General features: G+C 68.1%; 105 protein-coding genes (2 of these 105 only partly in view). 48 read left to right on the forward strand and 57 right to left on the reverse strand.

The features are described from left to right. Positions 1-726, reverse strand: partial view of a dimethylargininase gene (ddaH, locus tag ACWZHB_RS14870; protein ID WP_427908530.1) — the 5' portion only. 180 nt of this gene lie to the left of the window's left edge; the window shows 726 of its 906 coding nt (coding positions 1-726); it begins with the start codon at positions 724-726; the stop codon falls past the left edge of the window. Between the two features lie 95 nt (positions 727-821). Here ddaH and ACWZHB_RS14875 point away from each other — a divergent pair, with 95 nt between their 5' ends. The 5 genes from ACWZHB_RS14875 to ACWZHB_RS14895 all read left to right on the forward strand — a co-directional run bounded on the left by ACWZHB_RS14875 (position 822) and on the right by ACWZHB_RS14895 (position 5,061). After that, a complete protein-coding gene (locus ACWZHB_RS14875) occupies positions 822-1,295 on the forward strand; it encodes an Lrp/AsnC family transcriptional regulator (RefSeq protein ID WP_427908531.1) in 474 nt (157 codons plus the stop codon). 43 nt (positions 1,296-1,338) lie between these two features. Continuing rightward, positions 1,339-1,974 carry a precorrin-8X methylmutase gene (locus tag ACWZHB_RS14880; RefSeq protein WP_427908532.1) on the forward strand — a complete coding sequence of 212 codons (636 nt, stop codon included), beginning with the start codon at positions 1,339-1,341 and terminating at the stop codon, positions 1,972-1,974. Positions 1,975-1,979: 5 nt separating this feature from the next. Continuing rightward, positions 1,980-3,548 carry a precorrin-3B C(17)-methyltransferase gene (gene cobJ, locus ACWZHB_RS14885; protein WP_427909171.1) on the forward strand — a complete coding sequence of 523 codons (1,569 nt, stop codon included), beginning with the start codon at positions 1,980-1,982 and terminating at the stop codon, positions 3,546-3,548. 268 nt (positions 3,549-3,816) lie between these two features. Next, the gene (locus tag ACWZHB_RS14890; protein WP_427908533.1) at positions 3,817-4,332 is read left to right on the forward strand and encodes a ubiquitin-like domain-containing protein; all 516 of its coding nucleotides are present in this window, start codon (positions 3,817-3,819) and stop codon (positions 4,330-4,332) included. A 156-nt stretch (positions 4,333-4,488) separates the two neighbouring features. Next, positions 4,489-5,061 (forward strand): PadR family transcriptional regulator, encoded by a 573-nt coding sequence (locus ACWZHB_RS14895; protein ID WP_427908534.1) that lies wholly within the window; start codon positions 4,489-4,491, stop codon positions 5,059-5,061. Between the two features lie 12 nt (positions 5,062-5,073). Here the strand turns inward: ACWZHB_RS14895 and ACWZHB_RS14900 are convergent, their stop codons facing one another. From ACWZHB_RS14900 to ACWZHB_RS14910, 3 genes are all read right to left on the reverse strand, one after another. Continuing rightward, complete coding sequence (locus tag ACWZHB_RS14900) at positions 5,074-5,826, reverse strand: cobalt-precorrin-6A reductase (RefSeq protein WP_427909172.1); 753 nt, start codon at positions 5,824-5,826, stop codon at positions 5,074-5,076. Positions 5,827-6,040: 214 nt separating this feature from the next. Further along, the gene (gene cbiE / locus ACWZHB_RS14905) at positions 6,041-7,294 is read right to left on the reverse strand and encodes a precorrin-6y C5,15-methyltransferase (decarboxylating) subunit CbiE (protein WP_427909173.1); all 1,254 of its coding nucleotides are present in this window, start codon (positions 7,292-7,294) and stop codon (positions 6,041-6,043) included. A 161-nt stretch (positions 7,295-7,455) separates the two neighbouring features. Continuing rightward, positions 7,456-8,208 carry an SDR family NAD(P)-dependent oxidoreductase gene (locus ACWZHB_RS14910; RefSeq protein WP_427908535.1) on the reverse strand — a complete coding sequence of 251 codons (753 nt, stop codon included), beginning with the start codon at positions 8,206-8,208 and terminating at the stop codon, positions 7,456-7,458. A gap of 135 nt (positions 8,209-8,343) precedes the next feature. Here ACWZHB_RS14910 and ACWZHB_RS14915 point away from each other — a divergent pair, with 135 nt between their 5' ends. Next, positions 8,344-8,742: a PPOX class F420-dependent oxidoreductase gene (locus ACWZHB_RS14915; protein WP_427908536.1), complete on the forward strand. Its 399-nt coding sequence runs from the start codon at positions 8,344-8,346 to the stop codon at positions 8,740-8,742. 79 nt (positions 8,743-8,821) lie between these two features. Here ACWZHB_RS14915 and ACWZHB_RS14920 read toward each other — a convergent pair whose 3' ends face one another. Beyond that, positions 8,822-9,949 carry a M24 family metallopeptidase gene (locus tag ACWZHB_RS14920; RefSeq protein ID WP_427908537.1) on the reverse strand — a complete coding sequence of 376 codons (1,128 nt, stop codon included), beginning with the start codon at positions 9,947-9,949 and terminating at the stop codon, positions 8,822-8,824. Positions 9,950-10,088: 139 nt separating this feature from the next. Between ACWZHB_RS14920 and ACWZHB_RS14925 the strand changes: the two genes are divergently transcribed. After that, on the forward strand, positions 10,089-11,063 hold the full coding sequence (locus tag ACWZHB_RS14925) for a 5'-3' exonuclease (protein ID WP_427908538.1): 975 nt from the start codon (positions 10,089-10,091) through the stop codon (positions 11,061-11,063). Between the two features lie 182 nt (positions 11,064-11,245). Here the strand turns inward: ACWZHB_RS14925 and ACWZHB_RS14930 are convergent, their stop codons facing one another. The 7 genes from ACWZHB_RS14930 to ACWZHB_RS14960 all read right to left on the reverse strand — a co-directional run bounded on the left by ACWZHB_RS14930 (position 11,246) and on the right by ACWZHB_RS14960 (position 19,245). Continuing rightward, a complete protein-coding gene (locus tag ACWZHB_RS14930; protein WP_427908539.1) occupies positions 11,246-11,992 on the reverse strand; it encodes a DUF4333 domain-containing protein in 747 nt (248 codons plus the stop codon). A 120-nt stretch (positions 11,993-12,112) separates the two neighbouring features. Beyond that, positions 12,113-14,812: a DEAD/DEAH box helicase gene (locus tag ACWZHB_RS14935; RefSeq protein WP_427908540.1), complete on the reverse strand. Its 2,700-nt coding sequence runs from the start codon at positions 14,810-14,812 to the stop codon at positions 12,113-12,115. A 3-nt stretch (positions 14,813-14,815) separates the two neighbouring features. Then, a complete protein-coding gene (tatC, locus tag ACWZHB_RS14940) occupies positions 14,816-15,769 on the reverse strand; it encodes a twin-arginine translocase subunit TatC (protein WP_427908541.1) in 954 nt (317 codons plus the stop codon). A 110-nt stretch (positions 15,770-15,879) separates the two neighbouring features. Beyond that, positions 15,880-16,152, reverse strand: a complete 273-nt coding sequence (gene tatA / locus ACWZHB_RS14945; protein WP_427908542.1) for a Sec-independent protein translocase subunit TatA — start codon at positions 16,150-16,152, stop codon at positions 15,880-15,882. A 92-nt stretch (positions 16,153-16,244) separates the two neighbouring features. After that, positions 16,245-17,273: a 2-dehydropantoate 2-reductase gene (locus tag ACWZHB_RS14950; protein WP_427908543.1), complete on the reverse strand. Its 1,029-nt coding sequence runs from the start codon at positions 17,271-17,273 to the stop codon at positions 16,245-16,247. Next, on the reverse strand, positions 17,270-18,253 hold the full coding sequence (locus ACWZHB_RS14955; RefSeq protein ID WP_427908544.1) for a helix-turn-helix transcriptional regulator: 984 nt from the start codon (positions 18,251-18,253) through the stop codon (positions 17,270-17,272). The genes ACWZHB_RS14950 and ACWZHB_RS14955 overlap by 4 nt, the downstream gene beginning before the upstream one ends. Then, positions 18,250-19,245 carry a helix-turn-helix transcriptional regulator gene (locus tag ACWZHB_RS14960; protein WP_427908545.1) on the reverse strand — a complete coding sequence of 332 codons (996 nt, stop codon included), beginning with the start codon at positions 19,243-19,245 and terminating at the stop codon, positions 18,250-18,252. The genes ACWZHB_RS14955 and ACWZHB_RS14960 overlap by 4 nt, the downstream gene beginning before the upstream one ends. 83 nt (positions 19,246-19,328) lie before the next feature. On the opposite strand from ACWZHB_RS14960, the gene ACWZHB_RS14965 reads away from it, so the two are divergent. Further along, positions 19,329-20,111, forward strand: a complete 783-nt coding sequence (locus ACWZHB_RS14965; protein WP_427908546.1) for a helix-turn-helix domain-containing protein — start codon at positions 19,329-19,331, stop codon at positions 20,109-20,111. Positions 20,112-20,139: 28 nt separating this feature from the next. Next, the gene (locus tag ACWZHB_RS14970) at positions 20,140-20,526 is read left to right on the forward strand and encodes a VOC family protein (protein WP_427908547.1); all 387 of its coding nucleotides are present in this window, start codon (positions 20,140-20,142) and stop codon (positions 20,524-20,526) included. 52 nt (positions 20,527-20,578) lie between these two features. Here the strand turns inward: ACWZHB_RS14970 and ACWZHB_RS14975 are convergent, their stop codons facing one another. From ACWZHB_RS14975 to ACWZHB_RS14995, 5 genes are read right to left on the reverse strand one after another with little or no spacing between them, the layout of a single operon-like run. Then, on the reverse strand, positions 20,579-21,034 hold the full coding sequence (locus tag ACWZHB_RS14975) for a MaoC family dehydratase (protein WP_427908548.1): 456 nt from the start codon (positions 21,032-21,034) through the stop codon (positions 20,579-20,581). Further along, positions 21,031-22,524, reverse strand: a complete 1,494-nt coding sequence (locus tag ACWZHB_RS14980; RefSeq protein WP_427908549.1) for a long-chain-fatty-acid--CoA ligase — start codon at positions 22,522-22,524, stop codon at positions 21,031-21,033. The genes ACWZHB_RS14975 and ACWZHB_RS14980 overlap by 4 nt, the downstream gene beginning before the upstream one ends. Beyond that, positions 22,521-23,678 carry an acyl-CoA dehydrogenase family protein gene (locus ACWZHB_RS14985; RefSeq protein ID WP_427908550.1) on the reverse strand — a complete coding sequence of 386 codons (1,158 nt, stop codon included), beginning with the start codon at positions 23,676-23,678 and terminating at the stop codon, positions 22,521-22,523. Before ACWZHB_RS14985 ends, ACWZHB_RS14980 begins: the two co-directional genes overlap by 4 nt. Before the next feature lie 15 nt (positions 23,679-23,693). After that, positions 23,694-24,446 carry a 3-oxoacyl-ACP reductase FabG gene (gene fabG / locus ACWZHB_RS14990; protein ID WP_427908551.1) on the reverse strand — a complete coding sequence of 251 codons (753 nt, stop codon included), beginning with the start codon at positions 24,444-24,446 and terminating at the stop codon, positions 23,694-23,696. Positions 24,447-24,462: 16 nt separating this feature from the next. Next, the gene (locus tag ACWZHB_RS14995; protein WP_427908552.1) at positions 24,463-25,614 is read right to left on the reverse strand and encodes an acyl-CoA dehydrogenase family protein; all 1,152 of its coding nucleotides are present in this window, start codon (positions 25,612-25,614) and stop codon (positions 24,463-24,465) included. A gap of 128 nt (positions 25,615-25,742) precedes the next feature. On the opposite strand from ACWZHB_RS14995, the gene ACWZHB_RS15000 reads away from it, so the two are divergent. Next, on the forward strand, positions 25,743-26,378 hold the full coding sequence (locus ACWZHB_RS15000) for a TetR/AcrR family transcriptional regulator (protein ID WP_427908553.1): 636 nt from the start codon (positions 25,743-25,745) through the stop codon (positions 26,376-26,378). Between the two features lie 93 nt (positions 26,379-26,471). On the opposite strand, the gene pafA is transcribed toward ACWZHB_RS15000, so the two are convergent. The 6 genes from pafA to ACWZHB_RS15030 all read right to left on the reverse strand — a co-directional run bounded on the left by pafA (position 26,472) and on the right by ACWZHB_RS15030 (position 32,073). Next, a complete protein-coding gene (gene pafA / locus ACWZHB_RS15005) occupies positions 26,472-27,830 on the reverse strand; it encodes a Pup--protein ligase (protein ID WP_194824832.1) in 1,359 nt (452 codons plus the stop codon). Positions 27,831-27,995: 165 nt separating this feature from the next. Beyond that, positions 27,996-28,763, reverse strand: a complete 768-nt coding sequence (gene prcA / locus ACWZHB_RS15010) for a proteasome subunit alpha (RefSeq protein WP_427908554.1) — start codon at positions 28,761-28,763, stop codon at positions 27,996-27,998. Beyond that, the gene (gene prcB, locus ACWZHB_RS15015; RefSeq protein ID WP_427908555.1) at positions 28,760-29,605 is read right to left on the reverse strand and encodes a proteasome subunit beta; all 846 of its coding nucleotides are present in this window, start codon (positions 29,603-29,605) and stop codon (positions 28,760-28,762) included. The genes prcA and prcB overlap by 4 nt, the downstream gene beginning before the upstream one ends. Further along, on the reverse strand, positions 29,602-29,796 hold the full coding sequence (locus tag ACWZHB_RS15020) for a ubiquitin-like protein Pup (protein ID WP_427908556.1): 195 nt from the start codon (positions 29,794-29,796) through the stop codon (positions 29,602-29,604). Before ACWZHB_RS15020 ends, prcB begins: the two co-directional genes overlap by 4 nt. Before the next feature lie 120 nt (positions 29,797-29,916). Then, positions 29,917-31,416 (reverse strand): depupylase/deamidase Dop, encoded by a 1,500-nt coding sequence (gene dop / locus ACWZHB_RS15025; protein WP_427908557.1) that lies wholly within the window; start codon positions 31,414-31,416, stop codon positions 29,917-29,919. Positions 31,417-31,476: 60 nt separating this feature from the next. Beyond that, complete coding sequence (locus ACWZHB_RS15030) at positions 31,477-32,073, reverse strand: TetR/AcrR family transcriptional regulator (RefSeq protein WP_427908558.1); 597 nt, start codon at positions 32,071-32,073, stop codon at positions 31,477-31,479. 92 nt (positions 32,074-32,165) lie between these two features. Here ACWZHB_RS15030 and ACWZHB_RS15035 point away from each other — a divergent pair, with 92 nt between their 5' ends. Together ACWZHB_RS15035 and ACWZHB_RS15040 are read left to right on the forward strand one after the other, a co-directional pair. Further along, on the forward strand, positions 32,166-32,504 hold the full coding sequence (locus ACWZHB_RS15035; protein WP_427908559.1) for a hypothetical protein: 339 nt from the start codon (positions 32,166-32,168) through the stop codon (positions 32,502-32,504). A 93-nt stretch (positions 32,505-32,597) separates the two neighbouring features. Further along, the gene (locus ACWZHB_RS15040; protein ID WP_427908560.1) at positions 32,598-33,782 is read left to right on the forward strand and encodes a DUF418 domain-containing protein; all 1,185 of its coding nucleotides are present in this window, start codon (positions 32,598-32,600) and stop codon (positions 33,780-33,782) included. Positions 33,783-33,785: 3 nt separating this feature from the next. On the opposite strand, the gene ACWZHB_RS15045 is transcribed toward ACWZHB_RS15040, so the two are convergent. Next, positions 33,786-34,511: a TetR/AcrR family transcriptional regulator gene (locus tag ACWZHB_RS15045; protein WP_427908561.1), complete on the reverse strand. Its 726-nt coding sequence runs from the start codon at positions 34,509-34,511 to the stop codon at positions 33,786-33,788. Positions 34,512-34,681: 170 nt separating this feature from the next. Between ACWZHB_RS15045 and ACWZHB_RS15050 the strand changes: the two genes are divergently transcribed. From ACWZHB_RS15050 to ACWZHB_RS15060, 3 genes are all read left to right on the forward strand, one after another. Continuing rightward, positions 34,682-34,981, forward strand: a complete 300-nt coding sequence (locus ACWZHB_RS15050; protein WP_427908562.1) for a DUF6412 domain-containing protein — start codon at positions 34,682-34,684, stop codon at positions 34,979-34,981. 94 nt (positions 34,982-35,075) lie between these two features. After that, positions 35,076-35,960, forward strand: a complete 885-nt coding sequence (gene yidC / locus ACWZHB_RS15055) for a membrane protein insertase YidC (protein WP_427908563.1) — start codon at positions 35,076-35,078, stop codon at positions 35,958-35,960. Positions 35,961-36,051: 91 nt separating this feature from the next. Continuing rightward, positions 36,052-36,603 (forward strand): NUDIX hydrolase, encoded by a 552-nt coding sequence (locus tag ACWZHB_RS15060; RefSeq protein ID WP_427908564.1) that lies wholly within the window; start codon positions 36,052-36,054, stop codon positions 36,601-36,603. Between the two features lie 22 nt (positions 36,604-36,625). Here ACWZHB_RS15060 and ACWZHB_RS15065 read toward each other — a convergent pair whose 3' ends face one another. Beyond that, complete coding sequence (locus ACWZHB_RS15065) at positions 36,626-36,994, reverse strand: arsenate reductase family protein (RefSeq protein WP_427908565.1); 369 nt, start codon at positions 36,992-36,994, stop codon at positions 36,626-36,628. 59 nt (positions 36,995-37,053) lie between these two features. On the opposite strand from ACWZHB_RS15065, the gene ACWZHB_RS15070 reads away from it, so the two are divergent. Continuing rightward, a complete protein-coding gene (locus ACWZHB_RS15070; RefSeq protein WP_427908566.1) occupies positions 37,054-37,557 on the forward strand; it encodes a PNPOx family protein in 504 nt (167 codons plus the stop codon). A gap of 55 nt (positions 37,558-37,612) precedes the next feature. On the opposite strand, the gene ACWZHB_RS15075 is transcribed toward ACWZHB_RS15070, so the two are convergent. The 7 genes from ACWZHB_RS15075 to ACWZHB_RS15105 are packed head-to-tail and all read right to left on the reverse strand — an operon-like array spanning position 37,613 to position 44,675. Further along, positions 37,613-38,749 (reverse strand): ABC transporter substrate-binding protein, encoded by a 1,137-nt coding sequence (locus ACWZHB_RS15075; protein ID WP_427908567.1) that lies wholly within the window; start codon positions 38,747-38,749, stop codon positions 37,613-37,615. 13 nt (positions 38,750-38,762) lie between these two features. Then, positions 38,763-39,527 (reverse strand): ABC transporter permease, encoded by a 765-nt coding sequence (locus ACWZHB_RS15080; protein WP_427908568.1) that lies wholly within the window; start codon positions 39,525-39,527, stop codon positions 38,763-38,765. Continuing rightward, positions 39,524-40,357, reverse strand: coding sequence for an ABC transporter ATP-binding protein (locus ACWZHB_RS15085; RefSeq protein WP_427908569.1), 834 nt, complete (start codon positions 40,355-40,357; stop codon positions 39,524-39,526). Before ACWZHB_RS15085 ends, ACWZHB_RS15080 begins: the two co-directional genes overlap by 4 nt. 50 nt (positions 40,358-40,407) lie before the next feature. Next, positions 40,408-41,349 carry an ABC transporter permease gene (locus tag ACWZHB_RS15090; RefSeq protein WP_427908570.1) on the reverse strand — a complete coding sequence of 314 codons (942 nt, stop codon included), beginning with the start codon at positions 41,347-41,349 and terminating at the stop codon, positions 40,408-40,410. Beyond that, positions 41,346-42,389, reverse strand: coding sequence for a TIGR03842 family LLM class F420-dependent oxidoreductase (locus ACWZHB_RS15095; RefSeq protein WP_427908571.1), 1,044 nt, complete (start codon positions 42,387-42,389; stop codon positions 41,346-41,348). Before ACWZHB_RS15095 ends, ACWZHB_RS15090 begins: the two co-directional genes overlap by 4 nt. Positions 42,390-42,417: 28 nt before the next feature. Beyond that, the gene (gene hydA, locus ACWZHB_RS15100) at positions 42,418-43,836 is read right to left on the reverse strand and encodes a dihydropyrimidinase (protein WP_427908572.1); all 1,419 of its coding nucleotides are present in this window, start codon (positions 43,834-43,836) and stop codon (positions 42,418-42,420) included. Beyond that, positions 43,836-44,675 (reverse strand): nitrilase-related carbon-nitrogen hydrolase, encoded by an 840-nt coding sequence (locus ACWZHB_RS15105; RefSeq protein WP_427908573.1) that lies wholly within the window; start codon positions 44,673-44,675, stop codon positions 43,836-43,838. The genes hydA and ACWZHB_RS15105 overlap by 1 nt, the downstream gene beginning before the upstream one ends. Before the next feature lie 123 nt (positions 44,676-44,798). Here ACWZHB_RS15105 and ACWZHB_RS15110 point away from each other — a divergent pair, with 123 nt between their 5' ends. The 3 genes from ACWZHB_RS15110 (at position 44,799) to ACWZHB_RS15120 (ending at position 48,523) form a co-directional block, all read left to right on the forward strand. Further along, complete coding sequence (locus tag ACWZHB_RS15110; protein ID WP_427908574.1) at positions 44,799-46,196, forward strand: aminotransferase class I/II-fold pyridoxal phosphate-dependent enzyme; 1,398 nt, start codon at positions 44,799-44,801, stop codon at positions 46,194-46,196. Positions 46,197-46,538: 342 nt separating this feature from the next. Continuing rightward, a complete protein-coding gene (locus ACWZHB_RS15115) occupies positions 46,539-47,663 on the forward strand; it encodes a methyltransferase (RefSeq protein ID WP_427908575.1) in 1,125 nt (374 codons plus the stop codon). Between the two features lie 179 nt (positions 47,664-47,842). Next, on the forward strand, positions 47,843-48,523 hold the full coding sequence (locus ACWZHB_RS15120; protein ID WP_427908576.1) for a peptidylprolyl isomerase: 681 nt from the start codon (positions 47,843-47,845) through the stop codon (positions 48,521-48,523). 292 nt (positions 48,524-48,815) lie between these two features. On the opposite strand, the gene arc is transcribed toward ACWZHB_RS15120, so the two are convergent. After that, positions 48,816-50,576 (reverse strand): proteasome ATPase, encoded by a 1,761-nt coding sequence (gene arc / locus ACWZHB_RS15125; RefSeq protein WP_427908577.1) that lies wholly within the window; start codon positions 50,574-50,576, stop codon positions 48,816-48,818. Between the two features lie 188 nt (positions 50,577-50,764). Here arc and ACWZHB_RS15130 point away from each other — a divergent pair, with 188 nt between their 5' ends. Together ACWZHB_RS15130 and ACWZHB_RS15135 are read left to right on the forward strand one after the other, a co-directional pair. Next, a complete protein-coding gene (locus tag ACWZHB_RS15130; RefSeq protein WP_427908578.1) occupies positions 50,765-51,292 on the forward strand; it encodes a hypothetical protein in 528 nt (175 codons plus the stop codon). Between the two features lie 228 nt (positions 51,293-51,520). Next, positions 51,521-52,801, forward strand: a complete 1,281-nt coding sequence (locus ACWZHB_RS15135) for an acyltransferase family protein (protein WP_427908579.1) — start codon at positions 51,521-51,523, stop codon at positions 52,799-52,801. Positions 52,802-52,803: 2 nt separating this feature from the next. On the opposite strand, the gene ACWZHB_RS15140 is transcribed toward ACWZHB_RS15135, so the two are convergent. Next, entirely contained in the window at positions 52,804-53,637 is an 834-nt protein-coding gene (locus tag ACWZHB_RS15140) for a tRNA (adenine-N1)-methyltransferase (RefSeq protein ID WP_427908580.1), read from the reverse strand. A gap of 175 nt (positions 53,638-53,812) precedes the next feature. Between ACWZHB_RS15140 and ACWZHB_RS15145 the strand changes: the two genes are divergently transcribed. Both ACWZHB_RS15145 and ACWZHB_RS15150 read left to right on the forward strand, forming a co-directional pair. Then, positions 53,813-54,712, forward strand: coding sequence for a RecB family exonuclease (locus ACWZHB_RS15145; protein WP_427908581.1), 900 nt, complete (start codon positions 53,813-53,815; stop codon positions 54,710-54,712). A gap of 95 nt (positions 54,713-54,807) precedes the next feature. After that, positions 54,808-55,209: a nuclear transport factor 2 family protein gene (locus ACWZHB_RS15150; RefSeq protein ID WP_427908582.1), complete on the forward strand. Its 402-nt coding sequence runs from the start codon at positions 54,808-54,810 to the stop codon at positions 55,207-55,209. 19 nt (positions 55,210-55,228) lie between these two features. On the opposite strand, the gene ACWZHB_RS15155 is transcribed toward ACWZHB_RS15150, so the two are convergent. Together ACWZHB_RS15155 and ACWZHB_RS15160 are read right to left on the reverse strand one after the other, a co-directional pair. Then, a complete protein-coding gene (locus tag ACWZHB_RS15155) occupies positions 55,229-56,356 on the reverse strand; it encodes a YeiH family protein (protein ID WP_427908583.1) in 1,128 nt (375 codons plus the stop codon). After that, positions 56,356-56,490 carry a hypothetical protein gene (locus ACWZHB_RS15160; protein ID WP_427908584.1) on the reverse strand — a complete coding sequence of 45 codons (135 nt, stop codon included), beginning with the start codon at positions 56,488-56,490 and terminating at the stop codon, positions 56,356-56,358. Before ACWZHB_RS15160 ends, ACWZHB_RS15155 begins: the two co-directional genes overlap by 1 nt. Before the next feature lie 417 nt (positions 56,491-56,907). Here ACWZHB_RS15160 and ACWZHB_RS15165 point away from each other — a divergent pair, with 417 nt between their 5' ends. The 5 genes from ACWZHB_RS15165 to ACWZHB_RS15185 all read left to right on the forward strand — a co-directional run bounded on the left by ACWZHB_RS15165 (position 56,908) and on the right by ACWZHB_RS15185 (position 65,327). After that, on the forward strand, positions 56,908-57,102 hold the full coding sequence (locus tag ACWZHB_RS15165) for a hypothetical protein (RefSeq protein ID WP_427908585.1): 195 nt from the start codon (positions 56,908-56,910) through the stop codon (positions 57,100-57,102). 103 nt (positions 57,103-57,205) lie between these two features. After that, positions 57,206-57,592, forward strand: a complete 387-nt coding sequence (locus ACWZHB_RS15170) for a hypothetical protein (protein ID WP_427908586.1) — start codon at positions 57,206-57,208, stop codon at positions 57,590-57,592. Positions 57,593-57,619: 27 nt separating this feature from the next. Further along, the gene (locus tag ACWZHB_RS15175; protein WP_427908587.1) at positions 57,620-58,237 is read left to right on the forward strand and encodes a hypothetical protein; all 618 of its coding nucleotides are present in this window, start codon (positions 57,620-57,622) and stop codon (positions 58,235-58,237) included. Between the two features lie 3 nt (positions 58,238-58,240). After that, complete coding sequence (locus ACWZHB_RS15180) at positions 58,241-64,879, forward strand: putative T7SS-secreted protein (RefSeq protein ID WP_427908588.1); 6,639 nt, start codon at positions 58,241-58,243, stop codon at positions 64,877-64,879. Between the two features lie 76 nt (positions 64,880-64,955). Beyond that, positions 64,956-65,327 carry a hypothetical protein gene (locus ACWZHB_RS15185; protein ID WP_427908589.1) on the forward strand — a complete coding sequence of 124 codons (372 nt, stop codon included), beginning with the start codon at positions 64,956-64,958 and terminating at the stop codon, positions 65,325-65,327. 59 nt (positions 65,328-65,386) lie between these two features. On the opposite strand, the gene hisG is transcribed toward ACWZHB_RS15185, so the two are convergent. From hisG to metH, 8 genes are all read right to left on the reverse strand, one after another. Continuing rightward, the gene (hisG, locus tag ACWZHB_RS15190; protein WP_427908590.1) at positions 65,387-66,238 is read right to left on the reverse strand and encodes an ATP phosphoribosyltransferase; all 852 of its coding nucleotides are present in this window, start codon (positions 66,236-66,238) and stop codon (positions 65,387-65,389) included. 55 nt (positions 66,239-66,293) lie between these two features. Beyond that, positions 66,294-66,557, reverse strand: a complete 264-nt coding sequence (locus tag ACWZHB_RS15195; RefSeq protein ID WP_056809947.1) for a phosphoribosyl-ATP diphosphatase — start codon at positions 66,555-66,557, stop codon at positions 66,294-66,296. A gap of 73 nt (positions 66,558-66,630) precedes the next feature. Continuing rightward, on the reverse strand, positions 66,631-68,451 hold the full coding sequence (locus ACWZHB_RS15200) for a choline/carnitine O-acyltransferase (RefSeq protein WP_427908591.1): 1,821 nt from the start codon (positions 68,449-68,451) through the stop codon (positions 66,631-66,633). A 9-nt stretch (positions 68,452-68,460) separates the two neighbouring features. After that, a complete protein-coding gene (locus ACWZHB_RS15205; protein ID WP_427908592.1) occupies positions 68,461-69,276 on the reverse strand; it encodes a class I SAM-dependent methyltransferase in 816 nt (271 codons plus the stop codon). 12 nt (positions 69,277-69,288) lie between these two features. Next, positions 69,289-70,152, reverse strand: coding sequence for a HalD/BesD family halogenase (locus ACWZHB_RS15210; protein WP_427908593.1), 864 nt, complete (start codon positions 70,150-70,152; stop codon positions 69,289-69,291). Positions 70,153-70,332: 180 nt separating this feature from the next. Continuing rightward, a complete protein-coding gene (locus ACWZHB_RS15215; protein WP_427908594.1) occupies positions 70,333-71,004 on the reverse strand; it encodes an HAD family hydrolase in 672 nt (223 codons plus the stop codon). Between the two features lie 79 nt (positions 71,005-71,083). Continuing rightward, complete coding sequence (locus tag ACWZHB_RS15220) at positions 71,084-73,159, reverse strand: serine/threonine-protein kinase (protein WP_427908595.1); 2,076 nt, start codon at positions 73,157-73,159, stop codon at positions 71,084-71,086. Positions 73,160-73,388: 229 nt separating this feature from the next. After that, a complete protein-coding gene (gene metH, locus ACWZHB_RS15225) occupies positions 73,389-76,985 on the reverse strand; it encodes a methionine synthase (RefSeq protein ID WP_427908596.1) in 3,597 nt (1,198 codons plus the stop codon). A gap of 192 nt (positions 76,986-77,177) precedes the next feature. Between metH and ACWZHB_RS15230 the strand changes: the two genes are divergently transcribed. Beyond that, positions 77,178-78,008: a PAC2 family protein gene (locus ACWZHB_RS15230; RefSeq protein ID WP_427909174.1), complete on the forward strand. Its 831-nt coding sequence runs from the start codon at positions 77,178-77,180 to the stop codon at positions 78,006-78,008. A 250-nt stretch (positions 78,009-78,258) separates the two neighbouring features. Here the strand turns inward: ACWZHB_RS15230 and ACWZHB_RS15235 are convergent, their stop codons facing one another. Next, a complete protein-coding gene (locus ACWZHB_RS15235) occupies positions 78,259-78,564 on the reverse strand; it encodes a hypothetical protein (protein WP_056809962.1) in 306 nt (101 codons plus the stop codon). Positions 78,565-78,912: 348 nt separating this feature from the next. On the opposite strand from ACWZHB_RS15235, the gene ACWZHB_RS15240 reads away from it, so the two are divergent. From ACWZHB_RS15240 to ACWZHB_RS15255, 4 genes are all read left to right on the forward strand, one after another. Beyond that, complete coding sequence (locus tag ACWZHB_RS15240) at positions 78,913-80,052, forward strand: XRE family transcriptional regulator (RefSeq protein WP_427908597.1); 1,140 nt, start codon at positions 78,913-78,915, stop codon at positions 80,050-80,052. A gap of 132 nt (positions 80,053-80,184) precedes the next feature. After that, positions 80,185-81,687, forward strand: a complete 1,503-nt coding sequence (locus ACWZHB_RS15245) for a TIGR02677 family protein (protein ID WP_427909175.1) — start codon at positions 80,185-80,187, stop codon at positions 81,685-81,687. Between the two features lie 82 nt (positions 81,688-81,769). Beyond that, positions 81,770-83,146 carry a TIGR02678 family protein gene (locus tag ACWZHB_RS15250; protein ID WP_427908598.1) on the forward strand — a complete coding sequence of 459 codons (1,377 nt, stop codon included), beginning with the start codon at positions 81,770-81,772 and terminating at the stop codon, positions 83,144-83,146. 2 nt (positions 83,147-83,148) lie between these two features. Further along, entirely contained in the window at positions 83,149-87,468 is a 4,320-nt protein-coding gene (locus ACWZHB_RS15255) for an SbcC/MukB-like Walker B domain-containing protein (protein WP_427908599.1), read from the forward strand. Positions 87,469-87,510: 42 nt separating this feature from the next. Here the strand turns inward: ACWZHB_RS15255 and ACWZHB_RS15260 are convergent, their stop codons facing one another. Continuing rightward, positions 87,511-88,488, reverse strand: coding sequence for a helix-turn-helix transcriptional regulator (locus tag ACWZHB_RS15260; protein ID WP_427908600.1), 978 nt, complete (start codon positions 88,486-88,488; stop codon positions 87,511-87,513). Positions 88,489-88,550: 62 nt separating this feature from the next. Between ACWZHB_RS15260 and ACWZHB_RS15265 the strand changes: the two genes are divergently transcribed. Beyond that, positions 88,551-88,970 (forward strand): RidA family protein, encoded by a 420-nt coding sequence (locus ACWZHB_RS15265; protein ID WP_427908601.1) that lies wholly within the window; start codon positions 88,551-88,553, stop codon positions 88,968-88,970. A 237-nt stretch (positions 88,971-89,207) separates the two neighbouring features. Here the strand turns inward: ACWZHB_RS15265 and ACWZHB_RS15270 are convergent, their stop codons facing one another. Then, entirely contained in the window at positions 89,208-90,170 is a 963-nt protein-coding gene (locus ACWZHB_RS15270) for a helix-turn-helix transcriptional regulator (RefSeq protein ID WP_427908602.1), read from the reverse strand. A gap of 85 nt (positions 90,171-90,255) precedes the next feature. Between ACWZHB_RS15270 and ACWZHB_RS15275 the strand changes: the two genes are divergently transcribed. Next, complete coding sequence (locus tag ACWZHB_RS15275; protein WP_427908603.1) at positions 90,256-91,395, forward strand: epoxide hydrolase; 1,140 nt, start codon at positions 90,256-90,258, stop codon at positions 91,393-91,395. Between the two features lie 67 nt (positions 91,396-91,462). Here ACWZHB_RS15275 and ACWZHB_RS15280 read toward each other — a convergent pair whose 3' ends face one another. The 3 genes from ACWZHB_RS15280 to ACWZHB_RS15290 form a co-directional block, all read right to left on the reverse strand. Next, positions 91,463-91,966, reverse strand: a complete 504-nt coding sequence (locus ACWZHB_RS15280; RefSeq protein WP_427908604.1) for a M15 family metallopeptidase — start codon at positions 91,964-91,966, stop codon at positions 91,463-91,465. A gap of 9 nt (positions 91,967-91,975) precedes the next feature. After that, positions 91,976-93,292 (reverse strand): ABC1 kinase family protein, encoded by a 1,317-nt coding sequence (locus ACWZHB_RS15285; protein ID WP_427908605.1) that lies wholly within the window; start codon positions 93,290-93,292, stop codon positions 91,976-91,978. Between the two features lie 212 nt (positions 93,293-93,504). Beyond that, positions 93,505-95,181: a fumarate hydratase gene (locus ACWZHB_RS15290; RefSeq protein WP_427908606.1), complete on the reverse strand. Its 1,677-nt coding sequence runs from the start codon at positions 95,179-95,181 to the stop codon at positions 93,505-93,507. 266 nt (positions 95,182-95,447) lie between these two features. Between ACWZHB_RS15290 and ACWZHB_RS15295 the strand changes: the two genes are divergently transcribed. Next, entirely contained in the window at positions 95,448-95,915 is a 468-nt protein-coding gene (locus ACWZHB_RS15295) for a MarR family winged helix-turn-helix transcriptional regulator (RefSeq protein WP_427908607.1), read from the forward strand. Between the two features lie 161 nt (positions 95,916-96,076). Here ACWZHB_RS15295 and ACWZHB_RS15300 read toward each other — a convergent pair whose 3' ends face one another. Next, positions 96,077-96,340 (reverse strand): hypothetical protein, encoded by a 264-nt coding sequence (locus tag ACWZHB_RS15300; protein ID WP_427908608.1) that lies wholly within the window; start codon positions 96,338-96,340, stop codon positions 96,077-96,079. Between ACWZHB_RS15300 and ACWZHB_RS15305 the strand changes: the two genes are divergently transcribed. Beyond that, positions 96,333-96,524 (forward strand): hypothetical protein, encoded by a 192-nt coding sequence (locus tag ACWZHB_RS15305; RefSeq protein WP_427908609.1) that lies wholly within the window; start codon positions 96,333-96,335, stop codon positions 96,522-96,524. The genes ACWZHB_RS15300 and ACWZHB_RS15305 overlap by 8 nt on opposite strands. A 100-nt stretch (positions 96,525-96,624) precedes the next feature. Here the strand turns inward: ACWZHB_RS15305 and mftD are convergent, their stop codons facing one another. Together mftD and mftE are read right to left on the reverse strand one after the other, a co-directional pair. Next, positions 96,625-97,869, reverse strand: coding sequence for a pre-mycofactocin synthase MftD (gene mftD / locus ACWZHB_RS15310; RefSeq protein WP_427908610.1), 1,245 nt, complete (start codon positions 97,867-97,869; stop codon positions 96,625-96,627). After that, a complete protein-coding gene (gene mftE / locus ACWZHB_RS15315; protein WP_427908611.1) occupies positions 97,866-98,567 on the reverse strand; it encodes a mycofactocin biosynthesis peptidyl-dipeptidase MftE in 702 nt (233 codons plus the stop codon). Before mftE ends, mftD begins: the two co-directional genes overlap by 4 nt. A 76-nt stretch (positions 98,568-98,643) precedes the next feature. Between mftE and mftR the strand changes: the two genes are divergently transcribed. From mftR to ACWZHB_RS15345, 6 genes are all read left to right on the forward strand, one after another. Beyond that, positions 98,644-99,270, forward strand: coding sequence for a mycofactocin system transcriptional regulator (mftR, locus tag ACWZHB_RS15320; RefSeq protein ID WP_427908612.1), 627 nt, complete (start codon positions 98,644-98,646; stop codon positions 99,268-99,270). A gap of 110 nt (positions 99,271-99,380) precedes the next feature. Then, positions 99,381-100,286, forward strand: a complete 906-nt coding sequence (locus tag ACWZHB_RS15325) for an STAS domain-containing protein (RefSeq protein ID WP_056809988.1) — start codon at positions 99,381-99,383, stop codon at positions 100,284-100,286. 10 nt (positions 100,287-100,296) lie between these two features. After that, a complete protein-coding gene (locus tag ACWZHB_RS15330) occupies positions 100,297-100,677 on the forward strand; it encodes an STAS domain-containing protein (protein WP_056809990.1) in 381 nt (126 codons plus the stop codon). Further along, the gene (locus ACWZHB_RS15335) at positions 100,667-101,080 is read left to right on the forward strand and encodes an ATP-binding protein (protein WP_056809992.1); all 414 of its coding nucleotides are present in this window, start codon (positions 100,667-100,669) and stop codon (positions 101,078-101,080) included. The genes ACWZHB_RS15330 and ACWZHB_RS15335 overlap by 11 nt, the downstream gene beginning before the upstream one ends. Before the next feature lie 19 nt (positions 101,081-101,099). Beyond that, positions 101,100-101,693, forward strand: a complete 594-nt coding sequence (locus tag ACWZHB_RS15340) for a SpoIIE family protein phosphatase (protein ID WP_427908613.1) — start codon at positions 101,100-101,102, stop codon at positions 101,691-101,693. Positions 101,694-101,745: 52 nt separating this feature from the next. After that, entirely contained in the window at positions 101,746-104,097 is a 2,352-nt protein-coding gene (locus ACWZHB_RS15345) for a SpoIIE family protein phosphatase (protein ID WP_427908614.1), read from the forward strand. 33 nt (positions 104,098-104,130) lie between these two features. Here the strand turns inward: ACWZHB_RS15345 and ACWZHB_RS15350 are convergent, their stop codons facing one another. From ACWZHB_RS15350 to hutC, 3 genes are all read right to left on the reverse strand, one after another. Continuing rightward, positions 104,131-104,712, reverse strand: coding sequence for a hypothetical protein (locus tag ACWZHB_RS15350; RefSeq protein ID WP_427908615.1), 582 nt, complete (start codon positions 104,710-104,712; stop codon positions 104,131-104,133). Between the two features lie 10 nt (positions 104,713-104,722). After that, positions 104,723-104,974: a hypothetical protein gene (locus tag ACWZHB_RS15355; RefSeq protein WP_427908616.1), complete on the reverse strand. Its 252-nt coding sequence runs from the start codon at positions 104,972-104,974 to the stop codon at positions 104,723-104,725. A gap of 407 nt (positions 104,975-105,381) precedes the next feature. Then, positions 105,382-106,137, reverse strand: coding sequence for a histidine utilization repressor (hutC, locus tag ACWZHB_RS15360; protein WP_427908617.1), 756 nt, complete (start codon positions 106,135-106,137; stop codon positions 105,382-105,384). An 85-nt stretch (positions 106,138-106,222) separates the two neighbouring features. Here hutC and hutU point away from each other — a divergent pair, with 85 nt between their 5' ends. Both hutU and helR read left to right on the forward strand, forming a co-directional pair. Beyond that, the gene (hutU, locus tag ACWZHB_RS15365) at positions 106,223-107,899 is read left to right on the forward strand and encodes a urocanate hydratase (RefSeq protein ID WP_427908618.1); all 1,677 of its coding nucleotides are present in this window, start codon (positions 106,223-106,225) and stop codon (positions 107,897-107,899) included. A gap of 110 nt (positions 107,900-108,009) precedes the next feature. Then, positions 108,010-110,202 (forward strand): RNA polymerase recycling motor ATPase HelR, encoded by a 2,193-nt coding sequence (gene helR / locus ACWZHB_RS15370; protein ID WP_427908619.1) that lies wholly within the window; start codon positions 108,010-108,012, stop codon positions 110,200-110,202. A 17-nt stretch (positions 110,203-110,219) separates the two neighbouring features. Here helR and hutH read toward each other — a convergent pair whose 3' ends face one another. Continuing rightward, positions 110,220-111,779 (reverse strand): histidine ammonia-lyase, encoded by a 1,560-nt coding sequence (gene hutH / locus ACWZHB_RS15375; protein WP_427908620.1) that lies wholly within the window; start codon positions 111,777-111,779, stop codon positions 110,220-110,222. A 131-nt stretch (positions 111,780-111,910) separates the two neighbouring features. Here hutH and ACWZHB_RS15380 point away from each other — a divergent pair, with 131 nt between their 5' ends. The 3 genes in view from ACWZHB_RS15380 to hutG are tightly spaced (at most 12 nt apart) and all read left to right on the forward strand, a layout consistent with a single transcriptional unit that may run on beyond the window. Continuing rightward, positions 111,911-113,347, forward strand: coding sequence for a purine-cytosine permease family protein (locus ACWZHB_RS15380; RefSeq protein WP_427908621.1), 1,437 nt, complete (start codon positions 111,911-111,913; stop codon positions 113,345-113,347). A gap of 12 nt (positions 113,348-113,359) precedes the next feature. Continuing rightward, on the forward strand, positions 113,360-114,550 hold the full coding sequence (gene hutI / locus ACWZHB_RS15385) for an imidazolonepropionase (protein ID WP_427908622.1): 1,191 nt from the start codon (positions 113,360-113,362) through the stop codon (positions 114,548-114,550). Further along, positions 114,547-115,343, forward strand: partial view of a formimidoylglutamase gene (gene hutG / locus ACWZHB_RS15390; protein ID WP_427908623.1) — the 5' portion only. It continues 145 nt past the right edge of the window; 797 of the gene's 942 nt are visible here — the first part of the coding sequence; its start codon is at positions 114,547-114,549; the stop codon falls past the right edge of the window. The genes hutI and hutG overlap by 4 nt, the downstream gene beginning before the upstream one ends.

Here is a 115,343-nt window from a genome sequence, read left to right on the forward strand (position 1 = left end):
GTTCAAGCCGAAGCAGAGCGCGTCGTTGTCGTCGGCGAGGATCGCGTCCGGGTAGAGCGCGGTCAGGATGTCGCGGGCGGCGGGGCTGAACGCGGCCGGGTAGTAGGCGATGGCGGTGTCGTCGAGGACCATCAGCGCGGTATCGAGGTGATAGAAGCGCGGGTCGACCAGTTCGAGCGACACCACCGGCACCTCGAAATACCGCTCGACCTCCGCGTGCGCGGCCAGCGAACAGCGGAATCCGACACCCGCCAGGATCCGCTGCCCGGCGAACGCGAAATCGCCCTCCCCCTCGTTGGTTTCGCACGCGGCCGCCAGTTCGCGCAGTTCCCTGGCCGCGAACCACTGATGGAAGGCCGGGCCCTCCGCGGCGCGTTCGGGGTGGGCGAAGCGGGCCGAGAGCGCGTGTCCGCCGATCACGATGCCGCTGTTGGCGGCGAAGACCATGTCCGGCAGACCTGGCTCGCCGGGCACCGTTTCCACAGTGTGCCCGTGCGCTTCCAGTGTCGCGCGCAGGGTCTCCCACTGCGCCAGCGCGCGGGCCCGGTCGACCGGGGCGGCCGGATCCATCCACGGGTTGATCGCGTAGGTGACCTCGAAATGGTCGGGACGGCACAGCACGTAGCGGCGCGGTGAGGCGGTCCGCGCGGGCGCTGGTCCATGAGGCGCGGGCGCTGATACACGCGGCACGGGCGCGGAGGTGCGAAGCGGGCTGGCGGCGGTCATCAGGACTCCTGGTGGCGGCGCGGACGGTTTCCACGACCGTAATTGCCGTTCCATTGCACGGGGAACACCGATTCGTTGTGCATTTTGGTGCCAGAATGGAGGTTCATTGCGTAAGAGGGAAGGGGAACGACGTGGACACCATCGATCGGCGCATTCTCGCGGAGCTGCTCGTCCATGCCCGCGCCTCGTTCCAGGAGATCGGTTCGGTGGTCGGCCTGTCCGCGCCCGCCGTGAAACGACGCGTGGACAAGATGGTCGCGAGCGGGCAGATCACCGGGTTCACCGCGCAGGTCAACCCGGCCGCGCTGGGCTGGACGACCGAGGCCTATGTCGAGGTCTACTACCGCGACAACATCTCCCCGGCCGAGCTACGCCGCACGCTCGAACCGATTCCACAGGTCGTCGGCGTGTGGACGATCGCGGGCGAGGCCGACGCGCTGGTGCACGTGATGGCCACCGATATGGCCGAGATCGAGGTGACGGTCGAACGGATCAGGGAGAACGCGCGCGTCGGGCGCACCCGCAGTTCGCTGGTGATGTCGCGCATTCTCGAACGCCCCCGCACCTGAGCCGCGCGACACCACGTCAGACCCAGGTTCTAGGGTTGTCCGCATGTCCGACGTGCGTGCCAGCTACCTCACCGACGGGGCCGAGATCTATCGGCGCTCGTTCGCGACGATCCGCGCCGAAGCCGACCTCGCCGGTTTCCCCGCCGATGTCGAGCGGGTGGCGGTCCGCATGATCCACGGCTGCGGCCAGGTCGACCTGGCCCCCGACATCGCCTACTCCCCCGGCGTGGTCACCGCCGCGCGCGCCGCGCTGCACGCGGGCAAGCCGATCATCTGCGATGCCAACATGGTCGCCTCCGGCGTAACCCGCAAGCGCCTGCCGGCCGACAACGCGGTGCTGTGCAACCTCACCGACCCGCGCGTGCCCGAACTCGCCGCGCGACTGGGCAACACCCGCTCGGTGGCGGCGCTGGAACTGCTGCGCGACCAACTCGACGGTGCGGTGGTGGCCATCGGCAACGCGCCGACCGCGCTGTTCCACCTGCTCGACATGCTCGACGCCGGTGCGCCGCGACCCGCCGCGATCATCGGCATCCCGGTCGGATTCATCGGCGCCGCGGAATCCAAGCAGGCGCTGGCCGACTTCGGCGGCATCGAGTATTTGACCGTCCGCGGCAGGCGCGGCGGCAGCGCGATCACCGCCTCGGCACTGAATGCGATTGCGAGCGAACAGGAGTGAGTGAGATCAGCACCGGCAAACTGTGGGGTATCGGCCTGGGTCCCGGCGACCCGGAACTGGTGACGGTGAAGGCCGCGCGGCTCATCGCCGAGGCCGATGTGGTCGCGTTCCACAGCGCCAAGCACGGGCGCAGCATCTCGCGCGCCATCGCCGAGCCGTACCTGCGCGCGGGGCAGATCGAGGAGCACCTCGTCTACCCGGTGACCGTCGAGACCACCGATCATCCCGGTGGGTATCAGGGCGCGATCGACGAGTTCTACGAGCAGGCCGCCGCACGGCTGGCGACACACCTGGCCGCGGGGCGCACCGTCGCGCTGCTCGCCGCCGGTGATCCGCTGTTCTACTCCTCCTATATGCACATGCACCGGCGGCTGGCCGATCGATTCGACGCCGAGATCGTGCCCGGCATCACCTCGGTCAGTGCGGCGTCGGCGGCGCTGGGGACTCCGCTCGTCGAGGGTGAGCAGGTGCTGACCGTGCTGCCGGGCACCATGCCCGTCGACGAACTGACCGCGCGACTACGCGAGACCGACGCGGCCGCGATCATGAAGCTGGGGCGCACGTTCCCCGGTGTGCGCCAGGCACTGTCGGACTCCGGTCGACTGGGCGACGCCTACTACGTCGAACGGGCGAGCAGCACCCGTCAGCGGGTACTCGCCGCCGCCGATGTCGACGAGGCGGACGTGCCGTACTTCTCGATCACCCTGGTCCCGGGACCGACGCCGACCACACCGATCCCCGCTCGCCGCACGGCCGACCGCGATCAGTCCGCTCCGGCGACCGATGGCCGCCGCGTACCGGTCGCCGATGCCGAACTACCGGACGCCACAGGCGAAGTCGTGGTTGTCGGGCTCGGCCCCGGGGACACCGACTGGACCACACCGCAGGTCACCGCCGCACTCGCCGAGGCGACCGATCTCGTCGGCTACACCACCTACATCAACCGTGTCCCCGAGCGGGCGGGCCAGCGACGGCACGCCAGCGACAACAAGGTCGAATCCGAGCGAGCCGCGATGGCGCTGGATCTGGCCAAGCGGGGCGCTCGCGTCGCCGTGATCTCCTCCGGCGATCCGGGCGTATTCGCCATGGCCGCGGCCGTTCTCGAAGTGTCGGCCGAACCGCAGTTCAAGGATGTTCCGGTGCGGGTGCTGCCGGGTCTGACCGCGGCCAACGCGGTGGCGAGCCGGGTCGGCGCGCCGCTGGGACACGACTACGCGATGATCTCGCTGTCGGACCGGCTCAAGCCGTGGGATGTTGTCGCACAACGCCTTTCGGCGGTCGCGGCGGCCGATATGGCCATCGCGATCTACAACCCGGCCTCGTCTCAACGCCGCTGGCAGGTCGGCGCCATGCGCGACGTACTGCTCGAGCACCGTCCGCCGCAGACGCCGGTGGTGCTCGGCCGCGATGTCGGCGGCCCGACCGAAACGGTCCGGGTGATCACCCTGGGCGAGCTCGATCCGGACGAGGTCGACATGCGCACCCTACTGATCATCGGCTCCTCGACCACCACCGCCTTCGACACCCCCGACGGCACCCGAGTCTTCACCTCTCGCCGGTACGGAACGTCGTAGGTCCGAGGCGGTCGGCCGGCGGGCCCGGCGCGGTCGAACCACGGCGGCGTTCGACCGGCGTGTCCGGTGCCGGTCGAGCCGGAAACCTGGCGTGACCCCCCGCGAGCAGGCCCGCGGCACGACCCGCGCGGTCGGCAACCCCGGCGATGCTCGCGGGCAGTGGCACACTGGTTCCGCGGGCATGCCCGCAAGCACCACAGCGTGACAGCTCGTTTCCTGGTTCGATTCCCCAACGCGTCCCACGAGGACGATGAAAGGATTCACCACGATGAGAGTTCAGCACCACGCACGGCACACTCTCGGCACCCGATTACGGCGCGGCGTGACGGTCGGTCTGATCGCCGCCGCCATGACGGTTCCCGTCGCCGGGATCATGCCGGTCACCGCGTCGGCCCAACCGGCCCCACCCCCGCCCCCGGCGCCCGCGGCACCGGAGGCACCGGGCGCGCCTGTGCTGGAAGGCGCACCCGCGGCACCCGCCGCACCGGCAGCACCTGCGGCACCCGGCTTGCCCGGCCTACCAGGCCTGCCGGGCGCACCCCTCGCCGAGAACGCCACCAGCATCACGGTGATGGTCAACGGCTTGGACAGCGAACCCATCCCGATCAGCATCGACGCCACGGCCACGGTCGAGGATCTGAAGATCCTCATCCAGGAGCAGACCGGCGTTCCGGCGGCTGAGCAGCAGCTCATCACCGAGAGCGAGGTCAAGCTCGAGGACTCCCGGACGCTGGCGTCCTACGAACTCACCGACGGCGCCATCGTGAACCTCGCGATGGCCTGAATCCGACGGGTCGAACACCGCGGCGGTGGTGCTCAGCGCGCGAACACCACCGCCGCACCCGGTCCGGCGAACACGCCGCGACAGGCAGCACCTTGGTGGACCGGGCACCCAGGCGTAACATTCCACTTAGGAATGTAGTTCGAAGGGAGTTGACCGTTGACCGACACCGCGACTCGACGCCGCCCGCTGAACTCCACCGCGGCCTCGCTACTCGGGTTCCTGCACGAGGGCCCGAAGTCGGGCTGGGATCTCGCCACACAGGCCCAGCAACGCATCGGCGACTTCTGGACGATCACGCAGAGCCAGGTCTATCGCGAACTGTCCACGATGGACGCCGCGGGCCTGGTCACCAAGGGCGAACGCGGCGCCAGGGAGCGCACGCCGTACCGGATCACCGAGATCGGACGCGAGGCCTTCGCCGAGTGGATCGGGCGCGACCCGGGCGCCGAGACCATCCGGGTGCCGCTGCTGCTCACCCTGTCTTTCGGCGAGCACCTGGATCCGGCACACCGTGATCGGATCATCGCCGCCAACAAGAACATTCATCAGGATCGGCTCGATCGCTACCTCGACGAAGACGAGACCGCCCTGGCGCCGAACCAGCGCGCCACCCTCGAATTCGGTATCGCCTACGAGCGCGCGGTCCTGCACTGGTTCGATCAGCTGCCGACGATCTTCACGCCGACGAACCCCCCACCCGCGGACTTCGGCCGCCCACGGCCCGACTGACACCGACCGGGCTCAGCGCACCCGGTGCGACGCGGACTCGTGCAGCCACTCGACAGCGTCGCCGACCTCGGCGACGGTCACCGCGCCCGCGGGCAGCGGCGGCCGGTCGATCATGATCACCGGCAGGCCCGCCGTGCGGGCCGCGAAGATCTTCGCCTCGGTCTGCTCGCCGCCACTGTTCTTGGTGACCAGCACATCGATGCGATGCCGCGACATCAGCACCAGCTCCTCATCGAAGGTGAAGGGCCCACGCGCCAGCAACAGTTTGGAGCGCGGCGGCAGCGGAACCTCGGGCGCGTCGATCGAGCGGATGACAAAACAGTGCCCGGTGCAGCCGATGAACGCGCCGACCCCTTGTCGGCCGATGGTCAGCAACACTTGTTTGTCGCGCGCGCTCAGCGCCGCGGCGGCCGCGGCGAGATCGGGCACCCGGGTCCACAGGTCACCGCGCCGCTGCACCCACTCCGGACGGCGCAGATGCAGCGCGGGGATGTCCAGGTCGGCCGCGGCCGTGGCCGCGTGCGCGCTCACCTGCGCGGCGAACGGGTGGGTCGCATCCACGACAGCGTCGATCGCGTTCTCACGGAGCCAGGTTCGGAGGCCCTCGACGCCACCGAACCCACCCACGCGGACCGCACCGACCGGCAACCGCGGATTGGCGACCCGACCGGCAAGGGAGGACACGATGTCGAGTCCACGCTCGCCGGACGCCCTGCGCGCCAACTCCCTGGCTTCACCGGTGCCACCGAGGATCAAAACTCTCAGGACAGCCCTCCGAAATCATCGGCACCGGCATCGAACTTCGAGTACTTCATGCAGCTCCCCATCGTGGAAATCGAACCGGGGGGATTACCCGGAACGGCAACGACCCTACCCCCGAGTCGATGGTTCTACACGTTCGGTCCGAAATTTTTTCGGTGCGCATGCCCTGCGGGAACGGATTCACCGTGATCTGCGCGTGATCTGCTCGTGATCGAAACTACGGGTCCGAGCTCTGCCGACCAGCGGGTTTTCGGACAATCCACTGGGCGATCGGCAGGTGCGGCCGCCAGGCCGTGAACCCGCCGAGGGGTTCACCTCGATAGATCTGGAATTTCCGGAGGGTTCCACCGAACTCGGCAGACCAGTCGAGCAGCAGCGCTTCCGATTCCACGGTGACCGCGTTGGCGACGAGGCGACCGCCGGGCCGCAGACGCTGCCAGCATCGCTCGAACATGCCGTCCTGCGTGAGGCCGCCGCCGAGGAATACGGCATCGGGTGCCGGGATCGTTTCCTCGGCTAACTCTGAGCTTACTTCGCCACGGATCGTTATTCCCGGCACGCCAAGTGCATTGATATTGGTCGCGATTTGTTCGCGGCGGGCGGGCAGCCGTTCGAACGTAACGGCGCGGCACAGTGGATGGGTGCGGCACCATTCGATGGCGATACTTCCCGAGCCGCCGCCGATATCCCACAGCATTTCCCCCGGTGCCGGGGCGAGAGCGGTGACGGTGAGGGCGCGAACCTCGGATTTGGTGAGCTGTCCGTCGCCGGCGAAGGCCGCGTCGTCCAGGCCGGGCAGGCGGGTGTCGCGGCGGGTGCCCGGGTCGGCGCGACAGTCGATGGCGACGATGTTGAGCGGGTCGCCGGGCGAGTGGTCCCAGGTGGCGGCGAGGCCGGTGTGCCGCTGCTCGGCGGGGCCGCCGAGTTGTTCGAGTACGGTCAGTGTCGAGGCGCTGAACCCGTTGTCGCGCAGCAATTCCGCGATCCGGGTGGGCGTCTTCTCGTCTTCGCTGAGGACGAGCAGACGACGACCTTCCGACAATTCGGGCAGGACAGTGGGCAATGGCCGGGCAACCACGCTCACCACCGGAGTTTCGGCCAGCGGCCAGCCGAGCCGGGCGCACGCCAGCGATGCCGACGAGGGCTGCGGGAACACCCGCAGCGCCGCCGGGCCGAACCGGCGGGCCAGCGTAACGCCGATGCCGTAGAACATGGGGTCGCCGCTGGCGAGCACGCCGATCCGCCGATCGGCGTTGCGCGCGAACAACTCCGGCAGCGCGGGCAGCAGCGGTGTCGGCCACGGCACGCGTTCGATCTCGCTCGGCGGGAGCAGCGCCAGTTGGCGGGAGGATCCGAACACCACGGCACAGTCACCGAGGGCTCGGCGGACGTTCTCGCCCAGCCCGGACCAACCGTCGGCCCCGATTCCGGCCACCACGATCGGATGGCCTGCCCAGTCCGCTGCGCCGATCACCGGGCCTCCCGTCACGGCCACCCCCGCGACTCGGCCTTGTCCAGCGGCATCACCGCTCGCGGCAGATCCCGTCGCCCGGTCCGGTCCAGCGACATCACCGGTCACAGCCGGATCCGACGCCCGGACGCCTTCGGTGGGCACCCCGTCGCCTGGTTCGATCACCGTGGCATCCGGCGCCAGACAGATTGCGGGAGCAGGCGCATCACGAAGAAGGCCAGGGCCAGACGGCCGGGAATGGCGACTCGGGTGGCGCCCTTGGCAAGGGCGCGGGCCACCGCGTCGGCGACCTGGTCGGGGGTGCTGGACATGGGGGCCGGGTCCATGCCGGTGGTCATGCGGCCGATCACGAAGCCCGATCGCACCAGCAGCAACTGGACACCGGTGCCGTGCAAGGCGTCGCCGAGGCCGCTGGCGAAGCCGTCGAGGCCCGCTTTGGCCGAACCGTAGACATAGTTGGCCCGGCGCACGCGCACGCCCGCGATGGAGCTGAACACGACGATCTGGCCGGACTCCTGCGCGCGCATCAAGGTGGCCAGCGTCGTGAGGACACTGACCTGGGCGACATAGTCGGTGTGCACAACGGCGACCGCGTGCGCCGGATCGTGTTCGGCGCGATCCTGATCGCCGAGAACACCGAAGGCGAGCACCGCGGTGCCGATGCCACCGTGCTCGGCGGCGAGCTTGTCCAGCAGGGGCGCGTGGGTGGCGGTCTCGTCGGCGTCGAATTCCACCGTGTGCACCGCGATCGCGCCTGCCGCGCGTACCTGCTCGATCTCGGCGGCCAACGCGTCGGCCCGGCGGGCGGCCAGGATCACCACCCGTCCGGGTGCCAGCCTGCGCGCCACCTCCAGGCCGATCTCACTGCGCCCACCCAGGACCAGCACCGGCCCGTCGTTCTGCTGCTTTCCCATAGCGTCAGTCTGTCATCCCGCCGATGGGCCCGGTTCCGGCCGCTACCGCATTCCCGGCGTCTTTTCGGCCGAGAGCGGCCCGTCACCGGAAACCCGCGGACTCGGCCGCCCACCGACCCGACTAGCGTTTGCGGAATGCCGACCGCCACCGCACAGCTGTCCCACGCCGCTCTCGAGTTCGTCACCGAGCGGCACCTGGCCACGCTCACCACGCTGCGCGCCGACGGCACCCCGCACGTGGTCGCGGTGGGCTTCACCTGGGATCCCGAGAGCGGAATCGCGCGCGTGATCACCGATGGCGCGTCGGTGAAGGCGCGCAATGCCGGACGCGGTGGCCACGCGGCGGTGAGCCAGGTCGACGGGGCGCGCTGGCTCACGCTCGAAGGACCGGCGACGGTCCTCGCCGACAGCGCCGACGTGGCCGAGGCGGTGCGCCGCTACACCGAGCGCTACCGGGTGCCTCGTGAGAACCCGACACGTGTCGTCGTCGCGATCCAGGTGAGCCGGGTGCTGTCGTCCCGCACCTTGAAATAGCCCGCGCCCGAACCTTCGACAACCGATCCGAAGTGGACGCGCTGCCCGGCGATCCTGGAATCGCCCGCGCGCGAACCGATTACAGCACCGTCAGGCCGTGCGGCCGGTTATTCATCGACTCCACACCGTTCTCGGTGACGACCACGATGTCCTCGATCCGCGCGCCCCATTCGCCGCGGAAGTAGATTCCCGGTTCGATGCTGAACGCCATGCCCGCTTCGAGGACCAGGTCGTTGCCGCCCACGATGTAGGGCTCCTCGTGCACCGACAGGCCGATGCCGTGACCGGTGCGGTGGATGAACGCGTCGCCGAGACCCGAGTCGGCGAGCACGGTGCGCGCGGCGGCGTCGATGGACTCCGCCGTCACCCCTGGCCGCACCGCCGCGACCGCCGCGGCCTGGGCGGCCTCGAGGACTGCCATCTGTTCGACGATCTCCGGACTCGGGGTGCCGAGCACGTAGGTGCGGGTCGAGTCGGAGTAGTAACCGGGCTCGACCGGCCCACCGATATCGATGACGACCACGTCGCCCTGTTCGACGACGCGATCGGACATCTCGTGGTGCGGAATGGCACCGTTGGGACCACTGCCGACGATGACGAACGCCGCCTCGGTATGGCCCTCCTCGATGATCGCGGCGGTGATCTCGGCGGCCACCTCGGCCTCCGTGCGGCCCGCGCGCAGGAATTCACCCATCCGCGCGTGCACGCGGTCGATCGCCGCTCCCGCGCGGCGAAGCGCATCGATCTCGGCCTCGTCCTTGATCATTCGCGACTTTCGCAGCACCGGTGTCGCCGAGGCGGGCAGACCGGTCGTCGATTCAGCGAGCGGGACCAGGTGTAGTGCGGGCATGTCGTCGGCGACCGCGATGCGGGATCCGGCGTGGAGTATCGAGCGGACCAATTGGTACGGATCGATGCCGTCTACCCAGTCGAGCACCTGCAGGCCCAGTTCACCCGCCGCGGAGTCATCGAGGGCGGCCAACTCGAGTTTCGGAATGACCACCGACGGTGTCGCTCCGTCGGCCGGAATCACCAAGCAGGTGAGCCGTTCGAAGGAGGCGGCAGCCGAACCGATCAGGTAGCGCAGATCGGGGCCCGGCGTGATCAGCAGGGCGTCGAGATGCGCCGCGCGCATCGACTCGACCGCCCGCTCCAGCCGCTGACCGTAGACCGTCGCCGCAAACCTGGCATTCGTGTGCGCGCTCATAGCGTCCGACGTTACCCGCCCCACGCCGCCCCCCGCCGGATCGGTGGCCCCAGCAGGACCGCTCGCGAGAACCGGCCCACCGGGGGCCGACCGGCACGGCCGCGGGCGCGGTGTCGGTGCTTCGGGGCACAATCACCGGGTGACCGCTGACGAGAGCACCCGTGGGCCCCTGTTGATCCTCGACGGCGCCAGCCTCTGGTTCCGCGCCTATTACGCCATCCCCGACAAACTCAGGGGCGCGGACGGCCGCTCGGTGAACGCGCTGCGCGGATTCACCGACATGGTGGCCTCGCTGGTCACCAAACATCGCCCGAGCAGACTCGTCGTCGGGCTCGATCTCGATTGGCGGCCCCCGTTCCGGGTGGCTCTCGTCCCCTCGTACAAGGCGCACCGGCTCGACACCAGCACCAGCGCGGCGCCAGGGGCCGAGGAGGTACCCGACACGCTCACCCCGCAGGTCGAGATGATCCTCGAGGTCCTGGCGGCGGCGGGCATCGCCACCGGCGGCGCGGCGGGCCTCGAGGCCGACGATGTGCTCGGCACCCTCGCGAGCCGGGAACGCACCGACCCGGTGGTCGTCGTCAGCGGCGACCGCGACCTGCTGCAACTGGTGCGCGACGAGCCCGCCCCACCGGTCCGTGTGCTCTACGTCGGACGCGGCCTCGCCAAGGCCGAACTGTTCGGCCCCGCGGAGCTCTCGGCGAAATACGGTGTGCCAGAACAGAACGCGGGCCCGGCCTACGCCGACATGGCGACGCTGCGCGGCGATGCCTCCGACGGGCTGCCCGGGGTGGCGGGCATCGGCGACAAGTCCGCCGCCCAGCTGATCACGAAGTTCGGTTCGCTCGACGCGCTCATGGCCGCCGTCGCCGATCCGGGTTCCGATATCGCCAAGGGTGTGCGCGCGAAACTCGATGCCGCGCAGGACTATCTGAAGGTCGCCGCGCCGGTGGTGCGAGTGGTCCGCGACGCCGAGGTGATCCTGTCCCGCCCGGACATCCTGCCCGCCACCCCAGCCGATCCCGACCGGCTGCTCGCGCTGGCCACTGCCTACAACGCCGAAAGTCCGATCACCCGCCTGGTCACCGCACTGACCGCCGCCCACAGCGGCTGACAGGGCCGAACGCCCGTCGGCGCCGTCCCGTTCTCGCGATGCCGGATATCGGTGTGCGCGAAGCTGAAACCGCCGGGACGCGTGCCGTCGACCGCACCCGGGTCGGCGTGCGGCCTAGGACAGGAACGACACCGGGCCGCCCGCATACTTCGCGGACGGCCCGGAAAACGTAGTGCGCGCGCCTAGTTGGGGCGGCCGACCTCGTAGGTGCCATCGTCCTTGGTGATCTTGACGGTGACCTTCTTCGCCTCACCGCTGACCTTCAGGTCGCACGTGAAGGTCGCCTCGACCTCGACGGCCTGACCGGAGGGGCAGCTGACATCGGAGACGTCGGCGATCCCGTAGGAGTCCTTCAGCACGCGCGAGACACCGTCCTGCACAGCCGCGTTGTCGAGTTCGTCCGAGGACAACAGGACAACGGCAAGTCCGATGACCGCGGCGATCACGAGCACGCCCGCGGCGATGAGCCCGATCATCAGACCCTTGCTCTTGCCACCGGAGGACTGCTGCGGCTGCTGACCCCACTGCTGCTGCGGTGCGGGCTGCTGACCCCACTGCTGTTGCGGTGCGGGCTGCTGGCCCCACTGCTGCTGCGCGTTGGCGGCCTGGTTGTTCCAGTCCTGCGGCGGCGGCTGGGTCTGACCCCACTGCTGCTGCGGGCCGGTCGGCTGCTGGGGCGGCACACCACCCTGCTGCGGCTGCTGACCCCACGGCTGCTGCGGCTGCTGCGGCTGTTGTCCCCACTGCGGCTGCTGCGCGTTCGGATCATTCCACTGCTGGGTGGGCTGGGCGCCCTGTTGTGGCGGCTGCTGCGCGCCACCCCAGTGCTGGGTGGGACCGGCGCCACCGGCCCCTTGCTGGCCCCCCCAGTGCTGGGTGGGATCGTTGTTCCCCTCCCCGGGGTTGTTCGGTCCGTAAGGGCCGCTCATCCACTCGCCTCCACTCGCATCATTAGTCCATACGGTAGCCCCCCGCGCCGGGCCTGCCGCATTCGCACGACATCCGCCTCACGGTCGGTACGCGAAGAAATCAAATCACAGACGCCTCGACTACGCGGCGTCCACTGCGACGACACCCCGCCGCACCGCCCGTACCGCCTTGGCCGCCGTCGAGGCGATCTCGGGGTCGTCGGCGGTGTTGTGGATCTGATCGAGCAGGTCGATCACCTGCCTGCACCACCGCACGAAATCGCCCGCCGACATCGTCGTGCCCTGGTCGCCACTGGCCAGCAACGCCTCGGCCAACGCGTCACCGCGCGCCCATTTGTACGCCCCGGTGACGAACCCCAGATCGGGTTCGCGGGTGGGCGGGAGTTTGTGCCGCGACTCGTCGGAGCGCAGTTGCGACCACACGTCGATGGTGGCCGCGATCGCCCGGCGGATCGGATCGGTCGGCCCCGCCGGTGTCAGCAGGCCGGCTTCCTGCCGCGACTCGTAGACCAGCGTCGATACCACCGCGGCGAGCTCGGCCGGGCCGAGTCCGCGCCACAGACCCTGACGCAGCGCCTCGGCGACCACGAGGTCGCTCTCGGCATAGATCCGGGCCAGGCGCCTGCCGTCGGCGGTGACCTCGCCGTTGGCGACGAATCCGCGTTCCTCGAGCAGTCCGACGATCCGATCGAAGGTGCGTGCCAGCGAATTCGTGGTCGCGGCAACCTTCTGGCGCATCGTCTCGGTCTCGCGGGCTAGCCGCGCGTACCGCTCGCCGGTGCGGCTCAGTTGCTCCCGATCGGGACGATCGTGCGCGGGATGGGACCGCAGACTGCGCCGCAATGTCGAGAGTTGCCGATCCTCACCACCGCGAACACGGTCGTTGCGCTTACCCCGGCGCGGAGCCGAGATTCCGGTGCCGCGCAACGCCGAGGCCAGGTCGCGCCGGATGCGCGCGGCCCGGTGATCGACCCGGCGCGGCAGATCCATCCGCCCGAGCGCTTCGGCGGGTTCCGGGAAATCGGCCGCGGACACCCGGCCGGCCCAGTGGTCTTCGGTCAAGACCAGTGGACGCGGATCGCCGGGCGTCTGGTCGGGTTCGAGGATCACCGCGAGCCCGGAACGTTTGCCCACGGGGATGGACACCACGTCGCCACGACGCAACCCGATCAGCGCCTTCACCGCGGCGCCCCGCCGGTCGGCCCGGCCCTGCTGCTGAATATCGCGCTCGCGCTGCTTGATTCGGTCTCGCAGCGACAGGTACTCCATGAAATCGCCGTCGACGCCGCCGAGCTGACTCTCCAGCTTGCGCAGCGCGCCCTCGTTGCGTTCGATGCCACGCACGAGCCCCACGACCGACCGGTCGGCCTGGAACTGGGCGAACGACCGCTCGAGCAGCGTCCTGGCTTCCTGGGCACCCATCCGGTCGATCAGGTTGATCGACATGTTGTAGCCGGGCCGGAACGAACTGCGCAGCGGATAGGTGCGGGTGGAGGCGAGGCCCGCCACCGCGCTGGTGTCGACCTCGGGCTGCCACAGCACCACCGCGTGACCTTCGACGTCGATCCCGCGCCTGCCCGCACGGCCGGTGAGCTGGGTGTATTCGCCAGGGGTGAGCTCGGCGTGGGTTTCCCCGTTGAACTTCACCAGCCGCTCCAGCACCACCGTGCGGGCGGGCATGTTGATCCCGAGCGCCAGGGTTTCGGTGGCGAACACCGCGCGCACCAGCCCCTTGACGAACAGTTCCTCGACGGTGTGGCGGAACGCGGGCAGCATGCCGGCGTGATGGGAGGCCAGCCCCCGCTGCAACGCCTCGCGCCATTCCCAGTAGCCGAGCACCTCGAGGTCGCCCTTGGGCAGGTCACCGGTGTGCTTCTCGATGATCTCGTCGATCTGCTCGGCCTCGCCGGGACGACTCAGATCGAGCCGGGCACGCCGGCACTGCGCCAGCGCGCCGTCACAGCCGGCACGGCTGAAGATGAACGTGATCGCGGGGAGCAGGTTTTCCTCGTCGAGGCGCGCGAGGACGTCCGGCCGCGGGAGCGGACGGAAGTTGCCGCCGCGACCACCGCGTCCGCGCGGACCGCCGTAGCCGTGCATCCGGTCGGCACTCTCGCGCTGCCGGATGAACCGGACAAGGTCCTCGTCGACGACGACCTTGCGATCACTGGACTTGGTGTCGAACAGATCGAACATCCGCCTGCCGACCATCACGTGCTGCCACAGCGGCACCGGCCTGGTCTCGTCGACCACCACCGCGGTGTCGCCGCGCACGGTTTCCATCCAGGCGCCGAATTCCTCGGCATTGGACACCGTCGCCGACAGGCTGACCAGCCGCACATCCGGCGACAGGTGCAGGATCACTTCCTCCCACACCGCGCCGCGGAACCGGTCGGCCAGGTAGTGCACCTCGTCCATCACGACATAGGACAGCCCGTGCAGCGAATCCGAGGACGCGTAGAGCATGTTGCGCAGTACCTCGGTGGTCATCACGACCACCGGCGCGCCGGGATTGATCGACTGGTCACCGGTGAGCAGGCCGACGCTGTCGCGGCCGTAGCGGGCGGTGAGATCGGCGAACTTCTGGTTCGACAGCGCCTTGATCGGCGTGGTGTAGAAGCACTTTCCGCCCGAGGCCAACGCCATGTGCACGGCGAACTCGCCGACGATCGTCTTGCCCGCGCCGGTGGGGGCGCACACGAGCACACTGTGCCCGTCTTCCAACGCCGCGCACGCGGTGCTCTGGAAGGGGTCGAGATCGAAGGAGATCTCGCCGGCGAATTTCGCGAGTTCGCTGGGCAGCCCCGGGGTGTCGGTCACCCTTCAGAGGGTATCGGAGTAGTCCGACACCGGGCGCGCGGTTTTCTCCGGCTCGGCCACCGGATCGGTGGGCGTCACCGGCGCCGGATTCTCCAGCGGTGAGGCTTCTTCGTCGTCGAGGGCGCCCCAGCCCTCCTTCGCCTCCCGGCGAGCCTTGCGCGCGTCGCTGAACCGCGCGAACTGCACCGCGAACTCGAACAGCACAGTCAGCGCGATCGCCAGCGCCAGCATCGAGAACGGGTCCTGCGGGGTGACGATCGCGGCGAAGACGAACAGGCCGAAGATCATCCCGCGCCGCCACGCCTTGAGCTTGGTGTAGGGCAGCACGCCGACCAGGTTCAGCCCGATGATGATCAACGGGGTCTCGAAACTGACGCCGAAGATGATCAGCAACTGGATGATGAAACCGAAGTACTGATTACCGCTGAGGGCGGTGATCTGAACGTTGTCGCCGATGGTCATCAGGAACGACAACGCGTGCGAGACCACCACATAGGCCAGGACGGCGCCGGTCACGAAGAGCACCGAGCCCGTCACCACGAAGCCGACCGCGAGCTTGCGTTCCTTCGCGTACAGCCCCGGGGTGATGAACGCCCACAGCTGATAGAGCCAGAACGGCGTCGCGATCACGACTCCAGCGGTGAGACCGACCTTCAACCGGAGCATGAACTGGTCGAAAGGCCCGGTCGCGAGCAACCGGCAGGCGCCGTCGGGGCTCAGGCTGGCCCGCGCCGATTCGGGCAGCGCGCAGTAGGGGCCACGCAAGAGCTCACCGAGGCTCTCGAGACCGAAGAGCGTATGCGCGTACCAGAAGAAGCCGATCAGCGTGGTGACCGCGATCGCGGCCAGCGCCAGCAGCAGCCGGGTGCGCAGTTCCTGCAGGTGCTCGACCAACGACATGGTGCCGTCGGGATTCGTCCTGCGCTTGGCGCGCCGGGGATCGAACGGGATGCGCATGGTGGGTGGTGGCCTCTAACCCTCGGTTCGGCGGATGCTCGGCGACAACTTTTGACGAGACAGCACTTCGCCCCGGAGCGGTCGCTACCGCCCCGGGGTGATGGCCGAGGTCAGAGGGTTTTGTGGCCCTGCTGCGGTTCGACGACCGGGGTCTGCGCCTGCGTCGCCGACGCGGACAACTGCTGCTGCGGTGCGGGGGTGGCCGGGGTGGCCGCCGGTGCGTCGGATGCCGACGACTCCGCCTGCATCTGTCCGACCTCGCTCTTGAAGATGCGCAGCGAGCGGCCGAGACCGCGTGCCGCGTCGGGAAGCCGCTTCGCGCCGAAGAGCAGAACGAACAGCAACGCGATGATCAGCAGGTGCGTCCAGCTGAACGTGCCCATTATCAGATACCTCCAAAGACTGTGGTGATTACCGATGCTACCCGGGTTCGGACCGCGGTGAACGCTCAGCCGCCGCGGTGTTCGCCACGCGTTCAATCCGCGACAGCGGCCGCCGCCCCGCTCAGCTCGGCGAGCAACCGGCTTCCGGTGAACCGCGCGGTGTCGCCGGATTCGGCGATCCTGATCAGCTCCGTCAGCCGCCGGTTGACCGGTGCCGGGTGCCCCACCATCTCGCCGAGGCGCACGATTTCCCCACACAACCACGCGATTTCGGTGCGACGGCCGAGCGCGAGATCGTCGGCCATCGACGAACGGGCGATCGGATCGATGGCGAGCACCCGGCCGAACACCCGCCGGAAGACCGCGTCGGGAACGCGCAGCAAATGCACCATCAACTCGGGTGGAACGGGGGTGAGCTGGGCGGGCCGAATTCGCGCAGTGTTCATCACGGCGAGGGCTTCGGACTGAGCCAACGCGAGGCAACGGCGATAGTCGCGCTCGGCGAGTTCTTCGCGCAGCGGCCTGCCGGACAGTGCGTTGATCGGGTTGTTCAGGTTGAGCAGCAGTTTGGCCCACTGCACCGGACGCAGGTCACGATGGCGGCGCAGTGGCAGGCCCGCCGCGCGAAAGTGGTCGGCGAAGCGGTCGACGACCTGATCGTCCTGGATCGCGAGCACGCCGTCGCTGGCACGGTGGAAACACCCGCGACCGCGATGCACCACGTTGAACATCACCATCCCGGCCAGCGCGATGCTGGTCGGCAGGATCTCGCGGATCAGGCTCGCGTTGCCGATGCCGTTCTGCAGGCTCACGACCGGCGTGCCGGGGCGTAATCGACCGGCAACGGCGCGGACCGCGGCGGCGGTGTCGGCCGATTTCACGGTCACCAGGACCAGGTCGGCCAGTTCGGGTTCGTCGGGTTCGAGCGCGAGGCCGAACCGGTCGGGTGGGACCTCGGTCGAACCGCCGTCCAGATCGGTCAGGCGCAGGCCGTGTTCGGCGATGTCGTCGAGGATCCGCTGACGGCCGACGAAGATCACTTCCATGCCCGCCGCGGCCAGATGACCGCCGATGAAGACCCCGACGCTGCCCGCGCCGAGGACCAGTACTCGCTGACTCACGCGGGTTCGGTCTCCCCCACCAGTCCGGCCGCCGCGTAGGCGGCCAGGGCGGCGTCGGCGCGGATGCGCACCGCCGACACCAATTCCGGTGGTCCGAGCACGGTGACACCGGTGCCGAAGCCGAGCAGCAGCCGGGCCATCCAGTCCGGCGAGGCGAAGCGCATGCCCGCCTCGATGCTGCCGTCAGCGCGCGATTCGATGCGGTGCATCGGGTACTGGTCGAGCACCCACGCGTAGTCGGCGCGGATCCGCAGCCGGGCCAGCGGTACGTCGGGGTCGTCCTGGAACAGGTCGAGCGCGGCCGCGTCGTTGGCGGCGTGGCTCGGTGGGTGGGCCGGTTCGTCGAGTTCGGTGGCGTCCTCGATCCGGTCGAACCGGAACAGGCGAACGCCTTCGGCCTGCCTGCACCAGGCCTGCAGGTAGCTGTTGTTGTCGACCAGCACCACGCGAATCGGGTCGACGATGCGTTCGGACACCTCGTCGCGGCTGGCCGAGTAATAGACCAGGCGCAGCGCCCGCGCGTCGGCGAGCGCGGCGCGCACGGTCGCGACCACCGGCTTCTCGACCGGAACCTCGACCGGTTTGCCGGTGACGGCGGCGTCGGTGCTGGCGATCGCCGATTCGATCTTGGCGATGGCGGCGTGCGCGGCGGTGGGGTCGACCATGCCCGGCATCTCCACGATCGAGCGCAGGGCGACCAGCAGGGCGGTGGCCTCGGTGGAGGTCAGCCGCAGCGGCCGTTCGATCCCGGCCGAGAAGGTGACCTCGATGCTCTCCTCGGAGAACGACAGGTCGATCAGATCGCCGGGACCGTAACCGGGTAATCCGCACATCCACAGCTGGTTGAGGTCGCTCATCAGCTGTTTGGTGGTGACACCAAGTTCGGCGGCGGCCTCGGCCGCGCTGATGCCCGGATGCGCAAGTAGGTACGGCACCATGTTCAGCAGGCGCGAAAGGCGTAGGGACAGACGCGAACTCACGACGTGACCTCCGTGTGGTCGAGTACCGACCGTAGCCGGTTCATCACGTCGGCGCGCAGTTCCGGTGGTTCCAGGACGAGGACATCGGGGCCGAGACCGGTGATCAGCCGGGCTACCCAGTCCTTGGATCGGACCGGCACCTCGAGCACCGAGCCGGGGCGTCCGCCCAGGTCGCGGGTGTCGACTTCGGTGCCGATGCGGCGCAATTCGCGACCGCGCCCCTTCGCCACCCACACGGTGGCCGACCCGGTGACCGGAGCGTCGCCGGTGACCCGGTCGACGATCGCGCGCAGGTCGGTGTGCGCGGGCTTGTGGACCGCGTCGACCGGACCGTACGGCCGCACCTGACCACCGATCCGCGACAGCCGGAACGTGCGAACGGCGTCGCGTTCGCGGTCGTGCCCGACGAGGTACCAGCGCCCATGCCTGGTCACCACACCCCACGGTTCGACGTCGCGGGTCACGAACGGATCGGTGACGGCACTGTGATGGCCGAACCGCACCGCCTGCCCCGCGTCGATCGCGGCCAGCAGTTCCCGCAGTACCGGCTCCGATCCGCGGGTTCGGGCGGGCACGGCGGGCACCGACACCCCGACGTTGTCGGTCTCGACGGTGACCCCGGCCGCGCGCAGTTTCAACAGCGCGCCCTCGGCCGCGCCCGCCAGCTCCGGTGAGGCCCACATCTGGACCGCGACCGCGACCGCCGCGGCCTCCTCGCTCGACAGGTCGATATCGGGCAACTCGTAGGCGTCGCGGTTGATCCGGTACCCCTCGAGTGTCGAGAACCGCCCCACCGGACCGACTTCGAGAGGGATGCCCAGATCGCGCAATTCGTTCTTGTCGCGCTCGAACATCCGGCTGAACGCGTCGTCGGTCACGGAGTCCTCGTAACCGGCCACACTGGTGCGAATGCGTTCCGCACTCAGGAACTGCCTGGTCGACAGCAGCGCGATGACCAGATTCATCAGCCGCTCGACCTTGGATATCGCCACCCGATAGAGGGTAATGGTCGCGTCCACTGCGCCGCGCGTCGGCGCACAGTTGCACCAGGCCCGAGGGATGTGAGAATGCGAAGGTGGAACTACACCAGGCAAGTCGTGCCGCGGGCATCGGTGTGGTGGCGGTCAGCGAGCATCGGGGACCAGCTCGCCTCCATCGTGCGGTTCCCACGCTGTCCGCTCGGCTGATCGTCAGCCTCGGGGCGCCGCTCGAGGTCGGCTACCACGGACACACCCGGACCGCCCCCGCGATGGTGGCCGGGTTCATGCGGCCCGGAATCGCTACTCCGGCAACGACGCTGCTGCCGCGGCAGCCGACCGTGTACGCCGAGTTGTCGCCATCGGCGTGGCACCGGCTGACCGGGGTGCCGCTGAGCGAGGTGGACGCGGGCGGGGTCGCCGCTGACGCCATCCTGCCGTGGGTGAACTCGCTGCGCGAGGAGCTGGCGAACCGTCCTGCCGATGACCGCGCGGAGGTCCTGCGAATCCGGTTGCTCGACCAGCTGCACCGGGCCGATCGCGACCGGATGGCCGGCGACGCCCTCGCCGCGCTGGAGCTGATCAGAGCCGGTGACGGGCTGGTGTCGGTCGACGATCTGGCACAGGCGGTGCACCTGAGCCCGCGGCGATTGCGCGCGGTGATGCGGGGATCGTTGGGGATCACGCCGAAGTTCGCCTCCCGCGTGGCCCGCTTGGCGGCCGCGGTGGGGCGTGCGGGCGCGGGCGTGGCCTCCTGGACCCAGGTGGCCGCCGAGTCGGGCTATCACGACCAGAGCCATCTCGTGCACGAGTTCCGCGACCTCATGAACACCACGCCGACCGCGTGGCTCGGTGAAGAGGGCCGAAAACTACAAGGGTGAGAGCCACCGGCCGCGCGACCATGGGTGGATGAACAGCCAACTGGTCCCCAAGCTGCTGGTCGCCGATGCGGACGCCGCGATGTCCTTCTACACCCGAACGCTCGAAGCCGAGGTGAGTCTTCGAGTCGCCGATGACGCCGGAGTGGTGAACCACGCCGAACTCACGCTCGGCTCCGTCGTCTTCGCCGTGGCTCAGAGTGTCGAGGAGTGGGGGTGGACCGATCCTGGGTCGGTCGGCGGTTCGCCTGTCCTGCTCGTGCTCACCGTGGCCGACCCCGACGCGACAGCACACCGGATGGTGCAGCACGGTGCCGAGCTCGTGATCCCTGTCGACAACCGTCCCTACGGCAAGCGGCAAGGCAGGGTCGTCGACCCGTTCGGCCACATCTGGGTCCTCAGCGGCGAACTCCGCTAGGCCACGGGTCCCGATTGTGGCGAGCACACGACGCGCTCGCCACAGCGGGACCTCACAGCAGGCAGCGGGCGATGGAGTCGGCTACACAGGCGGGGCGGGGCGCGTTCTCGAGTTCGACGATGACATGGCGGTGGATCTGGACGCCGCCGGGGACTTCGGTGACCTCGGTGAGGGTGAGGTGGGCGCGGATGCGGCTGTCGACCGGGACGGGGGTGAGGAAGCGGACTCGGTCGAGGCCGTAGTTGATGCCTGCCTTCGCCGCGCTCACGCTCATGATCTGCTGGGTCATGGGCACGATCAGGGACAGGGTGAGGAAGCCGTGGGCGATGGTGGTGCCGTAAGGACCCGCGGCGGCGCGGTCGGCGTCGACGTGGATCCACTGGTGGTCGCCGGTGGCTTCGGCGAACAGGTCGATACGGCGTTGGTCGATGGTGACCCAGTCGCTGGGGGCGAGTTCGGTGCCGACCGCGGCACGCAGGGCATCGAAATCAGCGAAGTCCGTGGTCATGCCGCTCCTCTGAAACGTTGGCGCAGTTCGCGCTTGAGCACTTTGTGGGTGGGGCCAAGGGGTAGCTCGGTGACGAATTCGACCCGGCGCGGGTACTTGTACTTCGCGACCTGCTGCTTGGCGAAGTCGATCACTTCCTGCTCGGTCACCGCGCCCTCCGGCACGACGACCGCCACGATCTCCTCACCGTAATGCGGGTCGGGCACGCCGATCACCGCGACCTGCGCGATCCGCGGGTGCCGGATCAGGGCCGCTTCGACCTCGGTGGGATACACATTGAATCCGCCGCGCAGGATCATCTCCTTGATCCGGTCGACGATACGCACCCGACCGGTTTCGTCGCGGGTGCCGAGGTCGCCGGTCCGGAACCAGCCGTCGATCACGGCGGCGGCGGTCGCCTCCGGCCTGCCGGTGTAGCCGCTGAACACATTGTGTCCGCGCACCACCACCTCTCCGACCTCGCCGATCGGCAGCAGTTCGATGCGGTCGGCGATCGCGGGATCGGCGATCTCCACGTCGACACCCCACACCGGGTGGCCGACGGTGCCCGCCTCGGTGCCGAAGACCGGCTGGTTCACGGCTGCGGTCGGCGAGGTCTCCGAGAGTCCGTACCCCTCGAGCACCGGCGCATGGAAAATCCGCTCGAACTCCTCGAGCACGGCGACGGGCAACGCGGCACCACCGCTGATGCACAGCTTCAACTCGGGCAGTTCCGGTGCCGCTGCCGCCGCCTCGATCAGCGACAGATACATGGTCGGCACCCCGTGGAACAGGTTGACCCGCTCGGCCGCCATCAGTGAAACAGCCGCGGCCGCGTCGAATCTCGGCATCAGCACCAGCGTGCCGCCGACCCGCCAGTGCGAGTTCATCGACACCGTCTGCCCGAACACATGGAACAGCGGCAGCGCGCCGAGCGCGATGTCGTCGCGGTGGATCTCGTTGGCGTCGAACGTGTTCACCGTCGCGCACATCACCATATTGAGATGGCTGAGCTCGGCGCCCTTGGGTGTACCGGTGGTGCCGCTGGTATAGAAGACGACCGCGGTATCGAGCGGACTACGGGAGACGAAGTTCGAGATCGCCTCGCCGACAAGCTCTTCGGGCGTCACCACCTCGATGCCCGCACTCGTCGCGGCTTCGGTGCCCGCCGCCGCGACCATCGGATGACAGATCAGCAGCGAGGCGCCACTGTCGCGCAGCACGTACTCCATTTCCGGCGCGGTGAGCAGCAGATGCACGGGCACCACCGTCGCGCCGGCGGCCAGAACGGCGAAGTACGCGCGGGGGAAGTCCGCGGTGTTCGGGCACAGCAGCCCCACCCGGTCACCGGGTTTCACCCCACGCGCGATCAGCGCGCCCGCTTGCTCGCGGGCCTGGCGCCACAGATCGGCGAAGGTGATGCGCGTGTCACCTTCGATCAGCGCGAGGTGGTTCGGCCTGCGGCGGGCGGGTTCGGCGAGAATGCTCGCCAGCGAGAGTGTGGCGTTCACAAGCCCATGTCCTTCGCGATGATCATCTTCATTACCTCGCTGGTGCCGCCGTAGATCCGGTTCACCCGGTTGTCGGCGTACAGGCGGGCCACCGGGTACTCGTTGATGTAGCCGTAGCCGCCGTGCAACTGCAGACAGCGGTCGATCACCCGCGAGGCCACCTCGGAGCAGAACAGTTTGGCCGAGGCCGCGTCGGCCGCGGTGAGCTCCTCGCGATCGAGGGCCTCCAGCGCCCGGTCGACGACCGCCTCGGCGGCGTCGACCTCGGCCTGGCACGCGGCCAGTTCGAACTTGGTGTTCTGGAACTGCGCGACCGGCTGACCGAAAACGTTACGGCCCCTGGTGTATTCGAGGGTGAACCGGATCGCCGCCTTGGCCTGCGCGTAGGCGCCGAGCGCGATCGAGAGCCGTTCCTGCGGAAGATTCTGGCCGAGGTAGCTGAAGCCCTTGTTCGCCTCGCCCAGCAGGTCCGACACCGGAACACGCACATCGGTGAACGACAGTTCGGCGGTGTCGGACACCTTGAGACCGAGCTTGTCCAACTTACGGCCCACCGAGTATCCCGGCGACTTCGTGTCGACGACGAGCAACGAGATCCCGTGTCTGCGATCGGTTTCCGACGGCGGGGCGGTCCGCGCGCAGACGATCACCCGATCGGCGTGCACACCACCGGTGATGAAGGTCTTCGAGCCGTTGAGCACGTAGTGCGTGCCGTCCTCGGACAGCTGTGCGGTGGTGCGCATTCCGGCCAGATCGGAACCCGTGCCCGGCTCGGTCATCGCGATCGCGAACATGATCTCGCCCGAGACGAACCCCGGCAGCCACCGCTGCTTCTGCTCGTCGGTCGCGAGGTTCTTCAGATACGGCAGACACAGGCCGACGTGTACGCCCGAACCGCCGAAAGACACACCGGCACGGGTGGTTTCCTCGAGCAGGATCGCCTGGAACTTGAACGATTCGATGCCGGCGCCACCGTATTCCTCTGGCACCTCGATCCCGAACACGCCCAGATCGGCCAGCTTGCGGTAGAACTCGCGCGGCACGATGCCCGCCTCGTACCACTGGTCATAGACCGGCGAGACCTGTGATTCGATGAACGCGCGCGCGGTTTTGCGGAAGGCTTCGTGCTCGTCGTTGAAAACTGTTCTCTGCATGATGTTCTCCGAAAGCTAGAGACGGCGTCCGCCGTCGACGTACACGGTCTGTCCGGTGACGAATCCGGCGTTGCCGGAAGCCAGGAACGCGACCACGTTCGCGATATCGGCAGGCACGCCGACGCGTCGCAGCGGGGTGATCTGCGCGGTCTTGGCCTGCAACTCCTCGGCGCTCACCCCCATGCGCGCCGCGGTGGCCGCGGTCATCTCGGTGGCGATGAAGCCGGGCGCGACGGCGTTGACGCGAATCCCGAACGGGCCGAGTTCCATCGCGAGGGTGCGGGTCAGGCCCTGGATGCCTGCCTTGGCCGCCGCGTAGTTGGCCTGGCCACGATTGCCGAGCGCCGAGACGCTCGACGTGTTGACGATGGCGCCGCCGCCGTTGTCCACCATGTGCTTCTGCGCCGCCTTGCAACACAGGAACGCACCGCGCAGGTGCACCGCCATCACGGTGTCCCAGTCCTCGACCGACATCTTGAACAGCAGGTTGTCGCGCAGCACGCCCGCGTTGTTCACGAGCACGTCCAGGGAGCCGAAGGCGGCCACGGTGCGCGCTACCGCATCGGCGACCTGCGATTCGTCAGCGACATCGCAACCGAGGCCGATCGCGGTGCCGCCTGCCGCGTTGATCTTCCCGGCGGCCAGCACCGCGGCGTCGGCGTCGAGGTCGACGACGGCCACGGCGAATCCGTCGTCGGCCAGGCGGGCCGCGGTCGCCGCGCCGATACCGCGGGCAGCCCCGGTGACGAAGGCTGTTCTGTGGATCATGGGTCGTACTCCTGTGTCAGACAATGGCGTTCACGCCGGTGAGGGCGCGCCCGATGAGCAGTTTCTGGATCTGGGTGGTGCCCTCGTAGAGGGTCAGCACGCGGGCATCGCGCAGGTACTTGGCGACGGGATATTCGTCGATGTAGCCGTAGCCGCCGAACACCTGGATCGCGTTGTTGGCGGCCTTCACCGCGGCCTCGGAGGCGAACAGCTTCGCCATCGACGCGGCCGTGCCGAAGGCTTCCCCTCGATCGGCGAGATCGGCCGCGCGCCACGCGAGCAGGCGGGCGGCCTCGGTCTCGACTGCGATATCGGACAGCAGCTCCTGGACCAGCTGGTAGCCGGCGATCGGCTTGCCGAACTGTTCGCGTTCACCGGCGTAGCGCACCGCGGCCTCGAGGCAGGCGCGGGCGACGCCGACGCACCCGGCCGCGACACCGATGCGACCTTTGTCCAACGCCGACATCGCGATCCGGAACCCCTGACCCTCTTCGCCCAGCCGCGACGAGTCGGGCACCCGAACACCGTCGAGGACGAGCTCGGCGGTGGCCTGGCCGCGCAAACCGAGCTTGCCCTTGACCTCGGTGCGCGCGAAACCCGGTGTGTCCGTTGGCACCAGGAACGCGGTGACACCCTTCGGCCCCGGCCCTCCGGTCCGCGCGAACACCAGCGCGGTATCGGCCCAGGTGCCGTTGGTGATGAAGATCTTGGTGCCGGAGACGACCCAGTCCGCCCCGTCGCGGGTCGCGCGGGTGTCCAGGTTGGCGGCGTCGGAACCGGTGCCCGGCTCGGTCAGCGCGAAACACCCGAGCCGCTCCCCCGCGCAGATCCCCGGCAGGAACCGCAGCTTCTGCTCCTCGGTGCCGTACGCGGCGATCGACTTGCCGAACAGGCCGAGCGAGACCGACACGATGCCGCGCACCGCGCTGTCGCCGCGACCGAGCTCTTCCAGGAGCAGGCAGTAGTCCATCGTGTCGCCGCCGGACCCGCCGTATTCCTCGGCGATCCCGATGCCGAGGAAGCCGAGCGCGCCGAGTTTGCCGACGATCGCGGGATCCACCGATTCGTCGCGATCCCACTGCGCGGCATACGGCACGACTTCCTTTTCCACCCACGTGCGGGCGAGTTCGCGCAGGTCGGACTGCGCGGGGGTGAGCTGGAAATCCACGAGAACACTCCTGAACCGAACGCTGTTAGGTTTACTTCCGCACCGTATCCTAACGCCGTTTGGTTAATCAAGGGTCATTTTCGGCATCGGTGATACCGTTCGATTCCCGATGAGAGATGGAGGACCGCATGGCCAGGCCGCGCGTACCGCTGTTGAGCCGCGAACGCATTCGCGATGCCGCGCTGGTCCTGATCGACCGCGACGGGCTCGCCGAGGTCTCCATGCGCAAACTGGGCGCTGAACTGGGCGTACAGGCCGCCTCGCTCTACGGCCACTACCCGAACAAGGACGAGTTGTTCGACGACATCGCCACCGGCATCATGCGCCTGGTCGACACCTCGGCCTTCGACACCATGAGCTGGGACCTCGGCCTCGCGGCCTGGGCACGCAGCTATCGCACCGCACTGGCCACCCACCCGAATTTCGTGCCGTACCTGGCAACAGGCCCCGGCCGCCGAGCCGAGAACCTGCGCGCCGCCGACGCCGTCCACGGCGGTCTGGTCGGCGCAGGCTGGCCACCGCGCTACGCCACCATGATCGGCGCCGCCACCCGCTATCTGGTCATGGGTTCGACAGTGGGCTCCTTCGCCGGCGGCTTCGCCGACGATGTCCAGGTCTACCGGGACCGCTACCCGCACCTGAACCAGGCACACCTACTCCGCGCGATCGCCGACGAAATCGACGACGACAGCTTCGAATTGGCGCTCACGTCGTTCATCGCCGGACTGACCGCCACCTACGCGACGGTCGTCACCGCGGACTGAGCCGCCCTACACACGACGGAACCGGTGGCGCCTACGCAATCGCTCCCATGCGCCACCGGTTCCGTCGTTGGTCCCCCCGTCTGAGGGGTTCGCCTACATCGAGGCGATCAACCGATCGACGCGTTCGTCAACCGACCGGAACGGATCCTTGCACAGCACGGTTCGCTGCGCCTGATCGTTGAGCTTGAGATGCACCCAGTCGACGGTGAAATCACGGCCGGCCTCCTGCGCTGCGGTGATGAAATCACCCCGCAGCTTGGCGCGCGTCGTCTGCGGCGGAGTGTCCACCGCGGCGTCGACAGCGTCGTCCTCGGTGATCCGCTTGGCCAGACCCTTGCGCTGCAGCAGATCGAAGACGCCGCGACCGCGCTTGATGTCGTGGTAGGCCAGATCCAGCTGGGCGATCTTGGGATCCGACATCTCCATGCTGTAGCGATCCTGGTAGCGCTGGAACAGCTTGCGCTTGATCACCCAGTCGATCTCAGTGTCGACCTTGGCGAAGTCCTGCGCCTCGACCGCGTCGAGCGTGCGACCCCACAGGTCCACCACCGCGTCGACCTGCGGATCGCGGTCGCGGTTGCGCAGGTGCTCGACCGCGCGGGCGTAGTACTCGCGCTGGATCTCCAGGGCGCTGGCCTGTCGTCCGCCGGCAAGGCGCACCGGACGACGACCGGTGAGATCGTGGCTGACCTCGCGAATGGCCCGTATCGGATTGTCGAGCGCGAAATCGCGGAACGACACCCCCGCCTCGATCATCTCCAGCACCAGCGACGCGGTACCGACCTTGAGCATGGTGGTCGGTTCGGCCATGTTGGAGTCGCCGACGATCACGTGCAGGCGCCGGTACTTCTCGGCGTCGGCATGCGGCTCGTCGCGGGTGTTGATGATCGGGCGCGACCGGGTGGTCGCCGAGGAGACGCCCTCCCAGATGTGCTCGGCGCGCTGCGACAGGCAGAACGTGGCCGCCTTCGGTGTCTGCAGGACCTTGCCCGCGCCACAGATGAGCTGGCGGGTGACCAGGAACGGGAGCAGCACATCCGAGATCCGGGAGAACTCGCCCGCCCGGACCACGAGGAAGTTCTCGTGGCAGCCGTAGGAGTTGCCCGCGGAGTCGGTGTTGTTCTTGAACAGGTAGATGTCGCCGCCGATACCTTCTTCGGCGAGGCGCTGTTCGGCGTCTATGAGCAGGTCTTCCAGTACCCGCTCGCCGGCCCGGTCGTGGGTGACCAACTGCACCAGGCTGTCGCATTCGGCGGTGGCGTACTCGGGATGCGATCCGACGTCGAGGTACAACCTGGCACCGTTGCGAAGGAAGACATTGGAGCTACGGCCCCAGGACACGACCCGGCGGAACAAGTACCGGGCTACCTCGTCGGGGGACAGCCGACGGTGACCGTGGAAGGTGCATGTCACACCGAACTCGGTCTCGATCCCCATGATTCGTCGCTGCACACTATCGACACTACAGCCATGACCAGTGCCCGCGCGGCGCTCCTGACATCCCATTCGCATACGTGTTCACAACGATTCGGACAGCGAACGACCGCCGCGCACACGACGAGATCGGGCCTGCGAACCGGTGTGATTCGCAGGCCCGATCATGATCGTGACGGTGGGTTATTTCCCCGCGTCGTCGTCGGGTTCGGGCAGCTTCGCCTCTTTCACCGGCTTCGGCGTCGACGCGGCGAGCGCCGACTCCAGGGCGGGGCCCTGCAGCCTGCGGAACGCCCGGCGCGGGCGCTCCTGCTCGAGCGTGGCCACCTCGAGCGAGGACTCACCGAGCGAACGCTTGTCCTTGTCGGCCTCGGGCTGACCGGCCAGCAGTGCGCCGATCGCCACCTTCAGCGCGTCGTCCAGGGACAGACCCGGCTTGTAGGCGGCCTTGAGCTGGGTCAGGATCGGCTCGGTGGTGCCGCCCATGACGACGTACTCACGTTCGTCGACGATGGACCCGTCGAAGGTGATCCGGTACAGCACCGAGGTCGGCGACTGTTCCGGATAGCCCACTTCGGCGACACACAGTTCCACCTCGTAGGGCTTGAGCTGATCGGTGAAGATCGAACCCAGACTCTGCGCGTACAGGTTGGCCAGCCCCCGGCCGGTGACATCGCGCCGGTCGTACTGGTAACCCTTGAGGTCGGCCTGCAGAATGCCACCACGGCGCAGTGCCTCGAACTCGTTGTACTTGCCGACCGCGGCGAACCCGATGCGGTCGTAGAGCTCGCTGATCTTGTGCAGGGTCGCCGAGGGGTTCTCGGCGACGAACAGCACACCTTTGTCGTACACCAGGACCACCACGCTGCGACCTCGACCGATGCCCTTGCGGGCGAGCTCGGTCTTGTCGCGCATGATCTGCTCGGCGGACGCGTAGTAAGGCAAGGTCATGCGCCTGCACCCCCGTTCTGTGCGGCCTCGCGGTCGGCGGCGATCGCCGCGGTGATCGAACCGAGCTGCTCCTCGGACACCTCCACCGCACCGTCGGCGTCGATCAGCACCACCGTCGGGAAGATCCCGCGCAGTGCGTCGGGCCCGCCGGTGGCGGTGTCGTCGTCGGCGGCGTCCACCAGCGATTCGACCGCGATCCGCAGGGCCCGGTCCCGGTCGAGGCCGTGACGGTAGAGCTTCTTGAGCGAGGATTTGGCGAAGGTCGAGCCGGAACCGACCGAGGTGTAGCCGAACCGTTCCTCACTGCGGGAGCCGACGACGTCGTAGGACACGATCCGGCCGGCTTTGTCGGGATCGGTGACCTGGTCGTCGAAACCGACGAGCAGCGGGATGACAGCGAGTCCCTGCATCGCCGCCGGCAGGTTGTCGCGCACCATCTTCGACAACTTGTTGGCCTTGCCGTCGAAGGTCAGCGATACGCCTTCGATCTTCTCGTAGTACTCCAGTTCCACTGCGAACAGTCGCACCATCTCGACCGCCAGCCCGGCGGTGCCCGCGATGCCCGCCGCGGAGAAGGAATCGGTGATGTACACCTTCTCCATGTCCCGGGACGCTACGAGATTGCCCTGGGTGGCGCGCCGGTCGCCCGCGATCAGCACGCCGCCGCGGTAGCTGACCGCGACGATGGTCGTGCCGTGCGGCGCGAAGTCCGCTGCCACGGTCAGCTCCGAGGCACCGGACCTGTTGCCCGGCAACAGGTCCGGTGCGTGCATGCGCAGATGTTCGGTGAACGAGGAGAGAGCCCGCCCCGCATGGAGGCGCAAGGGGTCACCTGAGGTCACTGGCCGCCCTTCTGCACATATGCCCGCACGAAGTCTTCGGCGTTCTCTTCGAGCACGTCATCGATCTCATCGAGCAAGTCGTCGGTTTCCTCCGCGAGCTTCTCGCGGCGTTCCTGCCCTGCCGCGTCTACGCCCTCGGGGCCATCGTCCTCGTCGCCACCCCCGGCGCGCTTGGTCTGCTCTTGTGCCATGGCAGCCGACCTCCTCTTCCTCATCACGATGATCGTGTGTGTCCCACAACCCTACCGAGCGGATCCGACAAGGTGGTCGATAGCGATCGGATTGTCGCGCAGTCGACCCCTCCCCTCGCCTCAGTGGGTGAGCTGTTCGACCAGTTCCGCGGCCGTGCGCGAGGCGTCGAGCAGCTTGCCGACGTGCGCTTTCGTGCCCCGGCGCGGTTCCAGCGTCGGGATCCGGACCAGTGAATCGCCACCGAGATCGAAGATCACCGAATCCCAACTGGCGGCGGCGATATCGGCGCCGAAGCGGCGCAGGCATTCGCCGCGGAAGTAGGCGCGGGTGTCGGTGGGCGGGTTGGTCATCGCGTCGAGCACCTGCTGCTCGGTGACGAGCCGCTTCATCGACCCACGCGCCACCAGGCGGTTGTAGAGGCCCTTGTCCAGGCGCACATCGGAGTACTGCAGATCCATCAGGTGCAGTTTGGGCGCGGCCCAGCCCAGGCCCTCACGGCTGCGCATGCCCTCGAGCAGGCGCAGTTTGGCGGGCCAGTCGAGCAGGTGCGCGGCGTCCATCGGGTCGCGCTCCAGCAGGTCGAGAACCATCGCCCAGTTGTCGAGGATGTCGAGCACGCGCGGGTCGTCGTTGCCTTGGCGGTGGACGAACTTGGCGGCCCGCTCGTGGTAAAGCCGTTGCAGCGCAAGCCCGGTCAGCTCGCGACCGTCCACGAGTGCGACAGTGGCGCGCAGCGTGGGGTCGTGGCTGATCTGGTGCACGGCGGTGACCGGCCGGGCGAGCTGGAACTCCGAGAGGTCCTCGCCGCCCTCGATCATGTCGAGCACGAGCGCGGTGGTGCCGACCTTGAGGTAGGTCGACATCTCGGCGAGGTTGGCGTCGCCGATGATCACGTGCAGTCGCCGGTACTTGTCGGCGTCGGCGTGCGGCTCGTCGCGGGTGTTGATGATGCCGCGCTTGAGTGTGGTCTCGAGGCCGACCTCGACCTCGATGTAGTCGGCACGCTGGGACAGCTGGAAGCCTGCATGATCACCCGACTGACCGATGCCCACCCGGCCCGCGCCACAGATCACCTGCCGCGAGACGAAGAACGGGGTGAGCCCCGCGATGATGTGGCTGAACGGGGTGTCACGGCTCATCAGATAGTTCTCGTGGGTGCCGTAGGAGGCGCCCTTGCCGTCGACATTGTTCTTGTACAGCTGTAGCCGGGGCGCGCCGGGCACGCTCGATGCGTGCCGGGCGGCAGCCTCCATCACCCGTTCGCCCGCTTTGTCCCAGATGACCGCGTCGAGCGGGTCGACGACCTCGGGCGCGGAGTACTCGGGGTGGGCGTGGTCGACGTAGAGCCGGGCGCCGTTGGTGAGGATCATATTGGCCGCGCCGACCTCGTCGGCGTCGATCACCGGGGCGGGCCCGCTCATCCGGCTCAGGTCGAAACCACGCGCGTCACGCAGCGGGGATTCCACCTCGTAGTCCCACCTGGTCCGCTTGGCCCGCGGCAATCCCGCGGCGGCGGCGTAGGCGAGAACGGCCTGCGTGGAGGTGAGGATCGGGTTGGCCGTCGGCTCCGTGGGGGTCGAGATGCCGTATTCGACCTCGATTCCGATGATGCGCTGCATGCTGTCGAGCCTAGGCGACGCGCCGGACACATACCGGCATCTCGGCCCAGCGGGCTCAGTTCAGGCGCGCGGGCGCAGACCGGTCAGCAGCTGTGTGATGTCGCCGCCGGCCTGATCAGGCCGCACCGCAGTGTGTTCCATCAACAGCCGGTACCAGAACAGGCCGAACAGGTGGTCCGCCGCCCGAGCCAGGTCGATGTCCGGGGCGAGCTCACCGCGTTCGATCCCGCGCGCGAGCATGGCCACGACCACAGCCCGCCGGGATTCGATCCATTCCCGGAAATGCCGCGCGAACTCCGGATCGAGCTGTGCCTCGGCCATCATTCCGCGCAAAGCCTGTGCGCGAACAGGGAATTCGGTGACGCGATAGAGCTCGGTGACGAATTCGACCAGGTCGGCCTCGACCGCGCCGGTGTCGGGCTCGGGCATCCGCCGGGCGACCGCGTCGCCGTAGGCGTCCATGGCCAGTTCGGCGCGCGACCGCCACCAGCGGTAGATGGTGCTCTTGGCGACGCCCGAGCGCGCCGCGACGCCCTCGATCGTCATCCGGCCGTAGCCGTGCTCTTCCAGGATCTCGGCGCTGGCCCGCAGCACATCGGCGCGCGCCGCGTCGCTTCGTACCCGTCCACCGGTCCGCGCACCCGCGGTGTTACCCATGTCACCTCCGCGTCGACTTTTCGACCACTCTAGTTCGCTGCTATCGTCAATTCAAACGCTACGGAGCGTTTCGGTAGCGCAACGTGCTGCGCATGCACGAGCAGTACGAGGGCACGCCCTTCGCCGGTGCGGTACTGGTGTCGGCGTCGGCGCACGAGGTCGGCTACGACATCCTCGCCGAGTTCTTCGACGGCCCCTTCGACTGGTCACGCATCCGCGCCGCCGCGGGCGAGTTCCGGCTGCTGTCGGCGATCGACGACCCGGTCAACGCCGCCGGCCCGATGGAGCATGTCGAGCTCCTGGTCCGCGGTCTCGGCGCCCGCGCCGTCGTGCTGCCGAGCGGCGGGCACCTCGGCGCCTTCGCCGACGACCACATCGACCTGCCGGAGGCGCTCACCCTGGCGGAAGAGGTGCTGGCACACCGCGGCTGAGCGCCGTCGGCCCCCGAGGTCCCCCTTCGGACGGACCTCGGAGTGGTCCTCGCGGGCGATCCGCTCGGCCGGGCTGATCGCGATACTCGGATCATGAGCGAATCCACTCAGCAGATCGCCAGCGACGTCGCGAACCGCCACGGTCGGCTGATCGCGCTGGATGTACTGCGCGGCATCGCGATTCTGGGCACGCTGGGCACCAATGTCTGGATCTTCACCGACCCGGCCGGGCTGATCGGGTACCTCGATAATCTCAGTGCCTCGGCCGGGACCGGCTGGGAGTGGACCGAGCGGGTGCTCCAGCAGCTCGCGCAGGGCAAGTTCCTCGGTTTGCTCACCGTGATGTTCGGGATCGGCCTGGCCATCCAGCAGGATTCGGCTCGCCGCGGTGGCAGGCGCTGGCCGGGCAAGTATCCGATCCGGGCCGGCTTGCTGGTCCTGGACGGGCTGGTGAACTTCCTGCTCGTGGCCGAGTTCGATGTGCTGATGGGCTACGCGTGCACCGGACTGGTCGTCGCGTATCTGCTCGCGACCAGCGAACGCGCACAACGCCGTTGGGTGATCGCGGCGACGGCCGTGCACGTGACTCTCCTGACTCTCATCGCCGCCGCGCTGGCCTACGAGCCCGAGGGTGGGCGTGCCACCACCACCGACCTCGACCCGAATCCCTATGCGGACGGATCGTTCTGGGATCTGGTGCTGTTCCGGATCGACAACGCCATCGCGTTCCGCGTCGAGGCGATCTTCGTCTTCCCGATGTCGGTGGCACTGTTCCTGGTGGGCGCCCACCTGTACCGGGCGGGTGTGTTCCGGGCAGAGGGCGCGCGAATTCGCCGACGGCTCATGGTGATCGGCTTCGGTGTGGCCGCGCCGCTGGACTTCACGGTCGGGGTGTTCGGCGGCGGCGATCTGGTGCTGTTCACCCGCTACGGCACCGCGCCGTTCGTCGCGCTCGGCATTCTGGCCGTGGTCGCGCAGTTCTACCTGCGCAGGCCGACGGTGGGATTCGCGGGCGCGCGCCTGAGCGAGGTCGGGCGGACCGCGCTCAGCTGCTACATCCTGCAGAACCTGATCGCCGGAATCCTGTGCTACGGCTGGGGATTCGGGTGGGCGGCGCGGGTGCCCGACACCGCGCGGGTGCCGTTCACGATCGGGATCTACCTCTTGGTCGTCGCCCTGATCGTCGGGTTCGCCCACCTGTGGCTGCGCCGCTTCGAGCGCGGGCCGGTGGAATGGCTGTGGCAGCGCACCTACCGCCTGCTGGCCCCGACGGGCTGAGGATCAGCGCAGCCGCTCGCCGGGCGGTGGGGCCGCATCCGGCGCGATGAGCAGGTCGGCGATGAGCGAATCCCGTTGCAGCGGAACACCGAGACTGCGGGCATTGCCCTCGAACAGCGACAGCACCGACTCGGTCAGAATGCCCTGCACCTGCTCGGTGGTGAGCACCGACTCCGGCTCCGCACGCCAACTCGCCACCACACCATCGACGAGACCGACGATGCCGAAGGCCATCGGCCTGCCTCGCGCGGGTTCGATGCCGAAGCGGGCCAAGCTGGCCGCGAAGATGTCGGCCAGCTGGCCACTGACCGCGCGTCCGGCGCCGCTCAGGCTCGGTGCGCCCTGGGGTGCGGCGTCACCGAGGAAACGGTGCAGGTTCGGGTGACGCTCGATCCAGCCGAGGTAGGTACCGATGGCGCCGCGCACGGCGTCCTTGAGCGTGCCGTCAGGCTGCAACGCGGGCAGCAACTCCGCGAGCAGCAGTTCCAGGATCCGCTGACGCGCCAGTGCGTCGAGTTCAGCCCGGCCACCGACATGGCGGTAGACCACCGGTCGCGGCAGGGCCAGATGTTCGGCGATCAGCTGCACCGAGATCTCGAGACCGTGTTCCTCGATCACCTCGATGGCGGCATCGATCATCTCCGCACGACGGCGCTCTTTGTGGCCGTGCCAGCGGGTGGCGCGGCCGTCACCTGCGGTCTGATCGGCATGCGCGGATGGTGCAGTCACAGCGCCAACGATACGCGCGTCAGAATTGACCGTGACACCGCGTTCCATCAACATAAGTGTTACTTGCGGTAACACTTAGTGCGCGGTGTGCCCCCTGGGATGTTCGCATACTACCCGATCCGTTCCTTCGACACGCAGGTACGGCGGCGAGCACCGGTATGCTCGGTGACATGCAGGCACGGGCGATGGTGATGGCGTACGCGGTTCTCGCGTGCGTGCTGCCCGCCTTCGTGCTCATCGCCATGCCAGGTAGCGAGGCCACGCGCATGCTCGCGTTCGGCGCTGTCGCCGCCGCGATGGTGTGTGCGCTGGTCGCGGTCACCGGCCGCGGCCAGCTGCCCGTTCGGGTCGCGTGTGCCGGTCCACCCCGGTCGGCGCAGCGCCGATTGCGCGGTTCCTTTCTGCGACAGAGCAATCCGAATGCCGCCGGTCGACCACGTCCACGAGCTCCGGGGATCGATCACCACTGACAGCTGCCGCCCCGTCGGCGCCGCCTGTCGGATTTCGTGATCCCACTCCCCCTTTCGCGCGTTCGCGCGCGCTGCACGGACAGGTCGTCCCGCCATGCTCGATGTCATCTATTACCCCGTGTCCGCGGTGCTGTGGTGCTGGCACCAACTCTTCGCCGTTCCACTCGGCCCGGCCAGCGGTCTCGCATGGCTACTCGCCGTCATCGCGCTGGTCGTCACCGTCCGCGCGCTGCTCGTGCGCACCGCTCTGCGACAAGCCAGATCCCAGAAAGTCCTGCGTGCACTGCAACCGCAGATGGATACCATCCGTCGCACCCATCGCGACGATCCGCGCGCCCAGGCCGAGAAGATCCGGCTGCTGCATCGCGAGCACGGCGTCAGCATGTTCGCCGGTTTCGTTCCGCTGATCGCACAGGGGCTGGTCTTCCTCGGCCTGTTCCACGTGCTGCGCTCGTTCGATCGAACCGGCACCTACGCGGTCGGTCCGTTCGCCTCGACGGACAGCCCACTGCCGGTCGAGGTGAACAGCGCCACCGCGAACTACCTGTTCGGCGCACCCGAGGTCCGCGCGTTCCTCGACGCCAGATTGTTCGGCGCGCCACTGTCGGCGACGCTGTCCGGCGCGGGCGAGGTGTTCGTCGCGGTTGCCGTCCTCGCCGTCCCGCTCGTGCTGATCGCCGCCATCGCCACGCACGTCACAGCTCGGCTCACCCCGCCGGCCGGCGACAACAGCACCGCCACGATCATGCGAAACCTGTCGCTGTGGGTGTTCCCGGCGGGCGCGCTGATCGGCGGTGCGATCCTGCCCGTTGTCGTGCTCACGTACTTCGCCACCAATGCGCTCTGGACCTGCGGCCAGCAGTACCTGATCCGCCGCACCATCGACGCCGAAACCGCCGCGGAAAAGGCGTTGGTCACGACCGCGGCCCGCGCCACCGCACCGCGACCGGGGGTGAAACCACAGCGCCGCAAGCGATGATCGGCCGGCGGACTCCGGCCTGGCCGGCCTTGTGCGCACTCGCGGCCGGTCACCGCCACCTTTCACCTCTCGCGGCGGTTACCCTCGGGCGGTGTCAGCGAATCCGGAGGACGAACTGCTCGCCGTCTACAACGCCGAGGGGCTGGTGATCGGCGAGGCCGATCGGGGCACCGTCTACCGCGAGGGCCTGTGGCACGCGAGCGCGGGCGTCCTCGTGCGATCGACGGACGGAACCCGCGTCTACGTCCATCGGCGTACCGACACCAAACTCGTTTTCGCCGGCATGCACGACTGCCTCGCGGGCGGTGTGGTCGACGCGGGCGAGAACCCGTCCGACACCGCGATCCGCGAACTCCGGGAGGAACTCGGCATCACCGTCCCCGTCGGCACCGTACTTCCGTTGCGCGCCACCGCATCCTGGGACGGCGACTGGGCGGGCCGCGCGCTGCGCTGTCACCTGTTCGGGTACGAGTACCGCTGCGACGGTCCGATCGTCCACCAGCCGTCCGAGATCGCGGACGGCTGGTGGTGGACCGATGCCGAACTGCGTGCGCGCCTGCGTGATCCGGCGTGGCCCTTCGTTCCCGACACACGGGCCGTCCTCGACGGCCTGCTCGCCGGCGACGGCGAGCGCTCCCGCTGAATCAGCGTTGCCATCGCGAAGATCAGTCGAGCGCGCGCAGCGACTCCTCGTCGCGGGCCACCACCGCGCCGCCGTCGGCGGTGAGCACGATCGGCCGCTGGATCAGCTTCGGATTCTCGGCCAAAGCACTCAGCCACCGCTCCCGATCAGCGTCGGTGCGGCCCCATTCCGCCATGCCGAGGTCCTTGGCGATCTGCTCGCCGGTGCGGGTGATGTCCCACGGCTGCGCCCCCAACCGCATCAGCACCGCCCGCAGTTCCTCGACGGTCGGCGGATCGTCGAGGTAACGACGCACGGTGTACTCCACCCCGGCCGCATCGAGGTGTGCGGTGGCATTGCGGCTTTTCGTGCAGCGCGGGTTGTGCCAGATCTCGGTCTGCCCAGATGTCATCTTCGCAGCGTAAATCACGTGCGCTGCGGGGCCGAGTAGCCCGTCGCGATACTTGACCCATGAGCGATACCGCATCCCAGGAAAACCCTTACGGCACACCGACGACCACCGGCCCCGAGCCGATCCGCCCGTTCCAGGACAAGCTCAACACCCTCATCCGCGGTCTGCTGAAGGTGCCGGTCCTGTCCGGTATCGTCGGCAAACGCCTGGCCACGCTGCACGTCGTCGGCCGCAAATCCGGCGCCGTCTACGACGTTCCGGTGGCCTACACCGTGTACGAGGACACCTTGCTGATCGGCACCGCGCTGCGACCGTGGGTGAAGAACCTGCAGGGCGGTGCGGAGCTCAGCATCTCGCGCGGTGGCGCCCCCGAAACCTTCGCCGCGACCGTGTACACGGAGGAAAAAGACGTCATCGAGCTGTTCGCGGTGATCGCACGCGACAACAAGCAGAACGCGAAGTTCAACGGCATCGGCTACCTCCCCGACGGCGAGCCGTCCAAGGCCGACATCTACCAGACGTGGCAGCAGGGCGGTGTGGTCATCGGACTCACCCCGCGTTGAGCACTCCCGCGGCGGCCCATCAGCAACTCCGATAGGCCGCCGTGGCTGGGACCTGCTACTTACCGCCCTCGGTCGGGGTGACCTGCGCGGGCTGGTAGCTCGCGCCCGTCACGTCCACGCCCGCGGCCTTCAGCTGGTCGAGAGCCTTGGTCACGTACTCGGTGGTATAGGCGTCGGAGCCGGGGTCCTTGGTGAGAACCGTCGCGCCCTCGGCGTTCTTGGTGTTCCTGGCGATCGAGACCGTGCGATCCCATGCGGTCTTGTCGATGGTGCCGATGCCCGCGGGTGCGGGCCAGATCAGCTTGTTCACTTCGTTGATCTGCCACTGCTGGTGTCCCGCACCGAGAGTGGCGCCCGCGGCGACGGTGATGTCGCGGCATTTGTCGAGATTGTCCCGGCAGAACGCCCAACCCTGCAGCGAGGCGACGAGGAACTTGACCGTCTGGTCCTGATACTCGCTGTCCTTCAGCTTCTCGGTGTTGGCCCACAGCGCGTCCTGGAGCATGGCCACACCTTCGTCGTTCCAGTCGATAGTGCTGAAATCATCTGCGGTGTACAGCTTTCCGGTGGCCGGGTTCTTGGTTTCGAGCAGCTGGGCGTACTCGTTGTAGGACATGGCCTGGGCGGCGGCGATGTCCTTGGCCAGGAAGGCGTTCATGTCGAACTGCTGCTGGACCAGTGTCACGTCCTTGGCCGGATCGATGCCCGCCTTGGTCATGCCGGCGAAGAGCTCGAATTCGTTGCCGTAGCCCCAGTTTCCGACGGTCTTGCCGCGCAGCGCGGCGGGACCGGCGATATTGTCGGCTTTGAACGAGACCTGCTTGGTACCCGATTTCTGGAAGATCTGCGCGATCTCGGTGATCCCGGCGCCCGCCTCGCGCGAGGCGAGGGCCTTGGGCACCCAGGCGACCGCGTAGTCGGCCTGTCCCTGGGCGAGCACCGTCTGCGGCACGATGTCGGTGCCGCCGTCGAGGATCTCGACCGACAAGCCCTGTTCTTTGTAGAAGCCCTGGTCCACGGCGGCCAGATAGCCCGCGAATTGCCCCTGCTTGAACCATTGCAGTTGCAAGGTCACCTTGGTGAGGCCGTCGGCGGTCGTCTCGGATTCGGTGGTACTACAGCCGGTCAGCGCGGCGGCGGCCACGGCGGCCGCAGCCACCGCGCTACCCAACCGGAGTGCGGTCTTGCTCATGGATGGATCTCCCTCATCGGATCGTGGACAGCAGTGGGGTTCGGGGTCGGCGGGTGAGTTGTTCGAGGAGCAGCACGGCGGCCAGGAACACGAGGCCGACGCACATCGCGCCGACGACGTAAGCCCAGGCCCGCGGATAGGCGGTATTGGCCGCGGCGGAGGTGATCCGGCTGCCCAGTCCGTTCTGCAGGCCGCCGAAGTACTCGGCGATGATGGCGGCGATGACCGCGCCGGGTGCCGCGATCCGCAGGCCGGTGAACAGGTGCGGCAGCGCGGCGGGCAGGCGGACGGTGCGGGTGATCTGCCAGCCCGACGCGGCATAGGACGTCATCAGGTCGGCCTGCACCTTGGGCACCTGACGCAACCCGCGCGCGGTGCTCACGAAGACCGGGAAGAACACGACGATGGTGACGACGAGCCGTCGCGGTGTCTCCGTGGTGGTCGAGTACATCGAGTTCAGCAGCGGTGCCAGCGCCACGATCGGCACCGCCGCGGCCGCCGCGGCCAGCGGGGTGAGCAGCCCGTCGATCAGCCCGAAACGCACCGCCAGCACGGCGGCGGCCAGGCCGAGCACTGTCCCGGCGACGAACCCGATCAGCGCGTTCGCGCCGGTGGCGAGGGAGGCGTCCAGGATCCGGCCCGCGTTCTCGCCGAACTGGGCGGCGATCGCACTGGGCGCGGGTAACAGGAACGAGGGCACGCCGGCGACCACGGTGAGTACCTGCCACAGCGCGAGCACGACGACACCGACCAGTAAGGGTGGCAACCAGGTCCTCATCGCAGATCCCGTCCGGCTACCGCGGCGTCGTCGTGCTCGCCGCGCAGCGCCGCGCGGACCGCGGCGACCGCGGCGAAGAACTCGGCGGAGGCCCGGACATCGGTGCCCGTCGTGCGATCCCAGCCGCCGGTCGGCACGATGCCGCTGATCCGGCCGGGTCGCGCGGAGAGCACCACCACCCGGTCCGACAGGTACACCGCTTCGGGAATCGAGTGGGTGACGAACACGACGGCCGCGCCGGTCTCCCCCGCGATCCGCAGCAACTCGCCCTGCATGCGTTCCCTGGTCATCTCGTCGAGCGCACCGAACGGTTCGTCCATCAGCAGCAGCGACGGTCGGCGGGCCAGCGCGCGGGCGATGGCGACGCGTTGTTGCATGCCGCCGGACAGTTCGGCCGGGTACCGGTCGGCGAATTCGCTGAGCCCGGCCATCGCGAGCAGTTCGGCGCTGCGCGCTGCGCGCTGTGCTCTCGGCACCTTGTGCAGTTCGAGCGGCAGTTCGACATTGGCTGCGACAGTGCGCCATTCGAGCAGACCGGCTTGCTGGAACGCGATGCCGTAGTCCTGATCGATCCTGGCCTGCCGCGCGGGCTTGCCGTGCACGGTGACGGAACCGCTGCTCGGCGTCTCGAGGTCGGCGATGATCCGCAGCAGGGTCGACTTACCGCAACCGGAAGGCCCGATGAGGGAGACGAATTCGCCGGCCGCGACGGTGAGGGAGACGTCGGAGAGCGCCGTCACCGCACCGGCGGCGAAGATCTTGCCGAGGTGGCTCAGCTCGACCGCGGCCGGCGACACCGGACTGCCGGGTTCGGTGACTGTGGTGGTCATGGGTACTTCTTCCTGAAACGTTGTGATGGAGAGTGTTTCGGCGGCGGTCATCAGCCCTCGCTCGACGCGCCGGTGCCCGGCGGGTGGCTGTACCGGCGTAGCGCCAGCTCCACCAGGCCGACCAGCGCGGTGAGGACGAGGCCGAGTAGCGCGGCGGCCAGGACGGCGGCGTAGAGCCGGGCCGCGTCGCCGGTGGCCTGCTGGGAGAACACGATGATCTGTCGTCCGATCCCGCCCGCGGTGCCGGTGGAGATCTCGGCGACGACCGCGCCGATCACCGCGGCGGCGGCAGCCAAGCGCAGCGCGGGGATCAGCGACGGGACCGAAGCGGGAAAACGCAAGCGCGTCACCGTCGCCCACCAACCGGCCGAACAGCTGCGCATCAATTCGACCGAGGCCGCCGACGGTGCCTGCAGGCCGCGCAACATCCCGATGGCGATGGGAAAGAAGGCGAGGTAGGCCGCGATCACGACGATGCTCATCCACGGCCGCCACGGCTCACCGCCGATGGACAGCTTGCCGCCCCACGCCGCCACCAGCGGTGCGAGCGCGATCAGCGGCACCGTTTGCGAGAGCACCACGTACGGCAGCAGCCCGCGTTCCAGCCAGCCGAACCGCTGCATCGCCACCGCCAGCGCCACACCGACCACGGCGCCGAGTACCAGCGCGAGCAACGACAGGCCGAGCGTGAACATCCCGGTGCGCAAGAGTGTTTCACCGACAGTGCCCTTGCCGTCCGGCTCACCGAGCACGGTGAACACCGCCCAGACATGCGGGAGCGCGCCATCGCTGGTTCGCGGGAGAACCCGGGTGCCGCCGATGCTGACACCGTCGGCGGGCACCAGTACCTTCACCAGCTCCCAGATCACCGCGACGAGCACGAACGCGCCCACCGCGTAGGCCGCCCGCAACACCCGGGTGCGGGCCGCGGTGGCCGCTCGAAGCTTCGGTGGGACCACCGCAGTGGCCGGATCGATGGTCGCCGTGGTCACGAGTGATCTACTTCCTGGGTAGCGGTGACCGGCTGATGCAATCGCGGCAGGATCTGCTCGCCGTACGCCTCGAGGGTGGCCGTCTTGGCATCGTGCTGCAGATACACCGCGAACTGGTCGACGCCGAGTTCTTCGAGCTCCCACAGGCGGGCGAGGTGTTCGTCGGGTGTCCCGATCAGGCAGAACCGGTCGACGATCTCATCGGGCACGAAATCGGCGTGCGTATTGCCCGCGCGCCCGTGCTGGTTGTAGTCGTAGCCCTGCCTGCCCGCGATGTAGTCGGTGAGAGCCGCCGGAACATCGCCGCCCGCACCATATTTCGCGACGATGTCGGCCACGTGGTTACCGACCATGCCGCCGAACCACCGACACTGATCGCGGGCGTGTTCCAGCGCGTCGGCCGATCCATCGGTGACGTAGGCGGGCGCGGCGACACAGATCTGCACCGACAGCGGATCACGCCCCGCCGCCGCGGCCGCCGCACGCACCTTCGCGATGGTCCACGCGGTGATGTCGGGGTCGGCGAGCTGCAGGATGAACCCGTCGGCGACCTGCCCGGTGAGCTCGAGCGCCTTCGGCCCGTACCCGGCCACCCACACCTCGAGCCGCGAGTCCGCGGCCCAGGGGAAACGCACCTCGGTGTCACCGACGAGGGCGCTACGGCCGTTGCCGAGTTCCCTGATCACCTCGACCGATTCGCGCAGGGTGGCCAGGGTGGTCGGCTTGCCGCCGAGGGTGCGGATCGCCGAGTCGCCGCGGCCGATGCCGCACACCGTGCGGTTGCCGAACATCTCGTTGAGCGTGGCGAAGGTGGACGCGGTCACCGTCTGGTCCCGGGTGGCCGGGTTGGTGACCATGGGCCCGACGATCACCTTGCGGGTGGCAGCCAGGATCTGGCTGTAGATCACATAGGGCTCCTGCCAGAGCAGGTGCGAGTCGAAGGTCCATACATGCGAGAACCCATGGGTCTCGGCCACTCTGGCCAGTTCGATCACCCGCGAGGCGGGTGGTGTGCACTGCAGGACCACACCGATGTCCATGGGCACTCTCCGTTCGAGAATCGGGGTTCTACAGAAGGTTCTGCGAGAGGCCGCGCCGAATGAACCGGCCGTGCCCGGCGCGACCGTGATAAGCGCCGTCGTCGACGATCACCGTGCCGCGCGACAGCACCGTGTCGACGTGACCGTCGATCTCGAAGCCCTCCCACGCGGAGTGATCCATGTTCATGTGGTGGGCCTTACCGAGCCCGATGCTGGTGTGCCCGTTGGGGTCGTAGATCACGACATCGGCATCGGCACCTGGGCTGATCACGCCCTTGCGCGGATACATGCCGAACATCCGCGCCGGGGTGGTGCAGCACACCTCCACCCAGCGTTCGAGGGAGATCCGCCCGTCCTTGACGCCCTGGAACAGCAGATCCATCCGGTGCTCGACACCGCCGATCCCGTTGGGGATCTTGCTGAAATCGCCGATGCCCAGCTCCTTCTGGTCCTTCATGCAGAACGGGCAGTGGTCGGTGCTCACCGCGGTGACATCACGGGTGCGGATGAAACGCCACAGCTCGTCCTGATGGCCCTCGGCGCGCGAACGCAACGGCGTGGAGCAGACCCACTTGGCACCTTCGAAACCCGGTGCGCCCAACTGTTCTTCGAGCGAGAGGTACAGGTACTGCGGGCAGGTCTCGGCGAAGACGTTCTGCCCGTTGCCCCGCGCCGTCGCGATCTGTTCCATCGCCTGCTTGGCCGATACGTGCACCACATACAGCGGCGCACCGGTCAACTGCGCCAACATGATCGCGCGATGGGTGGCCTCCTCCTCCATCTGCCACGGACGGCTGGTGCCGTGGAAATAGGGCGAGGTGTCGCCGCGTGCGATGGCCTGTTCGACGAGGACGTCGATCGCGATGCCGTTCTCCGCGTGCATCATCATCAGCGCGCCCAGGTCACCCGCGGACTGCATCGCGCGCAGGATCTGGCCGTCATCGGAGTAGAAGACGCCCGGGTAGGCCATGAACAGTTTGAAGCTCGTAACGCCTTCACTGACGAGTTCGCTCATCCCCTTCAGCGATTCGTCGTTGACGTCGCCGATGATCTGGTGGAATCCGTAGTCGATCGCGCACTGCCCGGCCGCCTTGCCGTGCCATTCGGCGAGGGTGTCCTGCACCCGCTGGCCCGGTTTCTGCACGGCGAAGTCGACGATCGTGGTGGTGCCGCCCCAGGCCGCGGCCCTGGTGCCGGTTTCGAAGGTGTCACTGGCCTCGGTGCCGCCGAACGGCAACTGCATGTGCGTGTGCCCGTCGACACCGCCGGGGATCACGTACTTGCCGGTCGCGTCGATCACCCGGTCGGCGTCGGCGGCCAGATCGGTGCCGAGTGCGGTCGAACCCGGTTGCAGCACAGCGACAATCGTCTCGTCGGAGATCAACACGTCGAGCAGCTGGGACCCGGTGGCGCTCACCACCGTCCCGCCGTGGATGAAGGTGCGCATCAGGGGTTCACCAACGATCCGTAGGCGTCCGGACGACGGTCGCGATAGAACGCCCACCGCTCACGAACGATCTTGATCAGCTCCATATCAAGATCACGAACAACCAATTCCGGCGACGTATCGGACGCGACCTCCCCGACGAATTTCCCCTCGGGGTCGACGAAATAGCTCGTGCCGTAGAAGTCGTCGTCGCCGTATTCGCTTTCGATGCCGACCCGGTTGATCGCGCCGACGTAATACTCGTTGGCCACCGCCGAGGCCGGCTGCTCGAGTTTCCACAGATAACTGGAAAGCCCCCTCGACGTCGCCGAGGGATTGAACACGATTTCCGCACCGGCCAATCCGAGCGCCCGCCAGCCCTCCGGGAAATGGCGGTCGTAACAGATGTAGATACCCACCTTGCCGACCGCGGTGTCGAATACCGGCCAGCCCAGATTGCCCGGCCGGAAGTAGAACTTTTCCCAGAATCCGGCCACCTGCGGGATATGGTGTTTGCGGTATTTACCCAGGTAGGAGCCATCGGCGTCGATCACCGCCGCCGTGTTGTAGAGCAGGCCGTCCATCTCACGCTCGTACACCGGCAACACGATCACCATGTTCAGCTCGGCGGCCAGCGCGGCGAACCGCTCGGTCGTCGGGCCCGGCACCGATTCGGCGTACTCGTAGAACTTGGTGTCCTGTAGCTGGCAGAAATACGGGCCGTAGAACAACTCCTGGAAGCAGATCACCTGCGCGCCCTGCGCCGCCGCCTCCCGTGCGTAGTCCTCGTGAACCTTGATCATTGATTCTTTGTCGCCGGTCCAGGTGGTCTGAACGAGCGCCGCTCTAACGATTCCCATGCTTTGTTATACTGCACCTACAACTGATTCCGTTGTGTTACAAGAGTGCGGAAACAGTTTCGGTGCCGTAAACCTTGGCGGCGCCCCCCGGATCGGCCGCGGACAACCCCGCAGAATGGGTCCATGACCGAAGCCTCGCCGACCGCACTGCCCGCGGACTTCGCCGGGGACCTCGACGAACGAACCGCAGCCGGCATCGCCGCCGCCATCGGACGTCGAATCCGCTCGGGCGCACTGGCTCCCGGCACCCGGCTGCCCACCGTGCGTGAGGTGGCCCGCGAACTCCGGGTCTCCCCCGCGACCGTCAGCCAGGCATGGCGGGCGCTGGCCGCGACGGGTGCGATCACCGCGCGCGGGCGGGCCGGCACCTTCGTCGGTGCGTTGCCGGAAGCGCCGGTCGGCCGATACCAGCGCCTGCACTCCCACTCCGACAACGCTTTTCGCATCGATCTGTCCCGCGGCACCCCGGATCCCTCACTGCTTCCCGATCTGGCCGCCGCGCTGCACGCACTCTCCCGCGACACCGCGCCGGGCGACCTGTCGGCGCACTACCTCGGCGAGGCGGTGCTGCCCGCGCTCGCCGACATCCTGCGGGCCGACTGGCCTTGGCCGAGTGAGCGACTCACGGTCCTCGACGGCGCGCTGGACGCGGTCGATCGACTGCTCGCCGCGCATGTGCGGTTCGGCGACCCAGTGATCGTCGAGGACCCTTGTTTTCCGCCGTTCCTCGACCTGCTGGCGCGGCTCGGCGCCCGCGCGATACCAGTATCCCTTGACGAATCCGGTTTCCGCCCAGCGGAATTCGCACGGGCATTCGACGGGCCCGCGCCCCGGGCGGTCATCCTGCAGCCGCGCGCGAACAACCCGACCGGTGCCTCGCTCACCGCGACCAGGGTCCGCGAGCTGGCCGCCGTGCTCGACGCGCATCCCGCGCTGATCGTCGAGGACGACCATTCCGCCGGCATCGCCACCACCCCGCTGCGATCCCTCGCTGCCCGCTTCCCCGACCGCGGCGTCTACATCCGCTCCTACTCCAAGTCCCACGGCGCCGACCTGCGATTGGCCGTCGCGGGTGGTCCGGCGTCGTTGCTCGACCCGGTGGTCGAACGCCGCATGCTCGGCCCCGGCTGGTCGAGTCGGCTGTTGCAGCGGGTCCTGCTGACCATGCTGCGCGACGGCGACGCGTGCGCCACCGTCGCGGGTGCGCGCCTGGAATACCGTCGCCGCGCCATGGCGTTGCGCCGCGCGCTCGCGGTCCACGGGGTCACCCTCGCCACCGGCGACGGCATCAACCTGTGGCTGCCCGTCGACGACGAGAACGCCGCCATGATCAGCCTCGCCGCCGCGGGCATCAAGGCCGCTCCGGGCGGACCGTTCGAGGTGAGCCCGAACCCACCCCGCGACCACCTACGCCTCACCCTGGGCGCGCTCGACGCCACCACGGACCTGCCTTGGCTCGCCGCGGAACTCGCCGCCGCCACGACCGCCACCCCCACCTACCGACGCATTCGCCGGACCTGACACCCGCCCCCGACAGTCCGGGCCGCACGGCGCCTGCCGATCCCGGCCACACAGCACCTCCCGATCCGGGCCACACAGCACCTCCCGATCCGGGCCACACAGCACCTCCCGATCCGGGCCGCACGGCGCCTGCCGATCCGGGCTGCACAGCACCTCCCGATCCGGGCCACGCGGCACCTCCCGATCCGGGCTGCACGACTGTGCCGAGCTGCGACGACCCGGACGACGCCGACCTCGGCCGATGCGGCAGAATCGAAGCTCACCCCTCTCGGACAGGCAGCGGCGACACCGCCGTCTCGCCGTAGCGACCGCCATCAGCACCGCCGACCACCGGGAGCAGCCGTGTCCACCATCGCCTGGACCGAAGACACCACCGCGCGATCCGCGGTCTGGCATTCGGAGAACGGCGCGCCCGCACCGGCGAGGCTCACCACCGCCGACGACAGCCTCTCGGCCGATCACGCCTTCCGCCGGATCAAGGCAGGCGAAGCGCTGCTGTGGCGGGGCGACTACAACAACGGCCGTCAACTGCTGTCCGCGCTGGGCCGCCGAGCCGACCGGGTGCGGACCGCGCAGCCACGCGCGGCCCGTGGTCTCGGCGCTCTCTATGAATACGAGCGGACGAAGAGGCGCACGCGCGCAGGCATTCTCGGCAGTGTGCTGGTCGAACTCGACGCGAACAACGACCTCGATCTGCGTCGCGCACCCGATGTCCGGGCGGCCTGCGAGGCGGCCTATGGGCCGGCGGACAGGCCACGGGTGGTCGCGTTCACCGAACTGCTCGGCGTCCTGAGCGCCTACCGCTGGCAGGAACAGGGCGTCGAGGTGCCCGCGCTCGGCGCCCGGGTCTATCCGACGTACGGCGTATTCTCGCCCACCCGAAGCGAATACGTGGATCTCGTCGCCGAGGCGCCCCTTGGTCCCGAGGTGCGTTCGGCCTTCGATCTCGGCACCGGCACCGGCGTGCTGGCCGCGCTGCTCGCCAAGCGCGGTGTCGCTGAAGTCGTCGCCACCGACATCAACCCGCGAGCACTGCGCTGCGCCGCGGACAATGCCCGGCGCCTCGGTTACGCGAAGGTGATCACCGTGGCAGGGCCGACGCTCTACCCGCCGGGCCGCGCCGATCTCGTGGTGTGCAACCCACCCTGGCTGCCAGGCGTCCCCACCTCGGATCTGGAACGTGGTGTCTACGACCAGGATCAGTCGATGCTCACCGAGTTCATTCGCGACCTCGGCGCCCACCTCACCCCCGGCGGCGAGGGTTGGCTGGTCCTCTCAGACCTGGCCGAACTGCTCGGCATGCGCCCTGCCGACCACATCCCGAACCTCGTGGACAAGGCGGGACTACGGGTTGTCGACACCCTCACCACTCGCCCGCGCCACCCACGCGCCACCGACCGTGACGACCCACTCGCGGCTGCCCGTACGGCGGAGACCACCACACTCTGGCGGCTTCGCCTGCCCTAGACGCGTCCGATCACGCCACCGTTCTCCCGCCGCAGACCGGCTCGAACGGCCGTGGTTCTGTGTCGATCACACGACCAGCCGACCGGATCCGGTGGTCTCTCCCCACGAGGACGGGTGCGGCTGGCAGGATGCGCGGTACATCGTCCGGTAGCACCCGTTTTCGAGGAGATCCCGCCAAGGTGACCAGCATTTCGCAGGACCGTCCCTTCATTCGCGCGCTCGTCGGCGTCGGCATCGCCGCGGCCGCCCTGGTCGCGCTGGCACCCGCCGCGCAGACCGCGCCGAAGCACCAGGCCGTGATCCCCGGCTGTGCACCGGCCGTGGCGGGTCAGCCCAACGGCAAGCAGTGGCCCACCGAGCCCGCGCTCACCATCGACACCTCCGCGAGCCACACCGCCACCCTCGAAACGACCTGCGGCACAGTCTCGATCGCGCTCGACGCCGCGGCGGCCCCGCGCACGGTGAACTCGTTCGCGTTCCTGGCAGGCGAGGGCTACTTCGACCACACCCGCTGCCACCGGCTCACCACGCAGGGCATCTTCGTACTCCAGTGCGGCGACCCGACCGCCACCGGGATGGGCGGCCCCGGCTACAAGTTCAGCGACGAGAACCTCGCGGGCGCGGTCTACCCGGCGGGCACGGTCGCGATGGCCAACGCGGGCCCCGGCACCAACGGCAGCCAGTTCTTCCTGGTCTACCGCGACACCCAGCTGCCCCCGAACTACACCCCCTTCGGCACCATCACCGAGGGCATGGACGCGCTGACCAACGTCGCGAACGCGGGCGTGGCAGGCGGCGGCGCCGACGGCACCCCCGTAGCGGACGTCGTCTTCAACGCTGTGACCACCGCACATGGCTGATCAACGACCGAGGGCCGCGTCTCCCGGCTGGGAGACGCGGCCCTCGTCGTACGACTGGGGGTCAGCCTGCGCTGATCGAGCTGAACAGGTTCTGGATGGTCTGCAGGATGATCTCGGTCAGCAATTCCGCGGCGGAACCGGCCATGTCAACGCTCCTCGTTGGTCCTCATCAGGTGAAACGAACAAGTGAAGCGTGCCCTATTCACTTGGTTCCGCGCAGCGTTTTCGGTGAAAAAGTGAACAGAAGCACGAAGGCCGCGCCCCATCGGGACGCGGCCTCCGCAACTGGCGACTACAGGTACTGACCGGTGTTGGACTCGGTGTCGATCGCCCGGCTGGCCGAGGCGTTCTTGCCAGTGACGAGCGTACGGATGTAGACGATCCGCTCGCCCTTCTTGCCCGAGATCCTGGCCCAGTCATCGGGATTGGTGGTGTTGGGCAGGTCCTCGTTCTCGGCGAACTCGTCGACGATCGAGTCGAACAGGTGCTGGATCCGCAGACCCGGGTTACCCGTGTCGAGCACCGACTTGATCGCGTACTTCTTCGCCCGGTCGACGATGTTCTGGATCATCGCGCCGGAGTTGAAGTCCTTGAAGTACAGGACTTCCTTGTCACCGTTGGCGTAGGTGACCTCGAGGAAACGGTTGTCGTCGCTCTCGGCGTACATCCGCTCGACGACCTTCTCGATCATCGCCTCGACGCACGCCTGCTTGTCGCCGTCGAACTCGCGCAGATCGCTCTCGTGCAGCGGCAGCGTCTCGGTGAGGTACTTCGAGAAGATGTCCTGCGCCGACTCCGCGTCGGGCCGCTCGATCTTGATCTTCACATCGAGACGACCGGGCCGCAGGATCGCGGGATCGATCATGTCCTCGCGATTGGACGCACCGATCACGATGACGTTCTCGAGCCCTTCCACACCGTCGATCTCCGAAAGCAGCTGCGGCACAACGGTGGTCTCCACATCGGAGGAGACACCGGAGCCACGGGTGCGGAAGATCGAGTCCATCTCGTCGAAGAACACGATCACCGGCGTGCCCTCGGAGGCCTTCTCACGCGCCCGCTGGAAGATGATCCGGATGTGGCGCTCGGTCTCGCCGACGAACTTGTTGAGCAGCTCGGGGCCCTTGATGTTGAGGAAGAACGACTTGGCTTCCTTGGCATCCTGACCACGGGATTCGGCGATCTTCTTGGCGAGGGAGTTGGCCACCGCCTTGGCGATCAGCGTCTTACCGCACCCGGGCGGACCGTAGAGCAGCACACCCTTGGGCGGGCGAAGCGCGTACTCGCGGAACAGATCCTTGTGCAGGAACGGCAGTTCCACGGCGTCGCGGATCTGCTCGATCTGTCGGCCGAGACCACCGATGTCGGTGTAGTCGACGTCGGGAACCTCTTCCAGCACAAGGTCTTCGACCTCGGCCTTGGGGACCCGCTCGAACGCGAAGCCCGCTTTGGAGTCCACCAGCAGCGAATCACCGGGGCGCAGTTTGCGAATCGGCTGATCGGGGTCTGCCATATCGTCGTATTCGGCGATCTTGGACAGCGGGCCGGACAGCCACACCACGCGCTCTTCGTCGGCGTGGCCGACCACGAGCGCGCGCCTGCCGTCGTCGAGAATCTCACGCAGCGTGCCGATTTCGCCGATGGCGTCGAAATTTCCGGCCTCGACGACGGTGAGTGCCTCGTTGAGGCGAACGGTCTGGCCGTATTCCAGTGCGTCGGCGTCGATATTGGGCGAGCAGGTGAGGCGCATCTTGCGACCGGAGGTGAAGACGTCGACCGTCTGATCCTCGTAGGCGTGGATGACGATGCCGTAGCCGCTCGGCGGCTGGCCGAGGCGATCGACTTCCTCGCGCAACGCGATCAGCTGCTGGCGCGCTTCTTTGAGCGTGTCCATCAACTTGCCGTTGCGGATGGTCAGCGAATCGATCCTGGCTTCCAATTCGCGTGCGCGATCCGGCGAATCGGCGAGTTGCCTGCGAAGAGCAGCCGACTCGGCGCGTACCGCCTCGAGCTCTCGCCAGGCCGCCGAATCCGAATTCTCGTTGGGGCTCATGATGCTGCTCCTCCCAGTCCCGGTCTATCAACGCTACCGGGCGCGGTCCGTTCTCGCTTTCCGACATGGTTTCGTCGTGATCACATCTTGTACGGTCGGTACGACATCAACCACATAATCACACCTGTTAGGCTCCCCTAACACCCCGTACGGGGCACTCGCCCACCGAGTCGAAAGGTTTGCTGAGCATGCACCTTCCTCCCCGCACGATCCGTGTCACCGTCGCCACCGCCGCCGCGGCGCTCGCCGTCACCGTCGGACTGACCGGTTGCGGTTCCGACGATTCCTCGACGAATGCCACCACGAGCAGTACCAGCATCTCGGCCGCTCCGTCCAGCGTTTCGGGAACTCCGACTCCTTCCGGTGACAACACCGCGGCCCCCACCGCCGATTCCCTGAAGGCGACGCTGATCGAGTTCGCCGATCCCGGCGTATCCACCGACGACAAGGCGAAACTGATCGTCGGCGGCGACGCGCACAAGTCCAACATCGACCAGATGAACGGCATGCTCGCCGGCTACACCCTGACTTTCGCGGTCGACAACGTCGCCACCAGCGGTAACACCGCCACCGCCGATGTGACGATCACCTCCCCGCACGGCACGGCCCCGTCGTTCCCGATGACCTGGGAGCAGGATGGTGGCAGCTGGAAGATGTCGAACACGAGCGGCTGCCTGTTGCTCGGCTTCGCGCAAGCTCCCTGCACGCCCGCCTGACGGATCGGCCTCGTCTGAACGGTCCGCGAGTACCGCCGGAGCCGGAGAGCCGCTCTGCGGGGCACGGAGCCCACCAAGATCACCGCTGTACCTCCTCGACCACCGTTGCGCCGCGGGCGGTGGTCGATTCGGCACTCCCGATCGCATCCGCACACTCGAGTAGTCCCCCCCGGCGACCGGGTAGTTCCGCGCTGGGAGTGTGCGGCGAATTCTGCGATCGTCTGTGCCATGAGTGTTGTTCCCAGCGTCGCGGTGGTGTCCGCGAGCACTCCGGCCGATCGTGACCGGTTCCTGGATCTGCTGCGTATCGCGTCGCTGGTGATCGTCGTCGCGGGGCACTGCCTGATGCTGACCGTGACAGCGTCCGGCACCGAGGTGCATTTCGGCAATGTGCTCGCTGACCTGCCGATATTGCAGCCGCTCACCTGGGTGCTGCAGGTGCTTCCACTGTTCTTCTTCGCCGGGGTGGCCGCCGGGGCGCGCGGCGTCAGGCCCGGGACGTCATGGGGCGCTTGGCTTTTCCGGCGTACCCAGCGGCTGGTGCGACCGCTCGGCTACTTCGTGGCGGCCTCGGCGGTGCTGCTGGTGGTGGCCGATCTCGTGCTCGCGCCGGGCTGGCATCGTCCGCTCGCGGTGACGAGTGTGCAGCTGCTGTGGTTTCTCGGGATGTATCTGGCGGTGCTGGCGTGTGTGCCGGTGCTGGCGGCGCTCGTCACCAGTGGTCGCCGGCTGTTCGTCGTGGTGGCGGTGATCGTGAGCGTCATCGCGGTCGTCGACGCGGTGCGGCTCACAGGCGGCCCCGCTGAGCTCGGCTATCTGAATTTCATCGGCTGGCTGGTGCCCGCGGCGCTCGGAATCGGCTATCTGCGCGAACTGCTGTCCCGGCGAACCGCCGCGGTACTCGCCTGCGCGGTGCTGGTCATCGATGTGGCGCTCGTGCTGGTCGGACCGTACGAGGCGAGCCTGGTCACCGTGCCTGGTCAGCGACTGTCGAATCTGGCGCCGCCGTCGCTGCTGCTGGCCGGGCACGCGGTGATGCTGTGCTGCGCGGCCGTCGCCGTGGCGCCCCGGCTGCGCAGGCTCGCCACCCGCCCGCGGGTCTGGTGGTTGACGGTCATCGGCAACACCGGCGCCATGACGCTGTACCTGTGGCACATGCCCGCGCTGCTCACCGTGCTCGTGCTCAGCCATCTGGCCGGACTCGACCGCACGACACCCGCCGAGCCTGGATTCTGGCTGCTCACCGCGGTGCAGCTCGCCGCCACCGCCGCGCTGACCGGTGTGCTGTTCCTGACGTTGCGCGGCCTGGAGAACACTCCGCTGCGCTGGTGGGACGGCCCGGTGGCCGCGGTGCGCGGGGTCAGGTCGGCCGCCGTCGTACTCGCCGTGATCGCGGCCGGGCTCGCGATCCTGCAAGCCACCCGCTGGGGACTCACCCCGGACGGTCGGGCGTGGTTCGCAGGCGGCGCGGCAGCGTTGCTCGCCGCCCGCCTGCTCACCCGCGCGTAACGTCAGCCCTTGGACGGACGCCGCTGCGGCTTGGGCGTGACGGTGCCCTCGGCCAGGCGCCGCGCGCTCACCAGGAACGCGGTGTGGCCCTGCATCCGGTGCTCAGGCCGCACCGCAAGACCGACGACGTGCCAGCCACGCACCATCGACTCCCACGAACGCGGTTCGGTCCAGCATTCCTGCTCGCGCAGCGCCTCGACCACCTTGGACAGCTGGGTGACGGTGGCGACGTAAACCACCAGCACACCACCCGGAACCAAGGCCTTCGACACCGCGGGCAACGCGTCCCACGGCGCGAGCATGTCGAGCACCACACGGTCGACCGGCTCGCCCTCGTAGGCGGCCACATCGGCGATCGTGATCGACCAGTTCGGCGGACGTTCACCGAAGAACGTCTCCACATTGCGGACGGCGTGCTCGGCGTGGTCGTCGCGGATCTCGTACGAGATCACTTCGCCCTCGGGCCCGACGGCACGCAGCAGCGAGCAGGTCAGCGCGCCCGATCCGGCGCCGGCTTCCAGCACGCGCGCACCAGGGAACACATCGCCCTCGTGCACGATCTGGGCGGCGTCCTTGGGATAGATGACAGCCGCACCGCGTGGCATCGACAGCACGTAGTCGGTGAGCAACGGCCGAAGGGCCAGATACGGGGTGCCGTTGACCGACTTCGCCACGGTGCCCTCGTCCTTGCCGATGAGGTCGTCGTGCTTGATGCCGCCGCGATGGGTATGGAATTCCTTACCCTCTTCCAGCACCACCGTGAACAGGCGTCCCTTACCGTCGGTCAGCTGCACGCGGTCCCCGATAGCGAATGGACCGGTTCGTCTGGCCGTCATGAATCTCCTTCTTCGAGTGGACCCATCAGCCTGCCAGGCGCGGCGATTCCCGCGCTCGACGGGTCAGCTGTTTCACCGCAGCCAACGCCCGGTCTGGCTCGGTCAGCGAGCGCGGCCACCGTGACCGGTCCCGTCTCGCGCTATCGTGTCGGTGGTTGCGGTTAACCTGCGAAATATGTCAGCGCCCTTGTCCGTGCCTCTGCCCGATGACACCGCCGACGCGCCGGTACATCGGTCGCGTCCGGCGTTGTCGCCCTCGCGGGCAAGCGATTTCAAGCAGTGCCCGTTGAAGTACCGGTTGCGGGCGATCGATCGGGTGCCGGAACCGCCGTCGCGGGCCGCGGTGCGTGGGACCGTGGTGCACGCGGTGCTGGAAGACCTGTTCGTGTTGCCCGCGGCCGAGCGTCAGCCCGAGCGCGCGGCGGAGTTGGTGCCCGCAGCGTGGGAGCGGGTGCGGGCCGAGCGCGACGGGGTGGACGAACTCGTCGCCGCCGACGGGCCGCAGGCACTGTTCGACGAGGTGCGAAAGCTGGTCGCGAGCTACTACGAGCTCGAGGACCCGCGGCGGTTCGAGCCACACGCGCTGGAGGAACGGGTCGAGGTCGACCTCGACGGTGATATTCCGCTGCGCGGTTTCGTCGACCGAATCGATTTGGCGCCCAACGGCTTACTGCGCGTTGTCGACTACAAGACCGGTCGCTCGCCGGGCCCCCTGCACGAAGCGCGCGCCCTGTTCCAGCTCAAGTTCTATGCCCTGATGATCCTGCGGACCCGCGACATCGTCCCGGCCCAGCTGCGCCTGATCTATCTGGCCGACAAGAACATCCTCACCTACACCCCCGACCGCGAGGAATTGGACCGCTTCCAGCGCATTCTCACCGCACTCTGGCAAGCCATCACCGACGCGGGCAGAACCGGTGACTTCCCGCCGACCCGCAACTCGATGTGCAAATTCTGCGATTTCAAACCCCTGTGCCCCGAATACGGCGGCACGCCACCGCCCTACCCGGGCTGGCCCGTGCAAGCCCCAGTCCCTGCCGATCTGGTGACAGAACGCCTCCCCGAAGACGTGTGACCGCTGAACTGCTCGCATCGGCACATCGATTCGAGGGAGTCCGGTTAAGCTGCGAACACCCTATGCAACTCGTTGAATATGAGGTGAGCTGACAGATGCATCCTTTCCGCGCGGCGGTCGAAGCACGCGACGTTGTGGCCATCGAGGCACTGCTGGCCGAGAATGTGGTCTTCACCAGCCCGGTCGCCTTCCAGCCCTATCCCGGCAAGGCCATCACCGCGGCCATCTTGCGTGCGGTACTCCGCGTGTTCGAGGACTTCCACTACGTGCGTGAGATCGGCGAGGGACGCGATCACGCCCTCGTGTTCGAGGCCACCGTGGACGGCAAGCACCTCACCGGGTGCGATTTCGTCCACCTCGACGAGGACGGAAAGATCGACGAATTGATGGTGATGGTCCGCCCGCTGTCGGCCGCGACGGCCCTGGCCGCGCGGATGGGCGAGCAGTTCGACCGGATCAAGGCTGAGGCGACCGCGAGCAGCCGGGCCGATTCCTGAGGCTGCTCGCGGCGGGCACTCAGACCGCGAAGTCGCGGAACAGCAGTACCGAGAGACCGAGGCCGACAGCCAGATTGACGACTACCGCCGAACCGAAGACCACGATCGGCCGCCACCCCGCTTCCCGCAGGCCACGCAGCGAGAACTCCAGACCGATGGAGACGAAGGCCAGGATCAGGAACCAGGTGCGCAAGTCGTTGATGACCGCGATGTGCGCGGCGCCGGTCTTCTTGTCCACCGACTGCAGATAGAGCGTGCCGATGATCGACGCCACGATGAAACCGAGGACGAATTTCGGGAACCTGGACCAGAATTCGCCGATGCTCGGCCGCGCGGCGCCCTCGGTCCGATCCACCCGGAACGCGAACCACGCGGTGAGCGCGATCGCGACGAGCCCGATCAGCGCGTTCTGCGTGGTCTTGACGATCGTGGCGATCTGCAGCGACTCCTCCCCCGCCAGCGCACCCGCGGCCGCCACCGCGGCGGTGGTGTCGATATTGCCCCCGATCCACGCGCCGGCCACCGCATCGGAGAGCCCGAAAACATCAGCGAGCCAAGGCAACAGGAAGATCGACGGCAACGCGAAGATGATCACCAGCGACGCGACATAGGCGATCTGTTCCCGCCGCGCCTGCACCGCCCCCGCCGCCGCGATAGCCGCGCTCACCCCACAGATCGACACCGCCGACGACAGCAGCGCCCGCAGCTTGTCATCGAGCCCGAGCACCCCACCGAACCACCAGGTGAACCCGAAAACGATGGTGATCAACGCCAGCGCCTGCACGATCGACGGCGCGGCGGCCGTCACCAAGATCTTCAGATTGATCGAAGCACCGAGCAGCACCACCCCGGTCTTGATGAAGAACTCGGTCCGAAACCCGGCCGAAAGTCGTTCCCGCAGACCGAGTCTGCCCAACACCACATTGCCGGCGAGCCCGATCGCGATGGCATATACCGGGTACTCGACCGACTTCGCCACCCGTTTCAACGGAGTGCCGGCTACCCACTGCGGCACCTGGGTGTCGAAGAACCGCGTCAGTGCCCCGAGCGCGAGCACGACCAGAATGCCCGCCACGATGTCGGTCGCCGTCGGCCGCGAATTCGCCTGCAGCGCCGCGGTTTCCGTCGTGGTTTTCGATTCGGCCATCACGGCACCAGCCAATCGGGAATCGCCCCGACCAGAACCAGTCCGATCAGGACGAGCCCGACGACAGTGGCCAGCCAGTCTTCGTTCCAGCTGAATGCGCTACCCGGCCGCGGCTCGGGCTGTATCTGCGACACGACGACTCCTTGCGTTCCTCTCGGGAAACGCAAGGTAGCAACGGGACCGCGCGAGTACACCGATTGCACTCACCCTGAATCAATCGTCGCGGTCGCGGCCGGGGTGCCGCGCGGGAACTACCGCAGGCGGCGTTCCTCTTCCGCTTCCAGCCGGCGCCGCTCCTCTTCGCGCTCGACCTGCTCCTTCTCGATCTTTTCCTCGTGCTCGTCCTTGTTCGACATGTTCGCCCCGATCATGGATTGTCCGGAGAAATCTGCCGTCCAGCCTACTCGCGGCGCAAGGCCGAGCGCCGGTGTCGACCCGGCACGCACGGTGACGGCGCAGGCCCCCGATGTTCCGGGTCTCCCTGGAGCACCGCATCCTCCGTAGTATGCGGGTCGAGTACCACCAGCTAATCCGCACGGCGAGGAGACATGATGAACCGCAGCCTGTCCAGGACCGTCGCCGCCGCCGGTATCGCGCTCGCGATGGGAATCTGTCCGGCCGTCGCCTCGGCGACAGCGCCGACCGGCGCCCAGCCCATCATCGTCGGCATGCCGACGGCACCGTTCGACCCGCACTGCCCCCTGTGCTTCGTGCGTGAGGCGCTCGAAAGTCTCTCCGCGGCGTAAACACATCTGCCCCGACTTCCTCTGCTTTCCGAGTGCGGAAACGTGCCAGTAGAATGCCGGGCGAGGGTGAAAGCGAGTGCGGCACAGCGGGGAGGCTGATTCGATGTCCGACGGCGACGGCCGCGAGCGCCTCCGCGCTGAGATCGCTGCGTTCTATGCGGGATTCGGGCAGCCGACGGCCTTGCGTGCCGCGTTCCGGCAGGCCGCGCTCCTCGTTCCGTTGACAGCCGATGATCATGTCTTCTTCTCGCAGGTGGGTGGCGTCGACTGGTTGTGCACCTTCACCAGCATCGAGGAGTACGCCCGATTCATGGCGACTCGCGGTCAGCTACAGGACGGCGGCGTTGACGCGAACCGCGAGTACCGCCACCACTGGCTGTTCGGCTGGCGACTGCAGGAATACGTCGAGTCCCGCGCCGAACCCGCCGGAATCACGATCGACATCGTGGGTTCGGCACCGATGGCGTTTCCACCGGACGTCGCCGGGTAATTCAACTGATTTCGGGAGGGGAGCGCGATGACGAAACTCGAGGTCGATCCGTCGGTCCTGCAGCAAGCCGCGAAGGGCATCGAGGACACCATCGGTCAACTGTCGGAGTTGGGAATCGGCGAGACAGGCAATATGGGCCGGGGCTTCGCGCTGCTCACACTCTCGACCCTGGAGGCCGGCAAACACACGGTGCAGAAGACTTTCGAGGAGTTCACCGAACGGTGGTCCTGGGGCGTGCGCGCGCTGGTCCAAGGAGGAAACTCGATCGCGCGGACTCTCGGTTTGGCCGCAGGTCGTTATGACGAAATGGATGCCAAGGCCAACGGCACGCTCAAGAAGATGTGGACGCACATGGCCGGCAATCCGCATCTGTCCGACGAGGAGATCACCCAGCGTTCCTGGGGCGATACCTTCGCCGACAACTCCTTCAATCACATCCGCAACGCGGACTACAGCATGAAGTCGTTTCAGGACGCCAACCAGACCATTCAGACCAATATGAAGGTCGTCGAGGCGGTCGGTCCGCAAGCGCTGGCGAATGTGAGCCCGGTGAGCGGTCTCGTCAGCGGTGAAACGCCGGGTTGGAACACCGGTGCCGCCCAGCGGGCGGGCGAGATCATGAAACAGGGGCAAGGGGGGCAGTAGTCCGTGGGAATCGGCGACTTCATCGACAAAGTCGGAAGCGCGATCGAGGACGGTGTCGAGGATCTCGTCGAGGGTGCCGGGCAGGTCATCGATGACGGCCTGGACATGGTCGGTGACGCGGCCGGGTATGTCGGGCTGGACAGTGTCGACGACGCACTCGACGACCTGGGCGACAATATCGCCGCCGCGACCGGCGGCGATGTCGAAGAGGAAGAACTCGGCCAGACCGAGGACCCCAAGGAGCTGATCCTGGGTGAGCCGTCCGAAATCGGTTCCACCGCCGAGACATTGAAGAAGATGGCCGCGGCGATCGAGTCGACCGGTCAGGCGTTGCAGAAGATCGACGCGGCCGCATGGACCGGCAAGGGCGCGGACGCGTTCAACGAGGTCTATGACAAACAGCCGAAACTCTGGTTCGACGGCGGCGATGCCATGACGGCGGCGGCGGGCGCCCTGGAGGCGTGGCAGAACGAGGTCAAGACCGCACAGGACAAGGCGGGCACTGCCATCGAACGATGGAAGGCCGCCCACGCCGAGGAAGTCCGGCAGAAGAACTGGTGGAACTCGCTGACCGGCGAGCAGCAAGCACAGAATCCGCTGGTCGACACCTGGACATCCCTGCGCAACGAAGCGCGAGAGATCCTGCGGGGCGCCCGGATTCAACGTGACAACGGGGCGTCGATCGCCGACGGTGCGCTGGCCGCGGCTACCGAGAAGGCGCCGAAGGAACCCCCTTTCAGCGAACGGTGGATCGCCAATATCTCCGATCTCGGTGGCGTACTCGAGCACGGAGCGCTGAATTTCTCCGCCGGGTTGCTGACCAGCCTGACCGGGCTCGTGCAGTTCGTGCGCCAGGTGAATCCGACCGATATCTACAACATCACCCACCCGGCTGATTACGTCGAAGGGCTGTCCAATCTCGGTACCGGACTCGTTGTCGCCGTGGCGGATCCCGGCGCGACCGTCGACGCGATCCTGAAGGATGCCAGGGCAAACCCGTTCGAGTTCGTCGGTGCGCTCACCGGCGATGCGCTGCTCACCGCCGCCACCGGTGGTGGGGGTAGCGCGAAAGTCGCCATCAGTGCATTGAAGAAGGTCACCGACGCGGGCAGAAGACTTCCCGACGGCGGTTCCGGTCCGAGCCCGCACAACCCGAGCTCGCACCGTCAGAACCCAACCGGCGAAGGCGCCCCGACCAGGCATAACGACCCGACGGGGCAGACCGGCGAACGACAAGGCGCCGGCCTTCCGGATTCCGATCGAGGGCCCGCCCCGGAAGGACGCCCGATCGAGGGTGCACCGCAACGAGAAGCACCGACCCAGCGAACCGAGGACACCGGCGACGCATACTCGCCGACATCGGACCACACTGAGCCGCGGCACTCCGAGCCGCCGGCGCGCACGGAGCGCGACGAGCCGTCGACCCCCACCGAAACCCCCAGCAGCACACCCGATCCCGAACCCACCCGACAGTCCGAGCCCACGCCGACACCGGACCGCACCCCCGATGCCGACCCACCAACGAGCCGGCCGGAACCGCGTCCGGAAGCGGCAGCCACATCAACCACTGACTCGACGCCCAACCAACGCGCAGATCAAACACCGGCTCAGCAGACCGACCACACACCGACCCAACGCACCGACCCGACCCTCGACCAGCAAACCGATCGCACCCCAACCCAACGCACCGACCCAACGCCCACCCAGCAGACCGACCCAACGCCCACCCAGCAGACCGATCACACACCAACCCAACGCACCGACCCGACGCCAGCCCAGCAGACCGACCACACACCAACCCAACGCACCGATCCGGCGTCGACGCACCAGACGAACCCGGATTCACCAGCGACTCCGCACGGGGACTCGCCCCGCTCGCAGGCGGATTCCGACACCACGCCGCACACGGATCAGGACACTGACCCGACGCAACACCGCGATCCCGACCGCACACCGCGCGAGGACAGCTCGGCGCCGGAAACCCGGCTGAACCTCACCGGGGACCGAACGCCGCACACGAACGACGCCCCGGCCGACGTCGACACCCGACCGACCGGGCACCCGGATCCGACGCCACAGACCTCGAGCCCCACCACACCTGTCGCAGGCTGGCAACCCGGTCACAGCACCAATCCCGACAACAGCCCCGCACACCGACCGACCCCCGACGCACAGCCAGCGCGGACCCATCCCGGGGCCACGCCGTCCCACCCGCCGCAATCACCCCGCGGCGATTCGATACCACAACGGCCACACCACGATCCAGGCACAGGACCGCGGAAATCCCCGGACTCGCCACGCGCCGGCGCGGCGCCCGACCCGGCCGTGCGCGCGAACGGACACTCGCCACTTACCGCCGGACCCCACCCGGACTCGCCGACCAGGTCGACGCCAGGACACACGCCGGCCCGCGCGGATGCCGAAGCCCCTGCCCGCCCACACCCCGATTCCCACGGCCGAGGACCGGACCACGACCCGGACAAACCCCGCGATCGCACCGACAGACGCTCCCCAGACCATGAACCAGCGCCGAAAGATCGCACGCCCGAACGCGATCCGGCCACACCCACCGACCGCACACCGAACCGGGATTCGAACACTCCCACCGACCGAACGCCACACCGCGACACCGACCCCGATCACGACTCCCCCACCGAGCGCGACCGAGACACCGACAACGATCGCGATACCCCCACCGCGCAAGACCGCGCCGACGGCGACCGCGACGCACACGACGAGGCACGTAAATCCGGCGCCGAACACGATCGGACGCCGGACCAGAAGACCTGCTCCACCGACCCGGTCGACATCAGCACCGGGGAATTCCTGCTCCCCGAAACCGATGTGGAGCTGGCCGGGGTTCTACCGCTGGTGCTGCGGCGGTCCCATCATTCGAATTACCGCTTCGGCCGGTGGTTCGGCCCTTCGTGGTCGGGAACGCTGGATGCCCGGGTTGTCGCCTCGGACGAAGGTGTCACCTTCATCGGCGAAGACGGCATCATGCTGGCCTACCCGCACGCCGAGGCAGGAGAGCCGGTCCGGCCGCTGACCGACGGCCAGGGCTGGTCGTTGACCCGCACCGATGCCGGCGGCTACCGCGTGTGGGATCAACGGCGGGAACTGATCTGGCATTTCGCACCCGAACCGGTTCTCGATGGCCTCGAGGTCATGCTCGGAAACTACGCGGTGTCGGCGATCACCGACCGGCACCACAACCGCATTCGGTTCCACTACGACGCCGACGGCGTTCCGGTCGAGGTCTCACACTCCGGCGGTTACCGGGTCCGGGTCGAAACCGCACACGGCCGGATCACTGGTCTCGCCCTGATCAGCGATGATCCCGAGCTCGGCGAAACGACGATCCCGCTGCGCGAATTCGACTATGCCGCCGGTCAATTGATGGCGGTGACCAACGCCGTCACGGCGACGACATGCTACACCTACGACGCCGAGCACCGGATGACCTCGTGGACCGACTCGAACGGCAATCGGATGGTGAACACCTACGACGAGTCCGGTCGCGTGATCCACCAGCGCGGCAGTGCGGGAATACTCAACTGCGACTTCGACTATGTGGAGTTTCCCGGCGGCGCGGGCAGGCTGACCGCCGTCACCGACTCCATCGGCGCGGTCACGAGCCACGGTTTCGATCGCGATCTGCAGTTGCGCGACCTCGTGACCCCCGATGGTGGCCATTTCCATACCGACTACAACGCCGAACGCAAACCTCTGACCGTCACCGGCCCCGACCCGGCCACCATCACCACCTACCGCTACAACGGCGCGGGTGATCCGGTGGAAATCACTCGGCCCGACGGTGTCTCGATCGACTACGAGTACACCTGGCGGAACCGGCCGACCACGATCACCACGGCAGACGGTGCGGTGCACCGGCGTGAATGGTCCGACAACGGCGACCTGACCGCCGCCATCGACCCCTCCGGATCTCGCACCGAGTTCACTTTTCACCGATCCGGGGCGCTGGCAAGCGTCCTGGCCGAGGGCGTACGAACCACCGTCGACGTCGACGCCGCCGGGTTGCCGATCGCCCTGGTCGATCCGCTCGGCGCGACCACGCGCATCGAACGCGATGCCGCGGGGCGTCCCGTGCGCACGGTCGATCCCGCCGGTGCGGTCACCCTGTACCAATGGTCACCGGCCGGAAACCTGCTTCGCAGAACAGAACCCGACGGTCGCCACGAATCGTGGGCCTATGACGGCGAAGGCAACCTCGTCGCCCACACCGATCCCGCGGGTGGGGTCACCGAATACTCCTACGGCGCGTTCGATCTGCTCGAATCACGCACCGACTCGGACGGATCGATCACCCGCTACGGATGGGACACCGAACGGCGCCTCACCGCCGTCCGCAATCCGCTCGGCCAGACCTGGACCTACGCGTACGACACGGCGGGACGCCTGATCGCCGAAACCGATTACGGCGCAGCGACTACCACCTACACCTGGGACTCGGCAGGACGGATCGCCACCGTCACCCCGGCGACCGGGGTCACCCGCAGGCACCGGTACGACATTCTGGGCAGGCGCACCGAGATGGTCACCGACGACGGTGACCTGATCCGATACACCTACGACCAGGCGGGTCGAATCCGCACCGCACGCACCGGAAACGGTGCGGCGCGGGGCCACACCGTCGAATACACCTACGGCCCCACCGGCCTGCTCGAGTCCGAGCAGGTCGATGCCCGGCCGCCGATGCGGTTCACCTACGACCAGCACGGCCGCCGCATCGGCCGCACCAGCCCGACCGGTGCGGAAACCAGCTGGCATCACGACCTGGCGGGCCGGGTCGACCGCATCGGCATCGGCACTCACGACGTCACCTTCGAATACGACCTCGCCGGTCACCTCACGTGCTGGCGCACCGGCGAGATCGCGGTCAACCGCCAGGTCACCGCGCTCGGACAGCTCCTCGGACAGGAGGTGACCGCGTTCCCCGCCCGCCTCGTGTCGCTCGACCTCGACCGACCCGCGCGCCCGGCCCCACGCCGGGTGCGCCGCGACGAATTCCTGTACCGCGCAGACGGATACCTCACTTCGCACACCACCGCCCGCCCGAATGCCCCCGCCCTGCACCGCGACTACGCACTCGATACCAGAGGCCGGATCACAACCGTCGCGCACAACGACCATCCGGCCGAGCGCTACAGCTACGACCCGCTCGGCAACATCACCGCGGGAGCGCAATCCGCGGCCCCGCCCACCCTCCGTACGTATCGCGACAACCTGCTGATCCACGACACCCGCAGCCGCTACGACTACGACCGCGCGGGCCGCCTCATCCGCAAGACCGCAGGCGAACACACCTGGCATTACCGCTACAACAGCTTCGACCAGCTCATCGACGTCTACACCCCCGACCGCCAGTGGTGGCACTACACCTACGACGCCCTCGGCCGCCGCACCACCAAACAACACCTGACCGACGACGGCACCGTCCTCGAACGCATCGACTTCACCTGGGACGACACCCGCCTGATCGAAAGCACCACGGCGACAACAACAACCCGCTGGGACTACCAACCCGGCACCCATACCCCTCTCACCCAGTCGATCGACCGACCGACCTCCGCCGAGTTCTGCGCGATCATCACCGACCTCGTCGGCACACCCACCGAACTCATCGACCCCACCACCGCCGAACCCACCGCGACCGCCACCACAACCCTCTGGGGCCACACCACCTGGCACGGCACGACCAGCACCCCGCTGCGCTTCCCCGGCCAATTCCACGACCCCGAATCCGACCTGCACGACAACCTCCACCGCGTCTACAACCCCCACACCGCCCGCTACCTCACCCGGGACCCGCTCGGCCTCACCCCCGCACCCAACCCCCACACCTACCCCCACAACCCCCGAACCTGGCGCGACCCCCTCGGCCTGATCCCGGACGAGTGCAAAGACCCAACGCCCGATCCCGACGGCGACCGCACCCCCGACCCGCACTCCGTCACCCCGCCCGACCCCACACCGGCGCAGCCGACCGTCGATACCGGCCAACTCCCCGTTGCCCCGGAAACGGTCCCCGATCCCAACACCTCGTCGGGCGCCGGCCGAACGGGGACGGGTGACGAGTCGCCAGAAGGACTTCGAGAGCCACTACAGGACGAAATCATCGACGGGCGTCGAACGATCATGGACCAGAACGGAGTGCCACATGTGCTGTCCGACACTCCCGACAACGCCGCATCCGCGGCCGCGCGGGATTTCTTGAACGACGAGCTGGCTCGCACGGGCCGAGCCTACGACCCTCGCACCGGAAATGGATCGCAGGTCTTTTTCCAAGACGACCTCAATCGCTTGATGGAGAAAGGACATATCAACGGCACCGTGACGGGCACTACCGCTGATATGGTCGAGGTAACTTGGCGCAATGGACACATTACCGAGGTCCGTTCGATAGATGCCACCGAATCGTCGGGAATGAATGCCGACAATATTCGGCGAACTCTTATGAACAAGCTCGCCGAGGGGCGTAAATATCAAACCGAACGAGCTATATTCGTAGCCAAGAACGATGAGCAAGCACGCCTGGTCGCGGAAGCAGTGGCTGACGAACCGAGGGTACGAGTAATCAACCCCGCCACCGGATTTGACAGTGGTCCGGGCTGGCAATGACGATGAACCGTTCCGGACCAGATCTCGCAGCGCTGAACATGGAGGACACCCGGTGAGTAGGTTTGCGGAAGTTATCGTGCTCGCACGCGACGCCGAGGAGGTCATGCGGCCACTGACCGAGCCGGACCCGAATCGCGAATGGCACCAACGCTTCACTCCGATCGACGATTCGAAGTTCTCCGGCGAAGGCGCCGGCTCGGAGGAATGCTATATGTGGGTGATTCAATTCTATCGACACAATTGGTCAGGCCTGCTTGCGCATCTCGAACAGATCGAATGGCCGGACCCATCCTCGGTGCAAGTTCTGATCCACGACGAGGACGACGATTGCTTCGGCCTCTGGATGATGTTCGATGGAATATTGCGGGAAGTTCCGATCCCCGCCACCAAACGCGAAGCATTCGCCGGCTCGCCGACGGGGACATTGATCAGAACAGACCGAGGCTAGGGCGCGGATCGTTACGCCCCCACCCGGAAGACAAGGTGAGGGGCTTCGAACGGAACGGCTCAGAAGGCTCGGCAGGAGCGGATGTCGGTGGCGAGGATGGCCTTGGCGCCGAGGTCGGCCAGTTGGTCCATCAGTTCGTTGCCCTGCTTGCGCGGGACGAGCGCACGCACGGCGACCCAATCGGGGTCGGTGAGGGGCGACACGGTCGGCGACTCGAGGCCGGGGGTGATGGCGACGGCTTGGTCGAAGAGCGACTTGGGGCAGTCGTAGTCGAGCATCAGGTACTGCTGGGCGAAGACGACGCCCTGGATGCGGTTGATGAGCTGGTTGCGGGCGCGGTCGTCGCGATCGGAACCGGTGCGTTCGATGAGCACGCCTTCGGAGTCGCACAGGGACTCGCCGAACGCGATCAGGTTGTGCTGGCGCAGGGTCCGGCCGGAGCCGACCACGTCGGCGATCGCGTCGGCGACACCGAGCTGGATCGAGATCTCGACCGCGCCGTCGAGGCGGATCACCTCGGCTTCGATGCCGAAGCGGGCGAGGTCGGCGCGGACCAGGTTCGGGTAGGAGGTGGCGATGCGCTTGCCCGCCAGATCCTCGACCTTCCAGTCCTCGCCGGCGGGGGCCGCGTAGCGGAAGCTGGAGCGGCCGAAGCCGAGTGAGAGGCGCTCGCTGACCGGGGAACCGGAATCGAGGGCCAGGTCGCGGCCGGTGATGCCGAGGTCGAGCTCACCGGAGCCGACGTAGATGGCGATGTCCTTGGGACGCAAGAAGAAGAACTCGACCTGATTCGCGAGGTCGAGGACGGTCAGCTCGCGGGAGTCGGTGCGTTTGCGGTAACCGGCTTCGCTCAGGAACGAGACGGCGGCTTCCGACAGCGAGCCCTTGTTGGGAACTGCGACGCGCAACATGGGATTGGGGTCCTTTCGGGGGAAGTGGAACGTGTCGATCGGGACGGATCAGCCGTCACAGATGTCGGTACACGTCCTCGAGCTTCAGCCCACGACCCAGCATCATCACCTGGACCCAGTACAGCAGCTGGGAGATCTCCTCGGCGAGCGCTTCATCGCTCTCGTGCTCGGCGGCCAGCCAGATCTCGCCTGCCTCCTCCAGGACCTTCTTGCCCTGGAAATGAACGCCTGCGTCCAGCGCGGCCACGGTGCCAGAGCCCTCGGGGCGGGTCTGGGCACGCTCGGTCAGCTCGGCGAACAGGGATTCGAAGTTCTTCACGAGTAGAGATTGTTTCACACCCGACCCAGCGGTTTTCCCGGCGTACCGCGCGATGCGGCACGCCGGGAAACGATCATGCCGGTTCGGTGAGCAGTTCGCGCAGGTCGGCTACGGCTGTGCGCAGGTGGTCGGCGAAGGCGTACATCTGGTCGGACACCGATTTCGGGGTGGCCAGGTAGATGTTCCAGCGATCCGGGAGCAGCACGTAGGCGATGCCGATGCAGCGCGGGCTGGTCGAGCCGAAACCGAAGTAGCGGATGTACTTCGACGGGGCCGAGCTGGTCGACAGGTAGTCGTCGCGCATGACCGTCCAGCCGGGGCTGTCGAACAGCGCGATCCGCTCATCAGCGACGCCGAGCTGAACGCCGCGCCGACGCTGGATCCACTCCAGCTCCCACAGGTGCTGCTCGGGCGCCTGCCCGGCCTGGCATTCCTTCGCCCGGGCGACATGGGCGGACGCCGCGGTGCGCGCGGCGGCCAGTTTGGTCGCCTGATCGGCATCCGGCGAGAGCATCGCGTCGACGAACGCCACCATCTCCGGGGTCACCACCCGCATGGCCTCGGTGCGGCCGTTGCGGTACTGCCGGGTGGCGATGGATTCGTAGGTCGCGCCGGTCAGCCCCTTGCTGCGCCGGTGGGCGAGCTGGTAGCTGAGCTGCGCGAAGGCATCGGGTGAGATGCCCAGCTTCTTGGCCTCGCCGGTGCCGAAGTCGTCGAACGACACCAGCGAGGTGGCCGTATCGGCGGCGAAGCGGGCGAAGTCGGCGCCCGCCGCGGCGATGTCGGCGCGGGCGGCCGAATCGAGCACGAACTCGATCGGCTCCACCGAGGGCAACCCCTGCGATTGCGCCCCGTTGGTTGCCGCGTGGTCCTGGGCGGTCCGCTCGAGCAGCGCGTCGACGAACGACAGCACGGTGGTGCCGTCGAGCCCACAGTGCTCGATATTGATGCCTGCCTGACCGTCGGCGAAGACGATGAACGACACCGACTTGTCGAAGTAGCGGTTGCCGCTGTCACCGTGGAGCAGCTGATCGCAGGCGTGCAGTTCGTCGCGGGGCGCGAAGTCCTCGAGACACACCGAGAACAGTGCCGTCTCCACCGCGTCGAAGGCCACGACATTGGCGGGCTCGGTGCGCAGTACCTCGCGGCTGCGAGCCCAGGCCGCACGGGCTTTCGTGGTGAGATGCCCCACCGAGGTGTCGGTCGCGGCGGGCTTGGTGCCGCCCTTGATCACCGCGCGCAGCCCGTCGACCACGTCGTCGAACGCGTACGGCGCGCCGTCGGGTCCGATGACATCCATCCGGAAGATGTTGCCGCGGTAGAAGACCGCGATGTGGCGGGCATCCGAGGGCCCCGGCCATTCCGGGCTGTAGGGCTTGCGGACGCTGTCCTGGATCTCGCCCGGAATCCGGGTCTCGGAGAACAGGTACTCGTTCTGCCACATCGACAGTGCCTGCCCGCGCTGGGTCACCGGCGGGATCTTCTCCGCGTCCAGTGCCAGCTTGTAATCGACTGCCGCCTCGATGATCGCGGCGGCCCGCTCGGCCTGCCCGGCCGGCGTCGACGCGGCGAGCGGGGTGTCGTCACGGAACAGGAACACGAAGTTGGCGTTCAACGCGATCCGGTCCCGACGGCCCAGATACCGCGACGGCCAGAATTCGTCGAGCCAGCTGCCGACGCCGGGGGTGGCGTCGTACTCGGCGAGCGCGGCGTGCAGGGCGCGCCCCGCCCCACCGGGGCGCAGCAGCTCGGCTACCGCGCCCTCGGTGGTGGCGTAGTCCTCGGCGCCGAGCAGTGGCTGACACCATTGCAGGAACCGCGCGCAGCTGTCGTCCAGACTCGGCAGCGGTACCCGGGGCAGCGTGTCTTCGGCGGCGAACGTGGGTTGGTTCAATCCAAGTCCTCAGGTCTCGATGGGATGCGGGCGGGACAGGAACAGGTTGGCGTAGAGCCAGCCTTCTGCTTCGTGGTCGGTGGTGTCGATTCCCTTGGCCGCCAACGCATCCAGCACCTGTTCGCGTTCCTGCGCCGAGGCGAACCTCCGCTGCTGGAACATACCGGGACGCTGCTCGCTGCGATAGCCGAGCGCGGCCAGTTCCTCGGCGATGGGACCGAAATCGAACATCCGTAACACGAAATGCGCCATCCACGGTCGCTTGCGCGGGTCTGCCTGGGCGACCCTGGACAGGGTTTTCTCGGTGATGTAGCCGACGCATCCGGTGGAGATCACCAGATCGGCGGAGGCGAGCACACGGCGCTGCGCCTCGGTGGGCTCGGTGGCCTCGAGGTCGGCGTGCACGTAGTCGTGCAGGAATCCGGCGGCGTGGGCGTAGGTCAGCGCCGGGCGTGCGGCGTCCATCCCGATGAAGCGTACGTCGGGCATGAGGTCGCCGCGCAACCGCTCCCGGTCCGCGGCGATCAGCCCGACCTTGTCGGTGTCGCCGTGATCGCGGTAGTGCCGGGCCAATTCGTCGACGGTGGTGTCGCTGCGCAGCAGGGCCGCGTTCACCCCGTAGGAGCAGCCGAGGTCGAGAACCGTAGGAATCCGGCCCGGCCGTGCGGCCCGCAGCTGACGCAGCTGCTCGGCGAAGTGCGGCTTTGCCAGTTCCGGGATCCGGTAGTCCAGATCGTTCATCCGCTCGAAATACGCGCGTGGATCCGGACTTTCGTAGATGTCGTCGAAGGATGCTTTGCCGGTGGTGTGCAACGGAACGGACATGGGCGGTTCCTCTCAGTCGAGCAGTCGGTCACCTCGGACGGCGTCGGCCGAGGCGGCCACGTGGTCGGGCAGGACACGGCCGAACAACTGCCTGGTGCGTTCGACCGTGCCGATCACCCCTGGACGGTCCGTGTAGGCGAAAATCGCCGAATGTCGTTGTCCCGCACCGGCTACCTCGGTGACGCGATGCAGGGAGAAGCGGCCCTTGAACAGCTGCAGATCGCCGGGGCGCAGTTCCAGCGCGCGGATGAACCGGGTGCCGTCACCGGTGAGCACGTCGCGCACATCGTCGAGGTGCTCGGCGTGTGGGTCGCGGATATTGGGGCAGTACTCGAACACGCCGCCGGCTTCGGGCTTGCGGGTGAGCATGCTCACAGTGAACTCGTTGGTGTCGAAGTGCCACGGGTGCGACATCCCCGGCTCGACCACGTTCAGGCACAAACCCGCCAGCGGGTCGGCGAATTCGTGCAGATCGTCGAGTTCGAAGCAGTCGGCGACGAAACGCTGGAACACCGGGTCGGTGTAGAGGCGGTGGATCAGCGCCTCGGCGGGGATGCGGTCGCGGGCCACGAAAGCGTTGCCGCGGTCGAGCACGATCCGAGCCGGATGGCCGGCGGGCAGGTCGGCATCAAGGGGGATGTTGTAGGCGTTGACCCGCTCCACCTCGTAGTGGGCGTGCGGCGCGATCGCCTCACCCTCCACGCGCAGCGTCTCCAGCAGCTGCGGCCGGATGAACTCGCGCAGGACCGTGCAGCCGTCCTCGGCCAGTTCGGCGCGGGCGGCCTCGATCGCCGCCTGCCTGCCGGAACCACCGAGATCGGTGAGTGGATACCGTGCGATATCGACGATTTCGTCAAGCCCCCGCGTGCCCGTCATGTACCCAGTTTGCGGGAATATTCGGGCGCGCGCTCGTGGTTTCGACAAATCGGGCATATCCCGGGCAGATCACAATCGTGCGAAATCAACTGTGTGGCAACAGTTTTCGTAGATTCAACCTGTGTTTCGATACAATCACGGTAGGCTATTGCGCCCTATCACGCACGGCCGCCGAAAGATTCAGATGCGCGCGTCGAGTGCGGCCCGCAGATCGTCGATCGACAATCCGATCAACGACTCCCGGAATACCCGCCCAGGCGCCTCGGGAACCGCGATCTCGCACGGGATCACAATCAGACCGCAGCCCGCACCCTGCGCGGCGAGGGAGCCGGTCGGCGAATCCTCGATCGCGACACACGCACTCGGGTCGACCCCGAGCAGTTCGGCGGCGCGGCGGTAGATGGCCGGATCGGGCTTGCCGTGCGGCACTTCGTCACCGCAGACGGACGTGTCGAAGAAGTCGCGGCCCAGGGTGTCGAGGCCGTATTCGGTGAGCGAGCGCTTGGTGTTGGTCACCAGCGCGCACCGCAGGCCCGCCTCGCGCACCATCGCGAGGGCGTCCTTGGCGCCGGGTCGCCACGGGATCGGGCCGAGCATCAACTCGGTGACCCGGCGTTCGAGGAACTCCCCCGCCTCGGCGATCGTCTCCGGCGTCGGCACCACGCCGATGCCGTCGAAGAGCATGCGCAGGGCGTTCGGGCCGGAGGCGCCGATCAGGGCGTGGCGGACCTCGTCGGTCAGCTCGCGGCCGTGTTCGCGGGCCAGTTCACGAACCGCTATGTCCCACAGCTTCTCCGAGTCCAGGAGCGTGCCGTCCATGTCCCACAGCACCGCGGCCGGTCGCGCGCTCACCTGTTACTCGCCTCGTTCTCGTCACATATCGCGTCGGTGACCGGCGGTCGCCGGACCCGTTCAGGGTAGCGGGTGCGCCTCAGACGCCCGAGCCGGCGATCTGCAGGTTGCCCGCGTCGCCGGAGACCTGGATCCAGCGATTCTCCGAGGTCACGGTGCCATTCGTGAGCTGGTAGGTGAGGGTGACGACCGCGCGGTTCTGGCCGCTGGGGGTGATCGAGCCGACAGTCACCGCCCGCACCGACGACCAGAACGACGAGTACTGCCCGAATCCGCCGGTCTGCGCCTGGTAGCCGGGCGCGAGCTGGGCCCACGCACCGCCGATGTTGCCGGGCAGCATGCCGTAGTACCCGGCGATGAACTGATTGATCCGGTCCGGGGTCGGCGGGCCGACCGGCGTGGTGGTGACGGTCGTGCCGGTCGGTTTCGCGGTAGTGGGGGTGGGCACGGCCGAGGTGCTGGTCGGCGTCGCGCCGGTGGTGGTCGCGCCGCCGGGGACGGCCGCGGGCGGGGCAGGCACGGTGATCGTCTCCTGTTCGGGCACGATCACGACGGTGCTCACCTTGCCGTCGACCATGGTCGTGACGGTGACCGGCGAGGCGGGGATCTGGGCTTGCTGATCGGCCTCGCCGCCCCGGTCGCGGGTCACGACCAGCACCACGAGCATCACGGTGAAGGCAGCGACCGCGGCCGCGAGGAGTAGCACCGCGCGGTTGTTGTTCAGCCGGTCGGTACGTGACGGCGAGGCAGCGAACGCGGGATGCAGGCCAGATCCCGGCGCCGGAGCAACCGCGGCGCGGGCGCGGGCGTCCGCCTCGGCACCGGCACGTTCGACACCGGCCGAGTTCGATCCGGCGGCATCACGCGGCCGCACAAGTCCGGGATCGCCCGCCGCTGCTTGGCCGACCGCACCACTCGCCGCATGCCCGGTCCCGGCCGACGCCCCCGGACCGACGCCCGCCGCCGGGCCGACACCGCGGGGAGGCTTCGAGCCGTGCCCACCGGAAGACGCCGACGTGGCATCGCCCGAGGCTGCCTGTCCGACCCCGCCCGAAGCCGCCTGACCGCGACCGCCGGAAGCCGCCTGACCGGCCTCGGCGGATGCTGTCTGCGCGCCAGAGGCCGGCGATGTGCCCGTGGTCTCGCCTGTCGAGTTTCGACCCGAGATCACCGATCGGGCGGCCTTCGCCATGGCCCAGCCACTGCCGAACAGTGCGGCCGCGCCGGATTTCGCCGCCGCTCCCCCGTTCGAGGCCGACTCGGGCCGGGCGATCATGGTCGTGTCCGCTTCGCCGATCGGCAGCATCTTCGTCGCCGTGGCGGGCAGCGCCGGAACCCGGCCCGCCGCGACATCTTCCAGCGCGACGCGCGCCTGCGCCATCGTCGGCCGGTCATCGGCGGACGCGGTCAGCAGCCACATCAGCACCGGGGCGAGCGGGCCCGCGTTCTTCGGTTCGGGCACCACACCACGCGCGACAGCGTGCAGCACCGCGAGCGGGTTGTCGCCCTCACCGAAGGGCGGCGCGCCTTCGGAGGCGGCGTAGAGCGTGGAGCCGAGGGCGAACACGTCGGCCGCGGGTTTCGGGTTGTCGCCGCGCGCGATCTCGGGCGCCAGGTACGCGGGGGTGCCCGCCAGGAACCCGGTGGCGGTGACGGTGACGTCGCCGGTCGCGTGCGAGATGCCGAAGTCGGTGAGTTTGACCGTGCCGTCGTCGCCGACGAGCAAGTTGGCCGGTTTCACGTCGCGGTGCATGATCCCGGCGTCGTGGGCGGCCGACAACGCGGCGGCGGCCTGTGCGCCGATCCCGGCCACATCGAGCGGCGGCAGGGTCACCCCGCCCGCCAGCTTCACCGCCAGGCTCGGCGCGTTCATGTATTCCATGACCAGCCAGGGCTGGCCGTCCTCTTCGGCGACGTCGAAGACGGTGATGGCGTTGGGATGGTGCAGGCGCGCGGCGATCCGGCCTTCCCGCATGGCGCGTAGCTTGCCTTCGAGCGCTTGCGTTCCCGTGAGTCCCGGCGCGAGCAGCACCTGTTTCACGGCGACGGTGCGTCGCAGCCGGACGTCGGTGGCACGCCACACGACTCCCATCGCGCCCGTGCCGATCGGGTCGGTGAGTCGATAGCGTCCTGCGATCAACCGATCCGATGTCATATTTTTGTGCCCCTCCTGCTTACCGCTGAGTCGTCTCGCCCTCCGCGCCACAGCGGGATGAAACTTTCGAAAATCCTACGTGCTGAACTACTTCGATCTTGTTGCGGGACAGCGCGGCCCAGGCCGCCGCACCGCATCGTGACCAGACTCACAGACACCACAACGACGATCGGACCGGTCCGCGGGACCGATCCGATCTGCCGACGCGTGCGTTGCAGTGCTCAGTTTGTCAGGCGTTGAAGTATTTCGCCTCCGGATGCAGCAGCACGAACGCGTCCGTGGACTGCTCCGGGTGCAACTGCAGTTCCTCCGACAACGTCACCCCGACCCGGCCCGCGTCGAGCAGGTCGACCAACTTGGCGCGATCTTCCAGATCCGGGCAGGCCCCGTAACCGAAGGAATACCGCGCACCCCGGTAACCGAGCTTGAAGTAATCCTGCACATCAGCGGGATCCTCGGCGGCGACGGACTTGCCGTCGACGGTCAGTTCTTCACGCACCCGGCGATGCCAGTACTCGGCCAGCGCCTCGGTGAGCTGCACACCGATACCGTGCACCTCGAGGTAATCGCGATAGTTGTCGGCGGCGAACAACGCGTTCGCGAAGTCGGCGATCGGCTGTCCCATCGTCACCAACTGGAACGGCAACACATCGACCTGCCCGGTCTCGCGAGCCCGCTCACGCGAACGAATGAAGTCCGAGATGCACAGGAACCGATCACGCTGCTGACGCGGGAACGTGAACCGATACCGCTGCGGTGCATCAGGATTCGGCTCGGTCAACACGATGACCTCGTCACCTTCCGACACGGCGGGGAAGTACCCGTAGACCAGCGCCGCGTGCTGGAGCACACCCTCGGTGGCCAGGCGATCGAGCCAGGCCCGCAACCGCGGCCTGCCCTCGGTCTCCACCAGATCCTCATAGGTCGGGCCTTCACCCTTGCGCTGCCCGCGCAGACCCCACTGGCCGAGGAACAGCGCCCGCTCGTCGAGCAGCCCCGAGTACTCCGCCAAAGGCAGACCCTTGATCACCCGCGTGCCCCAGAACGGCGGCGTCGGCACCGGCAGATCCGCGGCGACATCGGAGCGCTCGGGCACCACGATCGGCGCCTCGGTGGCCTTGCGCTCGGCCGCGATCCGCTTGGACCGCTCATGGCGCGCCTTACGCTCGGCGGCCTTCTCCTTCGCCGCGATCGCCTCCGGGCTGTCCGGGTCGAGGCCACCGCCACGCTTGACGGTCATGATCTCGTCCATCAACCGCAGGCCCTCGAACGCGTCGCGGGCGTAATAGACCTCGCCGTCGTAGACCTCGGTCAGGTCGTTCTCCACGTAGGAACGAGTCAGCGCGGCGCCACCGAGCAGCACCGGGAACTGCTCGGCCACACCCTTGGTGTTGAGTTCGCCGAGGTTCTCCTTCATCACCACCGTCGACTTCACCAACAGCCCGGACATGCCGATCACGTCGGCCTTCTTGTCCTGCGCGGCGTCGAGGATGGTCGCGATCGGCTGCTTGATGCCGAGGTTGACCACCTCGTAGCCGTTGTTGGACAAGATGATGTCGACCAGGTTCTTGCCGATGTCGTGTACATCGCCCTTCACCGTGGCCAGCACGATCCGCCCCTTGCCCGCGTCGTCGGTGGCCTCCATGTGCGGTTCCAGGTGCGCGACAGCGGTTTTCATCACCTCGGCCGACTGCAACACGAACGGCAGCTGCATCTGCCCCGAACCGAACAGCTCACCGACGGTCTTCATGCCCGAGAGCAGGGTCTCGTTGATGATCTGCAGCGGCGGCACCGTCTGCATCGCCTCGTCGAGATCGTCGCCGAGACCGTTGCGCTCACCGTCGACGATGCGCCGTTCCAGGCGTTCGAACAACGGCAGCAGCGCCATTTCCTCCGCGCGTGAGGCCTTCGACGACGCCGTCGAGACACCCTCGAACAACGCCATCAGCTTCTGCAGCGGGTCGTAGTCCTCGGTGCGGCGGTCATAGATCAGATCGAGGGCGACCTGCTGGTGTTCGTCGGGGATCCGGCTCATCGGCAGGATCTTCGACGCGTGCACGATCGCCGAATCCAACCCCGCCTGGACACATTCGTGCATGAACACCGAGTTCAGCACCTGCCGGGCGGCCGGATTCAGACCGAAAGAGATATTCGACAACCCAAGAGTGGTCTGCACCTGCGGGCGGCGGCGCTTGAGCTCGCGGATGGCCTTGATCGTCTCCTCGCCGTCCTTGCGCGACTCCTCCTGCCCGGTGCCCAGGGTGAAGGTCAGGGTGTCGATGATGATGTCGGACTCCGCCAGGCCCCAGTTGCCGGTGATGTCGTCGATCAGGCGCTCGGCGATCGCGACCTTGTGATCGGCCGTGCGCGCCTGGCCTTCCTCGTCGATGGTCAACGCGACGACCGCGGCACCGTGCTCGGAGACCAGCCGCATGATCTGCTGGAACCGCGAATCCGGGCCCGCGCCGTCCTCGTAGTTCACCGAGTTCACCGCGCACCGGCCACCCAGATGCTGCAGACCTGCCTGCAACACCGGCACCTCGGTGGAGTCGAGCATGATCGGCAACGTCGAGGCGGTCGCCAGCCGCGAGGCCAGCTCGTTCATGTCCTCGGCACCGTCGCGGCCCACGTAGTCGACACACAGGTCGAGCATGTGCGCGCCGTCGCGGGTCTGGTCCTTGGCGATCTCGAGGCAGCGCTGCCAGTCCGCGGCCAGCATCGCGTCACGGAAAGCCTTGGAGCCGTTGGCATTCGTGCGCTCACCGATCATCATGATCGACGCGTCCTGCTCGAACGGGACAGCGGTGTACATGCTCGACACAGCAGGTTCGTGCTCGGGATGACGACGATCGGCGATCGCGGGCAGGGTCTTCTCGACCTCGCGCACCGCCTCGGCGACCTGCCGAATGTGCTCCGGGGTGGTGCCACAGCAGCCACCGACCAGCGAGAGCCCGAACTCGGAGACGAACCCGCTCATCGCGACAGCGAGCTCTTCGGGGGTGAGCGGGTACTCCGCGCCGTTGGCACCGAGCACCGGCAGACCCGCGTTCGGCATCACCGACACCGGGATGTTCGCGTGCCGCGACAGGTGCCGCAGGTGCTCGCTCATCTCCGCCGGACCGGTCGCGCAGTTCAGCCCGATCATGTCGATGCCGAGCGGTTCCAGCGCGGTCAGCGCCGCACCGATCTCACTGCCGACCAGCATCGTGCCGGTGGTCTCCACGGTCACGTGGGTGATGATCGGGATCCGGCGACCGGCGGCGATCATCGCCCGGCGGCTACCGGTGATCGCGGCCTTGACCTGCAGCAGGTCCTGGCAGGTCTCGATGAGAATGGCATCGGCACCACCGTCGAGCATGCCGAGCGCGGCTTCGGTGTAGGCATCACGCAGCGAGACGAACGGGGCGTGGCCCAGGGTCGGCAGCTTGGTTCCGGGGCCCATCGAGCCCAGCACATAGCGCGGGGTGCCATCCGCCGAGGGACCCATCTCGTCGGCGACATCGCGGGCGATGCGGGTGCCACGCTCGGACAGATCGCGGATGCGGTCCTGGATGTCGTAGTCGGCGAGGTTGGGCAGGTTGCAGCCGAAGGTGTTGGTCTCCACCGCATCCGCGCCCGCGGCGAAGTAGGCGCGGTGGATCTCGGCCAGCACATCAGGGCGGGTGTCGTTGAGGATCTCGTTGCAACCCTCGAGGCCGCGGAAGTCGTCGAGCGACAGATCCGCGGCCTGCAACATCGTGCCCATCGCGCCGTCGCCGATGACGACACGCCGCCGGAGCGTGTCGAGGAGCGTGGTATCGAACCCGGTGGGCAAGGACGCAGACATGATTCAAGACTAGAGGGCGCCTCCGACGAACAAGACCACTGTGGGTGAATCAAGTGGCGTGGACCACTGTCCGCGGGCGAAACACGCAACACCGTCGGTCACCGCAAAACAATTCGCACAAGACACTAGGCTGACCGGGTGGATGCCAGTGAGACCCCCGAGACGGAACTGCCGACGTTGCGCAATCCCGTCATGGTTGCCGCCTTCGAGGGCTGGAACGACGCCGGCGATGCCGCCAGTGGCGCCATCGAACATCTGGAGTTGATCTGGGATGCCGAGCCGCTGGCCGAACTCGATTCCGAGGAATACTACGACTACCAGGTGAACCGGCCGACCGTCCGTCAGGTCGACGGGGTGACCAGGGAAATCCAGTGGCCCTCGACGATGCTGTCGGTGTGTTCCCCGCCCGGCAGCGACCGCGATGTGGTGCTGCTTCGTGGCATCGAACCGAATATGAAATGGCGCAGCTTCTGCGACGACCTGCTCGAATTCATCGAGCAACTCGGCGTGGAGACGGTCGTGATCCTCGGCGCGCTGCTGGCCGATACCCCGCACACCCGTCCGGTGCCGGTGACCGGTTCGGCCTACAGTCCCGAGGCGGCCGAGCGGTTCAACCTGGAACAGACCAGGTACGAGGGCCCGACCGGGATCACCGGCGTGCTGCAGGACCAGTGCGTCAAGGCTGGTGTGCCCGCGGTGTCGTTCTGGGCCGCCGTCCCGCACTACGTGTCGCAGCCGCCGAACCCCAAGGCGACGATCGCGCTGTTGCACCGGGTCGAAGACGTCCTCGACATCGAGGTTCCGCTCGGTGAGCTGCCGAAGCAGGCCGAGGAGTGGGAGGCCGCGGTCAACGAGATGACCCTCGGCGACGAGGAGATCAGCGAGTACGTGCGCTCCCTGGAAGAGCGCGGCGACGCGGCGATCGACCTCAACGAGACCATGTCCAAGATCGACGGCGACGCCATCGCGGCGGAGTTCGAGAAGTATCTGCGCAGGCGCGGACCGGGCAGCTTCGGCCTCTAGACCGAAGATCCCGCGCGGGTACGCGCGTTGTCACCGCTGGCCTGTTGGTACTTCGTTCACGGCGGGGCCGGAGCGAAGGCGACGGCAGTCTGGCAGCGGCTGATCGTCAGCGCCGTGCTGCTGGCGTGAGCTGAAAGGCCTTGTCATAGCTGGGCATTCGGCGACCAGCACGCTCGCGCCGATGGCCTGTCCGGCCGCTGGGGCGGCCGCTACCGAGATGGCGGATCGGTGCCTGCATCGGATCCCATGGTCAACGCTCCAGGGTCAGCACCTGGGCGGCCGCCTCGTGCGCCAGCTTCGCGATCAGCAGGTCACGCGGAATCGTTTGGCCGGCAAGGTGATCGAGCGACGGCACCACCACGTGGTGGGCGTCGGCGCGCTTCAATTCCTGGGTGAGTTCGGCGAACGCCGCACCGTCACCCGCGGGTGCTTCGTGGAACGTCGCGGCGAAACACATGCCCGCGGTCCGTGCGAGGCTGCGTAGCGCATCCTCCAATTGGTCGCTCTGGCCATCGGCCAGATCGTCCCGCAAGTATCCATAGATCAACGCTTCCACCCGAACCTCCGTTGGATTGGGATCGCTGTTCTGTTGTCGGACCTGTCGTGTACCGATCCCCCCGCGTCACGCGGTGCGCCACGCGGGGGTACTGCGTTGCCCTGCAAGCTCTCCTGCAAAGCCGGCATCCGGTTATCGAGCCGAGTACCTGCTTACATCATGAACATTCGTGGCCCCCGGCAGCAGATGTCAATCCGATGACATCTACATGCCCTATCCGGGACGCCGAACGTTAACTGGTGGAATACTACCGCCGTGACCGCAACTGATGATCGACCCGTCTGGGCTGTTCGGATGCGCTCGGAACGTGACGCGAGGGGGTGGTCGCAAAGCGATGCCGTTCGCGCGATGCGTGCCAAGTCCTCCCACAACCTGCCGACGGACAGTACCTTGCTGCGCAACTGGCGCCGCTGGGAATCCGGGGAATCGCGACCTGACGAGTTCTACGCGCCGATCATCGCGGCCGCGTTCGACACCGTCCCCGCCGCGTTCTTCCCGAAGTCCCGTCCCAACCGGGATGACGAGCTGTTATCGGCAACCGGTATGGACACTCTGGAGTTCATCGGACGACTCAGAATGTCCGACGTCAACAGCGCCACCCTGGACGCGGTGCGGATCACCGCCGAAAGGCTGTGCTGCGAATACGCCTACGCCGACCCCTACGCACTGCACACCGAGGGGACCGCGTGGCTGCGCCGGATCACCTCTCTGCTCGACGGCAGACTGACGCTGAGCCAGCATCGCGAAATCCTCGTTCTGGCAGGCTGGGTCGCGTTGCTGGTCGGTTGCGTCGACTACGATCTGGGCCGCCGCGGTGGCGCCGAGGCCACCCGCCGAGCCGCCGATTCGCTGGGCCGCGAGGCGGGCAATGCCGAGATCGTCGGGTGGGCCGCGGAGATGTCGGCGTGGTTCGCGTTGACCCAGGGCAACTTCCGTGGCGCGATCGATGTCTCGGAGAAGGCGATGGCGGGTACCACGTCGTCGAGTGTGGGGGTGCAGTTGGCGGCGCAGCGCGCCAAGGGCTGGGCCCGGCTGGGTGATCGCCGCAATGTGCAGACCGCGCTCGACGAGGGCAGGGCGATCCTGTCGCGGATGGGTCATCCGGCCGATCTGGACAACCACTTCGTCGTCGATGCCACGAAATTCGACTTCTACGCGATGGACTGCTGCCGGGTGGCGGGCCAGGATCGACTGGCCGAGCGCTACGCCCAGCAGGTGATCAGCGATTCGACCCGACCGGACGGTTCGGTCCGCAATCCCATGCGGGTCTCGGAGGCGCGGCTGACCCTGGCCGTCGTCGCCGTGCGCGATCGCGATCTCGAGCGCGCGGTCGAGGAGGGTGTCGCGGCGTTCTCGGCGGGCCGCAAGTCGTTGCCGTCACTGGCGTGGATCGCGGGCGAGGCGGCCAGGGAGATCATCGAACGGTACCCAGGAGATCAGCGCACCCAATCGTTCCTCGAGCAGCTGCGATCGCTCAATGTGGGGTGAGCTCGCGCGGCGGTGCCACGCCGATCGGGGACGGGTCCGGCGTCGCACCCGGAGGCCACCACTAACCTGTCTACGGTGACCGACTCCGCCGACGGGCTGCCCAGCGCCGTCCCCGCCCTGTGGGACGAGCGTCTGCGGTTGTTCTCCTTCGCGACCGCCGAGAAGCGCGCCGACTACCTGCGGGTGCTGCGCGCCTTCGACAGCGCTCGCGCCGCCTACGTGGTGTTGTTGCACGCCGACGACGTCGCGGAGTGGATTTCGAAAGCCGAGTCGGGCGGCCGGATCGAGGCGGCCGCGGGTGTTCCACTGCCCGCGGTCGAGATCGGTCCGCTGCTCGAACAGCTGCATCGCTGGGGTGTGCTGGAACGCAGTTACGACGGCACCCGGGCGGCCACCCTGGCCGAGTACCGCAATCGGCACTACGTCTACCAGTTCGCGCAGGCGGGCTTCCAGGCCTACCGGGCGGTGGCCGGGGTGCTCGCGGCCCGGATGGAGGACGCGTCCCTGTCGCGGCTGGTGCTGCCCGAACTGCTCGCCGACCTGCGCACCCTCTCCGCCGCCAACCGCGACGGCGACGCCGAACGGGTCTACACCACCTTGCGCAGGCTCGACGCCGCGCTCACCGACATGGCCGCGCGGGCCGCGCATTTCTACCTGTCGCTGGGCGATCTGGTGCGCACCACCGAGATCACGCCGGAATCGTTTCTCGCGCACAAGGACGCGTTGCTCGCGCACATGCGGGAGTTCAGCATGGATCTGGCCCGATTCGCGCCGCGGCTGGCCGCGGCGATCGGCGAGGTCGAGGAGACCGGGGTCGAACAGTTGATCGGCCGCGCGGCCGGGTGCGACGAGCGGGTGTTGCTGAGTTTCGCTGAACGCGAAGCGGATTGGCGTGCGCGCTGGGCCGGGTTGCGCACCTGGTTCGTCGCGGCGGGCAGCGAATCGCCGGAAACGTGTGAGGCCGATCGACTGCGCGAGGCGACGATGAGCGCGATCGCGGCGGTGCTGTCGCTGTTGCGGCGGGTCACCGAGACCCGTCGCGGTGGTGTCAGCCGGGAATCGGCGTTGCGGCACCTGGCCGAATGGTTCGTCGCCACGCCCACCGCGGGCAGCGCGCACGCGCTCTACGATGCGGTGTTCGGACTGGGCAAGCCGCGCCATCTGTCGCTCGAACATCCCGATGCGGAGCTGATCCCGGCCAGCCGATCCTGGTGGGACGCAACACCTTTGGAAATTTCCCGCACACTCGCCGAGACCGGGCGCGCACCCACCGCGGGCGCCCCCGCCCGGATCTCGCGCAACGACGCGGGCGTGCGGCGGCTGCGCGAGGCCCAACTGGCGGCGCAGCGCGAACGCGCCGCGGCCGCCGCGTCGTTGTCGAAGGGCAATGTGCACGAGCGGGAGCTGGACCAGCGCGAGACCGAGGTGTTGCTGCGCCTGCTCGACGCGGCCTCGACCGCCTGGGTTCCGGTGAGCGGAAAGGTCGACGGCACAACAGGTTCCGACAACGGCGTGACCTTGACGGTACGTCCGTGCGACGGGTCGACAGTGATCCGGACCGCCGCGGGCCTCCTCCACCTGAACAACCGCCGCCTCGAAGTGCGCGAATCGGCTCGACGGGGGGTCGTGCGATGACACCGCGGCGGTCACGCCGGGCTTGCCCGCGCATCGACTCGCTCGATGCCCGCACCCACCGCGCGACGCGAGGGACGAACCTGTGAAGCGACAACGGATCGATGCGCTGGCGCTCGACAGCTACCAGCGGGCGGCGCGGGTGATGCTGGCCAATCACCTGGTCACCCGCGTCTACCCCGACCGGATCGCGTTGCCGCTGATCCGCCGGTGGGCGACGGAATTGCGCGAGGACCTGGCCGAACTGTTCGGCTACCGGCTCGAAGTCACCGAGACCACGGCCCGGCTCTACCCGGTGCACGACCGGCTCGATGACGCGCGGCCCGCCCGCAGTGTCAACGATCGGGTCTTCGACCGCCGCCGCTACGCCTATCTGTCGCTGGCGCTCGCCGCGCTCGGCCGGGCCGGCGACCAGATCACCCTGTCCGAATTGGCCGAGCACGTCGCCGATTACGCGAGCCGGATCGAGGGCCTGGACCTGTCGACCGAGCGGGCCGCCGATCGCGACGCCTTCGTGGATGCCATCGGCTGGCTGGGTGCGCGGGGTGCGCTGACGTTGGCCGACGGTGACGCGGGCGGCTGGGCCAGCGACCCGGAGGCGGGCGAGGCGCTCTACGACATCGACCGGCCGGTGGTGTTCGCCCTGTTCCGGCCCCCGCGGGCACTGCAGCATCTGCACAGCGTGCGCGGGTTGCTGGCCGAGGACACCGACCAGGCATCGGCCGATCAGGCCCGCCGGGTCCGCCGGGCACTGGTCGAGCGCCCGGTCGTCTACCTCGACGAACTGTCGGCAGCCGAGGGTGCGCTGCTCGGCCAGGACCGTCTGGTCGGCGAGGTCGAATACTGCACCGGCTTGCGCGCCGAACGCCGGGCCGAAGGGGTGGCGCTGATCGACAGCTCGGGTCGGCTGTCCGACACCCGCTTCCCCGGCACCGGAACGCTGGCCCAGGTGGCCCTGCTGCTGATCGGCGAGATCGCCGATGCGGTGCTCGACATCGACAACCCGATCCCGCAGCGACCCGGTGCGCTCGCCCCCGATCACACACTGCTCGAGCATCTCGATGCGTCCATCCCCACGGCGGGCGTTTTCGCCCCACTCGCCGAGGACATCGACACCGATACTCCAGCACCCGATTTCACCGACGACAGCGCGGACGCCGAGCCGGTCAGCTACCCGTTTCTCGACGACGCCTGGGTGCGCACGACCGTCACCGCGCTCACCGACCGCTACGGCGCGACCTTCGCCGCGCAATGGCAGGCCGATGTCGGCGGGCTCACCACCGAGGTGCTCGCGCTGCTCACCAAGCTGCGACTGATCCGCCCGGTCGAGGACGGCGTGCTGGTCTTGCCCGCGCTGGCCAGGTATCGGGGCGCGGTGGTCACCGTGCGTGTGCGCAAGACCGAGGAATTGTTCGTCACCGCCGCCGATACCGACGGCAGCACCGGAGAGGCAGGGGTCTGAGCATGGCGCTCATTCACGGCGGAGTGCGGTTCGTCCCGACCCGTGCGGGCATCGTCAACCTGTGGGACTACCGCGACCAGGAGTTCAGTTTCGCCGACGGTCGCCTGGTGCTGCGCGGACCCAACGGTTCCGGCAAGACCAAGGCGCTGGAGGTGCTGTTCCCGTTCGTCCTGGACGGGCGGATCGAACCGCGCAGGCTGAATCCGTTCGCCGGTGAAGAACGCACGATGAAGTCGAATCTGCTGTACCGCAAGCAGGAATCGGCCTACTCGTATGTGTGGATGGAGTTCGCGCGCGGGGACTGGGACGATCCCGTGACCGTCACCGTCGGTATCGGTATGCGCGCCACCCGCTCCTCGGACAAGGTGACCCGGTGGTACTTCGTCGCCGACGGCCGCGCCGGGGTCGACTTCTCCCTGATCGGACCCGATGATCGCCCGCTCACCCGCAAGCAACTGGCCGAGCAGATCGGCAGCGACGCGATCGTCGACCGCCCCGTCGAGTACCGCGCCGCGATCGACGCGCGCATGTTCGGGCTCGGCGTGCAACGCTACGACCAGCTGATCAACCTGATCCTCACCCTGCGCCGACCCCAGCTCGCCAAAAACCTCGATCCGCGCGGACTTTCGCAGGCACTCACCGACGGCCTGCGCCCCCTCGACGAGCAGTTGATCCTCGACGCGGCCCGCTCGTTCAGCGATATGGAGGAGGTCGGGCGGACCCTCGACGGTCTCATCCAGGCCGACACCGCCACCCGGCGGTTCGTCGACGTCTACCGCAAATACCTTGCGGTACAAGCGAAAACCGACGTCGACCAACTTCGCACCCGCCTCGACGCCGTCACCAACGCCTCGACCGCGCTCTTCGCCGCGACCGCCCTGCGCACCCGCCGCGACACCGACCGCACCGAGGCCGAGACCAGGGCCGAAAACGCCGACCACGCCTACGAACAGGCCATCGCCGACCGCGAGAACCTCCAGCGCTCCAGCGCCTACGAGGGCAAACAGCAACTCGACGACCTCGCCGACGCCGTGCGCCGCCTCGAAACCTCCGCCGCCGCCCACCGCGACAAGGCCGCCGAAGCAGCGCACACGCTGCAGCGCCGCGCCGAAGAAGCCACCCGCGCCACCGAAGCGGTGCGCACCGCTGCCGCCGGCCTCCTTCGCGGCGAAGACGCCGTGCGCGCCGCCGCCGAAGAAGCGGGCATCGAATGGACCCAGCCGAGCGCCGAGGGCCGCGGCGACCAGTTCACCGCGGCGGTCCGCGGCCACGCGGAGGAACGGGACGCCGACGTCCGAGCCGTCCGAAAAGCACTGGGCAAGTGGGAAACCGCCGCCGCTGAACGCACCCGCTCCGAACGCCTCGCCGAGCGCGCGATCGAACTGCGTGACTCGGCCGCCGCGGAAGTCGCGCACGCCGAAGCCGCGGTCGCCTTGGCCCGCAGTGAATCCGCCGCCGCCCTGCGCACCTGGTGGACCGCGAACACCGAGGTTTTCGCCGCGGTCGCCGAGCCGGTGGGCACCGCCGTCGGCTTGTTCGCGGCGCTCGACGCCGCGATGGCCGGTGCGGGTGTGGAAGACATTCCGTCCGCCTCCGAGGTCTTGGCCGAGCGGTGCGAGCCGCTGCAGGAGCAGATCCGCACCCGCCGCCAAGAGGCGCGCTCCCGCACCACTGCCGCTGCCGCGCGCCGCGACGCCCTGGTCGCCGAGCGTCAGCAGATCGCCGCCCAGCGCGACGATGCTCCCCCCGCGCATCCCGCCAGAACCGGTGTCCGCGAGGGACTTCCGGGTGCGCCACTGTGGCAGCTGGTGCGCTTCGCCGACGCGGTGTCCCCACGGGACGCGGCCGGTATCGAAGCGGCACTCCAGTCCAGCGGTCTACTCGACAGCTGGATCTGCGGCCCGACCCTGCCCGCCGACATCGACTCCGACCACTTCCTGCTGCCCTTACCGGTAGACCAGCGCCCGCCCGGCCCTACTCTCGCCGATGTCCTTGTCGTCGAGGAGGATTCGACCGACCTCACGGTGCCCACCGAGACCGTGAGCGCCGTGCTCGCCTCTATCGCCCTGCACGATGTCTCCGCACAGCCGCGGCCCACAGGACTCGACGCCGAGGCGGCAGCTCTCGGCGCGGCGCGGTCATTCTCCGGCGCCACGCTCACCGCCCTCACCACCACCGACGCGCCACGGGTCGTCGTCGGCCTCGCCGGATGCTTCCGGCAGGGCGTCCTCGTCGGCCACCATCACAAGTCCGAAGCCGAGTTCATCGGGACCACCGCGCGAGCCCGTAGGCGCGAGTCCCGGCTCGCCGAGATCGAAGCCTCGATCGAGGCCGCCACTGCCGAGCACGAGACCGCGCGGGCCGAAGATGCTTCCGCCACCGCGGAATTGGCCGCATTGTCGGCCGCCGCCAAGGCGCTACCGCGCCCGTCGGCGGTGGTCTCCGCCTTGCGTGCCGTGGCCGAGACCGCGGGCCTGATGCGCTCGCGGGTGGAAGCGGCGTCCCAGGCCGAACGCGAACTGGACCAGGCCGTCGCCGAGGTCGCCGCACTGGACAAGAAGGTTCGCGCCGCAGCCCAGGCACACCGAACCCCCCGCGAGGCGCGCGAACTCGACGCGCTGGCCGCCGCGATCCGGCATTTCGAGAACACCGGTACAGGCCTGTTGCGCCTGCGCGCCGAACACGAGCGGGAGCGCGAACGTGAGCGCGAGGGCGCGGACCGGCACGACGAAGCGCGCGCACTCGCCGAGGCGTTCGCCGAAGAGGCCGAGGCTGCCCGGCTTGGCTTCACCGAACAGCAGCGCAAACTCGAAACGCTACGAGAAGCGTTGGGCGCCAGTGCCGCCGACATCGACCGTGACCTGGACCTGGCTCGCGGCGCCATCGAGGCGGCCAAGGCCGAACAGCGGGCTGCCCGCAAGGCCGCCAATGCCGCGATCGAAGCGGTCGGCGATGCCGAGGCCGCCTATCGCACCGCCAACGAAGCCCTCGCCACCGCGCTCACCGAGGTACTCGCCGAGGTCCGTTCGCTGGCCCCCTACGCCCGGCCCGACCTGCTGAGTTTGCTCGGCGCCTCGATCGAACACCGGTGGCCCAGTAGCGATGCCGCGTGGTCCACCCCGGAGCAACTGCAATACCGCATCGTCGCCGCGGGCCCGGAAACCGATCCGGTGGTGCTGCCCGACGAGGTGGGCGCCCTGTTCGCCGACCTCGACACCGCCACCAGCCAGGTGCGTGCCACCGAGGCGGGCCGCAAATCCACGCGGTCCGCGGTCACCAGCGCACTGCAGGAGTTCGACGCCGCTCTCACCGCCTCGGGCCGCGACTATCGCCTGAACTGGGACGCCGCCGACGGTCTCACCGTCGTCGCCGTCCACGACGAGAACGGCCAGGCAGCCCTCGCTGACTTCGCCGCCCGCATCGACGCCGCCCGTCGCGACCAGGAGCTGCTGCTCACCGACGCCGAACGCCGCATCCTCGAAGACGCCTTGCTGACCGGCCTGGCGCAGCAGATCCACGAACGCACCACCGACGCTCGCGAACTCATCTCCCGCATGGGCGCGGAGATGAAGCAGCGGCGGATGTCGTCGGGCAACACCATCGGCGTGCACTGGATCCTCGCCGACGGCCTGTCGGAGTCCGCCCGCTCGATGTGCAAGCTGCTCGACCGCGACACCACCGCACTGAGCCCGGAAGACCTCGGCTCGGTGCGCGCCCACTTCGCGGCCGAGATCCGCGCCGCCCGCACCGCCCACCCGGAGCGGTCCTACCCCGAAATCCTCGCCGCCACCCTCGATTACCGCACGTGGCGGGTCTTCTCCTTCACCCTCATCTCGGGCGACGGCACCGAGGACAAACTCACCGTCGCCCGGCACAGCGCCCTCTCCGGCGGCGAACAATCCGTCTCCCTGCACCTGCCCCTCTTCGCCGCCGCCCACGTGATGCTCGACTCCGCCGATCCTCAGGCGCCACGCCTACTCGCTCTCGACGAAGCCTTTGCCGGCGTCGACGACAACGGCCGCAGCGAATTGCTCAGCCTGAGTGTGCAATTCGACCTCGACCTGTTCATGACCGGCTACGACCTCTGGATCACCTACCCCCACGTGCCCGGCTGCGCCCACTACGACCTGGCCCACTCCACCGCCGAGAACACCGTCAGCGCAACACTTCTCGTCTGGGACAGCGGCGAACTCCTCGCCGAACACGACGGCGGCGACCTCACGACAGCGCTGAGTTCCCCCAACCGCCGCCGCGTTCCCAACACCATCGAGGGCGGATTGACGCTGGAGGGCATGCCCGGCGAACCGGCACCGGTGGGCTGACCCTCCGGTCTGCGGGTGACCCGTCGCACGACCGGTCGACAGTCACCTGGCAGACGAGGGGTCATAGCAGGTAACGAGCGCGGCGGCGCGGTTGCGCAGGGAGGTCCGCAACCACGGCGGGTCCAGCACCTCCGCGTCGGTGGCGAGCTGCCATATCGCCCATTCGGCGTGTCTCGGATCCTGGAAGGTGACCTCCAGCCGCAGTCGGCCGGCGTCCGATTCTTCGCTGTGGACAGCCAGCGCGGTGCCGACCAACATCTCCCGTCGCGCCGGGTCGACCAGAACCTGCACGGTGACCAGGTCGCCGCCTGCCCGAAACCGGGCGCTGCGTTCCTGCCAGGCCTGGTCCAGGTCGACCCGGTCGGGTCGCTGGGCAGGCTCGGAGAGCTCCTCGGCGGCCACGACCCGCGACAGTCGGTAGGTTCGGTCCGCGCCGGATCGCGTGGCGAGCAAGTAGCCCTGGCCGCGGACGGTGACCAGACCGATCGGGTCCACCGTGCGCCATTCAGGGCGCTGGTCGACGGCCGCGTAGTGGATGCGCAGCTTGTGCCCGGCGAGCACCGCGCGCCGGACCTCGGCAACGATCGTGTCGGACAATTCCTCGGCGTCCAGGCGACGCGACAGCAGATCGGTCGCGGGATCGATGAGCAATCGCGCGGCCGCGTCGCTCGCGGTTTCCCGATAACTTTCGGGCAGCGCGTCCACCACCTTGAGCATGGCCGACGCTAGGGCCGATCCGAGCCCGAATGCCTGTGCGCCACGCCGTGATCCGGCGATCAACAGCGCCAGCGCCTCATCGTGATTCAGCCCGGTGAGCTCGGTCCGGAACCCCGGCAACAACGCGAACCCACCGTGCCTACCGCGTTCGGCGTACACGGGAACGCCCGCCGTGGACAGCGCCTCGATGTCGCGCAGCACGGTCCGGGTCGACACCTCCAGCTCGCGCGCGAGGGTATCCGCGGACAGCTGCCCGTGCCGCCGCAACAGCAGCACCAGTGAGACCAGCCGGTCAGCTCGCATACGAAAACTATGCCAGGAATACACGACACAAGATGTCGTGTATTCCTGGCAGGTTCATCGGTATGACAAACACCGATCACGCGCCCCACACCCTCGTCAATCCCGACGGGCTGCACGACCCGACCCCCTTGGGCTACAGCCACACCGCCGTCGTCCCCGCAGGTACGGAATTGGTGCTGGTCTCAGGACAGTACGGCTCGCGCCCGGACGGCGCGGTCGTCTCCCCCGACTTCACCGAGCAGGTGAACCAAACCTTCCGCAACATCGCCACCGCCCTCGCCGCCCACGGCCTCACCCTCGCCCATGTCGTCCAGCTCAGGACCTACGTGGTGAACCACGATGTCAGCAAGCTCGGCCCGATCGCCGGTGCGGTACAGGCGAATTGGGGTACGACACCACCTACCCAGACTCTCGTCGGCGTCGCGAGCCTGGCCACCCCCGATGTGCTGTTCGAGGTCGAAGCCGTCGCCGCCCACCCCTGACCAGCACGCTTGCGTCTTAACGCCGTAGCGGAATGACTCGCGCGATCGGACGCAGGTCGTTCCGGTCGGGAACCGCCTCGTAGGCGCACGGTCCGCCTACGAGGTGCCGGATCGAGCTTGCTCGGGGATCCCGCAGGTCTCGGCGAGCAGCTCCAGCGGATCTCGAGCCGAGCAGCGATCGTGTGCTCGGCCGCGCCCACCGAACGGCTCGTTCAGGAGGAGTGCGATCGTGGCTGGTCAATCGGCCGATGCGTGCTGGAGGCGGGCCGCGAGGACGCGGAGCTGTGCGGTCAATTCCGGCGAATCGTGGACGCGGAAAGCCACACCCAGTCCCGTCAGTTGTACGGCGAGCCAGGTGGGGTCGTCGTCGCGGGTGGCGGTCAGGCGGCAGGTGGTGTCGGTGTCGGGGCGCAGGGTATCCGGTTCTTCGCCGAGGCGGCCTGCGATGCGGCCGTGCGGTGCTTCGATGGTGACGTCGACGTGGTATTCAGGTGTGGCCCAGTCGGTTCGGCGGCCTGCGACGTAGTCGGCCGGGTCGGCGGCGGGGAGATCGCGGGCGATGATGCGGGCGCCGGTGGGGTGGGGGGTTTCGATGCGGTCGGCGCGGTAGGTGCGCCAGGCGTCGCGGTCGAGGTCGTAGGCGACGAGGTACCAGCGGCGGCCTGCGGCCGCGACGCCTGCGGGTTCGGTGTGGCGTCGGGATTCGGTGCCGGTGGCGTCGCGGTAGGTGAAGCGGAGGCGTTCTCGGTTGGTGACGGCGGCGGCGAGGGTGGTGAGGACCTCCGGGTCGACGGTGGGGCCGTCACCTGCGCGGACTGTGAGCGCCGAACCGACCACGCGCACCCGTCTGCGCAGTGTCGCGGGGAGGACTTGCTCGAGTTTGGTCATGGCCCGCACCGAGGCGTCCTCGATGCCCGCAACTGCCTGTCCCGCGGCGACTCTCAGCCCGACCGCGACGGCTACCGCCTCGTCCGCGTCGAGGATCAGTGGTGGTAGCGCCGAGCCTGCGGTGAGCCGGTAGCCGCCGGCCGCACCCATCGCGGCGACCACCGGATAACCCAGGTCACGCAGCCGGTCGATGTCGCGTCGCACGGTTCGGTCGGTGACGCCGAGCCGGTCGGCCAGTTCGCTACCCGGCCACTCACGTGGCATCTGCAGCAGCGAGAGCAAACGGAGCAGTCGGGCGGCGGTATCGGTCATGTTCTCGATTCTCCCGGACATGTAGGACCGGAACTGTCCTAGATGGGAGATAGCGTCGGAATCACACCGACAACGAGGAGTCCCGATGACCACCATTCGCCCGTTCCGCATCGACATCCCCCAGGCCGACCTCGACGACCTGCACGACCGCCTGACCAGGGTGCGCTGGGCGGCCCCACTCCCGGGCGAGGGTTGGGAACGCGGTGTCCCCACCGCGTATCTGCGCGAGCTGGCGCAGTACTGGGCGAACGATTTCGATTGGCGCGCAAGGGAATCGGAGCTCAACGAATTCCCCCAGTTCATCACCGAGATCGACGGCCTCGATGTGCATTTCGTGCACGTCCGCTCCCCCGAGCCCGACGCGGTGCCGCTGCTGCTCACCCACGGCTGGCCCAACTCGTTCGTCGAATTCACCCGCACCATCGGCCCGCTCACCGACCCACGCGCCCACGGGCTCGACCCCGCCCTCGCCTTCGACGTGGTGATCCCGTCCGTCCCCGGATTCACCTTCTCGGCAGCACCCGCCGAAACCGGCATGACCACGGCACGAGTCGCGCGGATGTGGACCACCCTCATGGATCGTCTCGGGTATGACCGCTACGGCACCCAGGGTGGCGACCTCGGCGCCTACGTCGCGCCGGAGATGGCGCTGGCCGCACCGGAACACGTGATCGGGGTGCATCTCGACGGCGGGATCGGTATGCCGACCGAGGCTGACGTCCCCGCGATGTCGGCCGAGGACCGCGCGCAGTGGGCGGAAATGCAGCAGTGGATGACCGGCGGCGTCGACCACCACGCCCTGTTGCGGGCGGCGCCGCAGACCTTCGCGCTCGGCTGGAACGATTCACCGGTGGCACTGCTGGCGTGGATGATGCAGAAGTTCCAGGAGTTCGCCTACATGGCCGATCGCGCCGAGGACGTGATCGACCGCGACCATCTGCTGACCAATATCGCCCTGTACTGGTTCACCCAGACCACCGGCACCTCGTCCTGGCCGATGTACGACGGACTGCGCGCGGGCGGCGGTTTCGGCTGGCCCACCGACCAGAACCTGGTGCCGACCGGCGTCTACGGTGGCGGGTCACCACTCATGCGCAAGATCGCCGATCACGGCAACAAGATCACCCACTGGCCGTCGGAAAACCCGGGCAACCATTTCGTCGCCATGGAGGAACCGGCCGCACACGTCGCCGACATCCGGACATTCTTCGCCGAGCTGCGCTGAACTTGCGCGTGGCAGTGCACGCGGGTGCACTGCCACGGCACTGGCGACCCCGAGACCGGATTCAGCGCTAGCGCTGACTCGCGTCCGGCACCCGGGGCGGACACGGCGCGCCGGGTGCGGTGACCAGCTCGAAGTGCCACCACTCATTGTCGAAGGTCCGGCAGAGCCCCCACCGATTGCCGTTGGCCTCGAGCCACTGCGCGCCCTCCTGCGGGCCGACGTCGACGGCGTGGCCCGAGACGTGGGTGGATTCTTCGGGCGGGAGGACCCAGCGGCGGGCTTCGTCGGGGCTGCCGTAGGTGGCGAGGCCGTCTTGCCAGAGCCATTCCTGCTGCTCGTACGTGCGGTGACCGGATGTGACGGACAACGGCACATCCTCGGCGTGGGCCTGTTGCTCGGCGAGGGTGTAGGCGGCGGCGAGGGCTGGGTCGAGGCCTTCGGTGCCCGCGGCCGATTGGAACTGTTCGCGCGGGTCGGGGTGAGCGGTTCCGATGCCGAGGGTGGTCGCGGTCGCGGCGGCGGCCATCGTCACCAGGATCCGGTCGGCCACGCGGCCGAGCACAGTATTCATAGGCGGATTCTATCGACCGGTCTGATCACCCAGACCGCGGCGCCACTGCTCGATCACCCGGCCGGTTTCGGTCTGCGGGGGTTCGCCGTAGAGCCATTCGCGGGCGAGTTGATGCCAGTTGGCGGTAACGCGCAGCTGACCGAGGGTCGCGAAGGTGAAAAGGTCGGCGCGGCGGGAGAACACGTGCTCGGGCGGCAGCAGCTGTTTGTGCATGCCCTGGAAGTCGGACGCGCGCGGGTCGACGGCGAGAAGTAGTGCGCCGGTGGCCAATTGGGGGGTGATGGTGACTTCCTCGTCGAGCAGATGCCAGCCTGTGGCAGCCCAGACGTAGGCCAGACTCTCCTCCACGGTGACCGCGGAATCGGGGTCGATGATCCCGCGCCCCACCCACGCCGCGAACAGATCCTCACCCCGCCCCTCCGCGGCTGCGCGCAGGACGTCACGTTCGAATTCGACGTGCGCCGGGTCCATCTCCTTGTAGAGACCGAAGTCGACGAAGGCGAGTTTGCCGTCGTCGGCCAGCAGCACATTGCCCGGATGCGGGTCACCGCAGAACTCGTTGTCGGCGAACAGGCCCGCGATATAGAAGCGGTAGATCAGCTCGCCGAGCCGGTCACGCTCGGCAGCGGGCAGCGTCTGGATATGCGAAAAGGGTTTCCCCGCAACGAATTCGGTGACCAGCACATTGTGGGTGCAGAATTCCTCGATGCTGTCGGGCACGATGATGAAGGGATGGCCGCGATAGCGCTGCGCGACCCGATGCTGGGTCTGAGCCTCGCGCTCGTAGTCGAGTTCGCTGCGCAGATTGCTGGCGACTTCCTCCAGCACGCTCGTATCGGCCATGCTCGGCAACACCGTGCTCGCCATCTTGCCGAGGAACTCGAGATTGCTGATATCGGCGTGGACGGCACGATCCACCCCGGGATACTTCACCTTGACCGCGACGACGCGCCCGTCGTGCAGTCGTGCCCGGTGTACCTGGCCGATCGACGCCGCCGCGATCGATGTCTCGCCGAACTCGGCGAAGGTCCGCGACAAGGGACCGAGGTCGTCCTCGATCACCTGCCGCATCATCGAGAACGGCATCGCGGGCGCCCGGTCCTGCAGGGCCGCGAGCTGGGCACGGAACTGCTCTCGATGCGCTTCGGGAACGAAGTCGAGATCGAGCACCGATCCCATCTGCCCGAGCTTCATCGCCGAGCCCTTCATACTTCCCAGCACCGCGACGATCTGCTGTGCCTTCATCATCGCCGACCGCTCGGCGAGAACCTCTCGCGCCTCGTCGGTGCGCCCTATCATCGACAGCCGCCGCCCGACTTCCCGCATAGCCTGACCGGCAGCGAACTGCCCCAGCTTCGCGCTGCGCGTCGCCCGCCCTCTGGGAACTCCACCGCTCGCCAATCCGCACCCCTGCCAGGCCCTGTACGCCGTATGTCGTGCGTCACATTACACCGGGGTGGCAGTCGCCGCCGGGCCGGCGAAACAGCCGAAAACCCCGGCACCCGCCGACGCGGACACCGGGGTATCGGAGCGGATGACTACACGCGTTCCTTGGAACGGGTGCGCACGCGCAAGGCGATCGGCTTGGAGGTTTCGGCGAAGAAGTCGTTGCCCTTGTCGTCGACGACGATGAAGGCGGGGAAGTCTTCGACGTCGATCTTCCAGACGGCTTCCATCCCGAGTTCGGGGTATTCGAGGACCTCGACGTTCTTGATGCAGTCCAGCGCCAGGCGCGCCGCGGGGCCGCCGATGGAGCCGAGGTAGAAGCCGCCGTGTTCGTCGCAGGCCTTGGTGACCTGGGCCGAGCGGTTGCCCTTGGCGAGCATGACCATCGAGCCGCCCGCGGCTTGGAACTGGTCGACATAGGAGTCCATGCGACCGGCGGTGGTGGGGCCGAACGAGCCCGAGGCGTAACCCTCGGGGGTCTTCGCCGGACCGGCGTAGTAGACGGCCATATCGCGCAGGTATTGCGGCATGGGTTCGCCCGCGTCGAGGCGTTCCTTGATCTTGGCGTGGGCGATGTCGCGGGCCACGACCAACGGGCCGGTCAGCGAAAGACGGGTCTTCACCGGGTATTTCGACAGTTCGGCGCGGATCTCGTCCATCGGGCGATTGAGATCGATCTTGACGACATCGCCACCGAGGATGTCGGCGGTCTGCTCCGGAAGGTACTGGGCCGGTTCGGTTTCCAGCTGCTCCAGGAAGATGCCGTCCTTGGTGATCTTGGCCAGTGCCTGGCGGTCGGCCGAGCAGGAGACGGCGATCGCGACGGGGCAGGACGCGCCGTGCCGGGGCAGGCGGACCACGCGCACGTCGTGGCAGAAGTACTTGCCGCCGAACTGCGCGCCGATGCCGAACTCACGGGTGAGCTGGAAGACCTCTTCTTCGAGCTCGACGTCACGGAACGCGTGGCCGGTGATCGAGCCCTCGGTGGGCAGGTTGTCCAGGTAGTGCGCCGAGGCGTATTTCGCTGTCTTCAAGGCGAATTCGGCGCTGGTGCCACCGATGACCACCGCGAGGTGGTACGGCGGGCAGGCCGCGGTGCCCAGCGAGCGGATCTTCTCGTCGAGGAACTCGAGCATGCGCTCGGGGTTCAGGACGGCCTTGGTCTCCTGGTACAGGAACGACTTGTTGGCCGAACCGCCGCCCTTGGCCATGAACAGGAACTTGTACACCGGGTTGTCGGCGTCGCCCTCGGTCGAGTACAGCTCGATCTGGGCGGGCAGGTTGGTGCCGGTGTTCTTCTCGTCCCACATGGTGATCGGGGCGAGCTGGGAGTAGCGCAGGTTCAGCTTGGTGTAGGCGTCGAAGATGCCACGGCTGAGCCATTCGGCGTCGTCGACACCGGTGAGCACGCCCTCGCTCTTCTTGCCCATCACGATCGCGGTGCCGGTGTCCTGGCACATCGGCAGGACACCGCCCGCGGAGATGTTGAGGTTCTTGAGCAGGTCGAGCGCGACGAAGCGGTCGTTGCCCGAGGACTCGGGGTCGTCGATGATCTTGCGCAACTGCCGCAGGTGCGCGGGGCGCAGATAGTGGCTGATGTCGTGGATCGCCGTCTCGGTCAGCAGCCGCAGCGCCTCGGGATCGACCTGCAAGAAGGTGCGCCCGTTGTGCTCGAAGGTGCTGACCCCCTCGCTGGTGAGCAGGCGGTAGGGCGTCTCGTCGGCGCCGATCGGCAGCAGATCGGAATAGCGGAACTCCGGCGCGGTCACGGATCGCACTCCTTCGGGCAGGGCGGGCACCGCAACACTGCGGAGCACCAGGCAGGGCTGGTCACAAAGCAATCCGCAGCCTACGACTCCTGCACACTGAGCCTCTTGTTAGGCAACCCTACCTTCCCGGTAGTGCCAGGAAACAGCTAGCTCAAGGATTGTCGAGGTTGCACGTTCAACACAAACGGTGCTACCCATTCTCCGGGCGGTGGCGGGGATGCACCGTTCAATCCGAAGCCTGCACCTTCAGAATCTGGAGCTCGATCGTGACCGATCCACAGTGGCTCGATGATGTCGAAATGCGTGCCTGGCTGGGCTATGTCCGGACCCGCGACCTGATCGCCGCGGCGATCGGGCGCGATGCCGGCCGGGCAGCCAACCTGAGCTATATCGAATATTCCGTCCTGGTCCACCTGGCCGACGCACCAGGTCAGCGGCTCACCTTCGCCGATCTGGCCGGTGCGCTCGAATGGTCGCAGAGCAGGCTCTCGCACCAGATCACCCGCATGCAGAAACGCGGCCTCGTCTCGCGCGAGACGATGCCGCACGACCAGCGCCGCACCGTGGCCAGGCTGACCACGACCGGCGGCCAACTGCTCACCACGGCCGCACCCGCGCATGTGCGCAGTGTGCGCAGGCACATGATCGATGTCCTCGATCGCGACCAGCTCGCCGCGCTCGCGGAGATCTACGACACCCTCGTCGACCATCACCGCAGTGCCGCAAGCGAATAGAACTTCGGCCGTTCGTGCTGGGCCGGTCGGCGTGCGCATTCGGTTGAAGGTTGCCGAAACTTCGGCTTTCGCCGAGTTCGTCAGTTCCACAGCGGCATCGCCGGCTCGACCAGGTGCGAGGTGCGGGCCCGCCCGGCGCGGATGTGCCGGGCGGGCTCGTCCTATGAACCCGAACTGCCACCGGAGGAATCCGGGCGCGCCTTGCCCAGCCCGCCGCGGCTGACCGTGCCACCCTTGTCCGGAGCGCCGCGATCGAAGACATCGCCGCTGGTCGGGCGCAGGAAACTGCCCGCGGCGAGGGCCACGGCGACACCGATCGCCGGGTACACGAACGTGTCGGTGTGCTGGTACCAGAAGCGCGAATACCTGGAATCGGAAGTGTCGCACCGGTCGTCGGCCACGCGAACGTCGGTGGTCTTGTCCACGCAGACAGCGACCGACGCCGGCTTCGCGGCGGCCGAGGTGGTCGTGGTCGCCCGCGATGTCGTCGTCGGGGGCTTCGAGGTGGTCGTCAGGGTGGTCGACGCCGCGCGCGGTGCCGGTTTCGGGGTGGCGGTGCCACACCCGGCCGAGACCAGTGCCACCGCCACCACGGCAGGCAACGTATAGGACACACTGCGCGACATCATGATTCGGCTACGCGAACCTTCGATATCCGAAACCGCACTCACGAAATTCCCCCTCGGACGGTGACGATCAACCGCCGATACTATCCAGCCGCGGCGCCGCTGGCGACTGTTCCGTTGGTCGCGAAATCCCGGTTGCCGGAATTCTTTTGGACCGAATCGACGCCCAGCGCGCGTTCGAAGCCGGCCGGAACGATGATGTCGTCGCGGGTCAGGTCGGTGATCGAGGTCTTGCGCAGACCCAGTAGCGCGGAATCGATGCCGCCGCGCAGGATGTCGAGAACATTCTCGACACCGGCCTGACCGTTGGCCGCCAGACCCCACAGGGAGGCGCGCCCGATCAGCACTGCACGCGCACCGAGCGCCACGGCCTTCACGACATCACTGCCGCGCCGGATGCCACCGTCGAGGAGCACCTCGATCTGGTCACCGACCGCGTCGGCGAGCACCGGCAGTGCGCGGATGGCGGCGGGAGTGCCGTCGAGATTGTTGCCGCCGTGGTTGGACACCGAGATGCCGGCAACGCCCGCGTCGACGGCGCGCAGAGCGTCGTCGACGCGCATCACACCCTTGAGCAGCACCGGGCCGTCCCACTGCGCGCAGATCCAGGCGACATCGTCCCAGTCCGGTGCGGGGGTCTGCATCCATTCGCCGTAGGCGCCGAAGAACCCGGGCGCCGCGCCGCCGCCGACCGCCATATTGGGCGCGGTGAGGTCGGGAATGCTGCCCGAGCGCAGGTAGGTCGCGAGCCAGCGCGGGCGCGCGAGGGTCTGCGGCGCGAACTTCATCATCGTGCGCAGGTTCAGCGATTCCGGGATCACCGGGCTACCCCAGTCGCGACCGTGCGAGAACGACCAGTCCAGCGTGAGGATCAGGCCCACCGCCCCGGCCTTCTTCGCCCTGGCCATCCGCTCGAGGATCTGGTCCTTGTTGCCGCACCAGTACAGCTGGAACAGGGTCGCCGGGTTGGCGGCGAGGACATCCTCGACGGGCTTGCTCGCGAAAGAGCTGAGCCCCATGGCGATTCCGCGCGCCGCCGCGGCGCGAGCGACGGCGACCTCACCGTCGGGGTGCACCGCCTGCACGCCGGTCGGCGAGATCAGCACCGGCATGGAGACCTGCCGACCGAGCACCGTGGTCGACTGGTCGCGCTCGCCGATCGGGCCCGCGCAGTGCGGGGCGAAACCGAGTTCGGTGAACGCGGCCTGGTTGTCTTCGATGGTCTGTCCGCGTTCCGAACCGGCGATCAGCGCGCCGTACACCGACTTCGGCAGGCGCTTGCGGGCGCGCCGCTGCGCCTCGGCAACGGTCTCGAACCAGGGATTCATCGGGGTCCTTCCTCATGATCCTGCGGCCACCATCGGCGCAGGTCTTCCAGTAATGCGATCGTGGCGATCCCGAGCAGATCGGCGCCTTCGTCGGCGTTCGATCCGGTGGGATCGCCGAGGATTCCGTTGGGGCTCGCGGCCCGCACACCGCCCGCGCGCAGCAGCGGCAGCAGTTCGGTGAGCGGGCGCCGATCCCCTGGTTCGGCCAGTTCGGTGCGCACCAGGTCGGGGCTCAGCGCGAGCTGGATCGAGGTTTCGGTGCGCCCGGCGTGCGGGTCGCCGCCGTAGCCGGGCGAGAACAGCCGCACATCACGCGACTCCGACCGCAGCAACGCCACCGCGCGGCGCAGCGCTTCCATATTGCCGCCGTGCCCGTTCACCAGCACGATCCGCGAGAAGGTGTCCGTGGCGGAGCGGCACAGTTCGACGACGAGGAACTCCAGCGCGGCCTGGCCGATCGACAAGGTGCCCGCGAACCCCGCGTGCTCGCCGCTGGCCCCGTAGGGAACGGCAGGCGCGATGAGCACGTCGGAGCGCTCGGCCGCGGCCCGCAGGCAGACCGCCGACGCGATGTCGCTGTCGGTCGACAGCGGCAGATGCGGGCCGTGCTGCTCGGTCGCGCCGAGCGGGATGACCAGGATCACTCCCGCGGCGGCGCGCACACCTGCCTCGGGCGATGTGAGGTGCGCCACGAACATGGCGCCAACATTAACGTCAGTCACTGACATAATCAATAGCTCGTGCAGGTCGAGCGCCCCTCTCTATCCTGTATCCATGTCCGCCCCGCCTTCGCGCGCACCGATGTCGACTCCGAAGCAACCGGGGCACCGCGGGCGTCCGCCGCGCACCACGCGTCGCCAACTCGAGGTGATCGCGATGAAACTGTTCGCCGAGCACGGGTTCGACGACGTCACCGTGGAGCGCATCGCCGCCGAAGCCGGCGTCAGCGAGCGGACCTTCTTCCGCTACTTCCCCACCAAGGCCGAGGTGCTGTGGCACCAGTTCGACAACGAGGTCGACGACCTGCGCGCCGCGTTCGCCGCGGTTCCCGCCGACGAGCCGATGATGGCGGCAGTTCGCCGAATCGTGGTGGCGGCCAACAGATATCGCGCCGAGGACATTCCGGAATTGCGCACCAGAATGCGACTGGTCTCCGGCGTTCCCGCACTCTCGGCGGGCGCGGGAGCGCACTACGACGCGTGGGAACACGCCGTCGGTGAGTTCGCCGCGAGCCGCCTCGGCGCGAGCGCGGGCGACCTCGTTCCGCTGGCCATCGGACGCACCACCCTGGCCGCCGCGCGCGCCGCGTTCGACGCCTGGCTCGAGCGCGGTGACACCGATCTGACCGTCTATCTGGACCAGGCACTACGGGCACTGGAGCGCGGGTTCGCTCCGGAATAGCCGACAGCGCCACGTTTGGGCAGCACGGCAAAGGGGGTATGAGTATTCTCAGGCTCAACGCGCACTGTGCGCACCGAGAACATCCGTCGTCGAAAGGGGCAGGGGTTTCCATGTCCGAGGTGTCCACGAGTCTTTCGGCGGATTCGCTGCCAGCGCAGCCGCTCGACAATCTGCTCCCGCAGCTGGTCGAGCACCTGCGGCAGAACCGCACCGGGCTGCGGGAAGAGTGGGCACGGCGTATCACCGAGGCCGAGCTGCTGACCGCCATGACCCCGGAGGAAATCTTCTCCGAGGCGACGTCGATGTACGACAACTACGTCGAGGTGCTGGTCACCGGTAGCGTCGAAGCACTGCAGGCCTACGCCCGCGACCTGTCCGAGCGCATCATTCCGCGAGGCGTCGAGACAGACGAGGTCATCGGCATCGTGCTGCTGCTGCGCGACGTGCTCGCCCGCAGCCTCTTCGAGAAATACCAGTCCAACTTCGAGCTGCTCAACCGCGTGCTCGACGCCTACGAACCGGCCGCCAACCGCATCGCCAACACCGTGGCCGTGTCGTTCGTGCAGGAGCGCGAGCGCGTCATCAGCCGCCAGCAAGAGGCCATCCGCGAGCTGTCCACCCCGGTGCTGCAGGTCCGCGAGCAGCTGCTCATCCTGCCGATCATCGGTGTGCTCGACTCCCAGCGCGCCCGCCAGCTCACCGAGCAGCTGCTGCGCGCCATCCGCGCCAATCGCGCCAAGGTGGTCGTCATCGACATCACCGGTGTGCCCGCGATCGACTCCGTGGTGGCCAACCACCTCGTGCAGACCGTCGACGCGTCCGGTCTGATGGGCGCCAGCGTGATCATCACCGGCCTGTCCTCGGAGATCGCGCTGACCCTGGTGACCATCGGCCTTGACCTGTCCAAGATGAACGCGGTCGGCGACCTGCAGGGCGGCATCGAAGAAGCTGAGCGCCTACTCGGGTACGAGGTCTCCCGAGTGACCGAGCGCTTGAGCGAGCGGGACGGGCGCTGACCAAGCCACCATGCCGGTACCTATTCTCAAGCAGGGCACGTACCTGATCGCCTCGGTACAGTCGGCCCTGACCGACGCCGACACCGAGCGGTTGCAGGACGACCTGATGAAGCAGGTCAGTCGCTATCGCGCGACCGGCATCATCGTCGACGTCACCGCCATCGACGTCATGGATTCCTTCGCCGCGCGCTCGTTGCGCACCATCGCGCACATGACCCAGTTGCGCGGCGCGGAAACCGTCATCGTCGGGCTGCAACCCGAAGTCGCCTTCGCCATGGTGCAACTGGGCCTGACATTCGAAGACATGCACACCGCGCTGGATCTCGAGGAAGGCCTCTCCTGGCTGAATCGGCACCCGCGGCGACGAGACGGTCGCGACAGTGGCCGCTGAGCAGGTGGCGATCGCGGTCAAGGTGTCCGAGGACATCGTCACCGCCCGGCAAGCCGGCAGCGAATTGGCCGGTGATCTCGGTTTCACCCTCACCGATCGCACCATGATCTCCACCGCCATCTCCGAAATCGCCCGCAACATCACCAGCTACGCGGGCAGCGGCGAGATCAGGCTGCTCATCGACTTGCGCGAGGGTCGCCGCGCGCTCGTCATCCAAGCCGAGGACCAGGGCCCCGGCATCCGCGACATTCCCCGCGCGCTGGAAGACGGCTATTCCACCGGCCGCGGACTCGGACTCGGCCTGCCCGGCGCACGCAGACTGATGGACCGCCTCACCATCGATTCGGCCCCGGGCCGCGGGACGTTGATCGAGATGTGGAAGTGGGTACCCGACGTTGCATGAGGACGGGATCATCGGGCGCATGGAGTGGTCGACGGCCGGCCGGGCACTGCCCGGCCAGAACGTCTCCGGTGACCGCGCGCTCGTGCTCGACACCGGCGCCGGCGTGCTGTTCGCGGTGCTCGACGGGCTCGGCCACGGTGCGCCCGCGGCCGAGGCGGCCGATCGCGCCACGACCATCCTCACCGAGAACTGTGGCGAACCGCTGGATGTGCTGATGGTGCTCTGTCATCGCGCGATGGTCGAAACTCGCGGCGCCGCAGTGTCTTTGGCCTTGATCGAGCCGGGCGAGACGTTGCAATGGCTCGGCGTGGGCAATGTCGATTCGCGACTGCTCACCCTCGGCCCGGCCGGTCCGGAACTGCGGGCCACGATGCTGCTCACCGGCGGCATCGTCGGCTACCGGCTGCCCTCGCACCTGCAGCCGCAGACGCTGCCGATCCGCCCCGGCGATCTGCTGCTGATGGCGACCGACGGCATCGTCGCGGTCGGCCCCGAATCGCTCGACCTGGCCAAACCCGCCACCGCGATCGCGGGCGACCTGCTCGCACGCGACGCGAAGGACACCGACGACGCACTGGTACTCGCGGCGCGTTTCCGTGGGCCCTGCCCATGAGGCCGCGACACCGCGGCCCGTTCCCCCAGACCTGGCCGATGAGAGGTTGCCGATGAGCGCTGTCCTGGTCGCATTTCTGGACGACTATTCGGCGGCTATGCGCCGCCATGTCGCCGCGCCAGGCCAGGCCGGGCTCTCCGAGGGCTACGACCTCGGTCGGCGGGCCCTCGTCGAGGACATCAGCCTGCTCGACCTCACCGAGAACCACTTCCGGGCCGTCGCCGAGGACCCCGAGATCCGGGACGACCCACGCCGCGCCGAAATCGCCCTGGAATTCCTGCTACAGACGATGGCGGCCCTCGATATCGCCACCCGTGGTTATCTCGACGGCACCCGCCGGTACGAGCAACAGCGTTCCCGCGCAGAGGATCTCGAAGGTCGCGACGCCTTTCGTACCGCGCTGGTGGAATCGTTGCAGGACGGTTTCTTCGTCGCCGACGACCACGGCACCATCGTCGAGGTGAACTCGGCGTTCGGGGTACTCACCGGCTACGGCGCCACCGAGGTGCCGTTTCGGCTACCGCATCCGTGGGCACTGTCCGATCGCTCCGGGTACCCCCAGATCGGCACGGAGGCAGCGCGATTCGTGATGCCGGTACGTCATCGTGACGGCCGGGAACGCTGGCTGGCGGTGAGCGCGAGCTCGCTGGTGAAGCAGGAGAACGACGAACGGATCTTCGTCGGCACCGTGCGCGATGTGACCGCCGAACACGACGCACAGGCCCGCGACCAGGCCGCCTCGCGCCTGGCGACCGCCGTCGGCGCGGCGACGAGCATGGTGGAAGTCCTCGCGGTCGGACTCGACGAACTGCGCCGGACGATGGGTGCCGCGACCGCCCTGGTCGCGATCTGGCCGAGCCGGACCGGGCGACCCGACGTCTACTCCTGCGGCGCGACGCCGTCGAGTACCGAACAGGAGCCCGAAACCACCGGCACCGCACCACAATTCACCGCCGCGCCGATGCGCCAGAGCGGGCCACGCGCCGACGGCCCGGTCGTGCTCGACGACGACACCCAGGCGCTGCTCGACCGCTCGCGCAGGCAGACCGCCCGCGGGCTCTCGGCAATCACCGGCGACGAAGGCGGCGTCGACGCGGTCGTGGCGCCGCTCGGCGAGACCGGTGACGCGGCGCTGTGGGTGCGCTTCGGCGCACCGCGCGCGGTCAGTGCGGCCGATTGGGCGCTGTACTCGTTGCTCGTCGGCCATCTCAGCGTCGCACTGCAGCGCGCACGCAACTTCGATCAGGCACGCGCCACTTCGCTGACTCTGCAGCGGGCGATGCTCGGACCGATCGAACTGCCGCCGCGGTTCTCGGTGCACTACGAACCCGCCTTGCCACCGCTCGAGATCGGCGGCGACTGGTACGACGTGGTGCCGTTGCGCGACGGCACCATCGGCGTCGTCGTCGGCGACTGCGTCGGGCGCGGCCTGTCCGCGGCGGTGGTGATGGGCCAATTGCGGACCGCGGCAAGGGCTTTGCTGCTACGTGGGGCCGGACCGGCGCAGTTGCTCGCCGAACTCGACGCCGTGGCCTCGCGGATCCCGGGCGCCATGTGTACGACGGTGTGCGCGGCCGTGCTCGATCCCGAGCGCGGGATGGTGCGGTACTCCAATGCCGGCCACATGCCGCCGGTCCTCGCACCGCCCGGCGGTCCGGGCCGGATTCTCGAGGGCGGCCGCGCGGTCCCGCTCGCCACCTTCGACACGCCGCGCAGGCCCGAGGCCACCACGGCGGTGCCGCCGGGCGCGACCCTGGTGCTGTTCACCGACGGGCTCGTCGAGCAGCGCGGGTACGACATCGCCGAGGGCTTCGTCAAGATCGCCGAAGTACTGAGCGAAACCGGCGCCGCACTCCCCCGCGATGTGGCCGACGCGGTGCTGTCGCGACTGTGCCCACCCGCGGGTTATGACGACGACGTCGCCATGGTCGTCTACCGTCAGCCTCCCGAGCCGTTGTGTCTCGACTTCCCCGCTGCCGCAGCGGAATTGGCCGGCGTACGTCGCGGCCTGTACCGCTGGTTCGCCACCGCCGCGGTCCCGCACGACCTGGCCGCCGACCTCGTCGCCGCGGCCAACGAGGCCTGCAGCAACAGCGTCGAACACGCCTACCGCGACGCCGAAGCGGGCCGCGTCAGCCTCACGGCCCGCTGCGACGGCGACCGGGTGGTCCTCGAGATCGCCGACAACGGCCACTGGATCCCCACCCCGACCGATCCCGGCTATCGCGGTCGCGGTGTCGAGATGATGCGGGTGCTCACCGAGGACCTCACCTTCGACCACGACGAGAACGGCACCCGGGTTCGCATGTGGGTGACGCTGCCCTCGATCACCTTCCCCACCGCGAACCCGCTGCGCGCCTCCTCACGTCCGCCGACGGTCAGCTCGCGGCAGAATTCGTTCTGACGGGTCGTCCCGCGACAGCGGTGACGAGCGAGGTCAGCGGGCGGCGGTACTGCCGAGAACCAGCAGATCCGGCACGGGGTGGTCGACGAGCGGAGTGGAACGGACCGCCGGGGCGATAGTCGTGCAGCGGCGCGCCAGCAGGGTGCCGCACGAGTGAACGGCGGTCGTGATCAAGTCCTCGGCCAGGGGGAGGTCGTCCTCACGGTAGGCGTACACCGTGAAGCGCACGGTGTGCTGGTCGTTGCGCGGATCGGCCTGCAGCACCGCTTCGGCGGGGCAGCTCGACAGGAGCATGATCGCGGCAGCCAGGTCGGCGCAGGGATCACCGCCGATCAACGAGCCCGAGGCGAAGGCAGCGAAAAGTGTACGCAGGCAAGGCTGTTCGGGACGCAGCTGGGAATCCTGGATCTGTGACCAGCGACGCAAGGCCGGGTGGTCGGCGATATCAGGACGGTCCTGCCAGCGTCGGCGCGCGCAGGCGAGCAGCCGGGCCGCGGTCGAGTCCCACAGGTGCGGCGCCTCGATACTGGCGACGATGCGCAGGCGACGACATTCGTCGACAGCGGCCGGGGGTGGTTCGATGGGCGGTTTCGCCGCCGGTCGGTACGTCTGCATTGTCGACCTCCTACCGCACGAGAGAAGAACCGAACGGGTCCTGCGCGGTGGCGCTACCGCGACGCCAGGCCAGGCGGAATGCCCACGCCGAGGCCGTGACGGACATGCCGACGAGGATTCCGATCACCCCGAAAACGATCGCGGCGGACCAGCCGACACCCTGCGATCGAGCGATCAGCGCCGAGGCGAGGATCGGCCCCGCGGTGATCAGCACGGGAATCAGCAGGATCAGTCCGAGCGTCACCAGGGTCGGCGGCGTCATCGCTGTTTTCGCTGCGGAGAATTCTCGCCGAGAGACGATTGTGTGCGGCCCCGACGGCTGCGTGACTGTAGCCATTTCCGCCCTCTCCGTTACCTGAATGGAACCCAGCGAAACCCTCGAGTCCAAACGTACAGCCCCGGTCCGGCCTCCTGCGCACTTCGTCACGAAAAAGTGATAACTCACAATTGAACCGAACTCGGCTTTTATCTATATGCCCAGCTCACCACATGTTTTTCGGTTAGCTAACAATTTGCTGCTTATCCTTTTTATTCAGATCGGATAACGATTGCAGACGTCGCTCACGCACTGACCGAGAGAGCCGGAACCCATCGGGAACATACTCGAAAAACGCGGGTTTCTCGTCGACGAAATATCCGGCTATCTCCCTGATCAGATGTCACCACGCATCAGCTCGGTTCACTACCGAAGCTGCCCTCCAAGCGATTTCGCGAACCGGGATGCACGAGCCGTGCCACGCTGACCAGCCCGCCCGACGACCAGGTGCGGCGCCGGATCAGCAGGCACGGCTCGTCGGCGTCGATGCCGAGCAACACGCACTCTTCGCGCGCCGCCCGCACCGCCTCGACGACATGCTCGCCGCGCAGCAACGGGGCGACCTCACTGAGGTAGATGTTCGGGGTGACGGCGGTGAAGTCCTGGGCAAGATAGTCGGGGGCCTGCGCCGGGTTGACATAGCGGTCCTCGAGCTGGATCGGCACACCGTCCTCGAAGTGCACCAGCAGCGAGTGGAACACCTTGGGGCCCATCGCATTCGCGAGTTCCTGATCGCCCGGTACCTCGGACCGCACGAACACCACCTCGGTGCGATGACGGTGCCCACGGCCGGTGATCTCGTCGGCGATGTTGCGGACCTCGAACAGCGGCGAGGTGGCCTTGCTCGCCGCGACGAACGTGCCGACACCCATCACCCGGGTGAGCGCGCCGTCGGCGGTGAGATCACGCAGCGCGCGGTTGATCGTCATCCGGGACAGGCCGAGCGCGGCGACGAACTGGTTCTCGGACGGTATCTGCTCCCCCACGGTCCACCGTCCGGCCTTGATCTGCGCCATGATCAGCTGCTTGACCCGCTCGTACGCCGCGAACTCGCTGCCCAGCTCGCCGTACAGCGCGGCCAGCTCCGCATCGATTATCTCGATCGCCACCACCGAATATCTCCTCGCCTCGCCCAGAGAATACGTTGCGCCCGAACGTCCACGTCACTTGTATATACAGGACTATACTGGTCGCATGAACGACGCGACACCGCCTGCCTCCGGCCCTCGTCCTGTGTCCGCTCCGCGCGGCACCGAGCTGCACACCCTCGGTTGGCAACAGGAGGGCGCGCTGCGGATGCTGATGAACAATCTCGATCCCGAGGTCGCCGAACGCCCCGATGACCTGGTCGTCTACGGCGGAACCGGGCGCGCGGTGCGCAGCTGGGCGGCGTTCGACGCGATCGTGCGCACGCTGGAGACCCTCGCCTCGGACGAGACGCTGCTGGTGCAGTCGGGCAAGCCGGTGGGGGTGTTCCGCACCAACGAGTGGGCGCCGCGGGTGTTGCTGGCGAATTCGAATCTCGTCGGCGACTGGGCCAACTGGGCCGAGTTCCGCAAGCTCGAGCAGTTGGGGCTGATGATGTACGGGCAGATGACGGCCGGGTCGTGGATCTACATCGGCAGCCAGGGCATTCTGCAGGGCACCTATGAAACCTTCGGCGCGGTGGCGCGCAAGCGTTTCGGTGGCACCCTCGCGGGCACCATCACGCTCACCGCGGGGGTCGGCGGGATGGGTGGCGCGCAACCTCTCGCGGTGACGATGAACGACGGCGTCGCGCTGTGTGTGGACTGCGACCCGGCACGCATCGATCGGCGGATCGCCCACGGATACCTCGATACGAAAGCCGAAACCTTGCGGCAGGCACTGGATCTCGCCATCGCCGCGCGGGACGAGCGCAGGCCGCTCTCGATCGGCCTTGTCGGCAACGCGGCCGAGGTGTTCCCCGAACTGCTGGCCATGGGCGCGCCGATGGATATCGTCACCGACCAGACCTCGGCCCATGATCCGCTGTCCTACTTGCCGATCGGGGTCGCGCTCGAGGACTGGCACAGCCTCGCCGAGAAGGACCCGGTCTGGTTCACCACCGAGGCACAGGCGTCGATGGCCGCGCATGTCGAGGCGATGGTCGGATTCATGGATGCGGGCGCCGAGGTGTTCGACTACGGGAACTCGATCCGCGACGAGGCCCGAAAGGGCGGCTACGACCGGGCTTTCGCGTTTCCCGGCTTCGTGCCCGCCTACATCCGCCCGCTCTTCGAAGAGGGCCTCGGCCCGTTCCGCTGGGCCGCGCTCTCGGGCGATCCGGCCGACATCGCCGCGACCGACCGCGCGATCCTGGAGCTGTTCCCGGACAACGACCACCTGCGCCGCTGGATCACCATGGCGGGCGAGAAGGTGAAATTCGAAGGGCTGCCCGCGCGGATCTGCTGGCTCGGTTACGGCGAACGTCACCGTGCGGGCCTGAAGTTCAACGAGATGGTCGCCTCGGGCGAGCTGTCGGCTCCCCTGGCCATCGGCCGCGACCACCTCGACTCCGGCTCGGTGGCCTCGCCCTACCGGGAAACCGAGGCGATGGCCGACGGTTCCGACGCGATCGCCGATTGGCCGCTGCTCAACGCACTGCTCAACACCGCGTCCGGGGCGAGCTGGGTGTCGATCCATCACGGTGGCGGGGTCGGGATGGGTCGTTCGATCCACGCGGGTCAGGTGTGTATCGCCGACGGGACCGCGCTGGCCGCGCAGAAGCTGGAGCGGGTGCTGACCAATGATCCGGGCACCGGGGTGATGCGGCATGTCGACGCGGGTTACGAGCGTGCGGCCGAGGTGGCGCGCGAGCGCGGCGTGCGTATCCCGATGCGAGAAGGCTGACAACACCTCTCTTCACTTTCAATATATAGCGCAGGTGGGGACTTGCGGCAAGGCCCAGGGGTTGCTGCACAATCATCCGGTCGCACCGGAAAAAGTACAGTTAGGGGCCTATGTCAGCGCACGGGTACGAAGAGGAACGCCGGTCCGAGCAAAGCTATGTCGCCGGGTTGTACTCGCGCCTCGATGCCGAGCGGGCACGGGTGAAGGGCCGCTACGGCGCCGCCCTGCGGTCCAAGGGCGACTCCCCGATGGAGCGCGACAACGAGGTGCGGGCGCTGGGCAAACAAGTGCAGCGCCTCGACGTGGCCGACAACGGGCTGTGTTTCGGCCGCCTCGACTCCGCCTCGGGTGAGCGGTCCTACATCGGCCGGATCGGGCTGTTCGACGAGTCGAACGACCTGGAACAGCTGCTCCTGGACTGGCGGGCGCCCGCGGCGCGCGCATTCTATGTCGCCACCGCGGCGAACCCGGAGGGCATGCGCAGGCGGCGCCAGTTCCACACCAGGGGACGGCAGGTGGTCGATTTCACCGATGAGGTGCTCGGCCGCCCCGATGGGAGCGAGGGTGGGGCGGACGCCGCGCTGCTCGCCGCCGTCGACGCGCCGCGCGGGGACGGGATGCGCGATATCGTCGCGACGATCCAGGCCGAACAGGACGAGATCATCCGTCTCGAGCACCCCGGCGTGACCGTGATCGAGGGCGGCCCCGGCACCGGCAAGACCGTGGTGGCGCTGCACCGCGTGGCGTACCTGCTCTACACCCAGCGCCGGCGGATGGAGCGCCAGGGCGTGCTGGTGGTCGGGCCCAACCCGGCCTTCCTGAACCACATCGCCCATGTGCTGCCCTCGCTCGGCGAGACGAACGTCGTGTTCGCCACCACCGCCGACCTCGTGCCCGGTCTGCGCGCGATCGCGCAGGACGCACCGGAGGCGGCCCGGCTGAAGGGTTCGCTGCGAATTCTGGACGTCCTCGCCGCGACGATCGCGGACCGTCAGCGCCTGCCCGAGGTGCCGCTGACCATCGCGCTGACCGATGTGACGGTGCGCATCGACGCCGCGACCGCGGAGTGGGCCAGGCAGGAAGCGCGCGAGAGCGGGCGGCCGCACAACGAGGCGCGCGCGGTGTTCGCCGAGATCGTCACCTACGTGCTCACCGAACGCGCGATCGCCCGGATCGGTGAGGGCTGGCTGACTCGCGACGACACCGAGGCCTGGGAGCAACTGCGCGCCGACCTGGTCCGCGAGCTCGCCGACACTGCCGAGTTCACCGCGGCGCTCGATCAGTGCTGGCCGATCCTGCAACCGGAAACCGTGCTGTCCCAGCTGTATTCGTCGCACGATCGGTTGCGGGCGGCGGGCGCGGACGCGGCGCTGTGGCGGGCCGACGGTGGCGCGTGGACGGTGTCGGACGTGCCGCTGCTCGACGAACTGGTCGACCTGCTCGGCCGTGACAAGGCCGCCGACGACTCCGCCGAGCGCGAACGCAAAGCCGAGGCCGAGTACGCGGCCGGTGTGCTCGACACGCTGATCAGCCGCGAAGACCTGATGGACGACGAGGACCACCTCCTCGCCCAGGACATGCTCTACGGCGAGGACCTGGCCGAACGCTTCCTCGAGCGCGACACCCGCGAACTCGCCGAACGTGCTGCGGCAGACCGGGACTGGACCTACGGTCACGTGGTGGTCGACGAGGCCCAGGAACTGTCGGAGATGGATTGGCGCGTGCTGATGCGCCGCTGCCCGAGCCGCTCCTTCACGATCGTCGGCGATCTGGCGCAACGCCGGTCGGCAGCAGGCGCGACCTCGTGGGCCACGATGATGGAGCCCTATGTCCAGAGCCGCTGGATCTACCGTTCCCTGACCGTGAACTACCGGACCCCGGCGGAGATCATGGCTGTGGCCGCCGACGTGCTCGCCGAGTTCGCGCCCGACGTACGTCCGCCGGATTCGGTCCGCTCCTGCGGTGTCGCGCCCTGGTCGCGCCGAGTCGCTGCCGACGAATTGCCCTGCGCGATCGAGGAATTCGTCCGGGACGAGGCGGGCCGCGCGGGGACGAGCATCGTGATCGGGCCGCCGGGCGTCGCCGGCACGGTGCCCGCGTCGGAGACGAAGGGCCTCGAGTTCGACGCGGTGCTCGTCGTGGATCCGCAGCGAATTCTGGCCGACGGACCGCGCGGTGCCGCCGAACTCTACGTCGCCCTCACCCGCGCCACCCAGCGCCTCGGCGTCCTGCATCAGACCCCGCTACCGGAATCGCTGCGTGGGCTCACCGCGGACGAACCCGCACAGCAGTTGCGGGCGTAGCCGCCGCGGCGCGCAGATCAGCCGAGCGGGCCGGTCGCCGACTCGGCGGCGGCCAGCAGGGCGCCGGTTGCCGCCAGCCGGACCGCTGCTTCGATTTCCGGAGCGAGGTGGCGGTCGGGGCCAGGGCCGGGGATCTCGGTACGCAGGGCCGCGACGACGGCCGCGGTGGCGGGCGCCGGGGTCAGCGGTGCACGCAGGTCGAGGCCGCGGGCAGCCGTGAGCGCCTCGATGGCCAGGACTCGGGTCAGGCCGTCGAGGGCGCGGCGGAGTTTGCGGGCGGCGGACCAGCCCATCGAGACGTGGTCCTCCTGCATCGCCGAGGACGGGATCGAGTCGACCGAGGCGGGCGCGGCCAGGCGTTTGAGGTCGGAGACGATGGCGGCCTGGGTGTACTGGGCGATCATGTGGCCGCTGTCGACACCGGGATCGTCGGCCAGGAACGGCGGCAGGCCGTGGTTGCGGGCCTTGTCGAGGAAGCGGTCGGTGCGGCGTTCGCTCATCGAGGCGACGTCGGCGATCACGACGGCGAGGAAGTCGAGGACATAGGCGACGGGGGCGCCGTGGAAGTTGCCGTTGGATTCGACGCGACCGTCGACGGTGACGACGGGATTGTCCACGGCACTGGCCAATTCGTAGCCCGCGATGCGTTCGGCGTGGTCGAGGGTGTCGCGGGCGGCGCCGGCGACCTGGGGTGCGCAGCGCAACGAGTAGGCGTCCTGGACGACGGTGCAGTCCGGGGTCGCGTGGCTGGCGACGATCGGCGAATCCGCGAGCACGCGAATCATATTCGCGGCCGCGATCGCCTGGCCCGGTTGCGGGCGCAGCGCCTGTAGGTCGGCGGCGAACACCTTGTCGGTGCCGAGCAGACCCTCCACGCTCATCGACGCGGTCACATCGGCCAGGCGCAGCAGGGCGCGCAGGTCGTGGCAGGCGAGCACCAGCATGCCGAGCATGCCGTCGGTACCGTTGATCAGCGCGAGGCCTTCCTTCTCCGCGAGCTCGACCGGGGCGATGCCGGCGGCGGCCATGGCCTCGGCCGCAGACATGAAGTCGCCGTGCGTATTTCGCACCATCCCCTCACCGATCACCGCCAGCGCGACGTGCGCCAGTGGCGCGAGATCACCGGAACAGCCGAGGCTGCCGTACTCGTAGACCACGGGGGTGATTCCCGCCGACAGCAGCGCGGCATAGGTCTGCGCGACCACCGGGCGCACCCCGGTCCGGCCGGTGGCCAGGGTGGACAGGCGAAGCAACATCAGCGCGCGCACCACCTCGCGCTCCACTTCGGCGCCGGACCCGGCCGCGTGCGAACGAATCAGACTCCACTGCAACTGCTTACGCGACTCCAGTGGGATGTGACGGACGGCCAGCGCACCGAAACCGGTCGACACGCCGTACACCGGCCTCGGGTCCGCGGCCAGCGCCTCGATCCGCGCACGGCTGGCCCCGATGGCGGCGACCGCCTCGTCCGACACCACGACGCCGGCACCGTCCCTGGCCACCCGCACCACATCCTGCGGCGAGACCGAACCCGTGCCGACGACGACCGGTCCGGACCGATCCGAGTCGATGCTCACGATGCTTCTCCCTTCACTGCGGTCCACTCTTGACGTTCTTGTCTATACAGGTCTATACCTATCGTACGTGACCTGGCGCACATCCGCCGGGTCCGCGCTCTACGGCGTCACCGCAGAAAGACAGGCCGCAATTGACACGCACCGGCACACCAGACGATCTCCTCTCCCCCGAACGCCGAACCATCGACGTCGTCCCCGACGACGAACGCCACGGCACACCCAGGAGCCAGTTCACCCTGTGGTTCGGGGCGAATATGCAGATCACGGCAGTGGTCGACGGCGCACTGGCGGTGGTGTTCGGCGCCGACGCGATGTGGGCCATCATCGGCCTGCTGCTCGGCAACGTCTTCGGCGGCACGGTGATGGCACTGCATTCCGCGCAGGGACCGCGGATGGGATTGCCGCAGATGATCTCGAGCCGCGCGCAGTTCGGCGTCAAGGGAGCGGTGATCCCGCTGGTGCTGGTGATCCTGATGTATCTCGGGTTCGCTGCTACCGGCACCGTGCTCGCCGGGCAGGCGGTGAACAACATGCTCCATGTCGACAATCCGGTGATCGGGATCGTGGTGTTCGGGGCGCTCACCGCGTTCGTCGCGATCACGGGCTATCGCCTGATCCATGTGGTCGGCCGGGTGGCGACGGTGGTCGGCATCGTCGGCTTCACGTATCTGACGGTCCGGTTGTTCACCCAGTACCCGGTCGGCGACTTCATCGGCGTGAAGGGTTTCGACGCGGTGACCTTCCTGCTGGCGATCTCGCTCAGCGCGGGCTGGCAGCTCACCTTCGGTCCCTATGTCGCCGACTACTCCCGCTATCTGCCCCGCAGCACCAGTGAGCGCACCACCTTCTGGTCGACGTTCCTCGGCAGCGTGCTCGGTTCGCAATGGTCGATGACGCTCGGCGCGCTGGTGGCGGCCGTCGCGGGCAAGGCGTTCCTCGCCGACCAGGTCGGATTTCTCGGCAAGCTCGCCGGGCCCGCGGCACTCGCGTTCGGGGTCTATCTGGTGATCGTGGTCGGCAAGCTGACCGTCAACTGCCTCAATGCCTACGGCGGATTCATGTCCATCCTGACCACCGTCACCGCGTTCGACGGGCGCTCGCAGATCTCCACGCGGGCCCGCTCGCTCTACATCGTCGGCTTCGTCGGGGTCTCGATGGTGATCGCGCTCGCGGCGAGCGCGGACTTCCTGAACAACTTCAAGAACTTCGTGCTGGTGTTGCTCATGGTGTTCACGCCGTGGAGCGCGATCAATCTGATCGACTACTACCTGGTCTCGAAGGAACGCGTCGACCTGCCCGCGCTCTACGATCCGCACGGCCGCTACGGTGCGTGGAACGTGGCGGCGCTGCTCTGCTACGGGCTCGGCGTGATAGCCCAGGTGCCGTTCCTCGCGCAGAAGCTCTACACCGGTCCGATCACGGGTCTGCTCGGCGGCGCGGATATCTCGTGGATCGTGGGCATCGTGTTCACCGGCGCGATCTATTTCCCGGTCGCGCGACGCATCAGCAATCCGCCTGCACAGATGATCTATCCAGCGCACACCACCATGCTCGACACCCGCAGCTAGGAGGACTCCCCCGTGCCCACCACCGTGCTGAGCAATATCGGCACCCTCGTCACCAACGACCCGGCGCTGGGCGACGGCCCGTTGGGGCTCCGGCACGCGGCCTCGCTCGTCCTCGATGACGGGCGAGTGGCGTGGGTCGGCGACAGCGCCGACGCACCCGCTGCCGACACCGGCTTCGACCTCGGCGGGCGCGCGGTGCTGCCGGGATTCGTCGAGTCGCATTCCCACCTGGTCTTCGCGGGCGATCGCGCCGAGGAGTTCGCGGCCAGGATGGCGGGGCGGCCCTACGCGGCGGGTGGCATCCGTACCACCATCGAGGCGACACGCGCGGCGAGCGACGAGCGGCTCGCGGCGAATGTGCAAGGGCTGCTGAACGAGTCGCTGCGCGCGGGCAGTACCACCGTCGAATGCAAGAGCGGCTACGGGCAGACCGTGGCGGACGAACTGCGCAGCGTCCAGATCGCCGCACGCTTCACCGACGAGGTCACACTGCTCGCCGCACACGTACCGCCACCCGAATATGCCGGGCGCGCAGACGAATACGTCACGATGGTCTGCGAGGAGATGATTCCGCGGTGTGCGCCGTATGCCCGGTGGATCGATGTGTTCTGCGAGCAGGGTGCGTTCGACCGCGATCAGGCGCATGCGGTGCTGCGGGCCGGAATCGCGCACGGGCTGGTGCCGCGGGTGCACGGCAATCAGCTACATCAGGGACCGGGAGTTCAGCTCGCCGTCGAGCTCGGGGCCGCGTCGGTCGATCATGTCTCGCACGTGAATCGCGCCGATATCGACGCGCTCGCGGGCAGCGACACGGTGGCCACGCTGCTGCCGGGCGCCGACTTCTGTACGCGCAACAGCTATCCCGAGGCCAGAGCGCTGCTCGACGCGGGCGTCACGGTCGCGCTCGGCGCGGACTGCAATCCGGGCACCAGCTACACGACGAGCTTGCCGTTCTGTATCGCCCTGGCCGTCCGGGAGATGCACATGACGCCCGACGAAGCGGTCTGGGCGGCGACCGCGGGCGGCGCGAAGGCATTGCGGCGCACCGATATCGGCACCCTCTCCCCTGGTTCCCGGGCAGATGTCATCGCACTGGACGCCCCCTCGCACCTGCATCTCGCCTATCGGCCCGGCGTTGCCCTGGTCAGCCAGGTGTGGCGCGAAGGAGTGCTGGTCGTTCCGAATCGAGGTGTGGTGCGGTGACTTCCGAATCCGCCTGGACCGGTCGTGTCGACGGCACCACGCCTGAGCATCTGCGCTGGCATCAGGCCGTCACGCCCTACGCACCGGGCAACGACCCCGGAGCATGTGTTTTCGTCGGTTTCGCCTGTGAGGAAGGAGTGCGCCGGAACAAGGGCCGTCCAGGAGCGGCGGCAGGACCGGACGCGCTGCGTGGCGCGCTCGCACCGATGGCGCTCGCCACGCCACTGCGCGCCTTCGACGCGGGCACGATCGCCGTCACCGACGACCGGCTGGAGGACGGTCAGCGGCGACTGGGCGAGACGGTCACCGCATTACTGGACGACGGCGCTTTCCCGGTGGTTCTCGGCGGCGGCCACGAAATCGCCTACGGCACCTACCTCGGGCTGGCCGGTTCCGCCCGCCGCACCAAGGGCAGCATCATCGGAATCCTCAATCTCGACGCGCATTTCGACCTACGTCCCGATCCCGTGCCCAGTTCCGGCACCCCGTTCCGGCAGATCCTCGAGACCGATGGCGACGTCCGGTACGCGGTGATCGGGATCAGCCAGCCCAGCAACACCCGCATCCTGTTCGACACCGCGGACCGATTCGGCGTGCGCTACCTGCTCGACGACGACTGCGAGCCGACCCGGGTCGCCACGTTCATCGACGACTTCCTGTCCGGCATCGACCTGCTGTATCTGACCATCGACCTCGACGTCCTGCCCGCGTCGGTGGCCCCCGGTGTGAGTGCCCCTGCGGCATACGGTGTTCCGCTGTCCACGATCCAGTCCGTCTGCGACCGGGTCACCGC

The organism is Nocardia sp. FBN12 (assembly GCF_054031145.1).

Bases quoted from the DNA above. Each gene is read 5' to 3' on its own strand.
- ACWZHB_RS15285 (WP_427908605.1), bottom strand. From the start codon at position 93,292: ATGCGGGAAGTCGGGCGGCGGCTGTCGATGATAGGGCGCACCGACGAG.
- ACWZHB_RS15210 (WP_427908593.1), bottom strand. From the start codon at position 70,152: ATGACGGGCACGCGGGGGCTTGACGAAATCGTCGATATCGCACGGTAT.
- ACWZHB_RS15270 (WP_427908602.1), bottom strand. From the start codon at position 90,170: ATGACCGATACCGCCGCCCGACTGCTCCGTTTGCTCTCGCTGCTGCAG.
- ACWZHB_RS15040 (WP_427908560.1), top strand. From the start codon at position 32,598: ATGAGCGAATCCACTCAGCAGATCGCCAGCGACGTCGCGAACCGCCAC.
- ACWZHB_RS15355 (WP_427908616.1), bottom strand. From the start codon at position 104,974: ATGACGCCGCCGACCCTGGTGACGCTCGGACTGATCCTGCTGATTCCC.
- ACWZHB_RS15275 (WP_427908603.1), top strand. From the start codon at position 90,256: ATGACCACCATTCGCCCGTTCCGCATCGACATCCCCCAGGCCGACCTC.
- hydA (WP_427908572.1), bottom strand. From the start codon at position 43,836: ATGCGCACCTTCATCCACGGCGGGACGGTGGTGAGCGCCACCGGGTCC.
- ACWZHB_RS15150 (WP_427908582.1), top strand. From the start codon at position 54,808: ATGCATCCTTTCCGCGCGGCGGTCGAAGCACGCGACGTTGTGGCCATC.
- ACWZHB_RS15130 (WP_427908578.1), top strand. From the start codon at position 50,765: ATGCACCTTCCTCCCCGCACGATCCGTGTCACCGTCGCCACCGCCGCC.
- metH (WP_427908596.1), bottom strand. From the start codon at position 76,985: ATGTCTGCGTCCTTGCCCACCGGGTTCGATACCACGCTCCTCGACACG.
- yidC (WP_427908563.1), top strand. From the start codon at position 35,076: ATGCTCGATGTCATCTATTACCCCGTGTCCGCGGTGCTGTGGTGCTGG.
- ACWZHB_RS15255 (WP_427908599.1), top strand. From the start codon at position 83,149: ATGGCGCTCATTCACGGCGGAGTGCGGTTCGTCCCGACCCGTGCGGGC.
- ACWZHB_RS15105 (WP_427908573.1), bottom strand. From the start codon at position 44,675: ATGGGAATCGTTAGAGCGGCGCTCGTTCAGACCACCTGGACCGGCGAC.
- ACWZHB_RS15330 (WP_056809990.1), top strand. From the start codon at position 100,297: ATGCCGGTACCTATTCTCAAGCAGGGCACGTACCTGATCGCCTCGGTA.
- ACWZHB_RS15265 (WP_427908601.1), top strand. From the start codon at position 88,551: ATGACAAACACCGATCACGCGCCCCACACCCTCGTCAATCCCGACGGG.
- arc (WP_427908577.1), bottom strand. From the start codon at position 50,576: ATGAGCCCCAACGAGAATTCGGATTCGGCGGCCTGGCGAGAGCTCGAG.
- tatC (WP_427908541.1), bottom strand. From the start codon at position 15,769: ATGCGCATCCCGTTCGATCCCCGGCGCGCCAAGCGCAGGACGAATCCC.
- ACWZHB_RS15000 (WP_427908553.1), top strand. From the start codon at position 25,743: ATGGCCAGGCCGCGCGTACCGCTGTTGAGCCGCGAACGCATTCGCGAT.
- ACWZHB_RS14915 (WP_427908536.1), top strand. From the start codon at position 8,344: ATGCCGACCGCCACCGCACAGCTGTCCCACGCCGCTCTCGAGTTCGTC.
- ACWZHB_RS15175 (WP_427908587.1), top strand. From the start codon at position 57,620: ATGACGAAACTCGAGGTCGATCCGTCGGTCCTGCAGCAAGCCGCGAAG.
- ACWZHB_RS15240 (WP_427908597.1), top strand. From the start codon at position 78,913: ATGCGTGCCAAGTCCTCCCACAACCTGCCGACGGACAGTACCTTGCTG.
- ACWZHB_RS15230 (WP_427909174.1), top strand. From the start codon at position 77,178: ATGGTTGCCGCCTTCGAGGGCTGGAACGACGCCGGCGATGCCGCCAGT.
- hutU (WP_427908618.1), top strand. From the start codon at position 106,223: ATGAACGACGCGACACCGCCTGCCTCCGGCCCTCGTCCTGTGTCCGCT.
- ACWZHB_RS15070 (WP_427908566.1), top strand. From the start codon at position 37,054: ATGAGCGATACCGCATCCCAGGAAAACCCTTACGGCACACCGACGACC.
- ACWZHB_RS15085 (WP_427908569.1), bottom strand. From the start codon at position 40,357: ATGACCACCACAGTCACCGAACCCGGCAGTCCGGTGTCGCCGGCCGCG.
- ACWZHB_RS15345 (WP_427908614.1), top strand. From the start codon at position 101,746: ATGAGCGCTGTCCTGGTCGCATTTCTGGACGACTATTCGGCGGCTATG.
- mftE (WP_427908611.1), bottom strand. From the start codon at position 98,567: ATGTTCGTGGCGCACCTCACATCGCCCGAGGCAGGTGTGCGCGCCGCC.
- ACWZHB_RS15035 (WP_427908559.1), top strand. From the start codon at position 32,166: ATGCACGAGCAGTACGAGGGCACGCCCTTCGCCGGTGCGGTACTGGTG.
- mftD (WP_427908610.1), bottom strand. From the start codon at position 97,869: ATGAATCCCTGGTTCGAGACCGTTGCCGAGGCGCAGCGGCGCGCCCGC.
- ACWZHB_RS15165 (WP_427908585.1), top strand. From the start codon at position 56,908: ATGAACCGCAGCCTGTCCAGGACCGTCGCCGCCGCCGGTATCGCGCTC.
- mftR (WP_427908612.1), top strand. From the start codon at position 98,644: ATGTCCGCCCCGCCTTCGCGCGCACCGATGTCGACTCCGAAGCAACCG.
- ACWZHB_RS15030 (WP_427908558.1), bottom strand. From the start codon at position 32,073: ATGGGTAACACCGCGGGTGCGCGGACCGGTGGACGGGTACGAAGCGAC.
- ACWZHB_RS14875 (WP_427908531.1), top strand. From the start codon at position 822: ATGGAGGTTCATTGCGTAAGAGGGAAGGGGAACGACGTGGACACCATC.
- ACWZHB_RS14880 (WP_427908532.1), top strand. From the start codon at position 1,339: ATGTCCGACGTGCGTGCCAGCTACCTCACCGACGGGGCCGAGATCTAT.
- ACWZHB_RS14975 (WP_427908548.1), bottom strand. From the start codon at position 21,034: ATGACCACGGACTTCGCTGATTTCGATGCCCTGCGTGCCGCGGTCGGC.
- ACWZHB_RS15155 (WP_427908583.1), bottom strand. From the start codon at position 56,356: ATGGCCGAATCGAAAACCACGACGGAAACCGCGGCGCTGCAGGCGAAT.
- ACWZHB_RS15325 (WP_056809988.1), top strand. From the start codon at position 99,381: ATGTCCGAGGTGTCCACGAGTCTTTCGGCGGATTCGCTGCCAGCGCAG.
- ACWZHB_RS15260 (WP_427908600.1), bottom strand. From the start codon at position 88,488: ATGCGAGCTGACCGGCTGGTCTCACTGGTGCTGCTGTTGCGGCGGCAC.
- hisG (WP_427908590.1), bottom strand. From the start codon at position 66,238: ATGTTGCGCGTCGCAGTTCCCAACAAGGGCTCGCTGTCGGAAGCCGCC.
- ACWZHB_RS15280 (WP_427908604.1), bottom strand. From the start codon at position 91,966: ATGAATACTGTGCTCGGCCGCGTGGCCGACCGGATCCTGGTGACGATG.
- ACWZHB_RS15135 (WP_427908579.1), top strand. From the start codon at position 51,521: ATGAGTGTTGTTCCCAGCGTCGCGGTGGTGTCCGCGAGCACTCCGGCC.
- ACWZHB_RS15220 (WP_427908595.1), bottom strand. From the start codon at position 73,159: ATGACATCGGATCGGTTGATCGCAGGACGCTATCGACTCACCGACCCG.
- ACWZHB_RS15145 (WP_427908581.1), top strand. From the start codon at position 53,813: ATGTCAGCGCCCTTGTCCGTGCCTCTGCCCGATGACACCGCCGACGCG.
- ACWZHB_RS15065 (WP_427908565.1), bottom strand. From the start codon at position 36,994: ATGACATCTGGGCAGACCGAGATCTGGCACAACCCGCGCTGCACGAAA.
- ACWZHB_RS14920 (WP_427908537.1), bottom strand. From the start codon at position 9,949: ATGAGCGCGCACACGAATGCCAGGTTTGCGGCGACGGTCTACGGTCAG.
- prcA (WP_427908554.1), bottom strand. From the start codon at position 28,763: ATGACCTTGCCTTACTACGCGTCCGCCGAGCAGATCATGCGCGACAAG.
- ACWZHB_RS15350 (WP_427908615.1), bottom strand. From the start codon at position 104,712: ATGCAGACGTACCGACCGGCGGCGAAACCGCCCATCGAACCACCCCCG.
- ACWZHB_RS15340 (WP_427908613.1), top strand. From the start codon at position 101,100: ATGGAGTGGTCGACGGCCGGCCGGGCACTGCCCGGCCAGAACGTCTCC.
- ACWZHB_RS14910 (WP_427908535.1), bottom strand. From the start codon at position 8,208: ATGGGAAAGCAGCAGAACGACGGGCCGGTGCTGGTCCTGGGTGGGCGC.
- ACWZHB_RS14890 (WP_427908533.1), top strand. From the start codon at position 3,817: ATGAGAGTTCAGCACCACGCACGGCACACTCTCGGCACCCGATTACGG.
- helR (WP_427908619.1), top strand. From the start codon at position 108,010: ATGTCAGCGCACGGGTACGAAGAGGAACGCCGGTCCGAGCAAAGCTAT.
- ACWZHB_RS15140 (WP_427908580.1), bottom strand. From the start codon at position 53,637: ATGACGGCCAGACGAACCGGTCCATTCGCTATCGGGGACCGCGTGCAG.
- ACWZHB_RS15020 (WP_427908556.1), bottom strand. From the start codon at position 29,796: ATGGCACAAGAGCAGACCAAGCGCGCCGGGGGTGGCGACGAGGACGAT.
- ACWZHB_RS15075 (WP_427908567.1), bottom strand. From the start codon at position 38,749: ATGAGCAAGACCGCACTCCGGTTGGGTAGCGCGGTGGCTGCGGCCGCC.
- ACWZHB_RS14970 (WP_427908547.1), top strand. From the start codon at position 20,140: ATGAACAGCCAACTGGTCCCCAAGCTGCTGGTCGCCGATGCGGACGCC.
- ACWZHB_RS14930 (WP_427908539.1), bottom strand. From the start codon at position 11,992: ATGAGCGGCCCTTACGGACCGAACAACCCCGGGGAGGGGAACAACGAT.
- ACWZHB_RS15050 (WP_427908562.1), top strand. From the start codon at position 34,682: ATGCAGGCACGGGCGATGGTGATGGCGTACGCGGTTCTCGCGTGCGTG.
- ACWZHB_RS15095 (WP_427908571.1), bottom strand. From the start codon at position 42,389: ATGGACATCGGTGTGGTCCTGCAGTGCACACCACCCGCCTCGCGGGTG.
- ACWZHB_RS15205 (WP_427908592.1), bottom strand. From the start codon at position 69,276: ATGTCCGTTCCGTTGCACACCACCGGCAAAGCATCCTTCGACGACATC.
- dop (WP_427908557.1), bottom strand. From the start codon at position 31,416: ATGCAGCGCATCATCGGAATCGAGGTCGAATACGGCATCTCGACCCCC.
- fabG (WP_427908551.1), bottom strand. From the start codon at position 24,446: ATGATCCACAGAACAGCCTTCGTCACCGGGGCTGCCCGCGGTATCGGC.
- ACWZHB_RS15080 (WP_427908568.1), bottom strand. From the start codon at position 39,527: ATGAGGACCTGGTTGCCACCCTTACTGGTCGGTGTCGTCGTGCTCGCG.
- ACWZHB_RS14985 (WP_427908550.1), bottom strand. From the start codon at position 23,678: ATGCAGAGAACAGTTTTCAACGACGAGCACGAAGCCTTCCGCAAAACC.
- tatA (WP_427908542.1), bottom strand. From the start codon at position 16,152: ATGGGCACGTTCAGCTGGACGCACCTGCTGATCATCGCGTTGCTGTTC.
- ACWZHB_RS15170 (WP_427908586.1), top strand. From the start codon at position 57,206: ATGTCCGACGGCGACGGCCGCGAGCGCCTCCGCGCTGAGATCGCTGCG.
- ACWZHB_RS15110 (WP_427908574.1), top strand. From the start codon at position 44,799: ATGACCGAAGCCTCGCCGACCGCACTGCCCGCGGACTTCGCCGGGGAC.